124 protein-coding genes, 7 tRNA genes and 1 riboswitch (1 of these 132 cut by a window edge) are annotated in these 111762 nt (G+C 64.3%); of the genes, 75 read left to right on the top strand and 56 right to left on the bottom strand.

The annotated features are described in order from the left end of the window. Positions 1–828: 828 nt before the first annotated feature. Positions 829–1659: a hypothetical protein gene (locus ASG77_RS11925; protein ID WP_056345725.1), complete on the bottom strand. Its 831-nt coding sequence runs from the start codon at positions 1657–1659 to the stop codon at positions 829–831. Positions 1660–1962: 303 nt separating this feature from the next. Between ASG77_RS11925 and ASG77_RS11920 the strand changes: the two genes are divergently transcribed. The 3 genes from ASG77_RS11920 (at position 1963) to ASG77_RS11910 (ending at position 4181) form a co-directional block, all read left to right on the top strand. Further along, positions 1963–2430 carry a hypothetical protein gene (locus ASG77_RS11920; RefSeq protein ID WP_056345722.1) on the top strand — a complete coding sequence of 156 codons (468 nt, stop codon included), beginning with the start codon at positions 1963–1965 and terminating at the stop codon, positions 2428–2430. Positions 2431–2525: 95 nt separating this feature from the next. Beyond that, the gene (locus tag ASG77_RS11915; protein WP_056345718.1) at positions 2526–3680 is read left to right on the top strand and encodes an ImmA/IrrE family metallo-endopeptidase; all 1155 of its coding nucleotides are present in this window, start codon (positions 2526–2528) and stop codon (positions 3678–3680) included. Next, the gene (locus ASG77_RS11910) at positions 3681–4181 is read left to right on the top strand and encodes a DUF4411 family protein (RefSeq protein WP_056345714.1); all 501 of its coding nucleotides are present in this window, start codon (positions 3681–3683) and stop codon (positions 4179–4181) included. It abuts the gene before it with no gap. A 511-nt stretch (positions 4182–4692) separates the two neighbouring features. Here ASG77_RS11910 and ASG77_RS11905 read toward each other — a convergent pair. The 9 genes from ASG77_RS11905 to ASG77_RS11865 form a co-directional block, all read right to left on the bottom strand. Then, positions 4693–5649 carry a recombinase family protein gene (locus ASG77_RS11905; protein WP_056345710.1) on the bottom strand — a complete coding sequence of 319 codons (957 nt, stop codon included), beginning with the start codon at positions 5647–5649 and terminating at the stop codon, positions 4693–4695. A 212-nt stretch (positions 5650–5861) separates the two neighbouring features. Further along, complete coding sequence (locus ASG77_RS11900) at positions 5862–6371, bottom strand: hypothetical protein (RefSeq protein ID WP_056345706.1); 510 nt, start codon at positions 6369–6371, stop codon at positions 5862–5864. Then, positions 6355–8169, bottom strand: coding sequence for a type IV secretory system conjugative DNA transfer family protein (locus tag ASG77_RS11895; protein WP_056345703.1), 1815 nt, complete (start codon positions 8167–8169; stop codon positions 6355–6357). Before ASG77_RS11895 ends, ASG77_RS11900 begins: the two co-directional genes overlap by 17 nt. Positions 8170–8177: 8 nt before the next feature. Then, complete coding sequence (locus tag ASG77_RS11890; RefSeq protein WP_056345700.1) at positions 8178–9638, bottom strand: hypothetical protein; 1461 nt, start codon at positions 9636–9638, stop codon at positions 8178–8180. Further along, positions 9635–11092 carry an SCO6880 family protein gene (locus tag ASG77_RS11885; protein WP_056345698.1) on the bottom strand — a complete coding sequence of 486 codons (1458 nt, stop codon included), beginning with the start codon at positions 11090–11092 and terminating at the stop codon, positions 9635–9637. Before ASG77_RS11885 ends, ASG77_RS11890 begins: the two co-directional genes overlap by 4 nt. Beyond that, positions 11085–12452, bottom strand: coding sequence for a type IV secretion system protein (locus ASG77_RS11880; protein WP_056345695.1), 1368 nt, complete (start codon positions 12450–12452; stop codon positions 11085–11087). Before ASG77_RS11880 ends, ASG77_RS11885 begins: the two co-directional genes overlap by 8 nt. A gap of 6 nt (positions 12453–12458) precedes the next feature. Then, on the bottom strand, positions 12459–12746 hold the full coding sequence (locus tag ASG77_RS11875; RefSeq protein WP_056345693.1) for a hypothetical protein: 288 nt from the start codon (positions 12744–12746) through the stop codon (positions 12459–12461). Between the two features lie 1090 nt (positions 12747–13836). After that, entirely contained in the window at positions 13837–14613 is a 777-nt protein-coding gene (locus ASG77_RS11870; RefSeq protein WP_056345689.1) for a CPBP family intramembrane glutamic endopeptidase, read from the bottom strand. A gap of 142 nt (positions 14614–14755) precedes the next feature. Then, positions 14756–15829 carry an IS110 family transposase gene (locus tag ASG77_RS11865; protein ID WP_082575987.1) on the bottom strand — a complete coding sequence of 358 codons (1074 nt, stop codon included), beginning with the start codon at positions 15827–15829 and terminating at the stop codon, positions 14756–14758. A gap of 323 nt (positions 15830–16152) precedes the next feature. On the opposite strand from ASG77_RS11865, the gene ASG77_RS11855 reads away from it, so the two are divergent. The 3 genes from ASG77_RS11855 to ASG77_RS11845 all read left to right on the top strand — a co-directional run bounded on the left by ASG77_RS11855 (position 16153) and on the right by ASG77_RS11845 (position 18369). Then, positions 16153–16401: a hypothetical protein gene (locus tag ASG77_RS11855; protein WP_156380294.1), complete on the top strand. Its 249-nt coding sequence runs from the start codon at positions 16153–16155 to the stop codon at positions 16399–16401. A 249-nt stretch (positions 16402–16650) separates the two neighbouring features. Beyond that, a complete protein-coding gene (locus ASG77_RS11850; RefSeq protein ID WP_156380293.1) occupies positions 16651–17496 on the top strand; it encodes a hypothetical protein in 846 nt (281 codons plus the stop codon). A gap of 498 nt (positions 17497–17994) precedes the next feature. After that, on the top strand, positions 17995–18369 hold the full coding sequence (locus tag ASG77_RS11845; RefSeq protein WP_156380292.1) for a hypothetical protein: 375 nt from the start codon (positions 17995–17997) through the stop codon (positions 18367–18369). A 120-nt stretch (positions 18370–18489) separates the two neighbouring features. Here ASG77_RS11845 and ASG77_RS22560 read toward each other — a convergent pair whose 3' ends face one another. From ASG77_RS22560 to ASG77_RS11830, 3 genes are read right to left on the bottom strand one after another with little or no spacing between them, the layout of a single operon-like run. Next, positions 18490–19602, bottom strand: a complete 1113-nt coding sequence (locus ASG77_RS22560) for a C40 family peptidase (RefSeq protein ID WP_056345673.1) — start codon at positions 19600–19602, stop codon at positions 18490–18492. Further along, entirely contained in the window at positions 19602–20306 is a 705-nt protein-coding gene (locus tag ASG77_RS11835) for a hypothetical protein (protein ID WP_156380291.1), read from the bottom strand. Before ASG77_RS11835 ends, ASG77_RS22560 begins: the two co-directional genes overlap by 1 nt. A gap of 59 nt (positions 20307–20365) precedes the next feature. Further along, a complete protein-coding gene (locus ASG77_RS11830; RefSeq protein WP_156380290.1) occupies positions 20366–21280 on the bottom strand; it encodes a sigma factor in 915 nt (304 codons plus the stop codon). Positions 21281–21460: 180 nt separating this feature from the next. On the opposite strand from ASG77_RS11830, the gene ASG77_RS21350 reads away from it, so the two are divergent. Next, a complete protein-coding gene (locus ASG77_RS21350) occupies positions 21461–21784 on the top strand; it encodes an ArsR/SmtB family transcription factor (protein WP_082575985.1) in 324 nt (107 codons plus the stop codon). On the opposite strand, the gene ASG77_RS11825 is transcribed toward ASG77_RS21350, so the two are convergent. After that, positions 21738–22241, bottom strand: coding sequence for a hypothetical protein (locus ASG77_RS11825; protein WP_200950751.1), 504 nt, complete (start codon positions 22239–22241; stop codon positions 21738–21740). The genes ASG77_RS21350 and ASG77_RS11825 overlap by 47 nt on opposite strands. A 247-nt stretch (positions 22242–22488) precedes the next feature. Here ASG77_RS11825 and ASG77_RS23030 point away from each other — a divergent pair, with 247 nt between their 5' ends. Beyond that, positions 22489–22758: a helix-turn-helix domain-containing protein gene (locus ASG77_RS23030; RefSeq protein WP_056345665.1), complete on the top strand. Its 270-nt coding sequence runs from the start codon at positions 22489–22491 to the stop codon at positions 22756–22758. Continuing rightward, positions 22755–23000, top strand: coding sequence for a hypothetical protein (locus tag ASG77_RS11815; RefSeq protein ID WP_056345661.1), 246 nt, complete (start codon positions 22755–22757; stop codon positions 22998–23000). Before ASG77_RS23030 ends, ASG77_RS11815 begins: the two co-directional genes overlap by 4 nt. Before the next feature lie 19 nt (positions 23001–23019). Here ASG77_RS11815 and ASG77_RS11810 read toward each other — a convergent pair whose 3' ends face one another. Beyond that, positions 23020–24150 (bottom strand): tyrosine-type recombinase/integrase, encoded by a 1131-nt coding sequence (locus ASG77_RS11810; protein WP_056345659.1) that lies wholly within the window; start codon positions 24148–24150, stop codon positions 23020–23022. A gap of 87 nt (positions 24151–24237) precedes the next feature. Beyond that, positions 24238–24319, bottom strand: a tRNA-Leu gene (locus ASG77_RS11805). Positions 24320–24523: 204 nt separating this feature from the next. On the opposite strand from ASG77_RS11805, the gene ASG77_RS11800 reads away from it, so the two are divergent. Next, the gene (locus ASG77_RS11800; RefSeq protein WP_056345656.1) at positions 24524–25129 is read left to right on the top strand and encodes an ANTAR domain-containing response regulator; all 606 of its coding nucleotides are present in this window, start codon (positions 24524–24526) and stop codon (positions 25127–25129) included. A gap of 97 nt (positions 25130–25226) precedes the next feature. Here the strand turns inward: ASG77_RS11800 and pyk are convergent, their stop codons facing one another. The 11 genes from pyk to hisI all read right to left on the bottom strand — a co-directional run bounded on the left by pyk (position 25227) and on the right by hisI (position 40511). After that, positions 25227–26708: a pyruvate kinase gene (gene pyk, locus ASG77_RS11795; protein ID WP_056345653.1), complete on the bottom strand. Its 1482-nt coding sequence runs from the start codon at positions 26706–26708 to the stop codon at positions 25227–25229. 71 nt (positions 26709–26779) lie between these two features. Beyond that, positions 26780–28237: a glutamate synthase subunit beta gene (locus ASG77_RS11790; protein ID WP_056345649.1), complete on the bottom strand. Its 1458-nt coding sequence runs from the start codon at positions 28235–28237 to the stop codon at positions 26780–26782. Further along, positions 28230–32840 carry a glutamate synthase large subunit gene (gltB, locus tag ASG77_RS11785; protein WP_056345647.1) on the bottom strand — a complete coding sequence of 1537 codons (4611 nt, stop codon included), beginning with the start codon at positions 32838–32840 and terminating at the stop codon, positions 28230–28232. Before gltB ends, ASG77_RS11790 begins: the two co-directional genes overlap by 8 nt. A gap of 263 nt (positions 32841–33103) precedes the next feature. After that, the gene (gene lgt, locus ASG77_RS11780; protein WP_056345644.1) at positions 33104–34258 is read right to left on the bottom strand and encodes a prolipoprotein diacylglyceryl transferase; all 1155 of its coding nucleotides are present in this window, start codon (positions 34256–34258) and stop codon (positions 33104–33106) included. A 5-nt stretch (positions 34259–34263) separates the two neighbouring features. Beyond that, entirely contained in the window at positions 34264–35070 is an 807-nt protein-coding gene (trpA, locus tag ASG77_RS11775) for a tryptophan synthase subunit alpha (protein WP_056345641.1), read from the bottom strand. Continuing rightward, complete coding sequence (trpB, locus tag ASG77_RS11770; protein ID WP_082575984.1) at positions 35070–36476, bottom strand: tryptophan synthase subunit beta; 1407 nt, start codon at positions 36474–36476, stop codon at positions 35070–35072. The genes trpA and trpB overlap by 1 nt, the downstream gene beginning before the upstream one ends. Before the next feature lie 75 nt (positions 36477–36551). Then, complete coding sequence (gene trpC, locus ASG77_RS11765) at positions 36552–37373, bottom strand: indole-3-glycerol phosphate synthase TrpC (RefSeq protein ID WP_056345638.1); 822 nt, start codon at positions 37371–37373, stop codon at positions 36552–36554. Further along, on the bottom strand, positions 37373–37660 hold the full coding sequence (locus ASG77_RS11760; protein WP_056345635.1) for an HGxxPAAW family protein: 288 nt from the start codon (positions 37658–37660) through the stop codon (positions 37373–37375). Before ASG77_RS11760 ends, trpC begins: the two co-directional genes overlap by 1 nt. Positions 37661–37778: 118 nt before the next feature. Continuing rightward, positions 37779–38381, bottom strand: coding sequence for a Trp biosynthesis-associated membrane protein (locus ASG77_RS11755; protein ID WP_056345633.1), 603 nt, complete (start codon positions 38379–38381; stop codon positions 37779–37781). Next, positions 38378–39979: an anthranilate synthase component I gene (locus ASG77_RS11750; protein WP_056345631.1), complete on the bottom strand. Its 1602-nt coding sequence runs from the start codon at positions 39977–39979 to the stop codon at positions 38378–38380. The genes ASG77_RS11755 and ASG77_RS11750 overlap by 4 nt, the downstream gene beginning before the upstream one ends. Positions 39980–40103: 124 nt before the next feature. Next, on the bottom strand, positions 40104–40511 hold the full coding sequence (hisI, locus tag ASG77_RS11745) for a phosphoribosyl-AMP cyclohydrolase (protein WP_056345628.1): 408 nt from the start codon (positions 40509–40511) through the stop codon (positions 40104–40106). A gap of 135 nt (positions 40512–40646) precedes the next feature. Here hisI and ASG77_RS11740 point away from each other — a divergent pair, with 135 nt between their 5' ends. Further along, the gene (locus tag ASG77_RS11740; protein WP_056345972.1) at positions 40647–41291 is read left to right on the top strand and encodes a TIGR03085 family metal-binding protein; all 645 of its coding nucleotides are present in this window, start codon (positions 40647–40649) and stop codon (positions 41289–41291) included. 84 nt (positions 41292–41375) lie between these two features. Here ASG77_RS11740 and hisF read toward each other — a convergent pair whose 3' ends face one another. The 18 genes from hisF to ASG77_RS11650 all read right to left on the bottom strand — a co-directional run bounded on the left by hisF (position 41376) and on the right by ASG77_RS11650 (position 56463). After that, positions 41376–42152: an imidazole glycerol phosphate synthase subunit HisF gene (gene hisF / locus ASG77_RS11735; protein WP_056345623.1), complete on the bottom strand. Its 777-nt coding sequence runs from the start codon at positions 42150–42152 to the stop codon at positions 41376–41378. A gap of 57 nt (positions 42153–42209) precedes the next feature. Beyond that, positions 42210–43070: an ATP phosphoribosyltransferase gene (gene hisG / locus ASG77_RS11730; protein WP_056345621.1), complete on the bottom strand. Its 861-nt coding sequence runs from the start codon at positions 43068–43070 to the stop codon at positions 42210–42212. A gap of 93 nt (positions 43071–43163) precedes the next feature. After that, positions 43164–43427: a phosphoribosyl-ATP diphosphatase gene (locus ASG77_RS11725; protein ID WP_056345618.1), complete on the bottom strand. Its 264-nt coding sequence runs from the start codon at positions 43425–43427 to the stop codon at positions 43164–43166. A gap of 104 nt (positions 43428–43531) precedes the next feature. Next, positions 43532–44017, bottom strand: coding sequence for a 6,7-dimethyl-8-ribityllumazine synthase (gene ribH, locus ASG77_RS11720; RefSeq protein WP_056345614.1), 486 nt, complete (start codon positions 44015–44017; stop codon positions 43532–43534). 17 nt (positions 44018–44034) lie between these two features. Further along, a complete protein-coding gene (gene ribA, locus ASG77_RS11715) occupies positions 44035–44766 on the bottom strand; it encodes a GTP cyclohydrolase II (protein WP_056345970.1) in 732 nt (243 codons plus the stop codon). Between the two features lie 10 nt (positions 44767–44776). Next, complete coding sequence (ribB, locus tag ASG77_RS11710; RefSeq protein WP_082575983.1) at positions 44777–45493, bottom strand: 3,4-dihydroxy-2-butanone-4-phosphate synthase; 717 nt, start codon at positions 45491–45493, stop codon at positions 44777–44779. Then, complete coding sequence (locus ASG77_RS11705; RefSeq protein ID WP_056345612.1) at positions 45490–46125, bottom strand: riboflavin synthase; 636 nt, start codon at positions 46123–46125, stop codon at positions 45490–45492. The genes ribB and ASG77_RS11705 overlap by 4 nt, the downstream gene beginning before the upstream one ends. After that, positions 46125–47243, bottom strand: a complete 1119-nt coding sequence (gene ribD / locus ASG77_RS11700) for a bifunctional diaminohydroxyphosphoribosylaminopyrimidine deaminase/5-amino-6-(5-phosphoribosylamino)uracil reductase RibD (protein WP_056345608.1) — start codon at positions 47241–47243, stop codon at positions 46125–46127. The genes ASG77_RS11705 and ribD overlap by 1 nt, the downstream gene beginning before the upstream one ends. A 174-nt stretch (positions 47244–47417) precedes the next feature. Then, a riboswitch (FMN riboswitch) is annotated at positions 47418–47572 on the bottom strand. 40 nt (positions 47573–47612) lie between these two features. Beyond that, entirely contained in the window at positions 47613–48293 is a 681-nt protein-coding gene (rpe, locus tag ASG77_RS11695) for a ribulose-phosphate 3-epimerase (RefSeq protein ID WP_056345606.1), read from the bottom strand. A gap of 18 nt (positions 48294–48311) precedes the next feature. Beyond that, the gene (locus tag ASG77_RS11690; protein ID WP_056345604.1) at positions 48312–49898 is read right to left on the bottom strand and encodes an RsmB/NOP family class I SAM-dependent RNA methyltransferase; all 1587 of its coding nucleotides are present in this window, start codon (positions 49896–49898) and stop codon (positions 48312–48314) included. Beyond that, on the bottom strand, positions 49895–50815 hold the full coding sequence (fmt, locus tag ASG77_RS11685) for a methionyl-tRNA formyltransferase (RefSeq protein WP_056345601.1): 921 nt from the start codon (positions 50813–50815) through the stop codon (positions 49895–49897). The genes ASG77_RS11690 and fmt overlap by 4 nt, the downstream gene beginning before the upstream one ends. Then, entirely contained in the window at positions 50812–51420 is a 609-nt protein-coding gene (def, locus tag ASG77_RS11680; protein ID WP_056345598.1) for a peptide deformylase, read from the bottom strand. The genes fmt and def overlap by 4 nt, the downstream gene beginning before the upstream one ends. 123 nt (positions 51421–51543) lie before the next feature. Continuing rightward, positions 51544–52404, bottom strand: a complete 861-nt coding sequence (locus tag ASG77_RS11675; protein WP_056345595.1) for a cytochrome — start codon at positions 52402–52404, stop codon at positions 51544–51546. A gap of 216 nt (positions 52405–52620) precedes the next feature. Then, positions 52621–53853, bottom strand: a complete 1233-nt coding sequence (locus ASG77_RS11670; RefSeq protein ID WP_056345591.1) for a tyrosine-type recombinase/integrase — start codon at positions 53851–53853, stop codon at positions 52621–52623. A gap of 25 nt (positions 53854–53878) precedes the next feature. Next, on the bottom strand, positions 53879–54175 hold the full coding sequence (locus ASG77_RS11665; protein WP_235564481.1) for a hypothetical protein: 297 nt from the start codon (positions 54173–54175) through the stop codon (positions 53879–53881). A gap of 155 nt (positions 54176–54330) precedes the next feature. Then, positions 54331–54846 (bottom strand): hypothetical protein, encoded by a 516-nt coding sequence (locus tag ASG77_RS11660; RefSeq protein ID WP_056345584.1) that lies wholly within the window; start codon positions 54844–54846, stop codon positions 54331–54333. Positions 54847–54850: 4 nt separating this feature from the next. Continuing rightward, positions 54851–55765: a hypothetical protein gene (locus ASG77_RS11655; RefSeq protein WP_156380289.1), complete on the bottom strand. Its 915-nt coding sequence runs from the start codon at positions 55763–55765 to the stop codon at positions 54851–54853. 20 nt (positions 55766–55785) lie between these two features. Continuing rightward, complete coding sequence (locus ASG77_RS11650) at positions 55786–56463, bottom strand: hypothetical protein (RefSeq protein WP_156380288.1); 678 nt, start codon at positions 56461–56463, stop codon at positions 55786–55788. A 222-nt stretch (positions 56464–56685) separates the two neighbouring features. On the opposite strand from ASG77_RS11650, the gene ASG77_RS11645 reads away from it, so the two are divergent. The 3 genes from ASG77_RS11645 to ASG77_RS11635 are packed head-to-tail and all read left to right on the top strand — an operon-like array spanning position 56686 to position 57406. After that, on the top strand, positions 56686–57018 hold the full coding sequence (locus ASG77_RS11645; protein ID WP_056345574.1) for a helix-turn-helix transcriptional regulator: 333 nt from the start codon (positions 56686–56688) through the stop codon (positions 57016–57018). Next, the gene (locus ASG77_RS11640; protein WP_056345571.1) at positions 57015–57212 is read left to right on the top strand and encodes a hypothetical protein; all 198 of its coding nucleotides are present in this window, start codon (positions 57015–57017) and stop codon (positions 57210–57212) included. Before ASG77_RS11645 ends, ASG77_RS11640 begins: the two co-directional genes overlap by 4 nt. Next, positions 57209–57406 carry a hypothetical protein gene (locus ASG77_RS11635; RefSeq protein ID WP_056345569.1) on the top strand — a complete coding sequence of 66 codons (198 nt, stop codon included), beginning with the start codon at positions 57209–57211 and terminating at the stop codon, positions 57404–57406. Before ASG77_RS11640 ends, ASG77_RS11635 begins: the two co-directional genes overlap by 4 nt. A 53-nt stretch (positions 57407–57459) precedes the next feature. Here ASG77_RS11635 and ASG77_RS11630 read toward each other — a convergent pair whose 3' ends face one another. Beyond that, the gene (locus tag ASG77_RS11630; RefSeq protein ID WP_156380287.1) at positions 57460–57813 is read right to left on the bottom strand and encodes a DUF7882 family protein; all 354 of its coding nucleotides are present in this window, start codon (positions 57811–57813) and stop codon (positions 57460–57462) included. Positions 57814–57957: 144 nt separating this feature from the next. On the opposite strand from ASG77_RS11630, the gene ASG77_RS11625 reads away from it, so the two are divergent. The 13 genes from ASG77_RS11625 (at position 57958) to ASG77_RS11565 (ending at position 66904) form a co-directional block, all read left to right on the top strand. Continuing rightward, positions 57958–58182 (top strand): helix-turn-helix domain-containing protein, encoded by a 225-nt coding sequence (locus ASG77_RS11625; RefSeq protein ID WP_056345562.1) that lies wholly within the window; start codon positions 57958–57960, stop codon positions 58180–58182. 276 nt (positions 58183–58458) lie between these two features. After that, positions 58459–59007, top strand: coding sequence for a hypothetical protein (locus tag ASG77_RS11620; protein ID WP_156380286.1), 549 nt, complete (start codon positions 58459–58461; stop codon positions 59005–59007). 23 nt (positions 59008–59030) lie between these two features. Continuing rightward, complete coding sequence (locus ASG77_RS11615) at positions 59031–59315, top strand: hypothetical protein (protein WP_156380285.1); 285 nt, start codon at positions 59031–59033, stop codon at positions 59313–59315. Next, positions 59312–59500, top strand: coding sequence for a hypothetical protein (locus tag ASG77_RS11610; RefSeq protein ID WP_056345553.1), 189 nt, complete (start codon positions 59312–59314; stop codon positions 59498–59500). The genes ASG77_RS11615 and ASG77_RS11610 overlap by 4 nt, the downstream gene beginning before the upstream one ends. 106 nt (positions 59501–59606) lie before the next feature. After that, complete coding sequence (locus ASG77_RS11605; RefSeq protein ID WP_056345552.1) at positions 59607–59921, top strand: hypothetical protein; 315 nt, start codon at positions 59607–59609, stop codon at positions 59919–59921. Then, positions 59918–61327: a ParB/RepB/Spo0J family partition protein gene (locus ASG77_RS11600; protein WP_056345549.1), complete on the top strand. Its 1410-nt coding sequence runs from the start codon at positions 59918–59920 to the stop codon at positions 61325–61327. The genes ASG77_RS11605 and ASG77_RS11600 overlap by 4 nt, the downstream gene beginning before the upstream one ends. Continuing rightward, positions 61320–61817: a hypothetical protein gene (locus tag ASG77_RS11595; protein ID WP_056345546.1), complete on the top strand. Its 498-nt coding sequence runs from the start codon at positions 61320–61322 to the stop codon at positions 61815–61817. The genes ASG77_RS11600 and ASG77_RS11595 overlap by 8 nt, the downstream gene beginning before the upstream one ends. Further along, on the top strand, positions 61814–62287 hold the full coding sequence (locus ASG77_RS11590) for a helix-turn-helix domain-containing protein (protein WP_156380284.1): 474 nt from the start codon (positions 61814–61816) through the stop codon (positions 62285–62287). The genes ASG77_RS11595 and ASG77_RS11590 overlap by 4 nt, the downstream gene beginning before the upstream one ends. Next, positions 62199–63476, top strand: a complete 1278-nt coding sequence (locus ASG77_RS11585) for a DNA polymerase III subunit beta (RefSeq protein ID WP_082575981.1) — start codon at positions 62199–62201, stop codon at positions 63474–63476. The genes ASG77_RS11590 and ASG77_RS11585 overlap by 89 nt, the downstream gene beginning before the upstream one ends. A gap of 127 nt (positions 63477–63603) precedes the next feature. Further along, on the top strand, positions 63604–64377 hold the full coding sequence (locus ASG77_RS11580) for a hypothetical protein (protein ID WP_056345537.1): 774 nt from the start codon (positions 63604–63606) through the stop codon (positions 64375–64377). Between the two features lie 371 nt (positions 64378–64748). Next, positions 64749–65942, top strand: coding sequence for a hypothetical protein (locus ASG77_RS11575; RefSeq protein WP_156380283.1), 1194 nt, complete (start codon positions 64749–64751; stop codon positions 65940–65942). Positions 65943–65945: 3 nt separating this feature from the next. After that, positions 65946–66278: a VRR-NUC domain-containing protein gene (locus ASG77_RS11570; RefSeq protein ID WP_056345531.1), complete on the top strand. Its 333-nt coding sequence runs from the start codon at positions 65946–65948 to the stop codon at positions 66276–66278. Then, on the top strand, positions 66275–66904 hold the full coding sequence (locus ASG77_RS11565; RefSeq protein WP_056345529.1) for a DUF7341 domain-containing protein: 630 nt from the start codon (positions 66275–66277) through the stop codon (positions 66902–66904). The genes ASG77_RS11570 and ASG77_RS11565 overlap by 4 nt, the downstream gene beginning before the upstream one ends. Before the next feature lie 116 nt (positions 66905–67020). Here the strand turns inward: ASG77_RS11565 and ASG77_RS23025 are convergent, their stop codons facing one another. After that, on the bottom strand, positions 67021–67242 hold the full coding sequence (locus tag ASG77_RS23025) for a DUF2188 domain-containing protein (protein ID WP_082575980.1): 222 nt from the start codon (positions 67240–67242) through the stop codon (positions 67021–67023). Positions 67243–67338: 96 nt separating this feature from the next. On the opposite strand from ASG77_RS23025, the gene ASG77_RS21890 reads away from it, so the two are divergent. From ASG77_RS21890 to ASG77_RS11420, 29 genes are all read left to right on the top strand, one after another. Further along, positions 67339–67635, top strand: coding sequence for an HNH endonuclease (locus ASG77_RS21890; protein ID WP_156380282.1), 297 nt, complete (start codon positions 67339–67341; stop codon positions 67633–67635). A gap of 166 nt (positions 67636–67801) precedes the next feature. Then, the gene (locus tag ASG77_RS11555) at positions 67802–68029 is read left to right on the top strand and encodes a hypothetical protein (protein WP_056345523.1); all 228 of its coding nucleotides are present in this window, start codon (positions 67802–67804) and stop codon (positions 68027–68029) included. Further along, the gene (locus ASG77_RS11550; protein ID WP_056345520.1) at positions 68029–68427 is read left to right on the top strand and encodes a hypothetical protein; all 399 of its coding nucleotides are present in this window, start codon (positions 68029–68031) and stop codon (positions 68425–68427) included. The genes ASG77_RS11555 and ASG77_RS11550 overlap by 1 nt, the downstream gene beginning before the upstream one ends. After that, complete coding sequence (locus ASG77_RS11545; RefSeq protein ID WP_056345517.1) at positions 68424–69098, top strand: P27 family phage terminase small subunit; 675 nt, start codon at positions 68424–68426, stop codon at positions 69096–69098. Before ASG77_RS11550 ends, ASG77_RS11545 begins: the two co-directional genes overlap by 4 nt. Then, positions 69040–70842: a terminase large subunit domain-containing protein gene (locus tag ASG77_RS11540; protein WP_056345514.1), complete on the top strand. Its 1803-nt coding sequence runs from the start codon at positions 69040–69042 to the stop codon at positions 70840–70842. Before ASG77_RS11545 ends, ASG77_RS11540 begins: the two co-directional genes overlap by 59 nt. 17 nt (positions 70843–70859) lie before the next feature. Further along, the gene (locus tag ASG77_RS11535) at positions 70860–72170 is read left to right on the top strand and encodes a phage portal protein family protein (RefSeq protein ID WP_056345511.1); all 1311 of its coding nucleotides are present in this window, start codon (positions 70860–70862) and stop codon (positions 72168–72170) included. 1 nt (position 72171) lies between these two features. Next, a complete protein-coding gene (locus ASG77_RS11530; RefSeq protein WP_056345508.1) occupies positions 72172–73440 on the top strand; it encodes a head maturation protease, ClpP-related in 1269 nt (422 codons plus the stop codon). Between the two features lie 2 nt (positions 73441–73442). Further along, a complete protein-coding gene (locus ASG77_RS11525; protein WP_056345505.1) occupies positions 73443–73802 on the top strand; it encodes a capsid cement protein in 360 nt (119 codons plus the stop codon). Positions 73803–73817: 15 nt separating this feature from the next. Beyond that, a complete protein-coding gene (locus ASG77_RS11520; RefSeq protein WP_056345501.1) occupies positions 73818–74726 on the top strand; it encodes a phage major capsid protein in 909 nt (302 codons plus the stop codon). Positions 74727–74728: 2 nt separating this feature from the next. Beyond that, complete coding sequence (locus ASG77_RS11515) at positions 74729–75058, top strand: hypothetical protein (RefSeq protein ID WP_056345499.1); 330 nt, start codon at positions 74729–74731, stop codon at positions 75056–75058. A 16-nt stretch (positions 75059–75074) separates the two neighbouring features. After that, positions 75075–75497 carry a Gp19/Gp15/Gp42 family protein gene (locus ASG77_RS11510; RefSeq protein ID WP_056345496.1) on the top strand — a complete coding sequence of 141 codons (423 nt, stop codon included), beginning with the start codon at positions 75075–75077 and terminating at the stop codon, positions 75495–75497. Then, positions 75498–75848, top strand: coding sequence for a hypothetical protein (locus tag ASG77_RS11505; RefSeq protein ID WP_056345493.1), 351 nt, complete (start codon positions 75498–75500; stop codon positions 75846–75848). After that, on the top strand, positions 75848–76132 hold the full coding sequence (locus tag ASG77_RS11500; RefSeq protein WP_056345490.1) for a hypothetical protein: 285 nt from the start codon (positions 75848–75850) through the stop codon (positions 76130–76132). The genes ASG77_RS11505 and ASG77_RS11500 overlap by 1 nt, the downstream gene beginning before the upstream one ends. Then, on the top strand, positions 76125–76574 hold the full coding sequence (locus ASG77_RS11495) for a hypothetical protein (RefSeq protein ID WP_056345486.1): 450 nt from the start codon (positions 76125–76127) through the stop codon (positions 76572–76574). Before ASG77_RS11500 ends, ASG77_RS11495 begins: the two co-directional genes overlap by 8 nt. Before the next feature lie 66 nt (positions 76575–76640). Next, a complete protein-coding gene (locus ASG77_RS11490; RefSeq protein WP_056345484.1) occupies positions 76641–77474 on the top strand; it encodes a phage tail tube protein in 834 nt (277 codons plus the stop codon). A gap of 91 nt (positions 77475–77565) precedes the next feature. Continuing rightward, a complete protein-coding gene (locus ASG77_RS11485) occupies positions 77566–77991 on the top strand; it encodes a hypothetical protein (protein WP_056345481.1) in 426 nt (141 codons plus the stop codon). 71 nt (positions 77992–78062) lie between these two features. Further along, positions 78063–78374: a hypothetical protein gene (locus ASG77_RS11480; RefSeq protein ID WP_156380281.1), complete on the top strand. Its 312-nt coding sequence runs from the start codon at positions 78063–78065 to the stop codon at positions 78372–78374. Continuing rightward, positions 78367–80955 (top strand): phage tail protein, encoded by a 2589-nt coding sequence (locus ASG77_RS11475; protein WP_056345476.1) that lies wholly within the window; start codon positions 78367–78369, stop codon positions 80953–80955. The genes ASG77_RS11480 and ASG77_RS11475 overlap by 8 nt, the downstream gene beginning before the upstream one ends. 3 nt (positions 80956–80958) lie before the next feature. Next, positions 80959–81924, top strand: coding sequence for a hypothetical protein (locus ASG77_RS11470; RefSeq protein WP_156380280.1), 966 nt, complete (start codon positions 80959–80961; stop codon positions 81922–81924). Then, positions 81921–83048, top strand: coding sequence for a Gp37-like protein (locus ASG77_RS11465; protein WP_162254934.1), 1128 nt, complete (start codon positions 81921–81923; stop codon positions 83046–83048). The genes ASG77_RS11470 and ASG77_RS11465 overlap by 4 nt, the downstream gene beginning before the upstream one ends. Before the next feature lie 3 nt (positions 83049–83051). After that, on the top strand, positions 83052–84035 hold the full coding sequence (locus ASG77_RS11460) for a hypothetical protein (protein ID WP_056345468.1): 984 nt from the start codon (positions 83052–83054) through the stop codon (positions 84033–84035). A gap of 33 nt (positions 84036–84068) precedes the next feature. Then, on the top strand, positions 84069–84377 hold the full coding sequence (locus tag ASG77_RS11455) for a hypothetical protein (protein WP_156380279.1): 309 nt from the start codon (positions 84069–84071) through the stop codon (positions 84375–84377). Next, complete coding sequence (locus ASG77_RS11450; RefSeq protein ID WP_056345461.1) at positions 84374–85225, top strand: hypothetical protein; 852 nt, start codon at positions 84374–84376, stop codon at positions 85223–85225. Before ASG77_RS11455 ends, ASG77_RS11450 begins: the two co-directional genes overlap by 4 nt. A 65-nt stretch (positions 85226–85290) precedes the next feature. Next, positions 85291–87144 carry a GH25 family lysozyme gene (locus ASG77_RS11445; protein WP_056345459.1) on the top strand — a complete coding sequence of 618 codons (1854 nt, stop codon included), beginning with the start codon at positions 85291–85293 and terminating at the stop codon, positions 87142–87144. A 14-nt stretch (positions 87145–87158) separates the two neighbouring features. Then, complete coding sequence (locus ASG77_RS11440; protein ID WP_056345456.1) at positions 87159–87452, top strand: hypothetical protein; 294 nt, start codon at positions 87159–87161, stop codon at positions 87450–87452. Then, on the top strand, positions 87449–88039 hold the full coding sequence (locus ASG77_RS21885; RefSeq protein WP_156380278.1) for a hypothetical protein: 591 nt from the start codon (positions 87449–87451) through the stop codon (positions 88037–88039). Before ASG77_RS11440 ends, ASG77_RS21885 begins: the two co-directional genes overlap by 4 nt. Positions 88040–88052: 13 nt before the next feature. Beyond that, positions 88053–88352: a hypothetical protein gene (locus ASG77_RS11430; protein ID WP_056345453.1), complete on the top strand. Its 300-nt coding sequence runs from the start codon at positions 88053–88055 to the stop codon at positions 88350–88352. 3 nt (positions 88353–88355) lie between these two features. Then, complete coding sequence (locus tag ASG77_RS11425) at positions 88356–89048, top strand: hypothetical protein (protein ID WP_056345450.1); 693 nt, start codon at positions 88356–88358, stop codon at positions 89046–89048. Further along, complete coding sequence (locus ASG77_RS11420; RefSeq protein ID WP_056345447.1) at positions 89045–90199, top strand: SGNH/GDSL hydrolase family protein; 1155 nt, start codon at positions 89045–89047, stop codon at positions 90197–90199. The genes ASG77_RS11425 and ASG77_RS11420 overlap by 4 nt, the downstream gene beginning before the upstream one ends. Here the strand turns inward: ASG77_RS11420 and ASG77_RS21880 are convergent, their stop codons facing one another. Continuing rightward, positions 90200–90349, bottom strand: a complete 150-nt coding sequence (locus ASG77_RS21880) for a hypothetical protein (RefSeq protein ID WP_156380277.1) — start codon at positions 90347–90349, stop codon at positions 90200–90202. A 106-nt stretch (positions 90350–90455) separates the two neighbouring features. Next, entirely contained in the window at positions 90456–91667 is a 1212-nt protein-coding gene (locus ASG77_RS11415; RefSeq protein ID WP_056345443.1) for an acyltransferase family protein, read from the bottom strand. A 141-nt stretch (positions 91668–91808) separates the two neighbouring features. Here ASG77_RS11415 and ASG77_RS11410 point away from each other — a divergent pair, with 141 nt between their 5' ends. Beyond that, complete coding sequence (locus tag ASG77_RS11410; protein ID WP_156380276.1) at positions 91809–92324, top strand: hypothetical protein; 516 nt, start codon at positions 91809–91811, stop codon at positions 92322–92324. Between the two features lie 75 nt (positions 92325–92399). On the opposite strand, the gene ASG77_RS11405 is transcribed toward ASG77_RS11410, so the two are convergent. From ASG77_RS11405 to ASG77_RS11400, 3 genes are all read right to left on the bottom strand, one after another. Next, positions 92400–93245 carry an SDH family Clp fold serine proteinase gene (locus tag ASG77_RS11405; protein ID WP_056345437.1) on the bottom strand — a complete coding sequence of 282 codons (846 nt, stop codon included), beginning with the start codon at positions 93243–93245 and terminating at the stop codon, positions 92400–92402. Between the two features lie 104 nt (positions 93246–93349). Further along, positions 93350–93526: a hypothetical protein gene (locus ASG77_RS21875; RefSeq protein WP_156380275.1), complete on the bottom strand. Its 177-nt coding sequence runs from the start codon at positions 93524–93526 to the stop codon at positions 93350–93352. A 187-nt stretch (positions 93527–93713) separates the two neighbouring features. Beyond that, positions 93714–93785: transfer RNA gene (locus ASG77_RS11400), tRNA-Val, on the bottom strand. 228 nt (positions 93786–94013) lie between these two features. Between ASG77_RS11400 and ASG77_RS11395 the strand changes: the two genes are divergently transcribed. The 6 genes from ASG77_RS11395 (at position 94014) to ASG77_RS11370 (ending at position 94976) form a co-directional block, all read left to right on the top strand. Next, positions 94014–94086, top strand: a tRNA-Gly gene (locus ASG77_RS11395). A gap of 47 nt (positions 94087–94133) precedes the next feature. Next, positions 94134–94204 (top strand) — tRNA-Cys (locus tag ASG77_RS11390). A gap of 39 nt (positions 94205–94243) precedes the next feature. Next, positions 94244–94318, top strand: a tRNA-Val gene (locus tag ASG77_RS11385). 58 nt (positions 94319–94376) lie between these two features. Continuing rightward, positions 94377–94449, top strand: a tRNA-Gly gene (locus ASG77_RS11380). Positions 94450–94493: 44 nt separating this feature from the next. Then, a tRNA-Val gene (locus ASG77_RS11375) sits at positions 94494–94565 on the top strand. A 153-nt stretch (positions 94566–94718) separates the two neighbouring features. Next, positions 94719–94976: an antitoxin gene (locus tag ASG77_RS11370; RefSeq protein ID WP_056345969.1), complete on the top strand. Its 258-nt coding sequence runs from the start codon at positions 94719–94721 to the stop codon at positions 94974–94976. 113 nt (positions 94977–95089) lie between these two features. Here ASG77_RS11370 and zapE read toward each other — a convergent pair whose 3' ends face one another. Next, entirely contained in the window at positions 95090–96127 is a 1038-nt protein-coding gene (gene zapE / locus ASG77_RS11365) for a cell division protein ZapE (RefSeq protein WP_056345434.1), read from the bottom strand. A 213-nt stretch (positions 96128–96340) separates the two neighbouring features. Between zapE and ASG77_RS11360 the strand changes: the two genes are divergently transcribed. From ASG77_RS11360 to ybaK, 3 genes are read left to right on the top strand one after another with little or no spacing between them, the layout of a single operon-like run. Next, positions 96341–97252 carry a sulfurtransferase gene (locus ASG77_RS11360; protein ID WP_056345430.1) on the top strand — a complete coding sequence of 304 codons (912 nt, stop codon included), beginning with the start codon at positions 96341–96343 and terminating at the stop codon, positions 97250–97252. A gap of 10 nt (positions 97253–97262) precedes the next feature. Continuing rightward, positions 97263–97724, top strand: coding sequence for a SufE family protein (locus ASG77_RS11355; RefSeq protein ID WP_056345427.1), 462 nt, complete (start codon positions 97263–97265; stop codon positions 97722–97724). Positions 97725–97756: 32 nt separating this feature from the next. Then, positions 97757–98254 (top strand): Cys-tRNA(Pro) deacylase, encoded by a 498-nt coding sequence (gene ybaK / locus ASG77_RS11350; RefSeq protein WP_056345424.1) that lies wholly within the window; start codon positions 97757–97759, stop codon positions 98252–98254. Here ybaK and ASG77_RS11345 read toward each other — a convergent pair. After that, entirely contained in the window at positions 98251–99453 is a 1203-nt protein-coding gene (locus tag ASG77_RS11345; protein ID WP_156380310.1) for an alpha/beta hydrolase family protein, read from the bottom strand. The genes ybaK and ASG77_RS11345 overlap by 4 nt on opposite strands. Before the next feature lie 219 nt (positions 99454–99672). Here ASG77_RS11345 and ASG77_RS11340 point away from each other — a divergent pair, with 219 nt between their 5' ends. The 9 genes from ASG77_RS11340 (at position 99673) to ASG77_RS11300 (ending at position 109862) form a co-directional block, all read left to right on the top strand. Continuing rightward, complete coding sequence (locus tag ASG77_RS11340) at positions 99673–100164, top strand: hypothetical protein (protein WP_056345418.1); 492 nt, start codon at positions 99673–99675, stop codon at positions 100162–100164. A 14-nt stretch (positions 100165–100178) separates the two neighbouring features. Further along, positions 100179–100688, top strand: coding sequence for a peptide-methionine (R)-S-oxide reductase MsrB (gene msrB / locus ASG77_RS11335; RefSeq protein ID WP_082575976.1), 510 nt, complete (start codon positions 100179–100181; stop codon positions 100686–100688). A gap of 154 nt (positions 100689–100842) precedes the next feature. Next, complete coding sequence (locus tag ASG77_RS11330) at positions 100843–102210, top strand: DUF6421 family protein (protein WP_056345415.1); 1368 nt, start codon at positions 100843–100845, stop codon at positions 102208–102210. Beyond that, on the top strand, positions 102207–102968 hold the full coding sequence (locus ASG77_RS11325; RefSeq protein WP_082575975.1) for an SDR family oxidoreductase: 762 nt from the start codon (positions 102207–102209) through the stop codon (positions 102966–102968). Before ASG77_RS11330 ends, ASG77_RS11325 begins: the two co-directional genes overlap by 4 nt. Before the next feature lie 85 nt (positions 102969–103053). After that, complete coding sequence (locus ASG77_RS11320) at positions 103054–104169, top strand: threonine aldolase family protein (RefSeq protein WP_056345413.1); 1116 nt, start codon at positions 103054–103056, stop codon at positions 104167–104169. A gap of 61 nt (positions 104170–104230) precedes the next feature. Then, positions 104231–104881 (top strand): DUF3000 domain-containing protein, encoded by a 651-nt coding sequence (locus ASG77_RS11315; protein WP_056345410.1) that lies wholly within the window; start codon positions 104231–104233, stop codon positions 104879–104881. A 31-nt stretch (positions 104882–104912) separates the two neighbouring features. Then, a complete protein-coding gene (locus tag ASG77_RS11310) occupies positions 104913–106241 on the top strand; it encodes an HRDC domain-containing protein (RefSeq protein ID WP_056345407.1) in 1329 nt (442 codons plus the stop codon). Between the two features lie 118 nt (positions 106242–106359). Further along, positions 106360–107649 carry a thiolase family protein gene (locus ASG77_RS11305; protein WP_056345405.1) on the top strand — a complete coding sequence of 430 codons (1290 nt, stop codon included), beginning with the start codon at positions 106360–106362 and terminating at the stop codon, positions 107647–107649. Continuing rightward, the gene (locus tag ASG77_RS11300; protein ID WP_056345401.1) at positions 107646–109862 is read left to right on the top strand and encodes a 3-hydroxyacyl-CoA dehydrogenase NAD-binding domain-containing protein; all 2217 of its coding nucleotides are present in this window, start codon (positions 107646–107648) and stop codon (positions 109860–109862) included. The genes ASG77_RS11305 and ASG77_RS11300 overlap by 4 nt, the downstream gene beginning before the upstream one ends. On the opposite strand, the gene ASG77_RS11295 is transcribed toward ASG77_RS11300, so the two are convergent. Further along, on the bottom strand, positions 109848–111377 hold the full coding sequence (locus ASG77_RS11295; protein ID WP_056345399.1) for an ABC transporter ATP-binding protein: 1530 nt from the start codon (positions 111375–111377) through the stop codon (positions 109848–109850). The two genes, ASG77_RS11300 and ASG77_RS11295, sit on opposite strands and share 15 nt — an antisense overlap. Then, positions 111377–111762, bottom strand: the 3' portion of a protein-coding gene (locus ASG77_RS11290) for an energy-coupling factor transporter transmembrane component T (protein ID WP_056345396.1). The gene runs 361 nt beyond the window's last position; only the last 386 of its 747 coding nucleotides appear in the window; its start codon lies off the right edge, out of view; it ends in the stop codon at positions 111377–111379. Before ASG77_RS11290 ends, ASG77_RS11295 begins: the two co-directional genes overlap by 1 nt.

Genomic DNA, 111762 nt, shown 5'->3' with positions numbered 1-111762 from the left:
ATCACTGGCCGAAGCGATCAGTTCGTGCAGAGAAGCTTGGAGCCGATCTTTACGCCTTGGCCTGACCCAGGGGCTACCGGCAGGCTCCTTCCCAAAGAGGCAGGTTAATATCGGAGTCATGATCCCTGAGAATCCCATCGCTGTTATAGATGACCATAGGGCGACTCAGCTCAGCACTGAGGGTGAGATCGCGGTGGGACGCATTGCGGTATGGGCGTCGCTTTTGGAGCGAAATCTTGGAGAATTGGCCCAGCGCCTCAGCAACTTCTCTCTTTCTGATCCCCCGTCGCCAGGTTCTCGTGCGATCAGACATGCCCGGACATTCCTCCGATCCTGCGAAGCGCTGAAAGCTTCCGACTCCGCGCAAATCCTAAAGGTGCTCGCTGAGTCCGATGAGTTGCTGAGGACACGCAACATTGTCATACATGCCGTCGTAGGCACTTCCATGAAGCCAGGGGCGGTGACATTCAGAACTCACCCGAAGAATCCAGATCGGATACTCACAGATGAGGACTTGGACAGGATAGCGAGACAGCTGCACAGCGTTGCTTGGGAAGTGTTCGATTGCTCGATGACGGTGGCCCGAACGTTGGGTAAGTCGACCATCAGCTAACACGTCCAGCGTGTTGGTGTGACGCTCCCAGGGCGAAGCAAACCTGCGCTGCCGGAACAAGGGCGCCCGCGCCGGGACCCCGGGTGGGTTAGGTCAGGCCTAGCAAACTGCGGTCCGACCTTTCCGTCAGGCTCATCCTCCTCAGGAGAGACACCCCTAGGTCGGGTGTGGCAACTCATTTCCGGGCCGCGGCACCGGCTAATCCGAGCATTCCGCTACGCTTGCTCAGCCCGTGCCAGTTCAGGGTTTCGGGCCAGCTCTACCAGTCCGTCAGCGTAGTCTTCGACTGCGGCGCACATGACTTTCAGGCGGTTGTCCAACGCCCCCCAGGGTCGGGACGGTTTGCCCGTCACGATATGTGGGGCCATTTCGACGTCACGGACATCAATATCGAACTCGAACTGCAGGTCGAGCATCTTCGGTGTCAGCTCTTCGTCTCCATACCTGGTGAAGGTGACCACGATGCCCTCGTCGTCGAGTGGCCCTTCGTTAATCTTGAGGTCGTGAATGGTCTTCTTGTCGTAGGTTCCTTTGACTTTCTCCGGCCTTATCGCGAGTTCGTGGGCGGAGCGGTGCCGGTCGATGCGCGCAAGGTCGTGCAAGATGCGAAGGCAATTCCACCCGGGGTTCTCGGCCTGGAAGGGCTGGATTCGATGAAGGGCCTCGATGAGATGCGGAGATAGGTGCTGAAGCCGTTTCTTGTTCGCGGTCCATTCCTTGGGTGAAAGCGCGATGGGCCATTGAAGTTGGGCAGCTCCTGGCGGCGGGTTGGTTCCGGAGTCGATGATCGCTACGGCGTAGAGGCAGTTGTCCAAGCCGGCGCGTAGGTTTTGAAGTGCCTCTCCCAGGAGGATGGAGAGTTGGTCGGGGATGGGTTCGCGGCGTTCAACCCGAATGGCCCCGTGGCCTTGGGCATCGATGTCGACTCGTATCCGTGATGGGCGGCCTTCAAGGTACTCACCGAGGAGTTGGGCGAACTCTTTGATGTTGTCCTGGGCACGACTGATTCTGGCCTGTGACAGTGAAAGTTCGCGCAGGGGCTTCACGAGGTAGGTGCTCCCGATTGGAAATCGAACTTGGCCCCTGTCCCAGGGGCCGGCATGAGAAGAAGTATCAAGTTGCTGCGTTGGCGACGCAGGGACAACGTTACAGTCTGGACGAATCGCCGCCGTTCCACTTCCTTGGAGGCGGGATGGCGCCGTGATTCCGGCCGACGCAAAGATCCAACCGCCCCAGCTGTAAAGTCGTGACAGAAGAACGGGGGCCAGCAGTGGCAGCGCATAGTTTTGAGACGTTGAAGAAGGTCATCGAGGACAATTCCGTGGCCGCGCATTTCCATGACGCCGTGCATGAATGGGGCCGTCGTAGCAGTTGAGGAACACCCGGACAACGAGGGTGAATGCCTCTGCGGGCAGCAGAACCTGCTTTACATGTACACCATCTACAACAGTGAGAAGCAGGAAACGCTCTCCTATATCGGAAGCCAGTGCGTGCACCACTTCAAGCGCCAGGACCTGGATGTGCAGGTCTCAGTGTTCAGCCAGCTTCTGGCTCTGAAGAGGGCCATCGAAGACAGTAAGAAAATCACCCTGACGTCGGACTATTTCTCCCGAGCCTTGCTGCACTGGCTATTCGCTGAAGGGGCGTTCAACAATGAGCGCAACGGCTACAACGGAGAAGGGGACTACGCCTTCTTCCTCGAGATGTTCAACAAGCGCAAGAAGGAAGACATCTCGGACGCGCGGAACAAGAAGATTTGGGCGATGCTGAACTTCCAGGTGAAGCCCTTCATCCAGAACCACCCCGCGCTCGGGTAACAGCGCTGGACGGTGTTCACTTCCTTGTAATGGGACTATTTGTTTTGGGTCGGGCAGACTATGGTCAGCGTAAGCAATCAGTGGGGAGGACAGACATGCCAACGTTTCGCGTGCCCGTTTCCCCGGTAGTGCTGGACTGGGCCGTTCAACGATCCGGCGTGCCCTTAGACGACATTCACCACAAATTCCCGGACCTGGACGCCTGGCGTCAAGGTGCTCGGCAGCCTACTTTCAACCAATTGGAGAAGCTCGCTCACACCACCCACACACCTTTTGGGACTTTTTTCCTCAGTACCCCACCAGTTGATGACGTCCCGATTCCCGATTTCAGAACGATGGCCAATGCTGGCGTTTCCACGCCGAGCCCTAATCTGCTTGAGACCATCTTCATTTGCCAACAGCGCCAAGAGTGGTACCGGGAACACGCGTTGATAAGCGGGGCAGAACCGTTGGGCTTCATTGGCTCTGCCAACATTCGCGAGTCTGTGCCCGAAACCGCGCAACGGATCCGCGAGCAACTGCGTTTTTCCTCCGCTGACCGCCGTCAGGACTCTACGTGGGCTGATGCCCTGCGAAGGCTCATTGATTCTGCCGAGGACGCCGGGATACTCGTGATGGTCAGCGGCATCGTGGGAAACAACACCCACCGGGGGCTTGATCCGGATGAGTTCAGGGGTTTCGCGCTGTCCGATTCTCTGGCGCCGGTAATTTTCATCAACGGCGCAGATACGAAGGCCGCCCAAATATTCACGCTTGTCCATGAGGTCGCTCATCTCTGGATCGGTCAAACAGCCCTGTCGGATGTGTCCTTGGACCGCACGGGCGGAAACGAAACGGAACTCTGGTGCAACAAGGTGGCAGCCGAAGTTCTCGTTCCGCTGGATTCTCTTCGGGCCGAGCACCGGAAGCGGATCGACGTGGAAGAACTGGACAGACTGGCGAAGCTGTACAAGGTCAGCACTTTGGTTGTCCTCAAGCGGATCTACGACACGGGATCCCTGCCGTGGGACGCCTACCAGGCCGCTTACCAGGAAGAACTACGCAGAGTGCTGCGGCTGCTCAGCCGCAAAGACAGCTCCGGTGGAAATTACTACTACACGCAGCCACTTCGTGTCAGCCGTCGTTTCGCGCGTGCCGTCATTAGCGATGCCAGTACGGGCCGGACGCTACATCGCGACGCTTTCCGCCTTCTTGGGACAAGAAAGTATGAAACCTTCGTCAATCTGGGAAAAGAAGTAGGGGTGGCCTAGGTGTACTTGTTGGATGCCAACATATTCATTACCGCGAAGAACCTGCACTATGGCTTCGATTTCGTGCCAGCGTTCTGGGAGTGGATCGATCACGGCCACACAGCGGGCATTCTCTGCAGCACAGACAAAGTACGCCAGGAACTCACGACCGGAGCTGACGAACTGAGCACCTGGGCGGGGAAACGCAGCGCGTTCTTCCTCTCACCGGACGCTAAGACGCTTCCAAGTCTCCAAGCCGTGAGCCAGTGGGCAACGTCGAAAAATTTCACCCCCGCAGCCGTTGCCGAGTTCCTCAGCGTTGCCGACTTTGAGCTCGTGGCATACGCCCACGCGCACGGTCACACGGTCGTCACCCATGAACGACCAAACCCGTTGTCCAAGCGCCGAATCCTCATCCCGGACGCGTGCGATGCGTTCGGAGTACCGTGGATCAGCCCCTATGAAATGCTGAGGTCGAGCGGAGCCCAGTTCATCCTTGGAACCCGCTCCCCTGCCGCCTAAGTCCCCGAAATCCGGGGACTACTGCAATCGGGCCGCACGGTCACCACTGAGTGCCAGCATCACTTTGTGAGGGCTTAAGAAGACGCCGTCCCACGGTGCCGCGGCACATGCCGAAGGACCTTAGTGCCGTGATCTGGAAGCACTCTGTAAGCAGCACCTACAACAGAGCCCCCTTGATGAGATAGTACCGGCGACCTGCGCCAACCCATCGCTGGCAGCGGCTGAGTCTGACCACTCCTGTAAAGGTCGCGCGGCGGCGCCCTCGCAGTAAGTTCGACTTCCCCGCTAGCCCGACGTGCCGGCCGTTCCATTTCCTTGGAAGCCGGACACCCTCTGGTAGGACTCCCCCGCGAACACGGATCCGCTCAGTGCTGACAAAGGCCCGTAACCTGGCTGTCCCGGAAGATGTCCCAAAACGCCCGTGATTCGATGCGGCGACAGTGGCTGTACTCCTCGGGAAAACGGGCGGATATCGCTGGTTGGCGATGACCCGTTCGGCCAGCGGAACCGATCAGGTAGTCGCCTCGTGCGCGGCGAACTCGGCGTGGGCCTGGTCTACAGCCTCGGGGTGCGCCTGCCGCTTAGCGTGTTCGGCCAGAGCCCGGTAGACGCTGGCCAGGCTCGGGTTGCGGCCTTTGCGCTTGCCGGTGGGATGATCAGGTCGCCGCGGATGTCCTCCACAGTTCTCGCCGTCGGCGCGGCGACGGAGCACGGTGTGCAGCATATCGTTGGTGATCACCGGTGGGCGTCCACCGTGGTTGCCCTTGCGGGCGGCCGCGTTGAGCCCTTCGAGGGTGGCTTCGCGGATATTCTCGCGTTCGGTCTCGGCCATCGCGGCGAAAAACGCGAACAAGACACGGCCGGTGCCGGACGGGTCATAGATGCCAGGCAGCGGACCGGCGAGCATTTCCAGGGCGATGCCGTGCGCGGTGAGGTGGTCAGCCAGCGCGGTCAGCTCGGCGGAGTCCCGCCCCAGGCGCTTCATCTCGTACACGGTGAGGATGACTCTGCAGTGCGGAGCGTGGGCTTTGATCTGGCGGCACGCCTCCAACGCGGCCTCAAACTTCGGCCGGACCCGCACACGGGAGGAGACTTTCTCGGCGAAGATCTTCTCGCGGCCGATGCCGTGCGCTTCCAAGGCGTCGAGCTGGGACTGGAGTTCCTGGGTCAGGTGCGAGCAGCGGGCGTAACCCACCCTGATGTCGGTGGCCGGCGTGCTGGTGGGGATCGGCGCCGGCGGCGGCGTGCCGGGCCGCCATAGCAGGCCGGGCCTCCGGTCGGCCGGGGTCGGTACCCGCAGCCGCTTCGCCAAGCGGGGCAGCTTGATGAACCGGCCGGTGTGGTAGGTGCCCGCGACCGTGCCGGAGCGTGACCGGCACGGCGAGCCCGCACCGGCCAGGCACCGGGGGCAGGGGTGCCGTTCGATCTCGTCGGCGTCGGTGGGGCTCGGGTCCGGTTCGCTGCTCACCCGGGAATCTTCTCACAAACCACTCCCACAATTCGCCCAGGCCTGGTTCATGTGAGAACAGGTTTTGAGAATGAATCCGGGTCCCGAGGCGGTCCGCCGGGCCCTGCGGCGAGCCAGTCTCAGAATGGACCGTTTGCGACAATTTAGTGACAGTCGAAATTCACCCGGACGCGCGCACGGGCATGTCAAGCCCGTGCTCCCTGATCAAGGTTTCAGAATTCGTCCGCCATTTGGTGGGGCGCCGACTGCCACTCCAAGAAGTCCGGCTCGTCCAGCCGCAGGTCCCTCGTGACGGGTTCCTTGTGTTTCTGCAGCCCGACGCAGCCGGCCGTCCGGGTATGGGTGCGGAGGCGTTCGATGGCGTGTGGCAGCCGTTCGTGGAAGGCCAGCGGCCCGAACCCGGAATCATCACTGGCGTAGGAGGCAAGTTCCGCCCTCTGCAGGGCGTACAGCTCTGCCACGATTTCGGAGTGGCGCCACCAGCAATCCGGTACCACCGACGTCGTGAGCTGGTACGTGGCAACAAGCCATCTGACCCAAGCCGCCAGGGCGCCCCACACGCTCGCGGCCTGCGTCGGCGTCATTTCCCGCCAGCGGTACGTCACGCCGGCAGCCCGGCCGGGTGGCCGGAATGCGGCGCGGAAGAGCTCAGCCGTCAGCTCGTCGTCGTTTGCCCCAGCTGACGGGATCTCAAAGCGTTCGACGTCATCCAGGCTGTCCATGGCTGACTTCCTCCGCTGCGTGCTGCCGCAGCCGGTGGCCGTCCGCCAAGGCCCGTTCGAGCTCGAGCTTGGACCGTCCGAGTTCGGCGGCGTCCTTGCGCTTGTGCCATTCGCGCAGGTCCAGGAGGATGGGCCGCGTGCGGCGCCCCAGCATGAGGGCTGTGCCGGCCGGCAGACGCCTGATCTCGTGCAGGGGCAGGACTGGGCTCTCCCTGATCTGTTCGCCGTCCTGGCGGCCTTGTGAGGACCAGGAACGGGTATTCAGGGTCAGGCTCCGCTCCCCCAGCAGTCCCGCGAGCGAGCGGAGGTCGCGTTCGTCTGAGCCACCGCCGAAGATCACCTTGATGATGGCCGAATCCCAGATCGTCGCAGCCTCATCGATGGACCATCCCGTCCGCGCTTGGGACAGTGACTGCAGGACCACGAGAGTGGAGATGCCGATGCCGCCGCCGTCCGAGAGGGCGATGGGCAGTCCCGGCCAGGGGGCCAGGTTGGCGATCTCGTCCAGAATCAGGGACAACGGTGGGTCCAGCCTGCCTCCGGGCGCAACGAAGGCCATTTCGCGGGCAGCATTGTCGATGTCATCGATCAGGGCCGACAGATACGGCCCTGCTGCGGCGGCGCCGGCGCGGGTGCCGATCAGATACAGCGTCCCCCGGTCTCGGATGAACGCCTTGGGGTCGAATTCCTCGGACTCATCCCGCGGGTCCAAAGCGGCGAGGACCTTCGGCGATGACAACGGCGCGACGGCTGCGGAGACGCCGATCCACGAGTTTGAGGTGTTCCTGGGATCGTCTTCCAGGATGCCCATCAGGTCGGCCTGCCACCCCAGGGCCGCCCCGGGCCGGGCGAGTATCTCCAGTGCCTCGCGGGCCAGGACCGGGCTCGAGGACCAGCGGCGAAATGCCCGGACGCCCTCCCCGGACAACGCCGCAGCATGGAGCAAGCATTGCAGGATGATCAGTGAGCGCTTTTGCCAGGCGGCGTTCTCGCCTTTCATCTCGGTGTCTGCCGTGATGACGAGGGCACGGCGGGTGGCGATATCGGGGTCTTCGCAGCCGCGTACCGGCGACCAGCGAAGTGTTGAGGGCAGGCCCGACATGCCTTGTGGGTCGAACACGGTCACCGGCCTGTTGCCGCTGGCGCGGGCGTTCATGGTGACCACAATATTGTCGGCACGTGTAGAGGTGGTGACGACGGCGCCGGGCGCGTCGAGGATGGCGTTGATGACCACGTAGAGGCCCTTGCCGGAGCGCGGCGCTCCTTGGATGACCATTGATTCCTCGGTGGAGACGTGGATGGTGATGCCGCGGGAGCGGCCGAGCGTCCATGCCACGTCCTGGATCCGTGGCTTTGCCAGGCCGGGCCGGGTGAATTTTCCGCGTTTCCGGACTGCCCTGGCGCCGAAGTCCTGCCGGATCTCGGCTCGTTGGGCGATGCCCTCTCGGTTCAGGATGTCCTGTCGCAGCCAGGCACCGGATTGCTTCCACCGCCGCCAGCCCAGCACTGCACCCACGGCCGCCGCGGCGACCAGGAGCAGCACCGGCCCGACCACCCACCAGATGCTGCCCGTTCCGACGTCGCAGCCCTGTGGCTGCCGGGTGATCCAGTCGATCCGTCCGGCGAGGAGCCCGACGGCGGCCGCCGGGTTGAAGGGCGACGGCGGACTGCCGCCGCAGCGCCAGACGGTCACCACATGCGCCGCTGCCTGGACCAGGAGGCAGAGACAGACGTAGCCGGCCGCGGCCATGAGCCCGGCGGTGAACAAGGGGTTGTTGTCGCCTCGCCGCGATGCCATGGCGGTGCTCAGATCATCCGGTCGTCGGTGCCGAAGACCGCCAGTTCATCGGTGGTGACGCGGTTGGCCACGATGAAGGAACGGTTCCCGACCTTCCAGAGTCCGACGCCTTTGGGGAGGTTCTCCACATGCTCGCATTCGGCCTCGGACAGCCCGAGTGCTTCCTTGGTGAGGCGCATGGCATCATGCTTTTGCCGGTAGATGATCCTGGTATCTGCTTCCGTGAGCAGGCCAAGGGCTTTCTGCCGGTGTCCGCTGGTGCTGTCACCGATTTCGTTCAGGTCCGCCACCTTGTGCATGATCAGCAGGTTCGCGATGCCGTAGGTACGGGCCAGCCGCCACTGCTCGCTCATCTTGGCGAGCATGTACGGGTCGGCAAGCATGCGCCAGCCTTCGTCATACACCACCAGCCGTTTGCCGCCGTCGGGATTGGTGACCGCTGCTTCCAGCCAGGTGGCACCGCACGCCGCGGCAAGGGACAGGGCCTGCTCCGAGGCGCCGATCAGAGCGGAGGTGTCCATCACCATCATGGGCGCGTCGGCGTCGAAGGCGACGGTGGAGGGGGCATCGAACATGCCCTCCAGGTCCCCGGAGACTGTGCGCCGCAGGGAGTGGCTGACCGCCAGTCCCCCGTCCTTGCCCACCAGGCCGATCGTTTCCTTCGACGGGTTCAGCAGGTGGTCCAGGACCATCGGCAGCGTGGGATTCGAATTCTCGGCCACGGTCTCCATCAGCGCCATGTCCAGGGCGGTGTGCTCCACCGGCCGCAGCGGCATGCCCTGCCTCATGAGCGAGACGAGTGCAACGAGCAGGTAGCGCCGGCGCTGGCGCACCACGGCCTGCCATTGTGCCTCGCTCAGGGCGCTGGAGCGCGGCCCGGCGTCGAGCGGATTGACGCGAGCGGCGCGCCCGGGACCGACGGAGATCACCTTGCCGCCGACGGCGTTGGCGACGGCGACCCACTCACCTTTGGGATCGGAGGCGACGGCGGCCTTGCGGCCCAGCGTGATGGACCGGGCCACCAAGGATTTCCCGCACATGGATTTGCCGGTCCCGACGGTGCCGATGACGACGATCGAGGGGCCGCTGATGACGCCTTTGTCATAGAGGATCCACGGATCATAGGAGAACGCCCCGGAACCGAACACGTCCGTGCCAATGTAGGTGCCCTCATGGCCGAGACCGGATTCGGTGATGAACGGGTACGCGGCCGCGAAGGTCAGGGTGGAGGCACGGTGCGGTGCCGGGCGCAGCCGGTGCGGACCGCGCAGCGAGTCAGGCTCCCTGCTCCCCCAGTCCCCGCGGGGCTCGCCGCTGCCCAGCCGGTCGCTCAGCGTCTCTCCCATCCTTTGGAGTTTGGCCGGCCACGGCTGGCTGTCCGCGGCAGCCGCACGCCGACGTCGTTCCTTCCGTTCCTGCCGGTTCCCGCCTGCCGGAACGTACTGCATGGACTGGCTGCTCCGCGTCATCGCAGTCCCCTCCCTAACGGCAGAGCGCCGGCGACAAAGGCCGCCCACTGCTGCCCGGCCAGAAGGCGTAGTTCAACGAAGGCTCCCGCCGCCGCTGATTCCAGTTCCTGCCGGTGCCTGGCCAGGTCCTCGAGGGTGGCCGCCGTGATGGTCACGTAGGCGGCGGGCCGTACGTCACCGTGTCCCGCGACGATCTCCTCCTCGCGCTGGGCCACTTCGTCCTCTTCGGCCTTTTGCTCGCGCGTGAGTGGCCTGTCGAATCGTGTGTTGATCCTCCGCCGCGTCTCGTGGGCTTCCTGCGCGGAACGAATATCCCGCAATGCCTCCGTTGTAGGGACGGCGCGAATCACTTCGGTCACGGTGTGGCGGAAACCCCCGACGTAGATCAGTGGGTGCAGGAACCCGGGGAACACTTTCTGCCGGGGCCATTCGGCGACCCAGAACGTCTGGTGAAAGCCCGAGTCCGTCCGGACGTAGCTCCAGTGTTCTTCGACGGCCATTGGCCCGGCTGGCAGGCTCAGCGCGTCAGCGGGCAGCGCAGGCTGCCGCGCCGGTGCTGGTATTGCGGCCGGGTCGAAGGCGCCGCGGACGACGTCGAGGATCCCCTCCTCCGGGAGCCACTCCTCTACCCTCACGCTGTGCGTTCCCAGTGCCGTGGTCATGGCCTCAACCTCGAGACGGAGGACCCGTTCGACGCCAATCAGTCCCACTCCCGCCTCCCTGATCCGACGCCGCGCCTTGGCGGTGTCCACCACAAGGGCGAGGAGGACGTCGTGGCTCATGGTGGATCCGGCTGCGGCGATCAGGTCCTCGTACGCCCGCTGACCCCACGATTCCGTTCGCTGCAGGATCGCATGTTCGTAGAAATCCCGCAGCGCCGACGACGGGTACGGGACCGTGTAATCCTGCACGGCAATCCTCGCCACGCTGCTGCGCTGGGCCAGACCGGCCTGCACCCGCGACCAGGCCTGCACCGCCCATGCCTTGTCGTCCGTGTCCAGAAGGGCGAATGACCGAGTGCTGCAGCGCAGCACTGCAATCGCCTCCCGGCCACGGGTGTCCACGAGGAACGACTCGCCGCGGCTTGTCCGGCGCAGTTCCAAGTTCCCCAGCCCGCCGGGGAGTGCCAGACGGCCAGCCAAGGCAGCCTGCTCCGGCCTGGCAAGGAAGCGGGTCTGCTTGACGGCCATCCTGACGAAGAACACCACTGCGTGGCTGGCCCACACCGGGTACGGAATCCGCGAATACTGCAGCAACCCGAGGAGTATCAGCGCCAGCCACACCGGTCCGGAGGCGAACAGGCCTGCGGGACCGCGAACTGCCGATGCCGTACTGGCCACCAAGACGCCACTGGCCAGGAGCAGCAGTTGGTACCACTTCAGGCCCATGAACAGGCCGCGGCGCTCGTACCGGGGAAACTTGACTGCCTCGAGGGTACGGGAATTTTCAGACACGGGAATCACCATCGCTGGGTGGCTGGACGACTGGCTGCGGGCGGATGGATGGCGGTGGCGCTACCGGTGCGGCGGCGTCCCTGGTCGGCGACGGCGAACGGGGCGAGGTCGGCTGGGCCGCCGACCGTGGTGAGTCTGAACCTGGACGCGGGCTGCCGCCAGCGGTCGCCTGAGGTGACGGTGGGTCGGGAGCCGGGGTCCCGACGTCGAGCATCAACACCCGTGAGCTCGGGCCCGAAGCCTGTGTCGGCGTCGTATGTGTGACGTTCCCTGGCAACGGCATGCGCGGCGGAAGTGCACGAGTGGGAAATTGGTGGCGGCTCGACTGGATCGGGCGGGTGATCGACGGGCGCCCTGCCAGGCCGGCGAGCGTGAATCTGCCGCCGGTTTGCCGACTGATCTGCCGAGCCGCAAAGCCAGAGCCCCGCGAAAGGACGTGTCCGCCGCCTGCGGTTTGAGCTGCAGCTGCGAGTTCCCCTCCGGCAAAGCTCACGAGGCGCAAGGCCATAAGCGGGGCAGCGCAGGCCAGCGCCATGCCGACGGCTCCTGCGGCCAGCCCCGCGAATGACTTCGACTCGGCAAACAGCTTGATGGCCACGGCCAACACGGTCGCAGCCAGCGGCTTGGCGAGGAGCAGAGCCACGACGATCTCGCACCATCGACGGGCCCAGGTCTTCGTCTTCTCCCACGGCATCAGCATGAGCGCAACCGGGGCGACGGCGGCCAACACGACAAGCGCGAAAGACCGGAAAATCATCGAACACATCAGGATGAACGCCAGAATCCAGACGACAATGACCGCCATCGCGGTCACGATGACTCCCCCGGCCCCGCCACCGCTTGTCCCCGGCGACAAGGAGACGACGTTCCATTCCCTGCCCGAGCCCTCCGGAGCCCGCTCGAAGCCAAAGAGCCGCATGAACAGGACGTAGGGATCGGTCCCCATGGAGCCAAGGAGCGCGGTGGAGGCCGAATCACCCACCTTCGTGAGCTGCCGGACAAGGTAGACCGCGCCGGCCACCATGGGAACGGCCGCGGCACCGCCAACCAGCGCCCGCACCAGCCGGCGGGGCTGTTGACTGATCAAGCCAGACAGCAGTTGGAGGATCATCACGACAACGAGCGGGGTCATCATGACAATGACCCACCAAGTCGTCAGCCCCTCGACGGCGGTCCACTGCGAATCATCGACGTCCGAGACGCTGAACGCGCCCGTGATGAAGGACCAGATCCAGGAGGCGATGCTCTGGAGAATGTTGGCAAAGAGCGACGTAATGGAACCTTGGACGCCGTCGTTCGCTTGGGAGACCAGACCGCACCCGGGTGGCCACCATCCATTCAGATCACACTGAACCGGCATGTCTGCCTAGAACCCCAAGGGAAAAGCCGTCTGAGACCACAGGATGTAGCCGTTGATGCCGCCCAGGATGGCGGCCACAGGCCCGGTCCAGAGCAAGATCATGCCGCCACCGGAAGCCAACCGCGAAGATTGGCTCAGCTTGCCGGCGAGCAGCATCGCAGCCCCAATGATCGCCACGATCGCGATCACCACGAAGGCACCAACCAGGATGCCACCGCCGATCTGCTTCAGCGATTCAAGGAATGGAAAGTCTGCATTCGGGGTGATTCCAGGATCTACCGCTGCCAAAAACATCGGGCGCTCCGTCCGTCGTTGTCCAAGGGAATGAGGGGTTTGGGCTCACTACTTCATGGAGGTGGAGGGGCGGGGCTACATGACTAGTGTTCAGTCCGCCCCCGACGTCAGCGCGTTGGCACTATATACCGGATGCAACGTGGCTGTGAGTTGCGGTAGATGCGCGACGGCTGTCAAGCGAATAGCCGTCGCCGAATTCGGTCTCCAAGCCATGCAATGGAGTTTGCTGCGGGGGTATGCCGACGGCACGAGTCCGTGTCGAATCGGCTCGGTACCGAGAGGCTCCTCCGAGGCGATAGCAGATTTAGGAAGGATCATGCTCCCGGGAGCACGCTGCCTTGGACGCTGCGGCCCGGCCACTCTCGCCGTTGGTTTCATCCAGAGAAACTGCGCATCTGGTCCTCGGGGACCTTATGCGAAGTACGAGGCGAGCCGAGACGTCCACCATCCAGCAGGCCGTAGTATCGTCGGTCAGGTCGTGGGAAATGGCCGCGCTAGGCAGCATTTATGGGGGACGAGGAAAATCGTGTCAGAAGTTGTTTTCAGTGGGGCTGGACTGTCGTCTGATCTCGTGCAATATCTGAAGCACCTCGAATCGATTGACGCCTCTATGGCGGCAATACTTAAGGCGAATCTAGTACTCCTTGAGTCCGCTGCTACGGAGGAGAACCGGAAGAATATAAGGCCATTATTCAATAGAATGGTAAAAGATGCTTTGAACAAGCTGGAGGCTCAGGCTTCCGCTGGCCAGGCGGATCCCACGAAAGATAGTAAGCCATCGGGACACCAGACCACGATTGCATCTACGGCGCCGGTAGCAACATCTACGCGTCGGTTCTTTCTCTCACAGACTCTTCTATGTCTGTCAAGGCGTGTGTTGCTGTTCCTGAGGCATTGAACGTGCGGTAGATATGGCGTGCGAGGTGGCCTGTGCGCGGGCGGAGACTGCCCGGCGCGATGACAGTGGTGTCCAGTTCGAGGCTAGTCAGATTCTTGCCCAGGGGATTGAAGTTTGGGTATGTCCTGCCGTTGTTCCCTTGGGCGTTCACCGCTGCTCCTCTGGGAACCCAGAGTCGGCCGGCGGAGGCCCTTATGAGGTCAGGCTTGCAGCGATTAGTACGAGTGTGAACGATGACCAATCGTTGAGAATATGGGCGCCGGTGGAGACGAGAATGTTTTTGGTTCGGATGAATGCCAGCGTCAGTACCAGGCGTGCGGCACCGATGATGAGCAGGGCTTGCGCAAAGTTCCAGTCGTACGTTGGCAGGTGCGCGGCGCCGAACCAAATAGCGGTGATGAACCAGGCCAGCAGAATCGACGCTGTCCTAGTCAGCCGGGCTTTGGTATAGAGCAGATACATGACGGCCAGGAAGGGCAGGATCGTGAATATTTCCTCCCCGAAGAGCTGGACCCCGGTCCCGACGTAGAAGGCGATGACTTCCGCTGGACCGCCGTCGAGGACGGAGTCAGTGGCGGTGTTCGCGTTTGCGCCGAAAACTGCGAAAACGATAGCACCGACTGCCGCGCTGACTATGAGGTTCAAGAGCCAGAAGATCACCATGTCCAGGAAGTCCCGGCCGGTGAGTTTACGGAAGATCGACTTCCAGAAGCCTCCAGTGAGAGCGATGAAGACCGAGAAAGGGATTGCTGCGAACAAGAACCGTGTCAGGAGCGAGCCGACATTGTTAGCTTCGGGGATCAACGTCAATGCGAGGAAACCTGCCACGCAAGATGCGATGATGACCAGCCACTTCCACGTAGCTACCTCTACGGGTTGACCGTCATAGAAGGGAAAATCGCGTCCGTCCTTGCGCTCGATTAGCCATCCGAAGCGCTGCCGCCTGTGATCAACTGACGTTTCTGACACGTAATGCCCCCTCTGTAGTTCATATGTTCTCCGGATAGTCTCTCAGCTAGCGCACAGCATGTGCCTCACCGGCAGCCCAGTCCTTATGCGTGTCAACGGAAGGGCTAGGTGGGCGAGGATCCTGGTAAAGCTTCTAGGTCTGTCAAGGCGTGTGCGTTGCTGAGGCATTGAGCGTGCGGTAGATATGGCGTGCGAGGTAGCGCTTGATGCAGCGGCGTATTTCCTTGTTGGTTCGCCCTTGGGCGCGTCGTTTTTCGGCATACTCGTGGGTTTTGGCGTCATGGGTCATTTTGGTGACCGCGACCATGTGCAGGGCACTGTTCAGAGATCTGTCTCCGCCCCGGTTCAGTCGGTGTCTGACCGTGTTCCCGGATGATGCGGGTATGGGATTCACCCCGGCCAGGGATGCGAAGGCCGCCTCGTTACGAACTCTTCCTTCGTGTGACCAGGCCGCGAGGCACTTCGCGGCGCTGATCGCTGCGAACCCTGTCTCCTCGAGCAAGGGTGCGGCTTCACTGACCTTGACCAACTCATCGAGCTGGTTCTCGTTGGCCGTGAGCTGCTCATCGAGAAGCAGGACGTGTCTAGCCAGTCGCACAGCCTCGGTGCGGGCGATGGACAGCGAGAGCTCTTCTTCCCGGGACCGCCACTTTGAGACCTCAGTGATCTGGGTGCTGGTGAGCTTCTTGCGGGCGTCGATGCCCAGGTCATTGCCGCGCACCAGGGCGTTGAGAGCGTTGATCGACCGGGTGCGGTCCTTGGTCATGGATCCCCGTGCCGTAACCAGAATCCTCACGCCTTGGCGGATCCCGTCATGCAGGCGGGGGCGGCGCAGCTTGTCCACCGGCAGGGCCAGGGTCGAGATGGCGATCTGGTGGGCGTCCAGGGCATCGGTCTTGCCCACTCCACGGCGCTTCTTGGCATCCATCCGCGGTGCCTCGGCCACAGGGAAGCCGTGGCTGGCTACGGTGCCGGCCAGGATCGCTCCGTAGGACGCGGCACCTTCGATCACCCAGAGGGTGTCGGCAGCGCCGCCGGTGCGGCGGGCGACCCAGTCGATCGCCCGGTTGATCCCGGCTCCGGTTGCGGGGAAATCCCGGGATTCGAGCAAGGCGCCGGTATTTGCGGCGAGGATCGAGTAGACGTGGTTGCGGGCGTGCGTGTCGACGCCCACGACAAATGGATGGGCATGCGCGACGATAGACATGGCGGTCATTGGTACCTTCCTGTTCACGGACATGGTCATGGCCGTCGCTGGCCGGTACCAGTCCGGGTTGAGGTCACCAAGGAACAGCACTGTGATGGGTCACGCCCCGCAAAAAGGGGTGGACAATCTTCTGATCAAGCTACCGAGGTGGGCCGGACAGGTGCCGGTCGGACCACCCCAATGGAGAGACAAATCTACTTAAAGACACCGTGCGGGTCAGTTGTGCGGTGAGTCATATCCACGGGGCGGAACGGCCTGCACCCATCCTGCCAGCCAGTCCCAGACCAGCCACTGTCAAGACTCACAGTTGTCTTGACGCCATTGTGTACGCGGTGAAAATTCACGAGGCCGCTAGCCAGGTCATCCTCACCACGCAGCAGATTGCAGACCTTCGAACCCGTCATGCTCCCTCGATCGTAGCCAACTGGGTGAGCCACTACGGCACCGCAGGAGCTTCGTCTTTCTCTCCAGCGGCCTTGCTTGGTGTCCTAAACGCGATCGACGCCATGCGTAGATGCTTTCAGTACGACAGCAACGGGAACGGCGACTGGCGTTTCTACAAGTCGCTGACCAAACGCTGACGCTTATCTGACTGGAACAGTGCCTGTCCGCACGCCTTGGGTTTGGCAGCTCAAACCCTGCCATGTCCATCGCGAATCCGGAGTGCTAAGCGCAAACCGGACCAGCCGACCAACTCCGCCTGACTCGGTTCGCGGGTCGTGGTTTCGGGAAGGCCGGGCTCTGAGCTGCGGAGATGTTGCCGGTTCGTGGATTTTCACTCACTAACGGGTTTTGTTCTTGCCTCTCCGTGTGGCATTCGTCGGGAGGCTGTGACTTGGGATGAGACTGTTGATTTCGTGCAGTATCCGCCAAATCTCGGGACACGATTCCGTTTGATCAACATAAATCCGAAATGGGGACAATTGAAGAAGATCCTGGTGGCTGTCATCTCGATGTCGGCCCTTCTTGTGGCTGGATGCAGTGGGCCTCGCAGCGAGCCAGATGCAGGCTCGACGAACAGTCCGTCAGCGAGCGCCAATGAGTTCACTGTGTCGGCCAAGACCACGTGTGATCAACTCATGGGTAGCAAAAGCCATAGCACCTTCCTTGACTCCATTGCGTTCGTCAAGGATGTCACGAACGTGGATTCCACCGCGAGGTCGACGGCGAGCAAGCTTTCGGCAGAGCTCAGTGACATCGCCAAGCGCGCCGAGCCCGACGTCAAAACACTTGTAAATGCGCTCGCGGAACCGGTCGACGGCCTCCTCAACGCTGCAGGCAGCTATGACCTGAAGGCTGCGGATTTCAAAGCCGCCGGCACGGAGCTGATCAACCGATGCGCCGATCTTGGGGTCTCAATCCCATACAGGCCTGACTCCACTCCATTTCCATCCCCCATTCAAACAACTGGAAGCTATGGCGCCGACCTAGCCTCGGCCGGGATCGTGCCGGACAATGTGACCAGTTTCGGCCAGTTCATGAAGGAATTTCTTTGCGACAAGCCCCTGAGCGGCGGATACACAAATTTTTCGACCGAAGTTAAGGAGTTCGGATCCCCAGGTTCTGAGTCCAGTGGCCGTGGTCCGGCTGTGGTCCGCCTGACCGTGGCCTATTTTTGCCCTGCACGTGCGGCCGATGCAGAGCGTGAGCTCAGATTGAACGGATACGTGAAATAGCTCCACGCGAACGTTCTGCATCGCGGCATTTCACCATCGGCTGCGCGCCCGAACGAGCCCAAGGCCATCCGCGACGCTACTGCCGCCAGCTGGCTATCCGCGGTAAGGGCCGATCAACTCGCCTGCTGCCATGACCGGCGCCGGAATGTTCGTCCCGGAGCCCTTGAGCCGGCGAGCTGCCTCGCGAGCGTGGCGGGTCGGCATCGTCGGTATCTCACGCTTCGGATGCCTGCCCGACCAAGTGGCCATCGCCACCAAACATCCCTATTGAGTACTTCTATGGTGAATGGTGGCCAATTTTCGGTTGGTGGTATCACGAATTCGTCTGCCCCGGCTGAGGCGAGACTTTTGCCCACCTGCCGCATGATGGAGCCTGCAATTTCAATCCGAAGTGCCATTGGTCAGCTTGTGGAATGGATCGGCGCGCACTCCGGTCGCGACAGATAAATGAGTGTTACGCTCGCTGCCGTCAAAGCACGACCAAAGTAAAAGGTTCCCATGTTTAAGCGCTCTACACTTTGCGGCCTATTAGCCGTTATCGCCATCACCGTGTCTATCTCTGCCTGTGGCGGGAGTGATACCGGCGGCCCCTCGACCAGCAGCCAGGTGACCACGTCAGCAGCAGACGACGGCACCAAGGCCTTCGTGGAGGCGGTCCGGGATCGCGTGCCAACAATCAACAACAACACGGATCAGGAGATAGCCAGGATTGGGGAAGATATCTGCGTTGATCCTAAGAAGCTCGGCATGACGGCTGCGACTGCTGATGAACTGCACAAGAGCACGCTTGTTTTGGCCAATCATGCCCGCAATGATGCCAAGGCAGCGGTGATCGTGGGTCTGGCCAAACGACACATCTGCCGACCTGTCTAAGCCCGCCGAAGCATGGAGGCGTTGGGCAGCCGGCGCCTCCATTCCAAGCGTGGTCAGGATTACTTGGCCGGGCAGGCTGCCATTACCTAGCGTCAATTGCGAAACCGTCAGCAGTGAATCTCAGGCCAGCAGATCGAAATACGCTGTATCCGAGTTCCAGGCTATTGGATGCAGTAGTGTCCCTACAGAAGGGTTGAGGGCGCTCCACATCTTGCCATCGCCGGCATAGATGCCAACGTGGCCCCAGCTGTTCGGCCCTTGCGCGTTCTGCACCACCAGATCTCCGGGCAGCGGATTGTCGGTTCGCACGCCTACACGCCACTGCTCCACGCGCGGCAGATTGATTCCAGCCTGCCGGTAGATCCACTGGACATAGCCGGAACAATCCCACGCCTTGAAAGCCGTACCACCCCATACGTACGCGCCACCAACGCCCTCTTGGGTGAACCGCAGGATGTCTTGACGAATCTGGCTCAGGTTGGCCAATTCCTGGATCATCGGCGCGGTACTCGACGTTTCGCCGCACAGGGCAGGCGGGGTCCCGTCGTCGAGCGTGTCGACGATCGCAGTTGCTTGAGGTTCCCAGTGCGCGTACAGCTCGGGGAACGCCGACACCTGGACGGCCTGGGCCGCCTGGCCCTTGCTCATGGATTGCCAGCCTCGAATGTCCAAGAGCCCCGGCGGACTGCCGCGGTTAGGACCAGCCGGGCCACCGTAGAAGGCTTGGACGTTGTACATGGAATCCATCAGCTGGGCAATGCTCCCCCAACCTGCGGCCGGACGCTGCTGGGCACTGCCCAGCGAATCATGGTCGCTGCCGACGCCATCGTGCGGATAGTTGAGAGATTCGGGTACGTTCGCATTGGCCAGGACTCTAAGACCGGATTCCTGTAGCGACATCATGATCGCAATGATCTGACCATCGCGCGGCACACCCAACTGCTTGCCAACTGAGATGTAATCCGAGGCAACGGCAATTTGCCGCGCCGTCAGATCCAGCGGCGCCTGGCGACCGGCGCGAACGCTCAGAGCTTCGGATCTATTGCCCCCAGACATACCGCTCGGACGCGTCGGCGAACACGCAGACGCAGCTCCCCCATTGGCACCGAGTACTGCGACGGCACCGCAGAACGCAAAGACGCCCGCCAGTATCAGAACAGTGGCGACAGCCACTGCAGCCCGTAGCAGGACATGACGCTTAGCAAGCCCGACCAGCAGCACTGCAGTCTGCATCAGGACACGATCCTGCTGGGCGAAGCGTAGAAACCGACCATCACACATCGATCCGGCGGTGCCGTCGAAGCGGGCGGACAGTTCACCATCACGCTGGCAGTAGCCGCGTACCTGTTACGCCCAGACGTCGACTCATCCACAACCCAAAGCGAGACCGTGCAAACATGCAGACCAAACCACGGCGCCGGGTGCTCCCGCACCTCGGCCAGTTCGTCGTCGCACATCAGGGACTGGACCGTTGCCGAGCGCTGGGCCTGCTGCCCCGCCAAGGTGGCATAGCTTCCGGCGTTGATGCCGGTCGCTTCGAATTCTTGAACAAGCACCGACAGGGGATTGGACCCGTCGGGCAACACGTGCCACCAACCTCGGAGCCTCGAGTAGACGTCGGAGTACGACGCCGATCGGGTGTCCCAGGTGTAGATCGCCGTCGCCGCCGCGACAGCGAGCTTGCGGAAGTCCGTTGTGGACGGCGCACCATCGGGCATCCCGACGGCGGGAGCCGCCGTCGCTGTCTCTGCCGTCGAGCTGGGCGAAGGAAGTTCCGACTCCTGGGGCGCCGTCACCGTCGGCGGAGGAACCGGCTCTGCTGCGGGTCCGCGCGGCGGCATCGTGAGAACGAGCAGCCCGCCGGCCACACACAGGACCGTGATCGCCGTGAACCACCAACGGCGCAGTCTGCTCGGTCGAGTGGTATTTCTCCGCAATGGCAGCATTCCAGCCTCCTCACCCGCTCATGGCAAGATTCCAGGGTCAAAGACATGACTCAGCGGGCTGCACGCGCCCCCGATTGGAGAATCCTCCACGCAGCCTGATACAGCCGGCGTGCGAAACCGATCTGCACGGCCACATAGCGTTCGGTGACACCGAGCTCGGCGGCGACAGCTGCCAAGGCTTTCGTTCGGTCCGGGCCTCGCAATCCTGGACGAACGATGGATTCGGCCGTTCTGCGGAGCACGGGCGTTGGCAGGCACGCTGCTGCGTGCTGGCACACGTCCCCGATGTTCCGGATGGCTGACCGTTCAACGTCCAGTGCGCTTTGGACAGTTCGGGCCGTTTGGCGCACAACGGTCACGGCGTGCCAGCGGCGGCGGTCCTGCGGAGACGGCGGACCGTATCGGCGCGGCCCAGTGAGACTGTCCACGGCCAGTTCCCAGACTCCCCCTGGGACGCTGGCCCTGGTCAGGTCAATGATGGTTCTCGCCCAGTCCTGGTCGATGATTGTCTCAGTGCCCCGATCCCACGCGCGGTCGATCCCCAATGTGCCCAGAACGTCAAACGACACCGGGCCGCCAGCGTCACTTGGATCCCCGAACAGCGGGAGCGTCGGATGGTTGAGTTCCCGTCGGATATGCGCGGCGCACACATTGGCACAAACCCCCTGAACCCAGGCACCGAAGGCAACGCCTGGGAGCTGACGGTAGTGTCCGCGCGTAAGACCATCCCAGACTGCGACCCGGATGTCCTGCATGACGTCGTCCACATCGCACGCCCGACCTATCCTCGACAGATGCGACACCACATAGCGCTGCACGCTGTCGACGGCCACCATGATTTGGTCCACCGGGACTGCAATTTCCGCCGGGGGCGCCACTCCTTGCAGGGAGATATCTATGGTGGTTGAGGCTGACTGATTCTGCGGGGCTTGCTGTGCCCTGGCTTCGACTCGCATGGTCTTCACCGCTTCGACTGACAGATTCCGATACTTCCGGTGCCAGCACGGCCGGCACCTCTGGAGTGGCGGCCACAATCTGACCGACCACGACGGCGCAAAGCTATGCAAACTATTGTCGAAGATATTTAAAGTATCGTCAAGACTGTCAGTCTTACTTTTTGGAGCTCATTCGGCAAGAATGGTTCCATGCCACGCATAACGCAACCTCACGACGCCGCCTGGTCCGCCGACGTCGAAGCCGCAGTCGCGACCTTCGGCAACAGGTCCCGAAACGAGATTCTGCGTTATCTTTCCGCCCACGGTCCGGCAACCCGCGGAGACATCGTGGAAGCGGTGAGCGCCGGCGAGCCGAGCGTGGCTAAACACCTGCTGGCTCTCGAGGAATCCGGCGCCATTGTGGTCGACGTAGAGCCCGGCAGGCGCCACGGCCGATCGCCGCGATATTCAGCCAACGCCGCACGGATCAAGGAGTTGCTGGCTGCTCACCTTCAGTATCTTCTGGAGGATTAGCCGCAGCCCGCTCCCCTCCGGGGTGACGGCTGATGTCCTCGTTGAGGAATTCGGAAATGACCCGCAGCGTTTCCGGCGAAACATCGCCCAGGGTCCGGGCCGCGAATGACTTCACCCGCGCCGCACGGAGCGACTTTACGAATTCCAGTTGAGAATCAATCCGCTCGGGCAAGGCAGCATCGTCGCTGGCGAGGTACTCCGGGTCGACACCGAAAATACTGCACAACCCCGACAGCAACACAGGGTCGCTGACCAGCCGGCCTGTACCCTCTTTCATGTAAAACCACCGAGCGCGCGAGAGCTTGATTCCCTTGGACGCAAGGTCTGCTTGGACCTCTCGGAAAGTCACCGGCTTGCCACGCTCAGCAACGACGACGTCGAGCAGCAGGTTTAGGCGACGGGCGAGTTGAGCCTGGGGCGACAATGCATGGCCACGGCCTGTCTCCTCACTCGACATCGCTCACCTTTCGACCTGCTTCTACGTGGGCGGCCTACTGCCGAGCGCCGTCCCTGTGCCCCAGTATTCCGCGAGTCATCCAGTTGGGCAATCAATTGCTGAGTTCGCGTCAACATCAGCCAACGGCAACCTGGACTGTCTTCATTTCCCCGGCCCACCTCTTCCGGCATGACCGCAGCGGGAGTATCCTGCTGCTGTAGACCCGTCTACAGCAGCAGTCATCATCAACCCTCGGATTGCGGTCTCCATGTCGAACATCTTGATGAACCGAACGCGCAGCCGAATCCTCCGTTTCCTGATCAGGAACGGCCCGTCAACGTGCGGCCAAATCGGCGACGAGCTGGGGCAGTCCTATTCGGGCATCCGCCGGCAGCTGGACCTCCTTTGCGATGCTCGGCTCGTGACTCACTCTGCAGGCCGCTTCCAGGCAAGCCCCGAACGTGTGCAAGCCGCCGCCGCCAGCTTCCGACGCACAGTCATGCAGTCTGATCTCGGCGGGTCCATGACCTACACATGAAACTCGAATTCTTCGAACCAGCCGAGGCCGCTTCAGTGCTCAAATGCTCCGAGGCATGGCTCCGCGAAGGCGCCGCCAAGGGCGAGTTCCCGCATGCCGTCTGGGGCAAGGGGAAGATCATCTTCACCTCAGGCCACTTGAAGGAGATTGCGCAGCTGCGGGAAGTTCGATCCCACGGCCCTTCTGTTCCCGCGGTCCGCATGATCGGGACCCGCGCCCAAGCGCGGCAGAAGTACTCCTAGCCAAGCGCCGAGCGGGACACTAACCTCGCCAAACCACCGCGGACCGCTCAACGGCGTCGGCCGCATCCTGGAGGGCCTGCGGCATCAGGTGACCGTAGACCTGCTCTGTCGTCCGAGTCGACGCGTGCCCCAAACGCCGGGAGACCGTGAACAGCGATACGCCGTCCTGAATCAGCCAGGAGGCATGCGTATGACGCAGGTCGTGGATCCGGGGAGACTTCTTGAGGCCACGCGCCTGGGCCGCCTCCACTGCCGGAACCCAGTAGTGATGCCAGTACAGCTTGTGGACGATCCTCTCGCCCTTGGGCGTGGTGAACAAGAGATCGGAGCCAGGCCGGCTGGCCACCAGCGGAATCAGAACCTCCACGAGCTGCGGATTCAACGACACCGTTCGTTTTCCGGCGCCGGTCTTGGTCGCACCGATGTAGTACTCGGAATCAGTACCGCGTTTCCAGGCCTTGTTGATCCGCATTGTGGCCGGTTTGGACATAAGGTCGACGTCGGCGACGGTCACAGCGGTTGCTTCACCGAATCGCGTTCCCGTCATGACCAGGAACTCTGTGAAGGCCCTATACCGCTCCCCCATGCCTTCGAGGATCAGTCCGAACTCGGCGTGCGTCAGGAACCTGGCTTCATCCTCCGCTTTTTCGCCGGACGGAAGCTGCACTCCGCGGCAAGGATTGTCTTTCCGGTAACCGAGCCGGACGGCAGTCTCCATCGCCGAGAAGATCAGGCCATGGTTGTTCTTGATGGTTTTGGCGGACCGGCCCTTGTTCTGCATCGCCTTGATCCAGTACGTCAGGTGCCGGTAGTCAAGCTTGTCCACAGGAATGTGCCCGATGACGTCGGCGATGTGGAGCTTCAGCATGGTCTGGTACGTGTGCACCGTGCCAACAGAGGGCCGGACCAGAAGGTCGATGTGTTCTTGGATCACTGCCGCTACGGTGGGCGATTTGGTCTGGTTGGAAACCATTGCATGCTGTGCGATCTCAAATGATTGGTTGTTGGCATCAAGGAGGCGCTTCAACGTCTGCGCTTCAGCCGACGTGGCGAGGGTAATCCCCTCTTGCTTACGCGTCTCGGGGTTCCGCCAGCGGACCGTATAGGACGTGGATCCATCCGATTTTTTTCGTTCCCAAATGCTGGCCATGCCTAAAATTCTAGGCTTCGTGTGCACAGAAAACGAGTTTTTGTGCACAGTCAGAGGCCTAAAACCCTCTGAACTGGGGAAACACTGTGCCCGAGGTGGGACTCGAACCCACACACCTTTCGATACCGCATTTTGAGTGCGGCGCGTCTGCCAATTCCGCCACTCGGGCGCGGAATACGCTGTGCAAACCGGTACGCCCACAGCTGATTGTGAGCAACGCGATCGCTTCACGTACGCGGAATTACTCTACATGCAGATAGGCTGAATTCCAGAATCGCGCCGCTGACGCCGCAATAGACCATGCAGATCAAACTACGGCCGCGGGCGCACCTAAGATGGTGATGTTCCCGCCGTACCTTTCCAAGGAGATCCCGTGACTGAACAAACGGAGTCAAAACCCACGTCCCAGCCGGCGCGCCGCGTCATTGTGGCCGAGGATGAAACCCTCATCCGACTCGACATCATCGAGATCCTGCGCGGCGAAGGCTATGACGTGGTGGGCGAAGCAGACAACGGCGAGAAGGCCGTGCAGCTCGCCGAGGAACTCAAGCCGGACCTCGTCCTGATGGACGTCAAGATGCCGATTATGGATGGCATCACCGCAGCCGAGAAGATCGTCAAGGCCCGCATCGCCCCCGTGGTCCTTTTGACGGCTTTCAGCCAGAAGGAACTTGTGGAGCGCGCCCGCGATGCCGGCGCCATGGCTTACGTGGTCAAGCCCTTCACCCCGGCCGACCTCATCCCGGCCCTGGAAATTGCGCTCTCCCGCCACGAGGAAATCAAGGCCCTCGAAAGCGAAGTGTCGGACCTGCAGGAGCAGTTCGCCACCCGAAAGCTCGTCGAGCGCGCCAAGAGCCTGCTGACCACAAAGATGGGCCTGACGGAGCCGGAGGCTTTCCGCTGGATCCAGAAAACCTCCATGGACCGCCGCCTCAGCATGCGCGAGGTCGCCGAGACCATCATCAACCAGGTCAACTAGCACAACAGGCGACACCGGGGATTTCGACAAGCTCAATCACCCCGAGACCAAAGAAAAGGACCCCTGCCAGCCGGCAGGGGTCCTTCTTTTTAGGTTGCTATGCCGTCGGCCAGGGACCGAGCTTCTCCCTGGGTACGCCAGCCTCGCCGCCTAGGCTGCCGGCGTCGCCCAGGTCTCCGACCCGGTGAACCTTCAGCATGTTCGTGGAACCGGCCTTTCCGGGAGGCGAACCGGCGGCTATGACCACCAGGTCGCCGTCGTCCACCACTTTCAATTCCAACAGGCTGCGGTCGACCTGCGCGGTCATCTCGTCGGTGTGGCCCACCATGGGAACCAGCACCGGCTGGATGCCCCAGGTCAGCGCCAGCTGGTTCCACACGTGCTCCAGCGGCGTGAACGCGAATACCGGCCTGATGGGGCGCAGGCGTGACAGGCGGCGCGCGGAGTCGCCGGACTGGGTGAATGTACAGATGTACTTTGCATCCAGCTGGTCGGCGATTTCGACGGCGGCGCGGGTGATAGCGCCACCACGGGTCTTGGGCTTGGTGCCCAGCGGCGGAACGCGTTCCAGGCCATGGACCTCAGTGGATTCAATGATCCTTGCCATGACCTTGACGGTCTCGATCGGGTACTTGCCCACGCTGGTCTCGCCGGAGAGCATTACGGCGTCTGCACCGTCGAGAACGGCGTTGGCGCAGTCGGAGGCCTCTGCACGGGTGGGGCGCGGGTTGTCGATCATGGATTCGAGGACCTGCGTGGCCACGATGACCGGCTTCGCCCAGCGGCGTGCCAGTTCGATGGCGCGCTTCTGCACGATCGGCACTTCCTCGAGCGGAAGTTCCACACCGAGGTCGCCACGGGCCACCATGATGGCGTCGAAGGCGTCGATGATCTCGTGGAGCTGCTCGACTGCCTGCGGCTTTTCGATCTTGGCGATGACCGGCACACGGCGGCCTTCTTCGTCCATGATCTCGTGCACACGGGTGATGTCGGAGGCGTCACGCACGAACGAGAGGGCAACCATGTCTACGCCGCGGCGCATGGCCCAGCGGAGATCGTCCTCGTCTTTTTCGCTCAGCGCCGGCACGTTGACTGCAACGCCGGGAAGGTTGATGCCCTTGTTGTTGGACACCATCCCGCCGACGGTCACCTCTGTCACGACCTTGACGTCGTCGACCTCAATCGCCCGCAGGGCCACCTTGCCGTCGTCGATCAGCAGGGCATCCCCCACGTTGACGTCCTCGGTGAGGCTCTTCAGCGTGGTGGAGCAGATGTCCTTGGTGCCCGGAACGTCCTCCGTGGTGATGGTGAAGATGTCACCCTCGGCCAAGGCGTGCGGGCCGTCCACAAAGCGCCCAAGACGGATCTTGGGGCCCTGCAGGTCAGCCATGATGGCCACAGGCTTGCTCAGCTGGGCTGCTGCCTTGCGGACATTCTCGTACGTGTTGTCGTGCACGGAGTAGTCACCGTGACTCATGTTCATCCGGGCAACATCCACACCGGCTTCCAACACCGCGAGCGTGTTCTCAAAGCTGGCAATTGCCGGGCCAAAAGTGGCCACAATCTTAGCGCGTCTCATATACCTACCCTAGTAGTGTCCTGCATTGGTTAAGTTGTTGTGGAGGTTAATCCGCGGCGAACTGACGGCTGTCAGAGAACCGCAATGGCCCGGTCCGTCGGAGCCACCGGCGCCGGCAGGATGGTGCTGCCCATGAGGAACTTGTCCACGGCGGCGGCACAGGCCCGGCCCTCAGCGATGGCCCATACAATGAGCGACTGCCCGCGTCCGGCGTCGCCGGCCACGAAGATGCCTTCCGTATTGGTCATGTAGTAACCGTCGCGGGTCACGTTGCCGCGACCGTCGAATTCGGCGCTGACCTGCTCGGTGATGCCCGCGGGCTCGGCTCCGGTGAAGCCCAGCGACAGGAAGACCAGGTCCGCCGGGATGATCCGTTCGGTGCCGGCCTTCGGGAGACGCTTGCCGTCAACGAATTCCGTTTCGGCAACCTTGACGCCGGTGAGCTTGCCGTTCTCGCCGACAAACTCCACGGTGGAGGCGAGGTACGTGCGTTCGCCGCCTTCCTCGTGGGCGCTGGCCATTTCGAACAGGGTGGGGAACGTGGGCCAGGGCTGGTGCCCGGCGCGTTCCGCCGGCGGCTGTTTGCCGATGGCCAGGGTGGTCACGGATGCGGCTCCATGGCGGTGCGCAGTACCGAGGCAGTCAGCACCGGTATCGCCGCCGCCCAGGATCACCACGTGCTTGCCCTTGGCGTGGATCTGGTTCTCCACCGTCTCCCCCGCGACAACGCGGTTGGCCGGGACCAGGTAATCCATGGCGAAGTGCACGCCTTCAAAGTCGCGGCCCGGGATGGGCAGGTCCCGCGGGACGGTGGCGCCGGTGGCAACCACGACGGCGTCGTAGCGGCGTCGCAGCTGCTCCCACGTCACGTCGGTGCCCACAGCGACGCCGGTGCGGAAGCGGGTGCCTTCCGCCTTCATCTGCTCAACGCGGCGGTCCACCTGCTCCTTTTCCATCTTGAAGTCGGGGATGCCGTAGCGGAGGAGGCCGCCAATTTTGTCGTCACGCTCGTACACCGCGACGGTGTGGCCCACCCGGGTCAGCTGCTGCGCCACGGCCAGGCCGGCCGGGCCGGAGCCGACGACGGCAACGGTCTTTCCGGTCAGGCGCGTCGGAGGCAGCGGGTTGACCCAGCCGTTTTCGAACGCTTCGTCGATGATGGACACTTCAACCTGCTTGATGGTGACTGCGGGCTGGTTGATTCCCAGCACACAGGACGCCTCGCACGGCGCCGGGCAAAGCCGGCCGGTCCACTCGGGGAAGTTGTTCGTGGCGTGCAGCCGCTCAATGGCTTCCTCGCCCTTGTCCCGCCACGCGAGGTCGTTCCATTCTGGGATGAGGTTGCCCAGCGGGCAGCCCTGGTGGCAGAACGGCACGCCGCAGTCCATGCAGCGGCCGGCCTGGGCCTTCAGGACACCCCTTTCCTGGGCCTCATAGACTTCCTTCCAGTCCATGATGCGGACCGGAACGGGGCGGCGCGGCTGGGTTTCACGCTGGCGTACTTTCAGAAATCCGCGTGGATCAGCCACCGGTCACCTCCAGGATTCGAGCCCATACTTCTTCGCCATCGGGGTCAAGGCCCTCTTCGATGGCGTCCAGTCGGGTTTGCAGGACTGCCGCGTAATCGCGCGGCAGCACTTTGGTAATGCGGGCAGCGGTATCGTCGAAGTTCTCCAGCAACCGCGCCGCATGGAGCGATTCCGTTTCCTCGACATGCTTCACCAGCAGGCCGTGGACAATGTCCCGGTCTTCGGCGTCAAGTTCAACGAGCTGAAGTTCGCCGGACTGCAGGGCGTCCTTGTTGACCTGTGTGGTCTGCAGGTCCAGCACGTAGGCGGTTCCGCCGGACATGCCGGCGCCGAAGTTGCGGCCGGTGCGGCCGATGATCAGCGTCTGCCCGCCGGTCATGTACTCGCAGCCGTGGTCGCCGATGCCCTCAACAACTGCAGTGGCTCCGGAGTTGCGGACCAGGAAGCGTTCGCCCACCTGGCCGCGCAGGAACATTTCGCCGCTGGTAGCGCCGTAGCCGATCACGTTGCCGGCAATGACGTTGCTTTCGGCCTTGAACACGTTGGTGCGGTCCGGCCGGACGATGATCCGCCCGCCGGAAAGGCCCTTGCCCACGTAGTCGTTCGAGTCACCAAAGAGGCGCAGGGTGATACCGGCGGGCAGGAAGGCGCCCAGCGACTGTCCCGCGGTACCGGTCAGGGTGATGTCGATGGTGTCCGGCGCCAGCACGTCCGTGCTGAACGTCTTGGTCACCGTGTGGCCAAGCATGGTGCCCACCGAGCGGTCCGTGTTGATCACGTCCACCGCGATCTTCACCGGGCTGCGGTCAGTCAGCGCCTCCGTGGCCATGGTGATCAGCCGCTGGTCAAAGTGCTTGTCCAGTTCGTGGTTCTGCGAGGTCATGTTGCGCAGCGGAGCGTCGTCGTCGAACTCGAGTCCGTGCAGGATCGGGTCCAGGTCCAGGCCGTCGGCCTTCCAGTGGTTGATCGCTTCGCGGGCATCCAGGACTTCGGCGTGACCGATCGCCTCTTCGATGCTCCGGAAGCCGAGTTCCGCGAGGATCTCACGGACTTCCTCGGCCAGGAATTCGAAGAAGTTGACCACAAATTCGGGCTTGCCGGTGAAGCGGGCCCGCAGCTCGGGGTTCTGGGTGGCAACGCCCACCGGACAGGTATCCAGGTGGCAGACGCGCATCATGATGCAGCCTTCCACCACCAGCGGGGCGGTGGCGAAACCGAATTCCTCGCCGCCGAGCAGCGCGGCGATAACAACGTCGCGGCCGGTCTTGAGCTGGCCGTCCACCTGGACCACCACACGGTCGCGCAGGCCGTTGAGCATCAGCGTCTGTTGCGTCTCGGCGAGCCCGAGCTCCCACGGCACACCCGCGTGCTTGAGCGAGTTCAGCGGGGACGCGCCTGTTCCGCCGTCGTGGCCGGAGACCAGTACGACGTCGGCCTTCGCTTTGGTGACACCCGACGCCACAGTGCCGATCCCCACTTCGGAGACGAGCTTGACGTGTACCCGGGCCGAGGGGTTGGCGCGCTTCGCATCGTAGATGAGCTGCGCGAGGTCCTCAATGGAGTAGATATCGTGGTGCGGGGGCGGCGAAATCAGGCCGACACCGGGCGTCGAGTGGCGAGTCCGGGCAACCCAGGGGTACACCTTCTGCGCCATCAGCTGGCCGCCTTCGCCGGGCTTGGCACCCTGGGCCATCTTGATCTGGATGTCGTCAGCGTTGGTCAGGTACAGGCTGGTGACGCCGAACCGGCCCGACGCGATTTGCTTGACGGCAGAACGGCGCTTCGGGTCCAGCAGGCGGTCCACGTCCTCGCCGCCTTCACCGGTGTTGGACTTGCCGCCCAACTGGTTCATGGCGATCGCGAGGGTCTCGTGGGCTTCCTTGGAGATGGACCCGTAGCTCATGGCGCCGGTGGAGAAGCGCTTCACAACGCTGGAGACGGGCTCCACTTCCTCCAACGGAACAGCGGGACGGTCGTTCTTGAACTTCAGCAACCCGCGCAGGGTCATCAGGTTCTCGGACTGGTCATCCACGCCCTTGGTGTACGCCTTGAAAATGTCATAGCGGCGCTCACGCGTGGCGTGCTGCAGCCGGAAGACGGTCTCCGGGTTGAACAGGTGCGGCTCGCCGTCGCGGCGCCACTGGTATTCGCCGCCGCCCAGGAGCGGACGGTGCGGCAGTTCGATGCCGCCTTCCGGGTAGGCCATCTGGTGCCGCGCCGAAACTTCGGCCGCGATGACGTCCAGGCCCACGCCGCCCAGCTGGGAGTGCGTGCCGGCGAAAAACTCATCCACCAGTTCCTGTCCGAGGCCCAGGGCCTCGAACGTCTGCGCACCGGTGTAGGACGCAACAGTGGAGATGCCCATCTTGGACATGATCTTCAGGACGCCCTTGCCGAGGCCCTTGATCAGGTTGTAGACGCCGTCCTGCGGCGTGACCCCAACAACGTCACCGGCGGTAATGAGCTGCTCCACGGATTCCATTGCCAGGTACGGGTTCACAGCAGAGGCACCGTAGCCGATCAGGACAGCAACGTGGTGCGTCTCGCGGACGTCGCCGGCCTCGACCACCAGGGCGGTCTTGGTGCGGTTCGCGCTGCGCAGCAGGTGGTGGTGCACGGCGCTGACCAGGAGCAGGGAAGGAATCGGCGCCCACTGCGCGTTTGAGTCACGGTCGGACAGCACAACGTACTGCACGCCGCGGTTGATCGCGCCGGACACCTGCTCACAGATCTCGGTGAGCCGGGCACGCAGGGCGTTCTCGCCGCCTTCAGGGCGGTAGAGGCCGCGGACCTTCATGGCCACACGGTCGCCGTCGGGCGTTTCGATGTTGGCGATCTTGGCGAGCTGGTCGTTGTTGATCACGGGGAACGGCAGCATGACCTGCGGCTGGCGGACCCGCTTGGTGTCCAGCAGGTTGCCGTTCGGACCGATGGCGCACGTCAGCGACGTGACCAGCTCTTCACGGATGGCGTCCAGCGGCGGGTTGGTGACCTGCGCGAAGGACTGCACAAAGTAGTCGAACAGCAGCCGGGGACGCTTGGACAGCACCGCGATCGGGGTGTCCGAACCCATGGCACCCAGCGGCTCGGCGCCGGTCCGGGCCATCGGGCCGAGCAGGATCTTGAGCTCCTCGGTGGTGTACCCGAAGGTCCGCTGGCGGATGTTGACCGACGCGGCGGTGTGGACCACGTGCTCGCGCTCGGGGAGGTCCTTGAGGTCAATCAGGTTGTCCTTGACCCACTCGGACCACGGGTTCGCCGCAGCGACCTCGGCCTTAACCTCTTCGTCGTCGATGATGCGGCCGGCGTCGGTGTCCACCAGGAACATCTTGCCCGGGGAAACGCGGCCCTTCTTGACCACCTTGGAGGGTTCGACGTCGATCACTCCCACCTCGGAGGCGAAGATGATCAGCCCGTCTTCGGTGATCCAGTAGCGTCCGGGGCGCAGGCCGTTGCGGTCAAGGGTAGCGCCGACGAGGTTACCGTCCGTGAACGAGACGGCGGCGGGGCCGTCCCACGGTTCCATGAGCAGGGAGTGGTATTCGTAGAACGCACGTCGTGCCGGATCCATGGTGGCGTGGTTTTCCCAGGCCTCGGGGATCATCATCATGATCGAGTGCGTGATGGGGCGGCCGGAGAGCCAGAGCAGCTCGGCGACTTCGTCGAAAGACGCCGAGTCTGACGCACCGGGGGTGCAGATGGGGTACAGCTCTTCCGGGGAGTCACCCAGCAGCGGGTTGGCGAGCTGGGACTGGCGGGCGCGCATCCAGTTCCGGTTGCCCTTGACGGTGTTGATTTCACCGTTGTGGGCGATAGTGCGGAACGGCTGGGCCAGCGGCCAGGACGGGAACGTGTTGGTGGAGAAGCGCGAGTGGACGATCGCCAGCTTCGTCTTGAAACGCTTGTCCGAGAGATCGGGGTAGAACGGCTCCAGCTGGGCCGTGGTGAGCATGCCCTTGTAGACGATGGTGCGCGAGGACAGCGACGGGAAGTACACGCCGAACTTGTTCTGGGCACGCTTGCGGATCCGCCAGGCGCGTGAGTCGAGCTCGTTGCGGTCCAATTCCTCGCCGGTTGCCGAGGCAAGGAAGGGCTGTGAGAAGTAGGGCATGCAGGCGCGGGCCATGGCGCCCACGAGGTCTGCGACGATGGGCACTTCGCGCCAGCCGAGCACGGTCAGGCCTTCATCGGCGGCAAGGCCTTCAATGCCGGCCTTGGCGGCGTCGGCTTCGCGCTGCTCGGCCGGGAGGAAGGCGGTACCGGCAACAAACTGGCCCGGTGCGGGGAGTTCGAATTCTGTGACGGCGCGGAAGAACTCGTCCGGGATCTGCATCAGCAGGCCGGCACCGTCACCGGTTCCCTCGTCCGCACCTACAGCACCGCGGTGCTCGAGGTTGCGGAGCGCGGTCAGTGCGGCGTCGACAATGTCGTAGCCGGGCTCGCCGCGGAGCGTGGCGATGATCGCCAGGCCACAGGCGTCTTTTTCGTTCTCTGGGTTGTACAGACCCCGGGCCTCGGGAAGCGCGGCAAAGCGCTTGAACGGGGAGACGGGGCCCTGCGATCCTATTTTTTCGGACCAACGTGGGCTATGAAGATGGGTCATTGAAGACGTCCTTCCTCGAGATCGTGCGTATGGAAGGGACACCGTTGGCCCGCCTTGTAAGCGCCGATGTGATGGGCACAACAAAGTGTTATTTACTGGAAATTGTAGGCCAGACCGGCCTGCTCAACGAAGAGTTACGCAGGCCCGTGACCCGGACTTGACCGGCCAGCTGCTGTCTGCTGGCCGGATGGGCCCTATTGCCACGACGCTGTGGTGTGTGGGCGCTCCGAGTGTTGACTCTGCTACCCTGCCGTGCTGGCGTCCTACTTGTTCGTGCCAGCCTCCGGCGCGGATTCCGTTGCCTTGTGGCGGGAACTTCCGGTTACCGGCGACTCCGGAACTGGCTTGTCGCCGTCCCGGAATGCCGGTTCCTCTTCCGTTGGGGTGGAAGGGATCCGGGCACCATTTTGGTTATGTGGGAGATTATCACGCGATTCACTATCCGAGACAGAAGAGTCCGCATCGCGGACCGGTGCCTTTTCTTCCCGCGCAGCGCCCACGTACTCGACGGCTGCCGGCTCGCGCCCCGCCAGGAAGGGAGTGTCCGGTTCCGGGCGGCCCTTCAATCCCAGGAGGACGAACACGATGAGTGCTGCCACAAAGACAAAGATACTGGTCCAGACGTTGAGCCTGGTGGTGATCCCGAACAGGTTGATCTGTTCGGCGTCGTCGATCCGCATCGCTTCTATCCAGACCCGGCCCAGCGTGTAATACATGGCGTAGAGCCAGAAGAGCCGGGCGCGGCGGAAGTGGAATCGGCGGTCCAGGGCCACCAGGATGAGCACACCGGCGATGTTCCAGAGCGACTCATACAGGAACGTGGGGTGGAAGAGCGTATCCACCGGCATGCCGGCCGGGAAGTTGGGGTTGTCCGCATCAATCTGCAGGCCCCACGGCAGGGTGGTGGGCCCGCCGAAGAGCTCCTGGTTGAAGTAGTTACCCCAGCGGCCAACGGCCTGCGCCAGCAGCAGTCCGGGCGCCGCGGCGTCCAGGAAGGCGGTGAGTTTCACACCGGACCGGCGGCAGCCGATCCATGCGCCCAGGACGCCCAGAACCACGGCACCCCAGATGCCCAGTCCGCCACGCTGGATCTGCGGGATGAGCCACAGGTCCCCGGTGCCGTCGAAGCCGGGCCCGAAGTAGGCGTCCGGGGACGACACCACGTGGTAGAGCCGGCCGCCGATGATGCCGAAGGGAATCGCCCAGATGACGATGTCCCAGACGCTGCCTTCGGGCGCGCCGCGGCGGGCCCACCTGACGGACGTGAGCCACAGGCCCGCCATGATCCCGGCGAGGATGCACAGGGCATAGGCGTGGATCCGCAGAGTCCCCCACGGCAGCGGGATGTCGAAGCCGGACCAGTCCGGGCTGGGGATGCTGGCCGGCACCAGGGCGGCGGCCTGAAGGAGGATCTGCATGGTGGTTAGGCTTCTTCCCTGACGAGTCCGGCGCTCAGGTCCCGGGTGAGGTCGGCGACGGCGGGGACTCCCCCGTCACGGATGGCGGCAACAAGCGCGGTGCCAACGATCACACCGTCTGCGTATGCTGCGATCTCGCGGACGTGGCTGGCGTTGGAGACGCCGAGTCCCACACACACGCGTTCGGCGCCGGCGGCGTGCGTATCGGCAACGAGTTTCTCCGCGCTGCTGCTGACGGCCTGGCGGGTACCCGTCACGCCCATGATGGAGACGGCGTACACAAAGCCGCGGCTTGCCTTGACGGTCATGGCCAGGCGCTCCGGGGTGGAGGACGGCGCCACGAGGAACACGCGGTCCAGTCCGTACTTGTCCGAGGCGGCGAACCATTCAGATGCTTCGTCCGGGATGAGGTCAGGCGTGATGAGCCCTGCTCCCCCGGCTTCGGCCAGCCGTCGGGAGAACTCGTCCACACCCATCCGGACCACGGGGTTCCAGTAGGTCATCACCAGTACGGCGACGTCGGTGGCTGCCGTGATGCCGGCGACAACGTCAAAGACGCTCTCGACCCGGAATCCGTTGGCGATCGCCTCAGTGGTGGCGGCCTGGATGACCGGGCCGTCCATGACAGGATCCGAGTAGGGAATGCCGATTTCGATCAGATCGGCACCGTTCTTCGCCATGGCAATGCCGGCATCAATGGTGGCCTGGACGTCCGGGTACCCTGCAGGCAGGTAGCACACGAGCGCTGAGCGTCCGGCGTCCCGTGCACGGTCGATGGCGGCGGCGGACTTGCTGGCCGTCTGTTCAGTCATCAGTTCTGGTCCTCGTTGTTGTCCGCTGCGCTGGCGGCAGGGGCAGCTGTGGCGGGAACGGCTTCAGTTTCCGCCCTGTCGGCAGGGCCCTTGGGCTTGCGGGTGGACAGGTTGGTGCCCTTGACCTTGCCCTCCTCGTCGAGCATGTCGAACCATTCCGCGGCAGTTTCCACGTCCTTGTCGCCACGGCCGGAAAGGTTCACAACGATCACAGTTTCGGACGGGTCAGCACTGCCTTCGGTGAGGCGCTTGCCAACCTTGATGGCACCCGCGAGGGCGTGTGAGGATTCGATGGCGGGGATGATGCCTTCTGTCCGGCACAGCAGCTTGAACGCATCCATTGCTTCGCTGTCGGTGATGGGCTCGTAGGTGACGCGTCCGATGTCGGCCAGGTAGGCGTGCTCCGGGCCAACGCCCGGGTAGTCCAGACCCGCGGAAATCGAGTGCGACTCGATGGTCTGACCGTCGTCGTCCTGCATAAGGTAGGACCGTGCGCCGTGCAGGACGCCGGGCTTGCCAAGGGTGATGGTGGCTGCGTGCCGGCCGGTGTCCACGCCGTCGCCGCCGGCTTCAAAGCCATAGATCTTCACGGACGGATCATCCAGGAATCCGTGGAAGATGCCGATGGCGTTGGAACCGCCGCCGATGCAGGCGCAGACGGCGTCGGGCAGTTTGCCGGTCTGCTCCAGAATCTGGGCGCGGGCTTCCTCGCCGATGACCTCGTGGAAGAAACGGACCATGGCCGGGAACGGGTGCGCCCCGGCGGCGGTGCCCAGCAGGTAGTGGGTGTTGTCCACGTTGCTGACCCAGTCCCGGAGGGCGTCGTTGATGGCGTCCTTTAGGGTCTGCGAACCGTTCACCACGGGCACCACGGTGGCGCCGAGCAGCTGCATCCGGGCGACATTCAGTGCCTGCCGACGGCAGTCTTCGGCGCCCATGTACACAACGCATTCCAGGCCGAGGAGCGCCGCGGCCGTGGCGCTGGCAACGCCGTGCTGCCCGGCGCCGGTCTCGGCGATCACGCGGGTCTTGCCCATGCGCTTGGCCAGCAGGGCCTGGCCCAGGACGTTGTTGATCTTGTGGGATCCGGTGTGGTTGAGGTCCTCGCGCTTGAGGAAAATCCGGGCGCCGCCGGCGTGCTCGGAGAACCGCTTGGCCTCGGTCAGCAGCGAGGGACGGCCGGAGTAGTTCTTGTTCAGGTCGGAGAGCTGGGCCAGGAATTCGGGATCCGCCTTGGCCTTTTCAAAGGTGTCTTCGAGCTCGTCCAGGGCGGCGATCAGCGATTCAGGCATCCAGCGCCCGCCGTAGCCGCCGAAGTATGGCCCCGGGGCGTGCTTCAGCGAGCCGCCCTGCAGGAAAGCGTCCGCAGCGTTGTTGTCAGCGTTTTCTGAGAGTGCGTCAACCATCAGTCTCACCGTCCTGTTCAAGTTGGTCGTTCGGAAGTGTTGGGCCGCCGGCGCCAGGCCCGGCGGGTGCCCGGACTAGGCCCGGGCGGCGATGGCGGCAGCGCCGGCCGCAGTGAATTCGGCGATCCGGTCACGCGGCGTTGCGTCGCTGACGAGGGCCTCCCCCACCAGGATGGCGTTGGCGCCGTTGGCGGCGTAATGCGTCACGTCGTCCACGCCGCGCACACCGGATTCGGCGATGACCAGCGATTCGGCCGGAATCAGTCCGGCGAGGGAGGCGAAGACTGAACGGTCGACGTCGAGCGTCTTCAGGTTGCGCACGTTGACGCCGATGATGCGCGCCTCAGCCGCCACTGCACGTTCGATCTCCTCTTCCGTGTGCGTCTCCACGAGCACGTTCATGCCGAGTTCGCGGCTGAGGGCGCTGAACTCCCGGAGTTGGCTGTCGGAGAGCGACGCCACGATGAGCAGGATCAGGTCCGCGCCGTGGGCGCGGGCCTCCCAGATCTGGTACTCATCGAGCGTGAAATCCTTGCGGAGCAGCGGAACGTCCACGCGGGCACGGACGGCGTCCAGGTCCGCGAGGGAGCCGTTGAAGCGCCGCTGTTCGGTGAGGACGCTGATCACGGCTGCGCCGCCGTCGGCATACTGCTCTGCCAGCGCTGCCGGATCCACGATGCTCGCGAGGTCGCCCTTGGACGGGCTGCGCCGCTTGATTTCCGCGATGACCTTGAGCTGGTCCCGCTGCACCGCGGTTCCGCCGAGGGCCGACCACGCGTCCCGGGCGGGTGCCGCGGCCGCCGCCAGGTCCTTTAGTTCCGCCAGCGAAACGAGACGCTTCCTGGCCTCCATATCCTCCCAGACACCGGCATTGATGTCGTCGAGAACAGTCGCCATCAGTGGCCGGAGCTCTTCAGCTTGCTGCCTTCGACGCCGTAGCCCGCCTTGCGCATGATGTAGCCAAGGATCAGGCCGAGGACCATCACGGCCGCGCCGGCGATGAAGATGGGGGTGTTGGCGATGACAAAGGCGATTGACGCGATGAGGGCGCCGACCAGCATAACGATCACGCAGGTCCAGGCCGCGGGGCTGTTGCCGTGGCCAAGTTCCTGGCTGTGGTCAACGACGCCGGGGGCAACGGTCCGGGTGCCTGATTTCGAAACGGAAGCGGGTGCTTTGCTCATGTGAATCTCCTCGGGATGAATACTGCTTACATTCTGCCATTTTTTGGCCGCGACCTGCCCATCGGCAGGCCGGGCTCAGGTTTTAGCGGGCTGCCCGGCTTTGGCTGCGAGCGGGGGTTCAGGTGGGATCGTCGCCGCGCGAGAGCCTGTCCCAGCTGTCGATCTCGTCCACAGGACCGGTGGCGGCCACCGTGCTGCCGGCGGGCCCCCCGTATGTGGCTGCGTCATATTTGGTCCGCGACTTCCAGTGCCGGCCAGCGGGGATGATCAGCAACGCGGCCAGCGCCAGCAGGGCACCGGCGACGACGGCGAGGACCGGGAAGGCGGTAACAGCCACTTCCGCGTTCCCGCCGGTGACCCCGGTGGCAGCGGCGATGGAGCCCTGCGCGGCGCCCAACGGGTCAGCCAGCACCGTGGCGGCAGCGGCAATGATGCCAACGGAGGCCAACATGATGAGGGCGGTGATGACCCACCGCGCGAACTTTCCTGCGATGGATGCTGCCAGTCCGCCCGCCAGGGCCACGACGGCCAGGGCCGTCACCGCGGTGGCGGCCTTGCTGCCCTGGACCGGCAGGGTGTTCCGGTCCCCCGCGGCCTGGCCCATCTGGTTGGCGTCCAGGCTGACGGTGATCCAGGTCTGGGTGGTGGCGCCGAAGACAGCCAGCGCAAGGACGGCGATCAGCAGTACCAGCGTGGACTTCCTGGCCCAGGCCGGCGTCATTCGGCGCCCTGGCTTTCCCCGGCGGTGCCGGCGTCGCTGTGGGGAGAGGTGCCGGGGAGCGATTCTGCCGCAATGTTGTGCAGCGATCCGGCGGTGTGCACGGCCCGGAGGGGGGCGGCCGCCTTGTTCACGGTCTCCAGTGCTTCTGTGGGGTTCACGGAATCCGCCACGATGCCGCCACCGGCCTGGACGTAGGCGCGTCCTTCGCGGAGGAGGGCCGAGCGGATGGCGATGGCCATGTCCATGTCGCCGGCAAAGTCGAGGTACCCCACCACGCCGCCGTAGATGCCGCGGCGGTGGGGTTCAAGCTCGTCCAGCAGGCGCAGAGCCCGGGGCTTCGGGGCACCGGACAGGGTGCCCGCGGGGAAGGTCGCCTTCAGGACGTCGTAGGCGTTGGCGTCCGGGGACAACTTGCCCACCACGGTGGAGACCAGGTGCATGATGTGGCTGAAACGCTCCACCTCCATGAACTGCGTGACATCCACGGTTCCCGCCACGCAGACCTTGGACAGATCGTTGCGGGAGAGGTCCACGAGCATCAGGTGTTCGGCGCGTTCCTTCTGGTCGGCCAGCAGCTCCTCGGCGAGGGCTTTGTCTCCCTCCACGGTTTTGCCGCGGGGCCGTGAACCGGCGATGGGGTGGGTGATGACTTCTTCACCGGTCACGGTCACCAGGGCCTCGGGCGAGGACCCAACGATCGAGTACTCCCGGCCGTCGGCGTCCTCGAGGCTGAAGATGTACATGTACGGGCTGGGGTTGGTGTTGCGCAGGACGCGGTACACGTCAAGGGGCGAGGCGCCGCACTCCATTTCGAAGCGGCGTGAAATCACCACCTGGAACACTTCACCGTCCACGATGGCTTCCTTGCCGCGGTCAAGGGCGGCCAGGTAGGAGGGTTCGTCCCACCGTTCCTCGACGCTGGAGGCGAAATCCAGGGCGGCGGGTTCCAGCACGGAAACCGGCTGGGCCACTGGTGTGCTGATCGTGGTCAGGAGGGCCTTGACCCGGGCCACGGCATCTTCCCAAGCCTCGTCCACGCGGTCGGAGCTGCCATCGAAGTTGATGGCGTTGGCGATCAGCAGCACCGTGCCGTCATGGTTGTCGTGCACGGCCATGTCCGTCACCAGGTTCAGCGCCATCTCGGGCAGGTGGAGGTCATCCTCCGGCGGGCTGGTCAGCCGTTCCCAGTGGCGGACCGTCTCCCAGCCCAGGAAGCCGACCAGGCCGGAGGTGAACGGCGGCAGTCCGTCAAACCTGCTGGTCCGCAGCGCTTCGATGGTGTCGCGGATGGCATCCACGGGATTGCCGTCCAGGGGCACTCCGGCAGGGGGCTGGCCCAGCCAGTGCGCCTGGCCGTCCTTCGTGGTCAGGGTTGCCCGGGACTTCGCGCCGATGAAGGAATACCGCGACCACGTGCCGCCCACCGCCGCAGACTCCATCAGGAACGTGCCGGGCTGGCCCTGGGCCAGCTTCCGGTAGAGGCCGATAGGGGTCTCCGCGTCCGCCAGCACTTTGAGCGTGACGGGGATGACCCGGCTGTGGCCGGCGAGTTCGCGGAACTCCTCGAGGCCCGGGCTGATGATTCCAAGGTCCTGCATGGCTATGCTTCGCCGCCTGTTCTTGTGTGTCGCCTCGTGAAATGTCGCCGGGTGTGGAACGGCGCCAGTCCTATGCTGCCAAAAGTGTTCGCCTGGGGGCAGGTCATCCGCCCCGGGCCGTGGGTCAGACTGCCTCGCCGGTCTGGACTTCCAAGCCCCTGCCCTCGAAGCAGGTCCGGGTGCCGGTGTGGCACGCCGCGCCGACCTGGTCCACGCGGATCAGCAGGGCATCGCCGTCGCAGTCCAGGGCAACCGATTTTACCCACTGGACGTGGCCGGAGGTGTCCCCCTTGCGCCAGTATTCCTGGCGGGAGCGGGAGTAGAACGTGACCCGGCCGCTGGTCATGGTTCGGTGCAGGGCTTCATCGTCCATCCAGCCCAGCATCAGCACTTCGTGGGTGTCGAACTGCTGGACCACCGCGGCAACCAGCCCGGCGCCGTCGCGCTTCAACGCGGCCGCAACAGCGGGCGGAAGCGGGCTTGTGGCGGGGGCCGGGACTATTACGGGGGCGGAGGCGGGCTGCTCAGACATCAGACCAAGTCTAGTGCCTCATCAGCGGCCCCGAATATGCACCAACGGGCATACAAACAGGGTGTGAACAAGGGCACCTATCGGCTGGCGGTTCTGCTGCCCAACTTCGCTGCTCTCGTGCTAGTTTCACAAGTGATGCATTTCGTCGAACCGTCCCGAGAAGTCCTGGCCGAAACCCTGCTGGCGGCCGGCCCTGATGCCCCCACCCTCTGTAGAGGCTGGCGCACCAGGGACCTTGCCGCGCACCTTTACCTTCGCGAACGCAAGGCTGCCGTAGGGCTTGGCCTCATCATCAAGCGCCTGTCCAAGGCTTCGGACAAAGCCACCGCCAAGCTCGCGGCGAAGCTGAAAACCGCTGACGACTACACCGGCCTCGTGAACACCTTCCGTAGTGGCCCGCCGGCTCTGTCCCCCATGAACATCAAGGCATTGGACGAAAGCTCCAACCTGATCGAATATTTCGTGCACACCGAGGACATCCGCCGGGCTGTGGACCGCTGGGCGCCGCGCGCCCTCGACGAGGCCTACTCGGACGCCCTATGGGACGAACTGATCAAGCGGGCAGCCATCCTTTACCGGGGCGTCGACCTTGGCATTGTGCTGGTGCGCCCGTCCGGGCCGCGGCATGTCGCCAAGCGGGCACCGGTTTCGGTGGCGATCGTTGGTGAGCCGGGCGAGCTGCTGATGCACGCCCACGGCCGCACCCGCCACGCCCTGGTCACCTTCGAAGGCCAGCCGGACGCCGTCGCCCTGCTCCAGTCGGCAGAAGTCGGCCTCTAACAAAGAAACGCGAGGTCACTTCCGGCCGAATAACCATCGGTTATCGGGCAAGAAGTGACCCCGCGTTGCTGAGTCGGGTGGGGATCAGCGGACTTCGAAACCTGCTTCGCGGATGGCCTGCTTGACCTGGGACATCATGTTGTCCGGGCCCCAGTGGAAGATCGAGGCTGCCAGCACGGCGTCCGCACCGGCGGCCACGGCCGGCGGGAAGTGGGCCGGTTCCCCGGCCCCGCCTGAGGCGATGATCGGCACTTTCACGGCTGCCCGGACGAGCCGGATCAGTTCCAGGTCAAAGCCGTCCTTGGTGCCGTCGGCGTCGATGGAGTTGAGCAGGATTTCGCCGATGCCCCGGTCGGCAGCTTCCCTTGCCCACTCGATGGCGTCGATCCCGGTACCGGTGCGGCCGCCATGGGTGGTCACTTCAAAGCCCGACGGCGTGGGCTGGGACCCGGGGCGGGTCCGGCGGGCGTCCACTGACAGGACCAGCACCTGCGAACCGAAATGCCGGCTGATTTCGTTGATGACGTCCGGCCGCGCAACGGCGGCCGTGTTGATGGAAGCCTTGTCCGCGCCGAAACGCAGGAGCTTGTCCACCTCGGCAACACCGCGGACACCGCCGCCCACGGTCAGCGGGATGAAGACTTCCTCGGCCGTGCGGCGGACCACGTCGAAGGTGGTTTCGCGGTTGCCCGAGGACGCCGTGACATCGAGGAACGTCAGCTCGTCGGCACCCGCATTGTCGTAGCGGTGCGCCAGCTCCACCGGGTCACCCGCGTCGCGGAGCCCCTCGAAGTTGATGCCCTTCACAACGCGCCCAGCGTCGACGTCGAGGCAGGGGATGACTCGTACAGCTACAGCCATGGGGACTCCTGGGATTCTCGGGTGGATTCTGCGGCGCGGCGTGAACCGGACGGGAGCTCAGATACGGCAGGCGTGGATGCTGCTGACCAGGATGGCGCGGGCGCCGAGGTCGTAGAGCTCATCCATGATCCGGTTGGTTTCCTTCTTCGGAACCATGGACCGGACGGCCACCCAGTCGGAGTCGCGCAGCGGTGAGACGGTGGGTGATTCCAGGCCGGGAGTCAGTGCAGCGGCCTGTTCCACGAGTTCCTTGCGGATGTCGTAATCCATCAGCACGTATTGGCGTGCCACGAGGACGCCCTGCAAGCGGCGGATCAGGACTTCAATCTCCTTGGCGGTGCCGTTCGCGGCTCCGCCTTCGCCGGTGCGGCGGATCAGGACCGCTTCCGATTTGAGGATCGGCTCGCCGAAGATTTCCATCCCGGCGGCCTTGAGGGTGTTGCCCGTTTCCACGACGTCGGCGATGGCGTCCGCTACGCCGAGGCGCACGGAAGACTCCACCGCGCCGTCAAGCCGGACCACCTTGGCGTTGATGCCCCGCTCGGCGAGGTAGCCGCGGAGCAGCCCGTCGTAGCTGGTGGCGAGGCGCTTGCCTTCCAGCTCTTCTGCTGCGGCGAAGTCACCCACGGGTCCGGCGAAGCGGAACGTGGACGCGGCGAAGCCCAGGGGCAGCAGTTCCTCGGCCTCCACCTCGGCGTCCAGCAGCAGGTCTCGGCCGGTGATGCCGACGTCGAGGGTTCCGCGTCCGACATACACGGCGATGTCGCGCGGGCGGAGGAAGAAGAACTCGATGTCGTTGTCCGGGTCCATCATGACGAGCTCACGGGTGTCGCGGCGCTGGCGGTAGCCCGCTTCGGACAGCATGGCGGAGGCGGCTTCGGACAGGGAGCCCTTGTTGGGTACGGCTACTCGCAGCATGGGGGTCTTTCTTGATTGGGAGGTCTATGGATCAGGCAAACGGGCCACGCAGGGCACGGGCAGGCAATTGTTGACCGCCGGGTGCCGCAGTGGCTACAGATGCTTGTAGACGTCTTCCAGGGTCAGGCCTTTGGCGAGCATCAGAACCTGCAGGTGGTAGAGCAGCTGGGAGATTTCCTCGGCCGTGGCCTCATCGGATTCGTACTCAGCGGCCATCCAGACTTCGGCTGCTTCCTCCACGACTTTCTTGCCAATGCCGTGGACTCCGGACTCCAATTCAGCGACGGTGCGGGAGCCTGCCGGGCGGGTGGCTGCCTTCTCACTCAGTTCAGCGAACAGCGTCTCGAAATTCTTCACGCCCTACAGCCTACTTGCTGCCGGCCCGGGGGCGCCTTTCGGGCCGCCGCATGACGGGCGCGATGTGAGCGAACACACACCGCGCCCCGGCAGCCCGCCCGCTGCTATGTGTACTGCTTGAGGAGGACTGCGGTGGCCAGGGCTGCCGTCACGGCTTCGTGGCCCTTGTCTTCGCTGGAGCCCGGCAGGCCCGCACGGTCGAGTCCCTGCTGCTCCGTATCGCAGGTCAGCACGCCGAAGCCCACCGGCACGCCGGTGGAGACACTGACATCGGTCAGACCCGACGTCGCAGCCTGGCAGACGTACTCAAAGTGCGGCGTGCCGCCGCGGATCACGACGCCGAGTGCCACCACTGCGTCAAAGTGCGGTGCCAGCCGCGCGGCGGCGACGGGAAGCTCGAAGGCGCCCGGAACGCGCAGTACGGTCGGTTCGCGGATGCCCGCGTCTTTGGCGGCGCGCAGGGCACCGTCCAGGAGTCCGTCCATGATCTGGGTGTGCCAGCTGGCTGCCACAATGGCCAGCCGCAGTTGCGACGTTTCCGCCGGGTTGAGGGTGGTGAGGTCAATGTTTGGTGCGCCGTGTCCGCTCATGCGTGAATCTGATCCGTTCAGTTTTGGTCGTGGTCGAAATCGTCGGCAGCGCCGCTTGGCACCGTGACAACGTGTGTGTCCAGCATCAGCCGGTGCTCCATGCGGTCCTTTTTGGTCTGCAGGTAGCGGATGTTCTGGTCGCGGGAGGGCACCTCGGTGGGCACCATTTCCACCACCCTCACACCGGCTTTGGCGAGCCTGTTCTTTTTGTCCGGGTTGTTGCTCAGGAGCCGGATCTCGTGGAGGCCCATCTCGGCCAGGATCTGGGCGGCCGCCTTGTAGCAGCGGGCGTCCACCGGCAGTCCCAGCTGCTCGTTGGCCTCCACGGTGTCAAAGCCCGCTTCCTGGAGGGCATAGGCCTTGATCTTGTTGGCCAGGCCTATCCCCCGGCCTTCCTGCCCGCGCAGGTACAGCAGCGTGCCGCCGAACTCGTTGATCAGCTCCAGGGCGTAGGCCAGCTGTTCGCCGCAGTCACAACGGTAGGAGCCGAAGACGTCGCCGGTCAGGCACTCGGAATGCAGCCTGACCAGCGGAGCAACGCCCTCCTTGGGCGGATTGGGTGAGCTCACAGCCAGGTGTTCGGCACCAGTGACCAGGTCTGTCCACGCCTGGGTAATGAAATCGCCAAATGCCGTGGGCAGCTGCACAATGGGACCGCCGCTCACTGGGTGGTGGGCCCCGCCATTGCCGGCCGCCCCCCGGTGGTGTCCGTTCTGGTGGCCGTTGTCCGATACTCCGGAAGCCGTCATCATTACTCCTCTACTCCGCCCGGGCGTCCGGCCCGGTGTCACTGTCGGCGGGTGTCCCGGCTCCTGCATCAAGGTAGGCCACCAGATCCTCAATCGAGATCAGGGGGCACCCGTGTTCAGCGGCGAATCCCCGCAGCCCGTCGAGCCGCATCATTTCACCGTCGTCGTACACAACCTCGGCGATCACGCCCACTGGCTCCAGTCCGGCGAGCCGGCAGAGGTCCACGGCCGCTTCGGTATGGCCGGGGCGTTCACGCACTCCTCCGTTAACTGCCCGGAGCGGGAAAATATGCCCGGGCCGGGTCACGGCCGCCGGTCCGGCGCCGGGGTCGGCAAGGACGCGGGCCGTGAGGGCCCGGTCTGTGGCGGAGATTCCGGTGCTGACACCCACCGCAGCATCGCAGGAAACGGTGTACGCCGTACCCTTCGCGTCCTGGTTCACGGCCACCATGGGCGGCAGGGCCAGCGTGTCGGCGCGCTCCCCGCTCAAGGGGACGCAGATGACGCCGGAGCTGTAGCGGATAGTCCATCCCATGAGGGCAGGGGTGGCATGCTGTGCGGCGAAGATGATGTCGCCTTCGTTCTCGCGGTCCTCGTTGTCCACCACCAGCACAGGCCGGCCGGCGGCCATGGCGCGGATGGCATCTTCCACGGGGTCAAGTCCGAAGGTTGCGCTAGGCGCCGGGCCGGCGTCCGCGGCCGGGTCCAGCCGAACGGCAGCGTTCATCGTTCGCCCCCGGTGGTTGCGCCGGTGCTGAAGGCCAGCAGCCGTTCGGTGTATTTGGCGAGCACGTCGACTTCAAGGTTGACCCTGCTGCCGGTTGCCTTGGCCCCCAGTCCGGTCTCTGCCAGTGTGGTGGGGATCAGCCCCACTTCGAACCAGGGCTGCGGCTCCGCGGCGGGGCTGACCGCCGTGACGGTGAGCGAGACGCCGTCGATCGCGATGGAGCCCTTCTCCGCGATATAGCGGGCAAGGTTGGCCGGTATGCCGAACCTGAGGCGTTCCCAGTTGCCGAGCGCCTCGCGCTCCAGCAGCTGCCCGACGCCGTCGACGTGGCCCTGGACGACGTGGCCGTCCAGCCGGCCGCCGGCGGGGACGCAGCGCTCAAGGTTCACCGAGTCACCGGCGGCTAGTTCGCCGATGGTGCTGCGGACGAGGGTTTCGCCCATCACATCAACGCTGAACTCTTTGCCCTCGATGGCGGTGGCCGTCAGGCAGACCCCGTTGACGGCAATGGACCCGCCAAGTCCCAGCCCTTCGGTGGTGCCGGGCGCCCGCAGGCGGAGCGTTGCGCTGGCATCGCCATCCCGCTCCACGGACAGGACCTGTCCCTGTTCGGCAATAATTCCGGTAAACATCAGTAGCCTCCCATGGCTGGTTCCGCGGCAGCGCGGGATAGGTGTGGTTCAAGAGCTTCGGTTGGTACCGGACGGAGGTGCAGCCTCAGGTCCCGGCCCAGGGTCAGGACGGCGCCACCGTCGGAGGGGTCCCAGTCCCAGCGCCGGGCATCCGCGAGGGTGGTGATTCCCAGTCCGTTGAGGGCGGGAGTTCCGGAGCCCAGCAGGGTCGGGGCAAGGTAGACAATGAGTTCGTCCACAAGCCCGGCGGACAGGAACGAACTGAGGATGCGTGAGCCGCCTTCCACCATGACGTGGCGGACTCCCTCCGCGTAAAGGAGCGAGAGCGCCTCCCGCGGATCCCGCGTGGCGAGGTGGAGCACGTTACCGTCGTCACCGAAGACGGCGGCGTCGGCCGGAATGTCGCGCAGGCCCATCACGGCACGCAGCGGCTGCTTGCCGGCTGTGGCTCCGGACGCGTCGCGGGCTGTCAGCCGGGGGTTGTCCACGAGCACGGTCTGCGTGCCGACGAGGATGGCGTCGATCCGCCGCCTCAGTCCGTGGTTGTCAGCGAGCGACTCCGGGGAGGAGATCCACTGGCTCGTTCCGTCCTCAGCGGCGATCCGGCTGTCCAGGGTCTGAGCGATGTGCAGCGTCACGAACGGGCGCTGTACGGCCACTCCCAGGAACCACTGACGGTTCAACTTGAACGATTCGCTGGCCGCGAGCCCGCTGCGGACCTGGACGCCCGCGTTCCGGAGGGTGGCTGCGCCGCCCGCCGCAGGGTCATGAGGATCGTCGACTGCGTAGACCACGTCCGTGATTCCCGCACGAATGATCGCCTGCGTGCAGGGCCCCGTGCGGCCGCTGTGGTCACAGGGTTCCAGCGTGATCACCATTGTGCAGCCGCTCAGGTCCAGCCCTGCGGCCTCAGCCTGGGCGATGGCGTCCGCTTCCGCGTGGGGTGTGCCGGCACCGCGGTGGTAGCCGGTCACCAGCTGGTGGCCGGCAGCATCGATGACGACGGCGCCCACCAGCGGATTCGCTCCGCGCGGGCCCTGCAGGGCTGCTTCGAGAGCTGCGTCCATGGCGGCGGTTTCGGCGGCGCTGAACGCCGTGACGTTTTCGATCCGGGTCATGGGGCAGCCACCGGTTCGGTGGCTTCGGTTCCCGGAGCATGGGAAATCCTGGCTTCAAAGAGCCATCGCAAGGGGTTCATGTGTGTTGTCGTTCCTTCCCTCTAGAACCGCGATGGCTCCGGGGGTATACGACAGCAGAAGGCCGCAGCACCATAGGGCGCCACAGATACAGCTGTACGTGCTTCTCTCATCCAGACTTTAACTGTCGGTACCGGAATTTCACCAGTTCAACCGTCCGCCGGTTCCTTCCCTGAAGGGGGAAAGCGCCAGCTCGCGGGTCGCGGACTATCACCGCCGGTTCGGACTTACACCGACCCCGGAGCACGTATTGTGTGTTGCTATTGTGCCATAACCACAAGATGGCCCAGACTATTCCGCGGACGCAGCACGTAACTTGATGCTGCCGGCTTCGCGGAGCCGTCCGATGGCTGCTGCCGGGTCCTCCGCGCCGTAGACAGCCGAACCCGCCACAAAGACGTTGGCTCCTGCTTCGGCCGCCCGCAGAATGGTTTCCTCGGTGATGCCGCCGTCCACCTGGAGGGCGACGTTGATTCCGGAGCCGTCAATGGCCGCCCGGGCCTTGCGGATCTTGGGCAGGGTGAAGTCCAGGAACGCCTGGCCGCCGAAGCCCGGCTCCACGGTCATGATCAGGAGCATGTCCAGTTCCTCAAGCATGTCCAGGTAGGGTTCCACAGCCGTGGCAGGGCGCAGCGCCATGCCGGCCTTGGAGCCCCGGGCCCGGAGTTCGCGGGCCAGTTTGACCGGCGCAATGGAGGCTTCTGCGTGGAAGGTCACGGAGGCCAGCCCCGCGTCGGCGAACCCCGGCGCCCAGCGGTCGGCGTCGGAGATCATCAGGTGGGCGTCCAGCGGGACGGGGCTGACCGCCTGGATCCGCTGGACCACGGGCAAGCCCAAGGTGAGGTTGGGGACAAAGTGATTGTCCATAACGTCCACGTGCACGGCGTCAGCGTTGCTGATGCGCTGCAGTTCGGCTTCGAGGTTGACGAAGTCGGCGGACAGGATGCTGGGGTTGATGCAGCACTGCAGCATGGGGGAACCTTTCACGGGTCAGGCTTTCTTCCGGATGAGGGCCAGGAACATGGCATCGGTGCTGTGGATGTGCGGCCAGAGTTGCGCCGTGGAATCGTGGCCTGCGCCCAGATTCCCGGTCAGGCTCACGCTGTCCAGCACGGCACCGGCGTCCAGCAGCTCCAGGTCATCCCGCTTCCGGAGGGCATCGCTGACCACTGCCGTGGTTTCGGCCGGGTGGGGTGAACAGGTGACATAGGCAACCACTCCGCCGGGGCGGACGGCCTCCAGCGCCGATTTCAACAGGGCGCGCTGCAGCGGTCCCAGGTCTGCGAGGTCCTTGGGGGTGCGGCGCCAGCGGGACTCCGGCCTGCGGCGCAGGGCACCCAGCCCGCTGCAGGGGACGTCCACCAAGACACGGTCAAAGGACTCCGGCTGCTCAGTGCCCACGTCGCGGCCATCGCCGGTCCGGACGCGCCAGACGTCCCGGGGCACGGCGGACAGGGCCTGGCTGACGAGTTTGGCACGGTGCGGGGCCGGTTCATTCGCGAGCAGCGTGGCACCCTGGGCGTTGGCCAGGGCGCCCAGCAGGGCCGCCTTACCGCCGGGGCCGGCGCACAGGTCCAGCCAGGTTTCGTTCCGGCGTTCTGCCCCAGGGCTTCCGGTGGGATCGAGGTCCACCGCCGCCATGGCGCGGGCCACCAGTTGGGAGCCCACATCCTGGACGCGCGTGCTGCCTTCCCGGATGGAGGCGAGGCGGCCCAGGTCTCCGCCGCTGGAGAGCGCCGAGCCTTCAACGAGTTCACCGGGGGTTGCCCCGCCCTCCAGAGCTTCATCCAGGCTGCCCAGGCCGGGCAGGGCCACGAGGTTAACCACCGGAGCTTCGTTATCGGCTTCCAGCAGGTCGTTGATTTCGGCGGCTGACCGCCCGTGAGCCACCAGGGACTGGCGCATGGCCCGGACAATCCATTCGGGGTGGGCGTACCGGAGGGAGGCGATGGTGGTTTCGTCGCTTTCACCGGCAACGAGGATCTCAAGCCACTCCTCCAGGGTGTGCGCCGTGACTTTCCGCAATACTGCGTTTATCAGGGCGGAGGGTCCGGCGCCGATGACGGCGCGGGCCAGGCCCACGGTCTGATCCAGGGCGGCGTGGGCCGGGACACGCATGGCCAGCAGCTGATGGGTGCCGATCCGCAGGGCGTCGAGAATGGCAGGGTCAAGCTGGTCCAGCGGCCGGTCAACGCAGCGCGCCAGGATGGCATCGTACGTGCCCTGGCCACGCAGGGCCCCGTAGCTGAGCTCGGTGGCGAAGCCGGCGTCGCGCTTGTCCAGGCCGTGATGGCGGATGCGGGACGGGAGCACCAGGTTGGCGTAGGCGTCCTCGGCGGCTACCGCGCGCAGGACTTCAAAAGCCACAAGCCGCGCGGGGTCCGCCCGGCGGGTCCGCTGCGCAGGAGCGTTTTCGGTGAAGCTCCGCTGGGAGGGGCGGTTGCGTTCGCGGCCCTGGGCGTTGCGCTGGCTGGAATCCCGCGGCCCGCCCTTGCCACGTCCGTTGTTGCCGCGTCCGCCCGGGGCGCCGCTGCCGCTGCCGCCCGTGCCGCCTGCATTACCGCCGGATTCGCTCATTTGAAGACCACGCTTTCCAGTGTTGCCATGCCACGCGCCCAGTCAGCGGCGGCCATCATCTTTTTGCCCGAAGGCTGGATCCTCGTCAGCTCCACGGCGTGCGATCCGGTGCCCACCAGGACGCTCTTCCCGTCGAGGAATACCGCGCCGGGTTGCAGGTCAGTGTCACCTGGCCGGAGCCGGACAGGTTCGAGCTTGACGCGCTGTCCGTCCAAGGTGGTCCAGGCGCCGGGCTCGGGAGTTACGCCGCGGGCGCGCCTGCCGATCGCCAAGGCGGGCTGCTTCCAGTCGAGCCTGCCGTCATCGATGGTCAGCTTGGGGGCCAGTGAAACGTCGCCGACCTGCTGCTGTGCAGCTGCCCTCCCTGCCTCGACGGCGGACAGCGTCTGGGCAAGGAGCACGGCCCCGCTGTGGGACAGCCGCTCCAGCAGCGCTCCGGCGGTGTCCTCCGGGCCAACGCCCTCGGTCAGCGTTCCGAAGACCGGGCCGGTGTCCAGCCCTTCTTCCAACAGGAAGGTGACTGCCCCGGTGACGTCGTCGCCGGCCATCACGGCCCGCTGCACGGGGGCAGCGCCACGCCATGCGGGAAGCAGGGAAAAGTGCAGGTTGATCCACCCGTGCGGGGGAACATCAAGGGCGGGGCGCGGAATCAGGCCGCCGTAGGCCACAATGGCGGCCACGTCCGGCTTGGCCGCGGCGATTTTCGCCGTCACGGCCTCGTCCACGCGGGTGGCGTGGATGATGTCGATTCCCAGCTCGGCGGCGCGGGCTGCAACGGGCGACGGCGTCAGCACGCGTTTGCGCCCTATCGGCGCGTCAGGACGGGACAGGACCGCAACGATCTCAAAGCCAGCTGCTATCAGGGCATCTAGGGACGGGACGGCCACGGCGGGGGTGCCGGCAAAAAGTACCCTCATGTGGTGGCGCCGCCGCCGAAGCTGGCGCCCCCGGCGCTTGTGCCCCCAAAGCTCGCGCCGCCGAAACTGGACCCGACCGTCTTGGCTCGCTTCGTCGTCGTGCGTTCCGTGATGGCGTCATAGTTGGCATTGCGGATGGAGCGCAGGGCGGTCTTCCGGTCCTCGCCTTCCAGCCTGTCGGTGTAGAGGATGCCGTCCAGGTGGTCTGTCTCGTGCTGGAAACAACGGGCCAGCAGGCCTTCCCCCTCCACCGCGACAGGATTTCCATTGAGGTCAACACCGGTAGCGCGTGTGGCGCGGAAGCGGCGGACCGGGAACGCCAGGCCCGGAATGGACAGGCAACCCTCAACCTGGTCCGCTTGGAAGTCCTCGCTGTTTTCCAGGACCGGATTGATGATGTGGCCCTCCACGCCGTCGATCCGGTAGGTGAAGACCCGCTGGCTGACGCCAATCTGGGGGGCCGCGAGGCCGGCGCCATCCACGTCCTCCATGGTTTCCGTCATGTCCGCAACCAGCTTGGCGAGCTCAGGACCGAATTCCGTCACGGGATCGGCCACTGTGCGGAGCACAGGATCACCGATGATGCGGATGTTCAGAATGGCCATGTGCTGTCTTTCCTCACGGTGGGCGTTATTGGCGAACCTATCCAGTTTAGGCGCAGGGGAACCAGCCCCGGGACTCCGCGCAGCAGGACTCCAGGCATGCGAAGTTCCGGCAGGCGCGCTCCGCTAGGCGCTGCGGACCTGCGCAGACGCGGGCGGAGCCACGGGAAGAAGCGCAGACCCGGCGGCGAGCGTATCGGCGGACAGTTCCCAGACCCGGCGCAGGGCGCAGAACTTCCACCAGTGGTGCTTGAGGACGTCGGGGTTCGCGCGGACCGGCCGGACTTCGGTCTCGCCGATGGCCACAGCCAGCAGTAAGGGGTTCTCGCCGTACTTCCAGGGCTCCCATTCCCCAGCCACGGCATCCACCAGGCTTTCTTCCGCCTTCATGCCGGCCACCAGTTGCATAACCACCTTGTCGTCCAGCGGCTTGACGGTGCCATCCCGCGTGGTGCCCTTGGTTTTGTAATCAATAACGCAGATCCGGCCGTTGATTTTGGCCACGAGGTCCAGCGTCCCGGCGTAGCCCACTGACCTGTTCCAGACGGTAATTTCCGGTGCGATGGGCTCCACCCCGTAGAGGTCCCACCACTCATCGAACCGCAGGGCAAAGCCTTCCTCGCCGTTGGCCGCCAGGGCCTCGCGGGTCTCCTTCATGGCGTGGGGCCGGCCCAGGGCGCGGAGCGCAACCTGCTCGCAGTAATTATGGACGCGGTCCCCGCGTTTGGCGGCGTCGTCCCGGTACAGTTCTGCTGCCTTTGAGGCCCGGTTGACGGCCTGCCGGATCTTTGCCGGGCTGCCCAGGGAATCGGCCAGCAGCGGATCCTTGGCCAGGCTGCTGGCGCCCATGTAACCGAACCAGCCGTCCAGTCCGTGCGGCTGCTGGCCGATGACGGTGGTGATGGACGGAACGGAGAACTGTTCGGACGTGGACCGCGCATACATGCGGCCGTATTCCGTGGCGTGGGCAAGGAGTGGATCAGTCATGCAAAGACTCTTTCACAAGGGGCTGACATAATGGCGGGCACAAAAAAGGTCCGTTTCCGCTCGGCTGAGCGGAAACGGACCAGATTCCTCGGTGGGCGATACTGGGTTCGAACCAGTGACCTCTTCGGTGTGAATAATTATCCGGCCTCGGAGTAGATTGTAGGCCGCCGAAGCCTTTGGCCGTACTCCCCTACTCCCGTAAGGGATGCAGGGACCCTATGCCGGAACCGCTCGGACGCTCTGGGAGTCCCCTGGAGTATCACTTTGCCCCACGATTGCCCCACGGAACGGGTCTCCCAGGGCAGTGAGTACTGAGTCTTTCGGGGTGTCAGCGAGGTGCGCGTACCGTTGGGTAACCACCGAGGAAGCGTGACCAAGAAGACGCGCAACTTCTTCGATCGACACCCCGTTCTGCACCAACCAGGACGCATAAGTGTGGCGAAGATCGTGCGGGCGGGCGTGCCCGATCTTGGCCCGGCCGAGCGCCGGCGCCCAGACTCGTTTCCGCCAGTTGTTCACGTCCGTCATGTCCCCGGCCCCGTGCAGCACCAGGTTGGACCGGCACCGACCCGCGGCGTGCACGTGTCCGCAGTCCGCGGCTGGCAGTATCGGCAGCCGGTCCAGGATGTCCCCCACCCATCCCGGCACCGGGACGTCCCTCGCTTTCTTGCCCTTCGGATAGGCCTTGATCTGGTTCGCCTTCGGGTCCCACGTCTCCACCACGCGCAGCCAGCCGCGCTCGCGGTCCATTCGGTGCCGGTGCAGACCCATGGCCTCACCCCACCGCAACCCACAGCCGGCCATCAACGCAATCGCAGCAACGTCGAAGGCATCCCAGAATTCCTCAGTCAGCGACGCGAACTCAGCGTGCGTCAGGAAGCGCTCGCCGGCCGGTGGGCGTGACGGGAGCTTTAACCGGAACACTGGGTTGGCTGGGAGCACCTCGGCGTCCACAGCGGCGTTCAGTGAGGCGGAGAACAGCCCGGCGATCCTCTGCACCGAAGACGCGGCCAGGTAATGCCTCTGGATCTTCGCAGTGGGGTCCTCTGCCAGTGCCTTCTTCCGCTTGGCTTCCTCGGCCGCGGAGATCCGGCGCTCGGTCTTGGATAGCTCGGTGACCCAGGCGCGACCCCGGTGGCGGGTGATCTCCGCCAGCGGCACCGTCCCCCACTTGGGCATCAGGTAAGACTCCAACAGGTACGTTTCGCTGGCCATTGTGGTGGGCTCGACCTTCCTGGTCTCCCACCACTCGGTGGCCCATTCACCCCATGGCCGGTCCGCGGCGTCGGGATCCTGCCACCCGCGGGACCTGGACTCTTGCTCGGCGGCGGACGCCGCGTTCAGCGCCCGCCGTTTGTGGTCGAACGTGCCTGCCGATCGGCGTTTGCCGTTCGGGTCCCGGTAGAGTGCCCGGTATTTTCCGGAGGGTAGAACTTCGGTCCAGGCCATGGCCGGTCCTTTCAGGTGGTGGAGTTTAGTGGACTTGGGCTTCGGTGGCCACGAGCAGTGCCAGCTCGTCGGGGGTGAGCCCGCGGACCCTGTCTTTGAGTACATCGAGGGTGACCCAGAGTTCGTCCGCCAGCTCGTCAGGGCAGTTGCTCCACCGGAGCTCGCTCGCCAGCGTCTCGATGGGGATGAGCCGCCGCGCTGTTTCCAGGCACACCTCAAGCTCCACGGATGCCGTCTGGCAGCCGACGTGTTTTCGTTCGATGTGGATCAGCTCATGCGTGAGCGTGCAGCGACGCTCCACCTGATCCAGACGCTTGTCCATCCAGATAATGTCGACGCCGTTGGTGCGACCGGGAACAAGGTCAGGCATCACCACCCAGGACAGCCGGATGTGAGCAAGTTTTCTAAGAATCCCCCAAGGATGAAACACACGCGTGACTGTATATGGACCCACCGACAGGCAACGGTGATGCGGGTCTAGGAGCGTATGTCCTCGCGGGCCTGTACAACGACTTTCTCAGGAACTTGGGCTGCCAGGCTTTGCATGAACAGGGTGTACTGCAGCCAGTACAGGGCTCGAAGAAACCTTGCAACCAGGAGCAACACCGCGTAGAGCGCTCCGCCAGCGGCCCAGTGGGCGGAAAGTCCATCAATTGCCATCGCAACGACGGGGATGAGTGCCGTCATCAGGTTCGATCTGATGATGGTGACCCAGTTTCGCTTGAGTGAAACAGCGAACAGATCCTTCACTCTGGTCATCAGGATGTTAGCCGATTGGTACGTCATGGAACACGCAAACGTGGTCGCCGCCATGGCCAAACCGGAAACAGTAGCTATCAGGGTGTAAATGCTTCTGCGGGTCGCATCGTCCGCGGGGAAGTAGGACTGTGCGATGAAAAACCACAAGGCCACGCCAGCAAGTGGAAGGACATGGTCAACCATCGGAGCGTTGGCCCAGATGTTCCCCAACCTGGTCTTCGCGGATTTTGCCACGTGATCACCCCTCCAAAATCGTCGTAACCCGATCTTCCATCTGGGCACCGACATTCAGAAGTGCCTGCATTAGCTCAGAGAACTGACGGCTCTCAGGTCCGAGCTTACCAATCTCGAAATCTTCCGCAAGACGGTGTGCAACTAGCGAAATTTCCTCTTCTACACCCTCTGCCAAGACCGCTTTAGCCTTGGCGCCGGTTCCTTTGCCAGCGAGGCGCGGGAGGTCGCCAAGCACGAGGTTTCGGAGCTTTTCCTTGACGGACTTGTTCCGGGACTCAGCCGGCAGTCTGAGTTGGATCGAAATTTCCAGGTCGCCGCCGACTCGTACTGCTAGTTTCTCCGCGAAGCCAACAAGCCCAGTGTCGTCGTCATCCGCGGTGAAGAGGCTCTGAGCGGTACTGAAGCGCGACGTGAATTCAACCAGCCCCTTCGACGCACGGAGCTGCTCGATCTGGTCCTTTGTCATGACGGGCTCGGTTTTCCAAAAGGAACCCTCGGCGGGCGGTGCGAACTCCTGCAGGAAATCGGCCACCGCGTTGGATCGCGGCGATGAATTACCGCCGCCACCGGTCAATGCGAACACGTTGCCCAGGCCGGTGAAATAGACAGCAGTGGAGTGCGACAGGCCTCCGTCTCCCGCTTCGGGGTCGTCCAAAAGGTCCGCGATTCTGCCGGTCTTGGCGTTAACGCGGGTCATGAAGTCGGTATTGATGGGCTTATGAATACCCAACACCCAGCCGTCGCTGAACTTGGAAGGTTCGAAAACAATGTCATCGATTACGCGCTCCGTGAATGGAAGCTTCGCTACGCCGGAAAGGAAAGCTGTCCAATCGCGCTCCTGCGGATCCTGGCGGGCAGCGTCCTTCAAGATGTAGGCCCGATAGAAGGCCGCCTTTTTCACGACAACGTCAGTCGCCAATGTTTCCCCCAATGGTTTGGTTAGTTATCAGTGTCTTGCGATTCTTCGCCGCGCTCGCGGCCGGCGTCGTGCTCGCGCCGGCCGGATGAGTTTGTGGCGTGGTGTGCTGCCAGGTCTAGGTAGTTCTCGGGCAGTGGGATGTTGTCGTCTTCAGCATGGACGGCGCGAAGGCTGGCTTTGTGCTTTTGGATGGATTCGCCGGCCTTACGCTTGGCCGCCAGAGTAGATTCGTCACCGAGCTCTTCGGTCTTCTGTCCAGGGCTAACGTAACCGGAGTCTTTGAGGAGCTTCCGGCGTTCTTCGCGTAGGGCTTGTAGCTCGGCTTGACGTTCTTCATCTGCGTCCTTCTCCAGATCAACGAGGACCCGCAGCATGTCGAGTGCAGCCTTACGCGATTTCAGCGAAAGGTTATCGACGCCTGGTGGGAGTTCCTCGGCAAACGGTGGACCGGGGACGGGTTGTCCCGCGGCCGTGAACGCCACCTCGTCGCTGACGCCGGCCAGCCAAGCAATAGCCCTGATGGTCTCGGCTGTCGGAGCCGACTTGTACACACCCTGGCGTATTGCATTGACCGTCGTCGTAGCCAACGTAAAGCCTTGCCGCTGAGCCAAGAAGGCCAGCTGGCGCCCGGATGTTGCATGCCGGTCAGCGGCAAGCTCCACGAGGGATCGAAGGCTTTGAGGTTGATTCACGAGCAAGACACTCCCCTACTACTTTTCCCTTGTGTAAGACGCAGAGAAAAAGATAAATACAAGTAACTAGCTCATCCTGCCAGACGGCACTAGGAGTTCCTCGCTTTTCAGTTTGACAAGTAGGTGACCCGTGAACCATAGTTAACTTGTCAACGCGAAAAATGGGAGGTAGAAATGGTTCTACAAACAAAACGGCGGCAGCCGCCGCTCGTTCGAAAGGAAACCTGGATGAAGGTCAAGGATCCAGCGATGATTCGCAGGTGGCGCCAACAGGAGCGCTTCACCCAGCGCGATCTCGCCGCCCTGGTGCGTCGATCTCAGACCACGATCTACCTGCTCGAGACGGGCGGAATGAAGACCCTGACTGAGGATCTAGCAATCTCCATCGCCAGCAGACTGCATGTGCCTTGGGAGGTCCTCTTCGAACTCGAAGAGCACGAAGTTATGCCCATCGTTACCCATGAATCACAGGTCACCGGCAATTCCGGTCGGGGTCTTGTGCCCAATCAGCACGCGGCCCGGCTGGCCCGTCCGGCCCATCCGAGGAGGAAGTCAGCATGAGCAAGGAACCGGAGCTCACCCACCGGAACTGGGAGCTGGCTAAGACCCGCGCCGACGTCGCCGCGTACCAGTGCACGCTGGAGGTCCTGAGCGGGAAATTTGAGAGTGCCCGCGACTACGCGGTGCAGTCGCAGGCGTTCAACGAGGAGATGAAGCGCGTCAGCGCAGTACTCGACGCCCAGGAATCGGCATGAGGGGCGCCGACGTGTGCCCGCCGCTGTACGTGCCGACGCGCTCGGAGTGCAACGCGGCGAAGGAGCAGGCGCGGGAGACTATGCTCGCCGCCGGCCTGAGCCCGCTGAAGTGGCAGCTCGACGCCATGGGCTGCAGCTGTGGCAGCCACATCGAAGACTTACCCGACACCGACACCCCAGGAGAAGCAGCATGAGCCCCGACGCGACGACAACTCAAACGGCTGCCGCCGCGCCGGATCAGAAGACGTTAGGGCGTGCGCGTGGCAACGAGATCGGAGTCGTCGTGGTCGCCTTCGTGCCTGACGTCGGGGAGCTCGATACCTCCGGACTCGCGGATGGCCTCATTGAAGAGGCCGGCAAGTCGATCGTCGAGCTTTGGGTGGACGTCGGTTTCGTAGATGAACGCCAGCTGTGCTGTCGGCGGGATCCAGAGAACGGAGTGAGTGGCTTCACCACTATCACTAGTACCGCCACTCCGGAGGAACACGCTACGGCCCTCCGCAAGCGCCTTGAGAATGCTGTGCTGCAGCGCCCGGATGACGCCGTCGTGGCGGTTCAGAATCACGTTGCCGCTTCCGAGCCCATACATAAGTCGTCCCATAATTCTTCCCCATCTGTTGGTGCGCCGTCCGGCGCGGTGTGTGACAACCCGAATCCTACAGATGGGGAGCTAAACCCCGGCGCGGTCTCTTCCCCCAACGGCGCCGCGCCGGACCCCACTCAAACCACAGTCCAGGAGTAACCCATGGTCCCCGCACTGGTCCAACGACTCACGGTCGAGCAGACGGCCGAAGCCGCGATCCGTCACCCGAAGACCATTCTGAAGGCGCTCGCCGCTGGTGAGCTTCACGGTGTGCAGAGCAAGAAGGGTGGCCGGTGGTTTGTGCGGGTTGATTGCTTGGATTCCTGGCTGGATGGCGTGCCGTGCGCGCATCAGTCGAACGTGCGGCAGCTGAGCCGAACAGGCTGAGCCAGTACCCGTAGTTTGTCCCTCCTGGGGGAGGGCAAGCAAGAAAGAAGGCGGCCCAGTGCGATTCCGCCAAGAAGTTCACTGGACCGCCCATAGAAAATCCAAGAGCCAGGCCCAACCTCTGGGAGGGGTAGCCCGGCTCTCAAATCAGAATCGAGTCTAACCAAAATGGAACGACCAGGTCTCAGGTCGCGTGTTGAACCGCGTGAGGGTATTGCCGCCGGCAGAGTGTCTACGCAGACGCCGGATCCGTTAAGTGATTTGTATAGCCACCGCTTGGATCAGTTCCCACGGAACTTGTTCTTCCAGGCAGTTGATTACCAGATAGGTCCGGACGCTTTGCCCGAGACCAAGGTGAAGATCATCCAGAATAAGCGGTTCGCGGACAGCCGCCGGCTGCACTCGCAGTTGGAGGAACTCACGACGGCTCTCAAGGCCGTCAAGTCGTTCGATCCCATGGGCAACGCTGGCTTCGCTGCGCTGAACCTTGAGGACCTGGCATTGGACGTCTTCAAGCAGATCCGTAATTTCGCCGCCGAAGTGGCGGACGCGGAGACCAGGTACCGCGAGATTAATGACCAGGGCGACGAGCCGCCCACTCCCCCACAGTCCCCGGCAGTCGCCGTCGAGCCGTCCCCCACGGCTCCGGCGACTGCCGGCCCCAAGCCGGGCCCCAACCCCATGCGGCTCCCTGGGATCCCCGGCGCGGGCATCTTCGCGGGCGTGACCATCTTCAATCCGACAGCGTCCCCGACGGCGGAACTGTCAGCCTTTGACCGTGTCGTCGCTGCCCGCGCCGAATCTTCGCTGCGCGGCCGTCGGTGAAGGCCCGCATTAAGAGATTCGCCGTGGTGCAGCCAATCGGTCACCGTCCGCTCAAAGACTTTCCGGAGCTGGAGTTCCGCGACGCCAGGGAACTGGCCGCGGGGATGACGACCTGGCTCAAGTGGTTCTGGCAGAACCGGTCCAAAGCCGACGTAGACGTCGACGCGTACCGCATTGACGTCTCTGTCATGAACAAGACCGAAGGGCAGATCCTACTCAACGGCACCATCTGGGCGAACTACTCGCTGCACATCCACCGGGGAACCCCGGAGTGGAACGCTGCGGCTGCAGCCGGGGCAGTGCAGTGAGGCGCCCGTCGGCGCGGGTCGGCCTGAATCGCCGCCGCACGTTCGCGTACCTCCCGCTGCTCATCATCGGCGCCCTGCTGTTCACGCTGGCTTTGCCGGTGCTGAACGGTGTTGCCGTCTTCGGGGCTTTGACCCTGATGGCTGGCGCCGGCGGCTTCGTGCTGGAGGCGGACAGCCGGTACTGACCGGCAGTCCGCCCCAGCACAGTAAGCCCCAAACTCCTCATTCCAACGCCTGGTGTTCCAGGCGTCTGTACCCAACCCATCACCCGCCCAGTAGTTAGGCAGCGCCATGACCGTACAACCCATTGAATCGCCCACCGAGCAGGACTGGCTCGGTAACCCCGTGAAGCCAACAGTCGAGAGCTACCTCCACAACGGACACCGTATGACGCTGCAGCAGGCCGTCAACAGCCTTTCCGAGCTGGACCACGTCGAAGCTGCCGTGGAAGCCGCAGTCCTTTCGCCCGAACTCCGCGCACTGGAATCCACCCGGGCAGAGGAAGCAATGCAGCTGGCCCTCGCCGTCGAAGATAAGGCCCGCGGCGAGGTCCTGAAGGCTGCGGCCGCCATCGATGAGTTCGCACGGAAGGCGGTCGGTGCATGAGCCCCGCAGATTACCGGATGGTCGCGGTCGCTGACATGGTCCCGCACCCGCATAACCCCCGCACTGATCTTGGGGATCCTCAGAAGTTGGCCGAGCTGGCGAACGACATTGCCGAAAACGGCAACACGATTCGATGCCGCCTGTTCCCCATAACCGAGGGCCTGGACGCGGGAAAGTTCCTCGTCATCGAGGGGCATAGAAGAAGGGCAGCCGCGGAGCTCGGGAACGTCGAGACGCTCTACTCCTGGGTGGATCCGTCGCTGGACACTCTGCCCCTGCAGATTGAGGCGATGCTGCGGGAGAACACCCACCGCGAGGGCATCACGGCTTCCAACGAGGCGAAGGCTATCCAGACGATCCTGGAATGCGAAGGCATGTCAGTGAAGAAGGTCGCGAAGGCCATCCACCGCTCTGAGTCGTTCATCCGAAAGCGCTCGCGGCTCGCGGGGCTGCCGGCCGTCGCTCACCATCTAGTGGACGCCGGCGGCCTGACGTTGGAGCAGTCGGACGCGTTCGACGAGTTCAAGGACGACCACGAGTCATACCAGGAGCTGATCCTGATGGCCACGAACCCTCACCGCGGCGTCGGTGAATGGGATCGCCTGGTGAAACAGCTCAGGACCAAGCGAGACGCCCCAGTTACGAAGGCCGCGTCGGAGACCCTGATCAAGGAACTGAGCATCCCGACGCTGGACCGGAACCAGACCTACAGCGGGCACTACAACCGGGACTATCAGGCCGACCGCCGCCCGGACGAGGAGCACGCCGCCGCGGGCGAGTTCGCCTTCATTAACGAGAACAGCGGCCAGATTGAGTGGTACAAGAAGGCCAACAGTAGCCAGGCGCCCAAGACTCCCCCAACAGAGGAAGAGAAAGAAGCGCGGCGGAAGCTGAAGGATATTGAGGCTGGCCTGGAGCAGGACCTCGCGATATGGGATGAGCACCTGCGGCGCTGTCTGACCGATGCCGGCGGTGGCCTGCCGCTCACTCCTACGGAGAAGATCCTGCAGGCGGGCATCGCCCCGAACGTGCTGGGCTCCTACTACGGCTATGAGCGGGCTTGCGAGCTGATCCTGGGCAAGAAGTACGACGGCCTCTCCGGATCCGGCGGCGCCATCGAGGTCCGCGAAGCCGTCGCAAAGCTCCGGCCCCTGCAGCTCGTGATGCTCATGGCCGAGCTGCAGCTCAAGCCATCCCAGCTGCACAAACCATCCACCTGGGATCCGACGTCGTACAGCTGGCGAGAGTCCGAGGGCACAGCCCGCTGGATCCTCGTCCGCAACGACGTCTTCAACTACCCGCCGGCCGTTTTCGAACGCGAAGCCATGGCCCACTTCACCGCGCTCAAGAGCAAATCAACCGACACCGCCGCAGACGAAGACCAGGGAGAAGATGACGATGCCTAACCACGATCTGAGAAGAAACCCGGAGAACGAACCCGTCTGCGTCTGCGGATACCGCCCCGCCGTCCTCGACGGTGGCTTTCGTCCGTGGGTCGGCCGGGTCAAAGCCCAGACCGCCGTCCTGGACCACGCCAAAGCCCTCAACGAATACGAGGCAACCGTCGACGAACTCGCGAAGCCGGCGCCCATGGATGCGGCCGTCAGCTTCGCGGAGGACGTGCTGCAGTTCAAGCTGACGCCCTGGCAAAAGGAAGTCCTCCGGCGCTCGCCGGATGCGCCGTTCACCCTGCGGCATGCCAGATATCCGAGGGCGGGTGTCCGGCAAACGCAGGACGGACGTTGGAAGCTCATGGGCTGGGACCGCGACGACGTCGCCCACGTAATCGTCGATGAGCCCTACTTCGATGACCGGGAGGAAGCGCTCGAGGTCGGCAGGATCATTATCGGCGCGCACCGCCAATCAGGGACGGACTTGAATGGCTTGGGGCAATGAGGCGCCAATACGGCCGCCTGGCTGACAGGGAGCGATTACGCACCCTAGTCAGCGAGGGCAGGAGTCTCGACGAGATAGCCGACGAAATGGGCGTCACCGAACGGACCATCAGCCGGCACAAACGCGCACTCGGCCTATCCGCCCCGAAAGCACCGTTCCGACCGCTCGAGGAGTGGCTGCCCGAAGCGGACCGGCTCCTTGAAGAGGGATACAGCCAGGTAGCCGTCGCCGAACTGCTCGGCGTCGGATCATCCACGGTCAGCAAGTACTTCCCCGGCCGCGGCTGGACCGACCAGCAAAAAGGCGCCTACGCCATCGAAGTCCGCCGCCTCAATCAGCTCACCAACCTCCTCCACCCGCAGCACCGCGAAAGGACCATCAATGACCATCACGGCACTGGCCACAACGGACACCACCATCACCAGACCAGCTCCGGCGCTCGCCGATCTGGAGGTGACTGCAACGAGTGAGGAGTGGCTGAGGAAGCTCCGCGCTGTCGGCGTCGCGGCGTCGAACCGACCGCCTATCCCAATCCTGGCGTGCGTCCTCGTTGAGTGTAGCCAGGGGAAAGCGACGGTGTCGGCGTATGACTATGAGACGTCCGCCGTTGCCAAGCTCCAGCACGAGCCGTCGGGCCGGTTGAAGGATGCGCAGGCGCTCCTGCCGCTCTCGTGGCTGGTCCGAACGATCCGGACCATCACCCGCCGCAATCCCAAGGCCCCGGTCACGCTGGCGGCTCGGGAGATGCTGGGCCAGCGGCTGCTGACGGTCAGTGCAGAGGGGTACACGATCCCGATCCTGAACCACTACAACGTGGCCGAGTACCCGCCGCTGCCGGAGCATGCAGCGTTCGAGAGATTCCGCATGGACCGCCAGGTACTCGTGGGGGCACTCAACCGCTCACTCGTGGCCGCATCCACTGACGACACGCTCCCGATTCTGACCTCCATCGAGATCCAGGGCGCCGGTAAGCACCTCACGATGCAGGCCACAGACCGCTACCGGCTTTCTTCCGAGCGGATCGCCACCAAGCAGCCTGTCCCCGAGTTCCGGTTCCTCATGAAAGCCGCCGTGTGGAAGTCCGTCAGTAGGCACCTCGACGGCGACCAGGTCACAGTGGGCGTCCTCGCCTCTGCCGACTCCCCCGGGCGCTCCGGCGGCGGGACCGCGCTCAGTCTCATCTCCGGAGATCTGACCTACACGCTCATGGGGACCGGCGGCGAATACCCCAAGCTCGCAGCACTCTTCCTGGATACCGCTGCAACCCACATAGAAGCCGACAGAAGAGACCTCATCGACCAGGTGAGCGTCACCGTCGACCTCAACGAACGAAACACCCCGGCCACCATCGTCATGACCTCCAGCACCATCACCATCCGCCCGGCCCTCAACGAAGCGCCCGCCGCCGCCGTCGAAACCCCAGCACTCGTGGCCGCCGGAACAGTCCCGGAAGACGCGACGCAGGCTGTGGCGTTCAACCCCGCGTACTTGCTCGCGGCGCTCCGCTCGATCGACGCCGAGAAGGTTCGCATGTCGTTCCAGGAGAGCCTGGCTAAGCCTGTGTGCCTGACGGCCGGCGGCGTTGCCTGCGGAACTAAGGACACGTACCGGCACCTGATCATGCCCGTCCGCATGCCGCAGCCGTTGGAGGGAGTCTGATGCCGAAGCCTACAGAGATGTTTGAGAAAAAGAACGATTCACTGCTGTCTAAGCCGGAGAAGATGGACCCGTGCCCGTCCTGCGGCGGCATCTACCACCCGCTCAGCGGTGAGTGCAGGTGCTCACCATGACGGCCGAACGGATCAAACGCGACTGCCAATGCGCCCGGGCCAATCACCAGCACGGCACACCCACGGCTTACGTGGTGGACAAATGCCGCTGCACACCCTGCACCAAGGCCAACACGCTAAGGGAACGGGAACGCGAAGCGGCGAAGGCCGCAGGCACGTACGACGTCGGCAGGATCGACGCCGGCCCGGTCAGGGAACACATCCTTGCGCTGGGTAAGCGCGGATACGGGCTCAAGATCATTGCCCGTATCGCAGGGGTCTCGAATGCCACCCTGGGCAAGATCATCTACGGCGACCCGTCCCGGAACATGCCGCCCCGGGCACGCGTGGAGACGCGCGTCGCAGAGCGGGTCCTAGCGGTCAAGCCGTCCCTGACCACAGTGGGAAAAACGATCCGCGTCAAAGCCGAACCCACCCAGGCGCGGGTCAAGACGCTCGCATGTCTTGGCTACTCAGTCGGGTGGCAGGGGCGCAGGCTCGGCCGCGAGCATTCGAACTTCAGCCTTCTGTTGGACCGCGAGTACTGCAACGCCGAGACGGCCCGGGCCGTCAGGGACCTGTACCTCATGCTCTGGGACAAGCCGCGCCTCCCCGCGAACCGTCACGAGGCGGCCGCGATCAGCCGGACCATCAACCGGGCTGCCGCAGAGGGCTGGGAGCAACTGTCCCCGCCCCACCTTTCGTCCTCCGAAGCGCCTGTCAACCCGGACAAGAGCATTGACCACTTCCTCCAGGAACGGATGAAGAGGCAGATGAGGCGGCGGGCGTGAGTAGGTGGCACTGCCAATGCTGTGGTCATTACCACGGACGAGAATCCTGCACCGCCATAGTTCACGACGATGGCGCCAGCAAATGCGGATGCACGGAACACGAGAAACGAGACACACATGCCGAGTGATCCACAAAGGAGGGGAGCCCCGATGACTAAGACCATGGCGGAGATCGAATCAGAAGGCCGCAAATTGGCCGCCGCGATCCTTACACGCAGGCTCCGCAAGTGCATCGCCGAGGGCGCACACCAGCCAGACGCAACGCACAAGTGCCCGCGCTGCGGGATGCCTCAGGCCGCCACCGAATTGCAGCCGCACGGCCAGCCGCCCACTGAAGCCACATCAACCACAACAGAAGGACGGACAGATAGATGCCATGGGCCAGAGTGGGAGACACCGCAGCGAACCACCCCACCGCGCTCGCCGTCCTCGAACACCAGCTTGCCGACGAAAGGATTGTGAATGAGCTGTTCGGATTCGTCATGCGCTGCTCGACCCAGTCAGCCGCGCACCTCACGGACTACGTCATCAACAGGGGCACGGCCATCCAGATGGCCGGCGGCATGTCCCGCGCCAACGAGCTACTGCAGCTCGCAGTCTTCTCCGGCTACATGGTGGAGGAATCCCTCGAGGAAGACGGCCACTCACGCAAGGTGTACCGGATCCTCGATGACCCGGACTTCATCCACCTCCGCACGAAAGCCGAGATCGACTGGGAACGGCAGAGGCGCAACGACACAGCACGTCCAGAGCTGGTCATCCCGGCCAGGCTGCGCGACGGCGACGGCTGCCGCTACTGCGGCAAGGTGGTCCGCTGGGGAGCCCAGAACGGGCGCCTGGGCGGCACGTACGATCACCGGATCCCTGGCAAGCAGGCAGCCTCAGAGAAGGATCTGTTCGTCTCCTGCCGGGGCTGCAACTCGGGCCGACGGGATAACCCGAACGCTGACCAAGACTACCCGCGCCTGCCTGCACCAGAGCACGCCTTCTTCAGCACTTCCACGGTCCAGTGGCTGCGCGAGCACGAATATGTGAAGCGCATGGGGATGACCGTCCCCGAACCGTCCGGGAAGCAGCTGCAGCCCGGCGACGAGACTGGCAACGGTTCCACCGGCCAGCAAGAGGGCAACGGCACATCCGGCCTCACTCCCGAAGGCAACGGTTCCACCGGCCCTATCACTGCTGGCGACGGTCCGACCGGCCAGCGAGAGGGCAACGGCACATCCGGCCCCACTACCCAGGGCAACGGCACATCCGGCCCGATAGCTGCTGGCGATGGTCCTGCCGGCCAGCAAGAGGGCAACGGTTCCGCCGGCCCATCCATCGCTGGCGACGGCCCCACCGGCCAGCAAGAGACTCACCAGCACGGCCCTGGTTGCCAACATATTGCCAATCCTGCGAAACGCCTGACTGATGGAACCGGTATTGCCGGGACGGGTCGGGACGGGACGGGACGGGCAGGTACGGGAAGGGAGCCAACCTCTCCCCCGCTACCTTCCAAACCCTCACCCAATAGCAATAAGAGACCTAGACGTGGACGCCCCCGAACCAGAGGACGGAACTAACCCTTGCCTTCTCCCAAAACTGCTTTCATTCCGAAAATCTCAGAAGTCCAGTTCCAGCAGCAGGTCATCGACCTTGCCCGGATATACGGCTACCACCTGACCTATCACCCATTCGATTCCCGGCGCTCACGGGCGGGCTGGCCGGATCTTGTCCTGGCCAACTCGGCCCGTAGCCGTGTGCTGATTCGTGAGCTGAAGACCGACGTCGGCAAAGTGTCCCCTGACCAGCTGGAGTGGCTGGGCGTGCTGCAGCTGTCTGGGATCAATGCCGGCGTCTGGCGCCCCATGGATCTGAGGAACGGCCACATCATCAAAGACTTGAGAGGTGACGAGTGAAGAGCAACGAATCCATGGACCTCGGCGGCGTGGTGAGTAAGTTGACCAGGAACACTCCTCAGCCGGTGGAGACCGAAGACGAAGCCGGCAACGCCGTGACCAGGTACAGGATGTGGCCATCCCTGTTGGGCCAGCTGCAGGCTGCACTGACCCCGGGTATGGAGTCGGGCTCGGGCGGCAGCGGATCGGGCAGGCCTGCTCCCATGGCGCTGAATGCGTTCGATCTGCTGAGACGGATTGATGAGACGAGCACCTATCAGTACTGGACGTTCGGTGGGACTGACCGCCTGGACGCCACGTCGATCGCCAAGCGGATCCAGTTCTGGGCTGTGAAGGCCCTTGCCGCTCCGGAGTCGGAGAAGGAAGCTATCCGGATGATCGGCGGTTGGTGCAACGACATTGAAGCCCTGTTCAATCCACAGCAGCGGATCGAGCTGAAGGGCAAGTGCCCGGAGTGCCAGCTCAGCCACTACAAGGTGGAGGACGAGGGGGAGATGATCCGGAAGCCGACGCTCACTGCGGTACCTCACGAGCGGGGGACGTTCGCCTCATGCGGCAACTGCGGGGCAACCTGGTCCGGTTACCAACTCCACGCCTTAGCTGACCATGTGACACGCGTGGGCTGAGTGACAGTTGTTAATCCTCTGAGACTCTGGATAGAATGAGCGTGCTCGGGATAGTTGTCCCCAAAACAGTTTCGCGAAAGGCCCCGTCGGATCACCAACGGGGCCTTTCGTCATTCCTAGCCGCGAATGTTCCGTGGATCATTACCCGGATAGATGGTGTCCTTGGCTCGGACAGCCCCGTCCGTGCCATGGATGGAGAGCTCGCCCCCGCCGTTGGACGCCAAGTAGTCGCGCGCCGCATCCCAGGCGACGCTTTGTGTGAAGTGACGCGAACGCTCTTGGCTGTTCACTTTCACTAGCCACATTGAACCGCTCGGAACCACGTGTGCTGACGCCATTGCCTACCCCCTGTTATTGGTTATGGAAGCCTCAGCGTACGTCTGGCGGAAAGCAAAGCATAGGGTCCGGGACCACGTGACCAAAAGGTGGACGCCATGAACGGTTTGTATATCCCCGCATGGTCAGGCCGCCGTCGCAGTGACGCGCTGCTCAGGGTCAAGTCCGAGGGGCGACGGAACAAGGCGCCGTGTTGCATCTGCGACATGGTCATTGACTACTCGCTGGCATACCCGGATGAGCAGTCGTGCAGCGTCCAGCACGTGAAGCCGCGCAGCTCCTACCCGCATCTCACCTGGGAGCCGAGCAACTGGAAGCCCGCGCATCTCAGTTGCAACAAAGCGGAGGGTGTCGGTGACACTCTCGGTCTCGGTGTGACGTCGGAGCAATGGTGACTCCGGCCAGCCGGACCCGAATAAAATCCAGCTCCAGTCAGCCCGGGACACTCCCCGCCTGAAGGATCCTCTCCCCCCGGGTTTTTCCCTCCGAAAAATCCCCCAAGATCGTTGAATTGGCGGGGAAAACGGACCCTCCACCGAGAATCCGAAGGAGTACGAAAAGATGGCACGCAGCAACGTCGCGATCATTTGCAAAGACCACAACGACGGCGAAGCCTGGCTCGCAGAAAACGGCCTCCTTGCGGGTAAGCCGCTGTTCGTCACGCCTCGTTCGCCCAGCGCCGCTCGCGGACGAGTTCTCACCGCCGTATTCATCACTGACTCAATGAAAGAACACCGCCGGCGGGACGAGCTCTTGGAAGCCACCGCCCCAGCCCTCCTGACAGGCTGATGCACGACCGACCAGCCTTCCGGTTACTCCACGGCGAAGGCGAATCGATCCGGGGCATCGCCAGGGAACAGAAGGCCTCTCGCAACGCCGTCCGCCGCGCGCTGGTCCCCGGAGCTCGCGATCACTACTACCGGCCGTCTGTGTCCGAGGATGCCGAGCCTGCCGTTCGTGAGGTCCTGGCGGACTACCCGCAGATGGTTGTCGCTGACATTGCCGTCCTGATTGATTGGCGGCATTCGCGCCGGACACTCTCTGACCTGGTCGCGAAGCTGCGGCCACAGAGTGTGGCCAGCTGGTCCGCCGTCGAGACCATGCCGATAGGCGCCATCCGCGCCGGCGTCCTTTCCACGTCAACAATCCGCTGCGGCACCATGACACTCGGGGAGCTGAAACTATGAAGCCACGCACCCAGGCAGAACCAGACCCCATCGAGCCCCCGGACCACCTTCCCGAAGCTGTAGCGAACATGTGGCGAGAGATCGTCGCCAGCAACGACCTCGCCGGCAATGTTGACCGCTCCGCCCTGGAGACCTTCTGCACCCTCATGGCCCGCCTCCGCGAAGCCCGCCAGCGGGTCGAGGAAGAGGGCATGGTGGTCAGGGATCCCCGCGGCCGCGTCATCCCTCACCCTGCGCTCGCCGTCGAGCGTTCCACTGCGGAGCAGATCCGCGCGTGGGGCGATCGGTTCGCACCCCTGGTGAAGCCCGTCCGTAAGCGCGGCTACATGGCCGACGCCACCGCCCAGACCCTTTCGGAGGCCAAGCACCTGCACGGGCTCCGGTTCGCCGGCCCCGTTGCTGCGCTCAAGACCCTCGCCTGGATGATCGACGAGGCGCAGCGGGACAGCATGGCGGCCCTGCAGAAAGCCATGACGACGACGGTCCCCACCTACCTGAAGGCCTGCGCGGACCTCCAGATCACCCCGGCGTCGCTGCCGATGGGCGCCGGCGCTGCTGCCCCAGCTGCCCCTGCTGAGCCGTCCGACGGCGAGAAGAAGCCGGAGGGTTCGAATGTCTCCGACCTCCAAGCTCGCGCCGCCGCACGCCGCGCCGGTGAGCGGACCGGCTGATGTAGACCCCGGTGATTACTACCGCTCCATCTGCCACGTTCCCGAGCCACCTCACACGGGGACGAAAAAGAAGAAGATCTACGGCTCGGCTGAGCCGCGGATCTGTACTCCCCCGCTGCGGCCGCTGACGCCAGAGACGACCCTCGGCTATGACGTCATCGAGTTTGCCGAGAACGTCCTGCACCTGAAGCTGTACCCCTGGCAGAAGGTCCTCCTGTGCCGGATGCTGGAGCTGCTCCCGGACGGGACGCTGCGCTTCCGCACGGTAGTGGTGCTGATCGCCCGCCAGAACGGCAAGAGCACGCTCTCGCAGGTCCTCGCGCTCTGGTTCATGATCGTCTGGGGCTGGCCGCTGGTCATGGGCACCGCCCAGGACCTCGAAACAGCTGAGGAAGTCTGGCAGGGCGCCGTCGATCTCGTCGAAGAAGACGACGAGCTCTCCAAGATCCTCAAGCGCGTGGTCAAGGTCAACGGCAAGAAGGCGCTGGAGATCACTGACGGTGCCACTGAGAAGACCAAGGCCCGCTACAAGGTCAAGGCCGCTAACCGCCGCGCCGGCCGTGGCTTCACCGGGAATCTGATCATGCTCGATGAGCTGCGCGAGCATCAGAACTGGGAAGCCTGGGGTGCGATCACCAAGACCACCATGGCGCAGGCTGAAGCGCTGATTCTGGCGCTTTCGAACGCCGGCGACCTGACGTCCATCGTCCTGCGGTACCTCCGCAAGATGGCGCACGAGGCAATCGGGGATCCTGACGGGATCTGCGAGGAGATCGGGGCCTCCGGACCTACCGCGCTGGACCTGAACGAGCTCACGGACGACGACGAGGAGCTCGACGAGGACGAGCTGGCCGAATTTGAACAGGACGAGGACACTCTCGGCCTGTTTGAGTGGTCAACCGCCCCAGGAATGGACGAGCGGGACCGGCAAGGGTGGGCCCAGGCCAATCCGTCGCTGAACTGGAACCCCGGTTTCACTGAGCGGACCATCGCCGCGGCCTGCAGGACCGATCCTGAGTGGGTTTTCCGCACTGAGGTCCTTTGCCAGTGGTCAGAGGGCACTCTGACGGGCCCGTTCCCGCCTGGCTCGTGGGATAAGGGCAAGAACGAAGCGGAGAAGTTGCCAGATGGCAGCCTGCGGATGGGCGAAGAGCACCGGATCGTCACTGACGTCGTGGTGGGCCTGGATCAATCCCATGACCGGTCAATGACCTACGTAGCGTTCGCCGGACACCGGGCCGACGGCGTCGCTCAGGTCGAGATCGTGGCAGCACGTCACGGTTCGGACTGGGTCAAGGACTACCTGATGGACGACAAGCGCCGGGACCGTATTCGGTCTGTAGCCGGCCAGTCCAAGGGCGCCCCGATCTCCCCGCTCATGGTCACCCTGGCCGAAGACGTCAAGTTCACCATCCCGGTTGTGGAATGGTCCGGCAGTGACCTCACTGCGGGCTGGGCGGACACTTACGACTCCGTCAGGGATTGCACCGTCCGGCACAACCCACAGCCGGTCCTGGACGTCGCGGCGGCCACGGCCGTCCTGAAGGTCTTCAGCGCCGGCGCTTCCATCCCTGACCACAGGGCATCCCCTGCGGAGGTGGCGCCCCTGATGGCGTTTACGGCGGCCAAGTGGCTGCTGGGCCGCAAAGAGGTTGTTCCCCCGCCGCCACCGCCGGCACCGGAAGCAGTCCGGACGGCCGACGTCGATTCATCCACTGATAACTGGGCCCAACAGGGCTTCTGACGAGAGGAGCGCGCAGCATGACGGTTCCCGTGTCAGAAAAGGGCTATGCCAGTACGGCCACCGAGTGGTGGACGCAGCTGGACGAGGAAGAGACCCCGGAGCTTCAGTGGCCGCACAACATTGAGGTGTACGACCGCATGCGTCGGCAGGATGGCCAGGTCATTTCGGTGCTGCGGGCCATGACGCTGCCGATCCGCCGGACAAAGTGGCGGATCGATCCCAACGGCGCCCGCCCGGAGGTTGCCCGCCAGGTTGCGGACGACATGGGCCTGCCGCTTGTCGGTGAAGAGAACGCGCCGGTCCTGCGGACCCGTGACAGGTTCTCCTGGGCCGAGCATCTGCGTTTGTCGCTGCTGATGCTCCCGTTTGGGCACTCAGTGTTCGAACAGGTGTACCGGATCGACGAGAGCGGTCTTGCGCGGCTCCGGAAGCTCGCCTGGCGCCCGCCCAAGACGATCTCCCGGGTGGATGTAGCGCCCGACGGCGGCCTGGTCGCCATTTACCAGCACGGTCACCCCTCCGGGGGTAACAAAGAAGCCAAGATGGGTGTGGAGCGGCTCGCCGTGTACGTCAACGAGCGTGAGGGCGGCAACTGGCTGGGCCAGTCGCTCCTGCGGCCCGCGTACAAGTACTGGCTGCTGAAGGACCGCCTGTTGCGCGTCCAGGCGCAGACGGTGGATCGCAACGGCATGGGCGTCCCGGTGTACGAGGGCTCAAAGCTTCCTGACACGGTGACCGGCGAAGATCGGACTACGAGGGAAAAGAACGAGCTGGACAGCGGACTGACCCTGGCTAAGGGGTTTCGGTCCGGCGACAATTCCGGCGCCTCGATACCGAACAGTGCGAAACTCGCGCTGAAGGGCGTAGAGGGGACTCTCCCCGACGCGGATAAGCCCATCAGGTACTACGACGAACAGATCGCCCGCGGCGTCCTGGCTCACTTCCTGAACCTCGGCACCGAAACCGGGTCCTGGGCGCTGGGTTCCACGTTCGCCGACTTCTTCACGCTCTCCCTGCAGACGGTGGCCATGCAGATCGCGGACATCACCACCCAGCACGTCATCGAAGACCTGGTCGACGTCAACTGGGGGCCCAACGAACCAGCCCCGCGGCTGGTATTCGAAGAAATCGGCTCCCGCCACCCGGCAACGGCCGAGGCCATCAAGGCCCTGATCGATAGCGGTGCCATTACCGCCGACCAGAAGCTCGATGACTTCCTGCGGACCACCTACGGGCTCCCCGCAGCGGATCCCGCCACGGCTCGCGAGCCACGTACACCCGTTGCCCAGCCAGCACCACAGCCGCAACCAACCAACCCACGGAGATGAAATGAAGATCAACATGCTCAAGCCCTCCGCGAGCCAGGGGAAGTGGTTCCGGATGGAGACCGACGAAGCCGGCACCTCGGCCGAGGTCTACATCTACGACGTGATCGACAGTTTCTGGGGAGTCAACGCCGGAGACTTCGTCAAGGAACTGCAGGCACTGGATGTTGAGACGATCAACCTCCGGGTGAACTCCCCAGGTGGCTCCGTCTTTGACGGGGTGGCCATCATGAACGCCCTCCGCCGGCACCAGGCCAAGGTGGTAGCCACTGTGGACGGCCTGGCAGCCTCTGCAGCGTCCTTCATCATTCAGGCAGCTGACGAAGTGGTCATGGGCAAGAACACCGAACTCATGATTCACGACGCCAGCGCACTGTGCTGGGGCAACGCCAAGGACATGGCCGACACCGCCGAGATCCTAAACCGCATCTCAGGCACCATCGCTGGCATCTACGCCGAACGCGCCGGAGGCACAGCCGACGAATGGCGCGAGGCGATGCTCGCCGAGACCTGGTACACCGCTGAGGAGGCCGTGGAGGCGGGCCTCGCTGATCGGATCGACGAAGGCGAGGCAGAGTCCACCGACGATACCGAAGCAACCAACCGCTTCGATCTCTCCATATTCGCCCACGCCGGGCGCCGCAACGCCCCGGCACCCACGGTCAAAGCCAGCCACGAACGCCGCCCGGGCCTCAGCCTGGTCAATGGTTCACCGCTGGCTATGGCCGCCCACATGGTCGCCAAGACCATCCCAACACCTCCGGCCGAGCCGAAGGACATCATCACCCCCCAACAGAAAGGAACCGACACCATGTCGGAAGCACTGACACAGGGGCTCCGCAAGCGGCTCGGCATCCCCGCCGCAGCAAACCTTGACGAGACCGGACTTCTGTCCGCACTCGACGAGGCGCTCGCAGAGCAGGAAGTAACCCCCGCAGCTCCTGTAGCTGCAGCACCAGGCACAGTCGTACTGGACGAAGCCCAGTACGCGGACCTCCAGAACGCTGCCGCCGAAGGCCGCGCAGCGCGCCAGGAGCAGCTGGCCTCCAACCGCCTCGCGTTGGTCAACGCCGCCGTCGAGGATGGCCGGATCGCTCCTGCCCGCCGAGACCACTGGGTAAACGCGCTCGCCGCGGACCCCGGCATGTCCGAGACCCTCGCCGGCCTCGAAAAGGGCCTCGTGCCTGTCGCGGCCGCTGGTTACACCGGCGGCATCACCGAGTCCACGGACGAGGATCGCTCGTACAACCACGTATTCCCGAAGGAGTCCTGATCATGGGCCAGTACCTGCCTCTGTTCCGCCCCGGCCAGACGGTCACGTTCGATGTGTCCGCGGCCGTCACTGGTGGCCACCCTGTTGAGGTGGGCGCCACTGATCGTTCGGTGACCCCGGCTGCAGCCGCCTCCGCCAAGGTAGTCGGCATTGCCGGTCATGATGCCGCCATTGGCGACAAGGTGACCGTCGAGGTTGGCAAGCCGGTTCATCTGCTGACCGCATCCGGTGCGATCGTGCGAGGCGCCCGGCTCGAAGCAGCTGGCGCCGGCAAGGTCCGCACGCTCGCTGCCGGCGCTGACATCGGGCTCGCTCTCACGAGCGCGGCCGACAGCGCGTCCGTCGAAGTCCTCCAGAACTAGAAAGGCCGCCACAACATGAAGACGTATCCGTACACCCCCAGCCAGCTGGGCACGGCCTCCGCGGCTGAGCTGCAGGCGTTCGTCAAGAACCCGACGCTGCTTGCCCGTCGTCTGGGCGAGATCCTGACCGCACAGCAGTTCGTCGGGAACTTCCTCCTACAGGGCCGCTACAAGGTCCAGGGCGGTGCGATCGCGGTTCCTTCGAACGAGAAGATCCGCACGGACCGCAAGGCCGAATCCGTTGCCCCGGGAGCCGAGTACAAGCTGACGCCGCTGAGCGCTGAGCAGTACGAGATCTACACGGCCTCCAAGGAAGGCATCGCGACCGAGATCACAGACGAGGAGATCGGCCGCAGCCTCCGCCAGCCCATCGACGATGCGATGCTGCTCCTGCAGACAGAGCTCGTGTTCAACGCCAACGAGCTTGCTCTTGGTGTGATCCAGTCCTCTGTGACGCAGCCCCTCGCGGCGGGCGCTGCCTGGACGACCGGAAAGCAGATTCTGAAGGACGCTCTCCGTGTCCAGTCTGCGGCCAGGAAGCTCAAGCTCGGCTACTCCATCGACACCGTGGTGCTGAACGGCGACGACTACGCCGCGATCATCCCGGAACTGATAGAGATGCTGCCGAACGATGACGACACCGCAAAGACGGGTGCCTTCCCGACCCTCGCAGGTCTGACCTGGATCTCCAGTGATGACGATCAGTTCACGAACCCGATGTTCGTGGACCGCCGCCGCCTGGGCGGTGTCGCACGCGAGGACATCCCCTCGCCCGAGTACCGCAAGGTGGGCGGCGACACCGGAGTGGAGATTGCTTCCTACCGCGAAAAGGCCGACAAGACCCGGCTGCAGGCGCGTAACCCCCATGTGCCCGTGGTTGTCAACCCACTCGCCGGGTTCGTCGTCACCGGAACGGGGCTCTGATCATGCCGCAGCTGTATAAGGCAATGGCCTCTGTGGTGAAGGTTGCTGTCGGCCCCGCCACCGGCAACCGCATCGCCCGCATCATCCGCCAGGGCGGAATCATCCCCGAGGGCGTCGAGCAGGCCAAGCTCGACCAGCTGGAGGCGCTCGGCCTGATCGAGCAGGTCACCATCGAGGCAACCCCCACCGAAGAGGAAGCCGCGGCAGCGGAAGCAACTGCAAAGGCTGCAGCCGAAGCTGAAGCCAAGGCCGCAGCGGATGCCAAGGCGGCTGCCGAAGCAGAGGCTAAGGCGAAAGCTACAGCCACCGCGAAGTCCACACCCGCCAAGTAGCAAGTAGGAGGACGCCATGGCCGATCTGGCACAAATTGACACAGTGGCGGCGGCCTGGCGTCCTCTCACTTCCGCGGAGGCGACCCGGGCAACCTATTACCTGGGGTCCGCTTCGCGGAAGATCCGGCGGCACTGGCCCGACGTCGATTCCCGGATCGCGGCAGGCACGTTGGCCGCGGAGGACGTGAGCGACGTCGTGGTCCAGATGGTTCTTGGCGCCGTCGACGTCGTTCCTGTCCGCGGGGCCAAGTCCTTCTCTGAAGGAGTGGGTCCGATGTCTAGGTCAGCAACGCTGGCAGGGGCAAGTACGGATCCGCTCGTACTCGAGGACTGGATGGTGGCCGTGTTTGAGGGCAGATCGACCGCCCTGCCGCAGTCTTCTATGCCGCCGTCGGGTAACTACGAGGGCATCTTCGTCTGGCCTGAAGGGCGGTCCTGAATGTTTCCCCTGGCACACGGTGAGACGGTCACCCGGGAGCGGGCCCAGCTGGTCCCGGATCCATATTCCGGCGAATCAACCAAGAGGGACTGGACAGCGCCGGCCATGATCGAGCTGGAAGGCGTGGCCATCGCCCCGTCCTCGAGCACGGAGACCCGCACAGAGGACCGTACTAGCGTCACCACGGGCATGAGCCTCTACGCCGGTCCCGGCGTCGACGTCCTGCCCCACGACCGCATCAGGGCCCGCTCAGGACTCTGGGACGTCGAGGGAGAAGTCGCCGACTGGAAGAACGCGCTGACGGGCTGGAATCCGGGCGTTGAGTTCCGGATCAGGAAGGTGGCGGGCTGATGGCAGGCAAGATGAAGTGGAACAACGCCTTCTTCACCAAGCTCGGGCACTCCCCCAAAGTCACCGCCGTCGTCCAACGACACCTCGACAGTGTCGCCGCCCGGGCGCGGGCATCCGCACCGGTGGACACTGGCGACTACCGGGACCGGATCACTACCAGGATCAAGAGCACCGCGACTCGAAACGTCGGCCTGGTCGTGGCCGAAGACCCGGCAAGCATGTTCGTCGAATCCGAAACCGGGAACCTCGCCCGCGCACTGAACGCGGAGAAGTCCGGTGGGTAAGGACGTCATACACTCCGACGTCGAACTCTTCCTCACCGGACACATCCGGGCACGTCTCGCAGCCATCGCGGCCGACGGCGCAAGTCCACACTCTGCGCTCGCGGACGGCGTCTTTGTCAGTGACCGGTTTCCGGATCCACGCAGGAGCAAGGCAGTCGTTGTCCGCGACGACGGCGGCCCCACCACCGGCCTGAACACTAGGGAAACGACAGTCGGCATAACCGTCCTGGCGGGTGATGATCCCACCAACGGCACAGAGGTATCCAGCCTCGCGCTGCTGGTCCAGGCCATAGTCGCCGGCTCCGCAGCGGTGGAGGCCGGCAACCCGGTTGCCGTTGTCCGGAGCACCGCCGGCCCTTTCAAGGTCCGGGAAGACTCCGGCCAGCCGCGCCGCTACTTCACGGCCGACCTAGGGCTCACTGGCCAGGCATTTACCGCATAGCACCACCCCACCCAACCATCCAGCCATTCACGTCTGTGGGTGGTCTTTTCTATTTGGAGGCAAGTAATGGCTGCAGACAGCTTAGGAAATGATGTAACCGCCGTAGGTGTACCGGTCACCGGACACATTGGCATCGCACCGTTCGGCACGGCGATTCCGACGCCGGTGGCCGGCGCCTCGCGGTCCCTGGCACTCGCGGTGACCTATAAGCTTCCCGGTCTCCTGACGGAGGACGGCGGCTTTGAGTGGTCCATGGAGGCGGACGGCGATCCGATCGAGTTCTGGCAGGAAGGCTTCTCTCTCCCGTCGGGCCTGGCCAACGTGGAGCTGAAGGTCAAGTTCGCGCAGACCGATGAGATTGTGCGCTCCATCATCCGCGGCAAGACCGCCGACGTGAACGGATACATCACGATCGACGGCGGCGGCACCAGCGCCAAGTACGTCATCTTCACGGAAGAAATCTTCAAGAACGGGATGATCCGGCGCCGCGTAGCAGCGAACGCCACGGTCGCATCGGTCGCTGAGGACAAGTCCGAGCGCGGCAACGTCCTGGGCTACGAGGTCACCTTCAAGATCGACCGCTCCCCCGGACTGGAGAACAACCACATCGGTGAATGGCTGATCCCGGCGGAGACGACGGTGACGACCATCCCGACGATCACCGCCGTTGAAGGTTCCCCGGATCCGGCTGGCGCCGGCGAACTAGTGTCCATCACTGGTACAGCGTTCGCTACCGCAACAGCGGTCACGTTCGGCGGAACCGCAGCTACTGACTTCGACATCGTTTCTGCCACGCAGATCGACGCGGTCCTGCCTGCGGGTGCGGCCGGCGTCGCAAGCGTCGTCGTCACCAACCCTGTGGGCCCGTCCGCACCGTTCTCCTACACGCGCGACGTCTAGTCGCCCTAACACCTGCTGCCCCGCGCCTCTTGATGGGTGAGCGCGGGGCAGCAGCTCCACCCATCACCACCCGTCAGAAGAGAGACAAGCCATGACCACGGAAGCTCCTGAAGCAGCCGAACCCAGCACGAAAAAGCCGGCCGCCCCTCGCGCGCGCAAGCCAGTTGCAGCCAAGAGCGCAGCGCCGAAGTCGGCGCCTGAGCCCGGACCGAAGCCCCGCAGCCTCATCGTGGAGAACACGCTGAAGTGCCAGACGAACGTCGACGGCGAAATCTCGCTGAGCCTACTGGTCCCATACAGCAAGATGAAGGTCCTCCTCAAAGTTGAGGACGCCGGCATTCCTGAAGAAGAGATCGTGGATTACATCCTGGAGCAGATCATGACTCCGGAGGATGCCGAGACGCTCACCGGCCTCCAGGACGGGGCAGACACTCTCCTCTTCGCTATGGAGTGGATGCAGGCCGTCGGCGAGAAGCTGGGCGCCTCCGTGGGAAAATCCGGTCCTTCCTCGAGCTAGTAGAGGACCACTGGCCGGCAGTCCGCTACGACTTCCGGAAGAGGTTCCAGCTCAGCGCCGACGAAATGGGCTTGAGCTACAGCTACGAGGAAGCGGCGGACCTAATTGAGGGTCTGACCCAGGAACTTGATTCGCACCTCACGGCGTCAATCCTTGGCTGGAAGTACGCGGCGAGCAGGCAGGAAATTTATGCGGCCGGCACGTTTGCCCGCGTGGTGAACGCGACCCGCGGCAAGGGTGACAAGCCGATTCAGATTGATCTGCCGTGGGACACCGCGCCCAAGGCCGCGGACGTCACGCCTGAAGAGCGAGAAACTCTGGCCAAGCAGCTGAGGGCAATGAGCGCCTTCGGGCAACTACGAACGGAGACGCCCGATGGCTGATGAAGTCGGTTCCGGCCAGGTAGCGATCGAGCCAGTATTCACAGGCTTCCGCAGCAAGGTCTCCAACGAGGTTGAGACGTCCGGCCGTGAAGGCGGCCGGACGTTTGGCCAGGCGTTCCGGGGCGCCCTCGTAGGCCTCGGCACCCTGATCGGACTCGATAAGCTCAAGGACAGCTTCCTGGAGGGCGTCCAAGGGGCAGGAAATCTTGAGCAGTCCATCGGCGGCGTCCAAGCCGTATTCAAGGACGCCTCAGCCACGGTGTTCGGCTACGCAGCGAACGCAAAAACGGCTCTCGGCCTGACGAAAAACGAGTACCAGGAACTCGGCACCGTAATCGGCTCCCAGCTGAAAAACGGCGGCATCGCCATGGACCAGCTGGCACCCAAAACGAACGAGCTGATCACCCTGGGTGGAGATCTTTCCGCCCAGTTCGGCGGCTCCACAAAGGATGCCGTCGATTCCCTATCAAGCGCCCTCAAGGGCGAACGAGATCCCATCGAGAAGTACGGCGTCAGTCTGAACCAGGCGAAGATCGATGCTGAAGCGGCTGCGCTGGGCTTTTCCAAGGTCGGCGGAAGCTTCGACACCCAGGCGCAGCAGGCCGCAACTCTCTCGCTGATCATGAAGCAGACCGCCGACGCCCAGGGCGCAGCTGCACGCGAAACGACCAGCTTCAACTCCCGTCAAGCCACCTTCAACGCCATCGTCAAGGAAGGCAAAGCGGCAGTAGCTGGAGCCTTCCTCCCAGCACTTTCCTCGCTGTATGGCTTCATGAACGACCGGCTGCCAGCCGCCTTCGCTAAGTCGGAGGAACGAGCCAAAGTATTCGCCATCACCCTGACGACCTTCCTCGCACGGCTCTCCGCATTCCAGGCCGGAATAGCGTCCGGAGCCCTGACTCCGGATCTCGTCAAAGCGCTCGGGCTCGACCCATCCAACGGCATCGGAAAGCTACTCGGCGAAGCCATCGGCGGCATCCGCGCCTTCCAAGCAGCCTTCTCGGCGGCCGACGGCGATATCACCTCGTCCGGGTTCGCTGGCTTCATGGAGCGCTTCGGATACGGCACGCGCGTTGCGCTGGATGAAGCCCGAGGAGGCTTCCTAGCCTTCAAAGCCGCCTTCGTAGCGGCCGACGGCGACATCACGTCCTCCGGGTTCCCTGGCTTCATGGAGGAAGTCGGATACCGTGTCCGGCTCGCCTATGATGCCATCAAACAGGCCATCAGTACCGGCGATTTCTCACAGATGGGCTCAGTGTGGGAGGCCTTCCTGGCCGTGGCCCGTCCTGCCGGGCCTATCCTCGTCGAGGTCGGCAAGGCCGTCGGCGACATGTCCACCGAAATCGGCAAGCTGATCGCCGGGGCACTCCCGCTCCTGAAGCCGCTCCTCGAGGGTGCTGCTGGCACTATGCAGTTTCTCGCTGACAACACCGGAATCCTGACCGCAGCGATAATCGCGCTCGCGGCGGGAATGGTGATCTGGCGGCTCGCCCAGATCGCAGGGAACATCGCGGCTCTGGCGTCCGTGCCAGTGGCTGCAGCTCAGGCCGCGTCGAACTTCGCCCTGGCAGCAGCAATCCGTGGACAGACCGCAGCGACGGTCACGGACACGGTTGCCACCACGGCGGGCACAGGCTCGCGTCTCGCAGCCATCGGATCCATGGTGGCTACCGGCGCCGCCATGGTGGCCGCTAAAGCCGCCCAGCTCGCAGGGGCGGCCGCCACGGGTATTGCTACAGCGGCACAGTGGGCCTGGAACGCGGCGATGAGCGCCAACCCCATCGGGATTGTGATCCTGGCGATTGTTGCCCTGGTCGCGGGACTGGTCTGGTTCTTCACTCAGACGGAGCTCGGGCGCCAGATCTTCCAGTCGGTGTTCTCGTTCATCCAGGACACCGTGAACAACGTGATCCGCTGGTTTACCGGAACCTTGGTTCCAACCTTCCAGCGCGTCTGGTCCAGCGTCCAGGACGGGCTTGGCCGGGTCGGAAGCTTCTTTTCCGACACCTGGTCAAACGTGGTCAGCGGAGTCGGCGGATTTATCGGAAATATCGTCCGGTTCTTCGTCGATTTACCCGGAAATATCATGTCGGCCCTTGGCAATCTGGGCTCATTCCTGCTGAATGCGGGACAGGCCCTGATCCAAGGCTTCATTGACGGTATTTCCGGCATGGTCGGGGCGATAGGTGACGCGGTGGGTGGAGTGCTGGACTTCGCGAAGTCGTTCTTCCCGCACTCGCCGGCTAAGCGGGGACCGTTCAGTGGCAAGGGCTATACGTCGTTCTCGGGGCAGGCCTTGGCTAAGGACTTCGCTGGCGGTATCGATTCTGAGCAGCGCGCGGTGGCAGCAGCAGCGCAACGGCTGATGTCCAGTGCGTCGCTCAGCGTCAATGGCGGTCAAGGGTCGAATGCGGCCACGGCCGGCAGGGATGCCGGGGCGGCCGCGGCTGCAGCTGGCTCGATCGTGAACTTCAACGGCCCGGTGTACGGCAACCCGGATCACATTGTTGACGCGATGGATGCGAAGAAGCGGCGGGCCTCTACCCGCAGCAATCTCAAATTGATTACAGCGGGAGGGTAGGCCGTGGCCATTGGTTATGCAGTACCAGCACCATCCGCGCCGGTCCCGGCCGCTTTGTGGGTCAAGACGGGGATGACGTGGACGGGGCATGACGGCTCCGCTTGGGACCTCACGGACCCGAACGGGGGCGTCTGCCTGCTGCGCGACGGGGTCGAGGGTTTGCATTTCCCGAAGTTCACGCAGTGGGTCCGGAAGAGCCCGGCTGTCCCTGGGCAGGTTTTCACGGGTGCTGTCGCGGAGGAACGGAACGTTGTTCTGCCACTGGCTGTGTTCGAGGACGCCAGTTCGAAGGCGTGGATTGAGCATGACCGGAGGTTCTGGAAGTCGATGCATCCGCGCCGGCACGGGACGCTCACGGTCAGCCCGGGCGGGACGGGTGCCAAGCGGTCCATAAAGCTCCGGTTCGTCCCGGAGGACCACGCGTACGACACGGACCCGGCGATGCGCCGCTGGGCCGCGTACGTGGCGCTCATGGTCGCTGACCAGCCGTTTTGGACTGGGACTACGGTCCGGGCCGCATGGGGCACCGGGGCGTCGCAGGAGTTCTACGAGACGGTGGGCCCGCAGCTGGTGAACATCATGACCGGGCACACCATGGCGGACGCTGAGGTGACGAACGACGGCGACGAGGACGCATGGCCGGTGTGGACAGTCATTGGTCCTTCCACCGCAGCGCACGCTGGCGTGGGTGCCGACGTCGTCGAAGTCCCGTTCGTGGTGGCGACTGGCAAAGCGGTCGTGATCGACACGGATCCCAGGGTGCGGACCGCGCTGGAGTGCGATTACACGCCGGCGACGGGCAACACCCCGGCGCTGTTCACGAACCCTGTTGACCGGACAGCGGATCTGACGGGCGCCGTGGACTGGGCGCGGATCCCGGCGGGCCAGACGTCCCCAGTCAACATCAGCATCACGGGAGGCGGGGCAATGATGGTCGAGCTCACTCCCCTGTATTGGAGGGCATGGTGACTGACGAAGAATCACCGTTCGTCATCACCCTCTACAACAAGGGTTTTGTCCGGCAGGGCTGGCTCGGGGACCCCGAAGAGGTGGTGGCCGTCCCGGTGCATAACGGCATCGGCGACGTCACCATCACAGTGGGGTCAGGCAACGCGAAGCTGCCGCTGCTCATGGAGCGCGGCGCCCGCGTCACCGTCGAGTACCAGGGCGAGTACCTGATCGGCGGCAAGGTCCGGATGAAGAAGGGATCAGGTCCTTCGCTGAACGGGTCCATGACATTCACGGTGGTGGACGATTGGCGTCTGTTCCACCGCATCAGCGGCTGGCCAGTTCCAACAGCTGCGCTCACCGCCCAGACCAGCGAATATCACACCATCAGCGGCCCGGCCGAGACAGTAGTCAAGGCAGCCGTCACCGCCAACGCCATCAACCGCCTGGGCGAACCCGTCACCGTCGGCCCGGACCTCGGCCGAGGCGCCAACATCACCGCAGCCTTCCGCTTCCACCCCCTCGCCGACAGGCTCTTCCCCGCCGTCGATGCCGCTGGCATCGGAGTCACCGTCCGCCAAGTCGGCGCCGGCCTCGTCGTGGACTGCTACGAACCTCAACCGCACCCACGCACCCTCACAGAAGCAGGCGGCGTCGTCACCGAATGGGAATGGGACCAGGCCGAAGCAGAAGCTACCGACGTCATAATCGGCGGCCATGGCGAAGGCACTCTCCGAACCTTCGTCGGCTACACAGACCCGGCGCTCGCCGCGGCCTTGGGTGAGCGGATCGAGGTGTTCCGCGACGCTAGGGATTCCGGCGTCGGCGACGTCTACGGAGAGCGCGCGGCCGAGACGTTCGCGGAGACGGCTCAGAAGTCGGGCCTGTCGGTGAAGCTCGCCGAGACGTCCGTGTTCCGGTATGGCGGCACGGGCGGTGTGCGGGTGGGTGATCTGGTCACCTTTGAAGTTGGGGCAGGCATCACCATCACGGACACGCTGCGTTCGGTGGCGATCTCGTGGACTCGGGCTAACGGCCTCAAGGTGGACCCTGCTATCGGCCAGATCAGCGACAACACAGACCATGAACTAGCCAACGCGATTGCCACCCTCGGGTCGGCCGTCCGAGATCTCAGAAGGAAGTAACCAGTGGCTATTCTCAGCACGTTCTACGACTCCAGTGCGGGCACGCCTGCGTCCCTGGTCACGGAGGTCAAGTGGGCGAAGGCCCACCCGCATATTGGTTCATCCGAGTACGGCGTCGACGGCCCGGGCGATTTCAAGGTCACCGCGCACCCGTCCACGCCTTACGCGGTGAACGTCGCCGCCGGCAAGGCGTGGGGGCACGGCGTGTTGGACGAGTCCGACGACGTTGTAACGGTCGTGTGCGACGCTCCCGCTGCCGGGGTGACCAGGTGGGACCTGATCACCGTCCGCCGCGACTGGACTCCCCTGGCGGGCGGCCCGACGTCGGTCACGAAGGTTGCCGGCGGCGTGGAGAAGGCGCTCCCGGCGGCGCGCGAGAACACTCCCGGAACGTTGGATGACCAGCCGCTCTACCTGGCCAAGTGGGTGGGCGGGCAGACCCAGCCGCAGGAGCTCGTGGACCTGCGCTGCTGGGCTGGTAACGGTGGCATGTACGCAAAAGATGAGCTGGTCCTCACCTACCTGACGCGGATCGGTTCCGAGATCAATATCAACGCTGTGTTGTGGCGGCTGGTGATCGGGCCGCTCGACACCTTGAGTTGGATCAAGACAGGTGAGCTTGGCAAGATCCCGCTCTTCGGCGCCGGGGGCAAACTGAACGGTGGGGTGCCGCCCAACGGTGGCGACTTCCTCATACAGGCAGGCTCGGTTGTCTCCGTGACGGACAACTCCGGTTATGCCAGATTCTCCTGGCCTAAGCCGTTCCCGAATGGGCTGCTTTCCGTAACCCTCACAAACGGTGACGATTGGGCTCCCGGTCGCATCGTGTTCATGAGCGTCGCCGGCCGCGAGAACTTCTGGGGGCCCGCTGGTATCGGTGACAAGACGGAAGTCGTCTACGTCCTGGAGGGCATCAACAGTCAGAACGTTTGGGGCAAGATCGGCAACACCTTGCACAGGGTCAACTTCGTCGCTATCGGGTGGTGACCACCAGTGACGCCATGAGGGAGGACTAGACGTGTGGATGCTGGAGTTATCACCGCCTCAACAGGATTTGTTGGGGCGGTCGTGGCGCTTCTGGGTGCACTCGGTGGGGGCATGGCGTTCCTCATTCGGAGGGCAGACAAGAAGCGCGAGACGGGTGAAGCCATGATGGCGGAGCACTTCAAGGAGCAGCTGCGTAAGGCCGAGCAGAAGAACCGGTGGCTGAATCTGGCGCTGGAGATCAAGACGGCTGACGGCAACGCGTGGCGGGAGCAGCTGCTCCGCCATGACATCGAACCGGAGCCGGATAAGTGGACGGCCATCCCTAAGTTGGAGGACGCATGAGCGAGGAGCTGGAGAAAGAAACAGCAGACCTTGAGCAAAAGGTGAATGAGGCCAGGATCCGGGACCAGCGGCAGAAGTGGTGGTTATTCGGGCTGGCCATGCTGTTGGCTATCTCGGTGGCCATCATTGTGCCGCTGCTGAACATCGCACTGCATCAAGTGGATGTGTCCGGCGCCCAGGTGGTCACCGAGCAGGCCGAAAAGAAGGACCTGGCGAAAGAAGCGCAGCAGGCGTTGTGCGGGACCAAGGACACTGAGATATTCGACAAGGATCTCTGCGAGAAACTGGCCACCGCAGCCCAGGAGCCAGTACAGCAGCCGGCAGAACCACCGGTCGTGCTCGGCCCGTCGCGCGCCGATCTCGTGCAGGCCTTCCGGGTCTACTGCGCAGAAGGCGACAACTGCCGGGGCGCCGACGGCGCGGACCCCACCGCCGATGACATTGCCGCGGCATTCGTCCGGTTCTGCTCGGATGGCCGATGCACCGGGCCGGCCGGGGAGGACGGCAAACCTCTCGCACCCCAGTACGAGATGGTACTGGCCGCTGTCACGGACTACTGCTCCGCGGGCGCCTGCATAGGCGCCACCGGTCCCGGGCCCAGCTCTGAGATGGTCCTCGCCGCAGTCCAGACCGCCTGTGCCAACGATGCGTGCCGTGGTCCTGCAGGGCCGGAAGGTCCCGGCGGGCCCAAGGGCGAACCGGGGCGCGGCATTGCCGATACGTTCTGCCAGGACAACGGCCTCTGGCGGATCACGTACACCGACGGTCAGGTAGACGACGACGGCGGCCGCTGCCGATCCGACGCGGGCCTCGTCACGCCGTCGCCCATTCCAAGCCTGAACCTCTAGCGAGCCCAACCCATCAAGGCCCCGCACCCCGGGGCCATTTTTATGCCCAGAAACAGGAGCGCAGCATGGCCACCTACACCCATCCGCTTGACCCCGGCTTCACCATCACCCAGTTCTTTGCGACGTTCCCGGGAGGCTTCAACCCGGCCGGCGGCCACACAGGAGAGGACGACGGCGTTGGGGTGGGCACTCCCGTCCGCGCACCTGGTGACGGGTGGATCGAGTTTGAGGGCTGGGCTAAGCCCGGCAACCCATGGCTGCTGGTCCCGGACATGGCGGGCGTCGTCTGCGTCGTGAACTGCGGCGAGGAAGAGCCAACGTTCATCAAGGGGCATCTCGTCCGCACCGTGGTGAACCAGGGGCAGTGGGTCAAGCGCGGCGAGATCATCGCCTACTCCGGTGACACGCGGTCCCAGTCCGGGGCCAAGTTCGCCCCGCACCTCCACTGGGAATGCATGCCCCCGCGCTGGAACATCAACAACGGCACCTACGGCCGTGTCGACCCCTACCGCTACGTCAAGGGCCACTTCAGCGCCACCCCCGACGCCACCCAGCTCGAACCCACCAAGCCCAATCACCGCAAGAACGGCCCGCAGGTCAGCTTCCAGCGCTCGCGGCCTGAGCTCGGCGGCCCTGAGACGATCGTGCGGGAGATCCCGCCGAACAACCTTGAGGTGTTCACCGGCTGGACCGAAGGCCAGGAGATCACCCAAGCCGGGATCACCGACAACCGCTGGTACGTCGATGACATCGGCTACTCCTGGTTCGGTAACTTCCTGGTCCGGTCCACTGATGGGCTGACGGATCTGACCCCACGCGTGGAGCTGCCTACGAACGCCCGGCTTGCTGGCCCACTCGGCGCCAACATCCGCCGGGAAGCAGCCGCCGCCGCGGACATTGTGGATGCCGTGGGAGGTGGCCTGGCGCAGGTTGTCCTGGCATACGTCCATGGCGAGCCTGTCACCGGCACCGACGGCGTGGCCAACGATGTGTGGTTCGTCCTGGATAAGGGTTTCGCCTGGTCTGGCGGATTCGAGTCCCAAAGCGTCGTCGGTCTCGCGGATCTGACCATCGTGCCGCCAATGCCCGCCCCACCGGTGGAGTCCCCCGTGGTTCCAGCGTTCGCGTTCCTGAACGGCATCGACGTCGCCTCCTACCAGGAAGCCGCGGCCCTCAACACGCTGGCCGTTGATTTCTACATCATCAAGGCCACCGAGGGCGGTGGCGGCTGGGCAGACAAGGCCCTCGCGTCCAACCTGGCCGAGGCGCGACTGACGGGCCGGCCTGTGGGCTTCTACCACTACGCTCGGCCGCTGGCCGACACCGGCAACACGGCGCGGGCTGAGGCTGAGTCCTTTCTCGCTGCGGTCAAGCCGCACCTGGTGGCCGGAGACCGGGTGTTCCTGGACTGGGAGGCCGAGAACCAGCACCGCACGGACTGGGCGCTGGAATGGCTGGACATCGTGGCGGAAGCGACGAAGTCCACGCCGGCCATCTACCTCAACGCCGCTGCCATCAACGGCCCCAGGGATAACCCGCACGACTGGTCAAGCGTGGAAGCCAAGTACCCGCTCTGGTACGCCGGCGGCAAGCACTACGACGAGCAGACAGGATTCACTCCGCTCGCCGTCGAACTCACCCAGGTTGGATGGGCTGCCGGCGTCATCATGTGGCAGTACACGGCCAAGGGCCGCCTGAACGGCTACGACGGCGATCTTGATCTGAACGTCTGGTACGGCACCGCCCAGGACTGGCTCGACGGCGGCGCGAAAGCCCCGCTGCACGAGCCGGCCCCGAACCCGCCAGTAGTCACTCCGCCGCCGCCGGCCACGGACGACGAGGCGGACCTCCTGGGCCGCTTCACAGAGTTCCTCGGCAAGAAGTGGATCGCCGAGTTCCTCAACCGCGAAAACAACTAGAGGGGACCATCACCGTGGGGGACCATGAAGCCCAGCCCGAAACCGCCAGGAATCCGTGGTGGGCGCTGCACGTCGACGCGCTCACCCGCGCATGGCGCACCCTGTACACCGGATTCATCCTCGACGCCCTTGTACTGATCGGCGGCGGGATCTCCAACCTGCTGAGCGCTCACGAGGTAACCACCGAGGCGTTTTGGATCGCACTGCTGATCCTGGTCACTAAGTCGTTCCTGACCGCACTCGGCTCCTACCTGCTGCGGCTCAAAGTCACACCGAAGAACATTCAGAAAGAGGGGCAGCCCGCATGACTGACTACCCATTCAAAGTAGAGATCGTCGTGGACCCGGACAACCCCATGAACGTAGTCCAGAACGGCGCCGTGTTCCTTTACGATCCCTCGGACGAGGCGGGGGTTTCCCCGATCGTGCTGAAGGATCTGTCCGGGTTGCCGATGACGAACCCGCTGACGTCCAACGCCGTTGGAGCCCTCAGCCCGTTCGTGGCGACCATCCCCCAGGTGAAGTGGAAGTCCGGGCCCTGGACGGGGTCCTTCGAGTCCTTCGACGGCCTACGAAACGAAGCTGTCGCTGCCCGGGCCGCTGCGGAGATCGCCCAGGCTGCTGCCACGGCGGCCGGGGCAGACGCTGCGGCTGCTGTCGCGGCCGCGCTCGCCGGAGCAGTCGCTGATGCAGCGGAGTCCGCCGTCGACGCCGCTGCAGCACAAGCATCAGCCGCGGCCGCCCAGGTCAGCGCGGCCGCAGCTGCCGCAACTGCTGCCGGCGGCGGAATGGCCATCCATCCAACAGACCCGGACATCCTCATCATCAGTACCAAGCTGGACGGCACCGTGGCTGTGAAGCCCACGGATTCCGACGTCCTGACCATCACTACCTAAGGAGCAGCCCAGCATGGCAACTCGCGATGTACCCACGCTCGACGGCTCCGGCCGCATGTTCGAAAAGCACGTCCCCGCCTACCTCACCCAAGCGGCACAGTCTGCCGCTTACCTACCCAAGTGGAAAGCCACCACGGCGTACCTCGCGGGCGACAAAGTTCTCAACCCGACCGGGGATGTCGTGTCCGCGAAGGTGGACTTCACGTCGGGGGCGAGCTACAGCTCAGCCAACTGGGACCTCTCCACCACCTACACCACACCCACCCAAGCAGCCGGGCTCTCCGCTGCTCTTTCCATCGTCTTCGGAGGCTAAATCATGGCTGGTCAGAACGTCATCGTCGCATTGTCCATTTCCCCGCAGGTGCTTGTCTCGCAGCAGCTCGGAACTGCCGACGCCGCCATTTACACGGTTCCGGCATCAACGTCCGTGAAGGTCGCACAGGGTTCCATCTGCAACGTCAGTGGTCTGATCCTGCCGCCCGTCCTTACACTTGGGGCGACCTCCACGACGGGTGGCTCACTCGTGGCAGGATCGTGGTACTGGAAGGTAACCGCGAAGTCCGCGAGCGGTGAAACTCTCGGCTCCAACGAAGTGACCGCCACGACCACGGGCTCATCTTCCAGCCAGCCGCTATCTTGGACGGCAACCCCCGGCGCCGCGTCCTACAACGTCTACCGCGGCACTACGGCGGGTGGACAAAACGCGCTCGTAACCAACGTGACGACAACCAGCTTCACAGACGTTGGCGCGGCAGGAACAGCGCTCACCGTGCCAACGGTCAGCACCTACGCCACGCCCGTCACCGTGTACCTGTCCATCGTGCAGACAGGGGGGGCTGTGGACGGCACCCACCGCGTCATCCACGCCTACACCCTAGCCGCGAATGACACGCTGCCACTGAAAGACCTCATCGGCGGCGCGATGCTCGGACCCGGCGACAGGATCGCCGGATACTCCGGCACCGCAACGGCCGTGGACATCGTAGTGACAGGAACGGTGCACGCATGAGCCGGTCACTGAAGCAGTCAGGCACACTGAATGTAGCGCCGGAAACTAACGCGTTTCTCGCAGGCCCGGCCCGCGCCGCCGCCCCAACTATCGCCGGGGCAACCAAGTCCTACAACCCGTCCCTGTTCGCCTACAACCTGAAGGCGTCGAACACCAGGAAGCTCAGGGCCGGGCTGGCGGCTGGCATCCTCGGCACGGATCAAACAAGGATTGCCATGTGCGGCGATTCCACGACGGCGGGCTACACTGCCACGGCCCGCCCCGCAAAAACCAGGCCGGTGCAGTTCAGTAATGCGCTCGTGGCGGCGGGATACAGTGTGGGCGGCGTGCTTCAGCCGCTCAATGAAAGCTCGGACTCGCGCTGGACTTATCCTTCGGGGACATGGTCGCAGTTCAACCCGCTGTCCCTGCTCCGATCCTCCGGCTCTATCGGCGGGCAAGCAGTGTTTACTTCAAATGTTGCCGGAACCGTTGCGGAAGTCGTCTACGGCGACAACTTCGGAGCGTTTACTGTCTCCATTGATGGTGGCACAGCAGTGCAAGTCACCAGCACTGGCGCAAGTGCCCTGGCAACATATCGGGTAACTGGTCTGGCGAACACCACGCATACCATTACGATCACCGTCACCACGGCGACTGTATATCTTCAATATGCAGGCGTCAGGCAAGCCAATGGTGGGATAGTCGTGGCGAACTTCGGGATCACCAGCTCCAAAGGAGCCGACTGGGATGACGGGCCTTTCTACGCCCCGAAGTCGGTAATCGCAGCATGGAACCCCCACGTCTCGATCCTTTGCCTGGAAATCAACGACAGCGCCCAAGCCACGGTTATGTCGTCATACAGGACGCAGATTGAGGCTGTGATCACAACTCTGAAGGCTGTAGGTGACGTTATCCTCTGCACCTCGAACCCGTTCAGCGCGGGCGGCGGGCCGATGTCTATGTATACGAAAACGCTCTACGAACTGGCGGACACCAACGATCTGGGCCTCATCGACATCACCAGCATGTACGGCGGGACCTACGCTGCCGCAACAGCGGCGGGGCTGATGTATGACACGCTGCACCCAAATGATGCGGGCTACGCGCTGGACGGTGCCGGGATCGCTAAAGCCGTCCTCGCGGTGGTAGACAACCCGGCAAGCGTTTAACTACTTGATGGCGTTCTGCCATTCGCGCTCTTTTCGGGATTCCTCCGGGCTCAGCCCGGAGGGCTTCCGATTCGCCCGCGTGGCGTACGCGCTAAAGGCAATGACAGCCCCAATAACAAGGGCGCAGATCGGTAGGGCAATGGTTTCCATGCCCAGAGTCTAACCGCTACACAAGACCGGTTCAGTTCCCAAACGGAAACGCCCCGTTCCCTGCCTCATGGGGCGTGTGTCGGGCGTGGCCAGAACACCGCGACCGCTAGGAAGAAGACGGCAGCCGGGACTGCACCGCTTGAGTCTGACGGACCACGTAACGGCGGACGGTGGCCGTGTGACGTTCAGTCACCTGGGCAAACAGCCAAGCTGCAGCAACGATGCCCCCGATAATTGCAAGCATGTAGATCCAATGAACCGCATCAGAAGGCCATCGGCTGTCCACCTGTACCCCGAGTGCGGACACTACAAGAAAGGCAATAGGAAGGTGGATTGCGTAAAGCGAGTAGGAGCTATGAGCGAGGGAAGATAATCGCGTCAGCACCCGCGAGAAGCCGCCCGAGCCGAGAAGCCCAGTGAGCAAGGTTGCGATGAATGCCGCTGCAGCGACCGCAACAATAAGGTCGCCGACTACTTCTGGGAGGGAATTCAGCCCGCGGACGACCATGCACATCATGAGGGTGAGGCCACCCGTGAGCACTCGAGCCGCAGCAACTTTCCGGACTGACCACGAATTCAGGACCTTGATCAGGCGCGGAGCGAAGGCCGCCACGACAGCCCCGAGCGCCCACAGGGGCACATACGACAGGGCCCGAGGGCCGATCAGCACAGCCACGGCAACAGCGCCGGTCGCGTAAATCAAGGCGTACTTGGATCGCGTCCAGAAATACACCCCGAAGAGAACCAAAGGGGCCAGCACATACATCCAGAATTCGAACGACAACGACCACAACGCCGTGTTCGTCCCATAGGTAGGCACCTTGATCGCCATCAAGAACACAGCGTTACCCAAGAACGTGCCAGCATCGATGGGCCGCTGATCCAAGGCAACTCCCCCGTACCTCAGATCTCCCCGGTACGTGCTCATATCGCCGAAGTAATGCCGCCCAACGAGGTCGAAGGCCATGGTCAGGACCAATGCCGGCACGAGCACGATGCCCAGTCGAGTGACTCTGTTCGTCAAGTACCCGCTCCAGTGAAAAGAGTCGCGCTTCACACTGCGGATCAAGCTGCCACCCACCCAAAAACCGCTGAGAACGAAGAAGATGACGACGGCCTGGTGGCCGAGGGCTGATACTCCGTAAAGCACCGTCTGCAATGGGTTGTGAGCGACGTCGTCGAAGTCCACCATCACGAGAGTTCGGACGTGCTGTAAGACCACAGCCAGGGCCGCAACGGCCCTCAGCACGTCAAGCGGCACGTTCACGCCGTCGAGACCGGCTTGCTCAGCCTTCGATACGGTTGCGGTTTCAACCACGGTTCCCCCATGTTCAAAGAAGATTGCATTTGCTCAAGAGACCGACGACTAAGGCCGGGGTCAGCCCATCATATGCGGCCCACGAGACCCGGTGAGTGCCCTTTTCCATTCGGTCTAACGCGGCGACCATAGACTTCTCGCATGACTCAGCTATTTGTGGATTGCCCGACACATGGGACCGTAATGACGAGCAGCCTCGTGGAAGTAGGCCCAGGGGCCGATGTAACCATCAGTGGCACGCTCACACCATGCCCTTTGTGTGGGTCTGCCGGCGCGATCATCAACGGGAACTACCAGACCAAACTCGACGGTACCGCGGCTGTCTCACTATCACCGACCCCCGCGCAACTCATCCGGCTGCACACAGCGCTGGCTTGGGCTCAGCGAGCGTTGAACGAGAATGAGGCCGACCCGGCAGCCGTTGAGCGCAAGATTCGAAAGACCGTAGAGCGGGAGGCCCCGGGGCTTGCTTCTATGGTCGATTCCGCTCTGGGCACGAAGAGTGCAACGTTGGCTGCGTGGATCGCAATTCTGTTGACGCTCCTGACCACCATTATCGGGAGTCAGGCGAAGGAGATTTACCCTGAGGACGTGGCCAGGATCGTGGAGCAGATCCAGAGTGACCAGCCAGACGACGGTGTTTCTGGGAGCCAATAAGACCGGTTTTGTTCACTAACCGAAGAAACCCCGCCATCTTCAGATGGCGGGGTTTCTTCGTCGTCCGGTTAGGTATCAAACCTGCGGGGCCGGAACTATCTGCTGAACCTGCTTCAAGAATCGCCGGCCTAGGTGATTCTCGATCAATTTCACGGCGCCGCTCATGGAGAGCGTGTGTGATACCGCGTGAAAAACGGACAACACGGCATCCTGCAGAGCAGCATCGTCTTCCAGGTTCTCAATTTTGAGATGAGGGAGTTCCGCACGCAGCTGATCCCGAGCAATGCCTCGGCTGTGCGAGATATGCCTGGCTGTATCCGCAAAAAAGTCCGCCGCTTCGTCGGCCTTGGCTTCGGCATCAGGCATGCCCTTGAACATGTAGACCTTTAGCCAGTCGCGGACCAGCGTTTTCGAAAGTTTGTCTGCGTCCGCGCATATCTCCAGCAGCCCAGGGAAATACTGCTGCAACGTCGGGACCCACGCGCTGAGCTTCGAAGGGTCGACTGCGCACTCCTCCTGGGCAGTTTTGAACTGACGGAGGATTGATGCAGCCGGGACCATGTAGCCCTGCGGGTTTGCGAGCTGCGGGTCAATGGGTCCGAGTTGGGAGTGCTTGCCCATCAGTATCGAGTCAGCGGAAAGCGCCCACATCGTTGCCGCAGACATGGCAGCCAAAGGAACAATAACCCGAACGTCTCCGAATTTGCTCCGCATATATTGGACGATGCTCGCCGCGGCATTCGGATCCCCGCCAGGGCTGTGCAAAATGAGATCCAGGCCTGCCGACTGGTCCAATCCACGGAACACTTCCATTAGGCCCTGCATGTCTTGCAACTGGATCGACCCTAGCTGGGCGGGTCCCTTCGGTTCCATCCAGTCCGTGGCGTAAACAACAACGTTTCGCCCCGTGATCGCCTGCAAGGCACTTAGATGGTCCTGACGTATTCCATCCAAGTCAGGGTGTCCGCCTCGGGCAACTGCGCTTAGTTCGATCTCTTTTAGAATTTCCCCCCAACTAGGCATATCTATCCGCGAGTAGTCGCCGCAAAGGAGACAGCCGGCCGCTGTGCCATCAGCATGGGTACCAGCGGAGCGGATGCGTGAAAGACGCGCATGGCTTCGGTAACCGCAGTGTTAACTCCGGCCTCACGTAAGAGCTGCTGAAGCTGGGCGTCTGGTGATGATTCGAGTTTGGTAGTCATGGCGAGATTGTAGCGTCAAATGCTGGACATCCACATCTGGGATTACGACGACACGAAGGTGTGCAGGCATCGCTACTTGCGGGCGGTGAACCGGTTTGCCCCACGGCTGCCCCACGCGGAGCCGTTCAAGAAAAAACAAAAGCCCGTCAGGACCGGATATCCGCGTCCTGACGGGCTTTCTTCTCGGTGGGCGATACTGGGTTCGAACCAGTGACCTCTTCGGTGTGAACGAAGCGCGCTACCACTGCGCCAATCGCCCCGATGCCTTTGAATGCTAGCCGACCGGGCGGGGTTTATGGAAATCGAGACGGAACGCCGCTCGAATTACACCCCTGTCATTAGAAAAATCCCCTAGATTGCAGGGATCCAGGGGCATTGCCACGGTCGAGGGGCTCGCGATTTGGAGATTCCCTGAACCTCCTATAGAGTTCTTACTCGTTGGAACGCGAGGAAATGCCCGAAACGGCACGGATTCGGCGGCCCAAATGCGGACGTAGCTCAGCTGGTAGAGCACCACCTTGCCAAGGTGGATGTCGCGAGTTCGAATCTCGTCGTCCGCTCGCAGGACACTGTCACGGCAATGGTTTTTCGGAATCGGAGCTTACACGGTGGGTTGGCCGAGAGGCGAGGCAGCGGCCTGCAAAGCCGTTCACACGGGTTCGAATCCCGTACCCACCTCGGTGAAAACCATGGATTCCGGTTCGCGCCGGACGAAATGGGCGATTGGCGCAGCGGTAGCGCGCTTCCCTGACACGGAAGAGGTCACTGGTTCGATCCCAGTATCGCCCACCAAGCAAGGAAACTTGCTTCATGAAGTACGTCTGGCCACCGGCCAGGGTGTACTTCATACGCGGACGTAGCTCAGCTGGTAGAGCACCACCTTGCCAAGGTGGATGTCGCGAGTTCGAATCTCGTCGTCCGCTCTCTACCCCAGTAATAAATCCGAAATGGCCGGCCTTCCGGTTCCGGGCGATTGGCGCAGCGGTAGCGCGCTTCCCTGACACGGAAGAGGTCACTGGTTCGATCCCAGTATCGCCCACACACAGCAGCTCCCCGTGAGCTGCTTTTTTATTGCCCGGATACGCCGCACGGACTTTACAACATTTGTCACAGCGCCTTGGCACGCTCCGCAGAGAGGGCTAGGCTCGGTTGCGGAGGAGCGACCTGGCTCCGCGATTGAAGGGAGGTGCTCGTGGGACTGATTGACGATCTCAAGGGCAAGGCTCAGGGTCTCATCCACGGCAACGAGCGGGCCATCAAGGACGGCATCACCAAGGCCGGCGATTTTGTCGACTCAAAGACTGGCGGCAAGTACGCGGGTCACGTCGATAAGATCCAGGATGGCGCTTCCAAGCTCGTTGACAAGAACGACGGAACCCCCGGCGAGACCCCTGCCACCGAGCAGGCTCCGCCAGTCAACCCGGTTCCCCCGGTTGACAAGGCTCCGTAAGAAGGATTTGGCCAGGGCATTGCCCTAGCACGTCAAGGGGGTGCGGGTCCCGCCGGGAGGCGGCACCCGCGCCTTTGGCGTTTAACTGACGGTCCGGCCTCCCCGGCTGATGCCTAGGACGGCTCGTGGTTCTGGCCCTCGCGGGCGAGTGCAGTCAGGCGGGACACAGCACGGAAGTACTTCTTGGTGTACCCGCCGTGCATCATCTCGTCCGTGAAGAGCTTGTCGAAGGGGACGCCGCTGGCCAGGATGGGCACATCCTTGTCGTACAGGCGGTCCGCCAACACAACGAAACGAAGCGCCACGGCCTGTTCGGTGATGGTCTCCACATTGCGCCACACAACGCCGTCGATGCCGTCGATGAGCTGCCGGTAGCGGCTCGGGTGGACACCGGCCAGGTGGCCGATCAGTGAACTGAATTCGTCCTCTGCCACGGTCTTGCCGTTGAACTCGGCCTTCATCTGTGCGGCGAGCTGGCTGTTCTTCAGCGGTGCCGGGGCGGCGGGCAGCCCACGGTGGCGGAAGTCCTCGCCGTCGATCCTTATGACGTCGAACTGGTCCGCCAGGACCTGGATTTCACGGGCAAAGTCGACGGCGGCAAAGCGGCCGTCGCCCAGCGAACCCGGCAGCGTGTTGGACGTGGCAGCCAGCTTGACGCCGGCGTCGGCCAGTTCACGCATCAAGCGGGACATCAGCACGGTGTCACCCGGATCATCCAGCTCAAATTCGTCGATGCATACGAGCTTGTAGTGGCTCAGTGCCTCAACAGTCTTGCGGAACGAAAGGGCGCCCACGAGGTTGGTGTATTCCACAAACGTGCCGAAGGCCTTGGGGCCCGGGGCGGCATGCCACAGCGAGGCCAGCAGGTGGGTTTTGCCGACGCCGAATCCTCCGTCGAGGTAGATCCCCGCCCTGGTAGCGACCTTCTTGGTGAAGAACTTCTTGAACAGGCCGTCGCCGTCGCCGGCTCCAACTCCCCCTGCGAACCCTTCCAGCCCCTTGATCGCCGCCGCCTGGGACGGCTGGTTCGGGTCCGGCCGGTAGCTGGCAAAGGAGACCTGGCCGAACCGTGCGGACGGATAGAAACCCTTGAGGAGCTCATCCACCGAAACCGCCGGAGTGCGGGCGGCAAGCTGTTCGATCTGTACCAAGGTGGTCCGTTCTCTGGTGGGTTGTCCCCAGAAAGAATACCGGCAATGGCACTGGCCTCCCCCGCGGTGGCGCTGGCAAGGGCCCCGGCGTGACGAAGGCCATATTTCCCACTGTTAACAAAGAGGCGGACAGGGCGGCCGGCCGTGGCTAGTGTGGGAGGCAGGTTTTCCTTCTACAGCATCCGCCGTGTGTCTCAGTGAAAGGCCATCACCATGTCCTACGCAGTTGAACAGAACGAGAAGTTCGCCGCCTACGCCAGCCCGGAGCGCCTGGTGTCCACCGAATGGCTCGCAGCCGCCCTCCAAAGCGGCGCCTTGTCGGACGGAAACCTTGTCGTGGTCGAATCCGACGAGGACGTCCTCCTCTACGAGACCGGCCATATCCCCGGATCAGTCAAGATCGACTGGCACACGGACCTCAACGATGACGTGACCCGCGATTACGTGGACGGCGAGGCGTTTGCCGCCCTGGCCGCCGCCAAGGGCATCTCCCGCGACACCACGGTGGTCATCTACGGGGACAAGTCCAACTGGTGGGCCGCCTATGCGCTCTGGGTCTTTACGCTGTTCGGCCACGAGGATGTCCGGCTGCTCGACGGCGGCCGGGACAAGTGGATCGCCGAAGGCCGCGACCTGACCACGGAGCGGACCTCCCCGGCGCCCGGCGACTACCCGGTGATGGAGCGCAACGACGCCCCCATCCGCGCGTTCAAGGACGACGTCCTGGCCCACTTCGGCAAGCCGCTCATTGACGTCCGCTCCCCCGAGGAATACACCGGCCAGCGGACCCACATGCCGGCCTACCCGGAGGAAGGCGCGCTCCGCGGCGGCCACATTCCCACGGCAGCATCCATTCCCTGGGCACGCGCCGCTGCGCCGGACGGGACGTACCGCAGCCGGGAAGAGCTCGAGGCCCTCTACCTGGGCGAGGCCGGGCTGACCGCGGGCGATGACGTGGTGGCCTACTGCCGCATCGGCGAGCGTTCCAGCCACACCTGGTTCGCTCTCAAGTACCTGCTGGGCTTTGACACTGTCCGGAACTACGACGGCTCCTGGACCGAGTGGGGCAACGCCGTCCGTGTTCCCATCGCCAAGGGCACTGAACGCGGCACGGTCCCGGCGTAAACTGGAACAGATGAGTACACATGACCTGCCCGCCGCCTTGGCGGAAATCGTGGATGACTTCCAGGCACTGACCGAACCCGATCGGCTTCAGCTACTGCTTGAGTTCTCGCGCGAACTGCCGGAACTGCCGGACCGGCTGAAGGACCACCCCGAGCTCCTGGAGCAGGTGGTGGAATGCCAGTCGCCGCTGTTCCTGACGATTGAAACGGAAAAGAACGACGCCGGCCCGGCCGACGCCGTTCGGCTCTACTTCAAGGCGCCACCGGAAGCCCCCACGACGCGGGGTTTCGCCGGTGTGCTCCACGAGGGGCTCGACGGACTCAGCGCCGCTGAAATCCTGGCGGTGCCGGACGATATGCCGGAGCTGCTGGGCCTGACGCGGGCCATCACGCCACTGCGGATGCGTGGCATGACCGCCATGCTGGGACGGATCAAACGCAAGGTCGCCGCTACGTCCCGGCTTGCGTCCTGATCAGCTGACCTCCTAACAGGAAACTGAACGCTTTGGGACGCAAGAGTTCTTCAAACGGAACGCCGGCCACAGCCGCACTGGCTGCAGCCGGCGTTCCCTTTGTGCTGCATCCGTATGCCCACGATCCCTCCGCAGCCAGCTACGGCACGGAAGCCGCCGAAGCCCTGGGCATCGCTCCCGAAAAGGTCTTCAAAACCCTCATGGTCGAAGTGGAAGGCCGGCTGGCTGTGGGTGTTGTCCCGGTCAGCGGAAACCTTGACCTCAAGGCATTCGCCGCCGCCCTTGGCGCCAAGAAGGCTTCGATGGCAGATCCTGCGGCTGCTGAACGCCGCACCGGCTACGTCCTGGGCGGGATCTCGCCTTTGGGCCAGCGCCAGTCATCGCCCACGGTGGTGGACAGCAGCACCCTTGCCCTCGAAACGATGCTGGTTTCCGGTGGCAAGCGCGGACTGGACGTTGAGCTTGCGCCGGCGGACCTTATCCGGCTGACGTCCGCCGTGACGGCCGGCATCGGCACCCGCACACTTTAGCGGTTCTGCCCGGGATTAAGCCGCGGAGCCAACTGAGGCCGCAGCCACGCCTTGATCAGCTTCTCCCAGCGCTCGGGATCGACATTCCATTCCTTCGTGTGCCTGGCGTGATTGAACGTTTCGAACGTGACCATGTCCGGATTCCGCTCGGCCAAAAGCGCGGATGGTTCATAGGGAACGTACTCGTCATCAACGCTGTGGATGATCAGGGTGGGCGTCCGGACCTCCACAGCGCGCGCCACCCAGTCCATGGCCTTGAGGTCCACGGGTGCGGCCAGTCCGGTGAGCCTGCGGCCCACGGGGTGGCCCAGCATCAGTTGCCCGTAGCGGCCAACGAGGGACGGAATGCGGTTGATCTGCGCATGGTGGGCCAGCACATTGACCCAGTTGATGACGGGCGCGTCCAGGACCATGGCCCGGATCAGGTGACGGTGCGGCGAGAGATCGGCCGTCTGCAGGCAGATGGCACCGCCCATTGACCAGCCGAAGAGAACAATTTCCTCGGCGCCATTGGCCAGGGCAAACTCGATGGCGGCCTCTATGTCACGCCATTCCGTGGATCCCAGGCCGTACCGGCCGTCCTCGGCCGATGGCGCCAACCCGTCGTTCCGGTACGAGACAAGCAGGCTGGTGAGCCCCAGTTCGAGGGCGGGGCCTACCGCCCGGAGGGCCTCCTGGCGGGTTGCCCCACGGCCGTGAACCATGACTGCCCAGGTCCGGGACGTCCCGCCGGCCCGGACCAGCCATGCCGGTGCCGTGCCGCCGTCGACCTCAATCAGTACGTCCTCGGCCGCAAAGCCGGCCGTGGCGGGATCCGGGTAAAGCGCACCGCTCCACCATCCGCGGCGGGCCGTATCGAGATCGCCGGCATAGACGGCTTCCACTTCGCGCAGGACCGTGCCGTCCGCCGGCGAATAGGACACGATCCGCCCGATCCGGGCGTGCCCCTTCCCGCCGTCGAAAAACAACCCATAGACGCCCTCCACAGTGGTCTCCGGAGTGGCTGTCAGGATGACCTGGCGGCCGCCCCCTTCCCGGATCACGGCGAGGACTTCCTGGTCCGCCGTCCGCTGCCGGACGGGAGTAATCACACGCCGGGCAAAATAAAGCGCCAGCGCGGAGGAGCCTGTGGCCAGCAGGCCGGCAAGGGCCCCGCCGCCAATGACGCCGCCGAGCGCCCATTTGGCGCGCAGCGACATGCGGCCGTCGGCCTGGGTCGGAACTGCCGCCGTCAACGTGGAGGTGCGCGTGGAAGGTGCCATGGAACCATTCTTACTGCCGCAGACGGGTTGACCATATTCCGTCCGGCACGTGGCGCCGGAATTCTGCCGGCCCCGGGGACGCCGCCCGCATGACACCGCAACGGCCGTGCGGCCCAAATGGATGCAGCCACCGGTGCGCACGACTAGGCTGATGCCATGAGCGATCCAATCGTCATTCTGACCGAAGAACCCCTGGGCGCGGACGACCGCGTCAACATAGAACGCCTGGTGGACGGGCAGGACACGCCCCTTGTCCTGCTGGTTCCAGCGAACACTGAACGGCATCTGCTGGTGGATTTCCTTGAGAATCTCTCCCTGCTGGACGTTGCTAAGGCGTTCCGTGAACTGACCGCCCACGCCCCGGATCCCACGGCTGAACGGGCCGAGGCTGCAGAGACGCTGGCCGTCTCACTGGCTGCCCTGGAGGGGCTGGGCGGAGGAGTCACCGGCGAGGTAGTAGACGGTGGCGCCGTCAAAGGACTGGTGGCCAAGGTCAAGGAACTCGGCGCAGCCCAGGCAGTGGTGATCACCCGTCCTCACGCAGTTGCGGATACGTTCCACACGGACTGGGCCAACAAAGCCCAGGACCAGTTGGGGCTCCCCGTGCTCCACCTGTATGCCGGCTCGGGATTTATCGGCGACTCCTGAGCGTTGAGCTGACTATGAGCATCTTTGGTAAGGGCATCTTCGAGAACAAGGCCACGGATTCCGTGCCCGGTCCGGCCGCCGACTCCGTCGCTGCGGAACCCACCTACCGGAAATCCGACGCCGAGTGGCGACAGGAACTCACGCCGGAGGAATACCACGTGCTGCGGCAGGCGGGTACGGAGCGCCCCTTCACCGGCGAGTACGTGGACACCCATACGGAGGGTGTCTACCAATGCCGTGCCTGTGGCACCGAGCTCTTCCGGAGCAACGAAAAATTCGACTCGCATTGTGGCTGGCCGTCCTTCTGGGCACCGCTCGCCGAAGGCACCGTCCGTTACATCCACGACCGGACGCTCGGCATGAAGCGGGTGGAGGTACGGTGCGCGCACTGTGATTCACACCTGGGCCACGTATTTGAGGGTGAGGGCTACGGCACGCCCACGGACCAGCGCTTCTGCATCAATTCGGTGTCCCTGAAACTGGTGCCGCGCGGCGCTGCGGGGGACGATTCCACGAAGTCCTGAGTACGCCAGCCGTGGCTCCGCCTACATCTGGCGGAGCCACGAGGTGCCTCGAGCCCGAGAGTATCTTATGCTCAGGCTTGATTTGAGTTAGAGACTCTGGTTGCTTGCTACGCTCGCCGTAGATGCCCCAAGCAATGAGAAAGGCAGTCGCACCATGACCGTCACCGTGACCGTGGCCCCTAAGAGGATCACCGCCGAAAATCCCGCCTGGCTCCGCCTCAGGAGCGCCGCCGAATCCCTGCAGGCACTGCAGGTCCAGGACGGCTCCGTGCCTGATGCCGGCCATCACGCCGAGGCAGCCCTGCGGGTTGCCGCCATCACGGAGTCGGTTGCCGAACTGGCACCGCTGTTCCCGCACGACGCGGCCTACCTTGATGCCGTCGTCGCTGATTTCCAGGCGTGGGCCACGGCTGGATTCGCCGTCCCGGACTTCCTCGCATCGCTGCTGGCGTTCCAGCCCCAGCTGCAGCGCCAGGATGGCCTGCAGCATGTTGTCATCTTCCCCATGTACACCCAGAACGGAAGCAGCAGCCGGCTGGTGGAGGCCGTACTGATCGAGGTCATCTGGCCCGATTTTGTGGCCGGCCTCGAGGCCAGTGACTATTCCAACAAGCTCTTTGTGCCCATCCGGTTCCTGGACTTCACCCACGGCTACAACACCAACTCGGCGGTGCTGTTCCCCGAAACCGTGGCCGTGCGGGCGACACCCACCTTCACCTGGGGCGCTATTTTTGCGGACCGTGAAGCTGCCCGGTTCCGCCGGGTCCTGGGCGCGGCCGCAGACATTACCTCCCTGGACCTGCCCGCGGGCGCCGCGGAACTCCTGGCCGACCAGGAACTGGCCGAGGCCACGTTTGTGATGTGGGACCTGATTCATGACCGGACCCACATGCGCGGCGACCTTCCCTTTGACCCGTTCATGATCAAGCAGAGGATGCCCTACTTCCTGTATTCGCTGGAAGAACTGCGCTGCGACCTCACAGCCTTCCGGGAGTCCGTCCGGATCGAACAGGACGAAAACGCCGGGCCGGAAGCACGCCGGCACGCGAAACTGGTGCAGTACGCCATTATCTTCGATCGGATCTTCCGCTTCGCGATCACCGGCAACCGGGTGCGTAACTACGACGGCCTCGGCGGGCAACTGCTCTTTGCCTGGCTGCACCAGCACCACGTCCTGCACTGGACCGACAGCCGGCTCAGCATCGACTGGGACCAGGTGCCGGACGCGGTGATCGCCCTCGGCGCCTCGATCGACGAGCTCTACTGGCGCTCCATTGACCGGCCGAAGATGGCCCATTGGCTTGCCGCGTACCAGCTGATCTCCGCAACACTCACGCCCAACCCCGCATCAGTCTGGGCCAAGGGCCCCGACGCGCTTCCCGTTGCAGGTCCGCCCCGCGGCCTCACCGATCAGGTGCTGGACGACGAATTTCCGCTGTCCATGTTCTACGAAGCCATGGAGAAGAAAATGCGTCCAGTCATCGAATCCACCGCCGGCATCACCGGAGCGTCCGCGCTGTGAGCGAACCCGGCGCCCCGCGCGTTGTACCTGTTCCGGATAATTCCCTCGGGCTGAACGTCCTGGTCACCGGCGGCAGCGGACCGTCCGGGATCGCGGTGGCCCGGGCGTTGTACCGGGCAGGGTTCCGGGTCTCCACGGTCGGGTCGGACAGGACGCGCATCCACGCTGCTGCGAGGCAGGCGGGCGACGGCGTCACTCCCCTGGTGTGCGACCTTGCGGATCTCGCTGACGTCCAGGCCCTCCGGAAGACCCTGACGGACACCGCGGGGACCATGGACGGCGTCATCCACCTCGTGGGCGGCTGGCGCGGCGCCAAGGGCATCCCGGACCAGAGCGACGCCGATTGGGACTTCCTGGAGCGCGGCGCCATCACCACGCTCAGGAATGTGTCCCGGGTCTTTTACGGCGACCTGGCCGCCGCCGGAACCGGACGGTTTGCCATGGTGTCCTCCACCGCGGTGGACAAGCCCACGGCGGCGACGGCCAGCTACGTGGCGGCAAAGGCTGCCGCCGAGACCTGGACACTGGCGATGGCCGAGGGCCTGGCCCGCACGGCCACGGATGAGGGCACCGCCTTGCGCGGCGCCGCCGTCGTCCTGGTGGTGAAAGCGCTGGTGGACGCGGAACTCCGGAAGGCGCACCCGGAACGGACCTTCCCCGGCGCCACCGACGTCGAGGACCTGGCCGCCGCCGTCGTCGGACTGTTCAGCCGCCCCGCCGCCGAACTGAACGGCCGGCGCCTGCTCCTGACCCCCTGATCCACTGACCCCCTGACCGCAAATCCCAGGCTGGGCCCTGACCGCCCGGACCCCACCTCCCTAGACTAAGAACGTGAGCAAAGCAATGACAACAACGGCAGATGCCGCCCCCCGGCTTGAAAATCCCGCCGCCCGGCTGCATGACGCGTCCGTCCGCGGTTTCGCCTCGGACAACTACTCCGGTGTGCACCCCGAGGTCCTGGCCGCCCTAGCGGCAGCCAACGAGGGCCACCAGGTGTCCTACGGCGAGGACGACTACACGGCACGGCTGCAGGGGCTGATGGAGGATCACTTCGGCGCGGGCATCGAATGTTTCCCGGTGTTCAACGGCACGGGGGCCAACGTGCTGTCCCTGCAGTCGCTGCTCCCGCGCTGGGGTGCTGTGGTGTGCGCTTCGACGGCGCACATCAACATGGACGAAAACGGCGCTCCGGAACGGATCGGCGGGATAAAACTCCTGCATATCCCCACCCTGGACGGCAAGCTGACGCCGGAGCTGATTGACCGCGAGGCGTGGGGCTGGGGCGATGAACACCGGGCACAGCCGCTGGCAGTGTCCATCACGCAGACCACCGAGCTTGGCACCTGCTACACCCCGGATGAAGTCCGGGCTATTGCCGATCATGCCCACGCCAAGGGCATGAAACTCCACATGGACGGCGCGCGGCTGGCCAACGCCGCCGCACACCTGGACGTGCCGCTGCGGGCTTTCACGCGCGACGCCGGCGTGGACATCCTCTCCTTCGGCGGCACCAAAAACGGGCTGCTGTACGGCGAAGTGGTGGTGGCCCTGAACCCCGAAGCGGCCCACGGCCTGAAGTTCCTGCGCAAGATGAACATGCAGCTGGCCTCGAAAATGCGCTTCCTGTCCGCCCAGTTCATCGCCCTGCTGGAAGGCGACCTGTGGCTCCGTTCGGCGTCGCACGCCAACGCCATGGCCGCCCGCCTCCGCGCCGCGGTGGACACGATCGAGGGCGTCGAGCCCACACAGAAGACGGAGTCAAACGGCGTGTTTGCCGTCCTGCCGGCCGGCATAGCTGACCGCCTGCGGGAGTCCTTCCGGTTCTACGACTGGGATGAAGCCGCCCGCGAGGTCCGCTGGATGTGCTCCTTCGACACCAGCGAGGACGACGTCGACGCCTTTGTGGCCGCGATCCGACGGGAACTTGCGGCCCACCACGCGGGCAAGGAAGCCGGATAGCATGGACCGGCCGACGGCGAGCCTGCACTGCCCGCCCCCTGCCGTTGCGTAATCTGCGAAGGTGAACGCACTAGCCCAGGTTCCCCCGGATTTTCTCCACGCCTTGGGAGCCCTCAGGAAGGCCCAATGCCGCAGTGAACTGCGCCTGGCGGAAATTCCCGCCCCGGCGCGCCTGGCACCGTTCGCCGTGGCACTCGGGGCCGAGGTCATGGCGCCGGGACCGGGCAGCGGCACCACGCCCGTCCACGGGCCCGCCGCCATGGCTCTGGCGGCGGCGTCCGGCAGCGAGGACGACGACGACACCGAGCTGGCCACGGGCCGCTTCATCCTGCTGCACGACCCCGAAGGCTCAGCAGTCTGGGACGGCGAATTCCGGATTGTCACCTACATCCGGGCCCAGCTTGAGCCCGAGATGGGCAACGACGAAATGCTGGGCACCGTCGCCTGGACCTGGCTGGTCGAGGCGCTGGAGAACCACAAGGCCCCTTACCGGGCGGTCGGCGGGACCGCCACGCGCGTCCTGTCGGAGAGCTTTGGAACACTTTCCGACCGGCCCGGATCGATCGATATCGAGCTGCGCGCCTCCTGGACTCCGGCGTCCTCGGACGTTACTGCCCATCTGGAGGCGTGGTCCGACATGGTCTGCACGTTCGCCGGACTCCCCCCTCTGCCCGAGGGCGTCACGGCCCTTCCGCGCCGGCGCCGGAACTAGGACTGCCCCTTGTCGGTAAACTGAAGGCATCATGACCCCTCATATTCCGGAAAACACCACGGCCGGCGCTCCGGCTGCTGATACCACTCCCCACATCACGGTGGAAGGCTTCGACAGCCAGGTCCCCGTAGTCATTGACCTCGATGCACCGCGCGACGGCGTGCCGCTGGTTATCGAAACGCAGTCCGGGCTGGAGCGGTGTGCGGCAGCCATCGCCGCCGGAACAGGGCCCGCAGGGGTTGATGCAGAACGGGCCTCAGGATTCCGGTACGGCCAGCGCGCGTTCCTGGTGCAGATCCGGCGCGAAGGCTCCGGTACCTGGCTGATCGATCCTGAACCGTTCGAGAACCTGTCCATCATCAACGAGGCGCTCCAGGGGGTGGAATGGATCCTGCATGCAGCCAGCCAGGACCTGCCCTGCCTGTTGGAGCTGGGCATGTGGCCGGACAAGCTCTTTGACACGGAGCTCGCCGCGCGGCTGGCCGGCCTGCCACGCGTTGGCCTGGCTGCCGTCATCGAACAGCTGCTCGGGTTTGGCCTGGCGAAGGAACATTCGGCCGCCGACTGGTCCACCCGGCCGCTGCCCGAGCCGTGGCTGCGCTACGCGGCCCTTGACGTGGAAGTCCTGACCGAGCTGCGCGAAGAACTCATCGAACTGCTGCAGGCCGACGGCAAGCTGGAATACGCGGAGCAGGAATTTGCCGCGATCCTGGCCTCCGGCGTCGCCCCTCCCCGGGTTGACCCCTGGCGCAAGACGTCGGGCCTGCACCAGATCCGTGACCGGCGGCAGCTGGCCGCTGTCCGCGAAATGTGGCTGGAGCGCGATTCCCTGGCGCAGAAGCGCGATGTTGCGCCGGGACGGCTGATCCCTGATTCCGCGCTGGTGTCCGCCGCCAAGGCGATGCCGTCCACCGTTCCCCAGCTGCTCGGCACCAAGGGCTTCCATGGCCGTGCGGCTCAGCGTGAGGCACCCCGCTGGCTCCGGTGCATCGCCGCTGCCCGCGATCTTGAGGACCTTCCGCCGCTGCACCTGCCCACCAACGCACCGCCCCCGCCGCGGGTGTGGTCCGATCGCGACCCCGAGGCCGCCGCACGCCTGTCCACCGCCCGCCCGCTCCTGCAGGAAAAGGCGGAGGAACTGAACCTTCCCGTGGAGAACCTGCTGACGCCGGACTACCTGCGCCGCGTGGCGTGGCGTCCGCCGTCGGACATTACCGAAGAATCAGTGGCAGCTGAGCTGCGCGCCCTCGGTGCCCGCGAATGGCAGATCGGCGTGGTCGCACCGCTTCTCACGGACGCGTTCCTCAACCCGCAACCGCTGCCGGCCAAGGAAACCAAGGCAACCGCAGCCACCGAGTAAACGCCCCTCACCGAGCCTTGCACACTATGTTACTGACGAGTAACATAGTGTGCACTGCCGTCCCAGAGCGCTGCCCTTTGGCCTCCGGACGGCGCCAACGTCTCGATGAGGAGTAAACGTGAGCCACCACGGAAGCAGCGGATCCCCGCGAACTGTCCGCGACGTCGTTTTTGTTGACGGCGTCCGCACACCCTTCGGCCGAGCCGGCGAGAAAGGCATCTACGCCGGAACCCGCGCCGATGACCTGATGGTGAAGTGCATCCGCGAACTTCTGCGCCGCAACCCCACGCTGCCCGCGGCCCGGATTGACGAAGTCGCTGTCGCAGCCACCACCCAGACCGGCGACCAGGGCCTGACCCTCGGCCGCACAGCCGCCCTCCTGGCAGGGCTCCCCCGCACCGTCCCCGGCTTCGCCATCGACCGCATGTGCGCCGGCGCAATGACCGCAGTCACCACAACGGCGAGCGGTATCGGTTTCGGTGCCTACGACGTCGTCATCGCCGGCGGCGTGGAGCACATGGGCAACCACCCGATGGGCTCCGGCGCCGATCCAAACCCGCGCTTTATGTCCGAGCGGCTGGTTGACCCCGCGTCCCTGAACATGGGCAACACAGCGGAAAACCTGCATGACCGATTCCCCGCCATCACCAAGGCACGCACAGACGCCTACGCGGTTGCCTCGCAGGACAAACTCGCAGCCGCCTACGCCCAGGGCCAGATCCAGCCTGACCTCGTGCCGGTCGCTACCCTGAAGCCGGGACAGGGCTGGACTGTGAACAGTGTTGATGAACCGCCCCGCCCGGGTACCACGCTCGAGGACCTGGCGGCCCTGCGTACTCCCTTCCGCGCCCACGGCCGCGTCACGGCAGGCAACGCCGCCGGCCTGAACGACGGCGCCACGGCCGCCGTCCTGGCGTCCTCGGAAGCTGCCGCGGAACTGGGCCTGCCGGTCAAAATGCGGCTGGTCAGCTACGCCTACGTCGGCGTCGAACCCGAGGTTATGGGCATCGGCCCCGTGCCCGCCACCGAAAAAGCACTGAAGAACGCCGGCCTCGGCATTGAGGACATCGGGCTCTTCGAGATCAATGAAGCCTTCGCCGTGCAGGTCCTGAGTTTCCTGGACCACTTTGGAATTTCCGACGACGACCCCCGCGTCAACCGCTACGGCGGCGCCATCGCCGTGGGCCACCCTCTCGCGTCCTCAGGCGTCAGGCTGATGAACCAGCTTGCCCGGCAGTTCGAAGAAGACCCCTCCGTCCGGTACGGGATCACCACCATGTGCATAGGCTTGGGCATGGGCGCCACCGTCATCTGGGAAAACCCGCGTCATCCCGATTACAGCGGTGCCGTCGCAGCAGACGGCCACGAAGCAGTCACAGTAGCCACCACCGAAGGAGCCGCCGCATGAGCGCCGCCGATTTCACCAAGCTTGCCGAGCTCTTCCCCGACGAAACCGTGACCCACTCGTACGTCCAGGACATCAAGCTGCCAGCCGCCGCGGGCCTGCAGAGCCCTGGGGTGTTCGCGCTGATCACCCTGGACAACGGACTGGACCATTCCAAACCCACCACACTGGGCCCCAATACCCTGGTGGAACTGGGCACGGTCCTCGAGGGCCTGAAGGAGCGTGCAGCCCGCGGCGAGATCGTGGGTGTGGGCGTGACGGGCAAGCCGTACTTCCTCGTGGCCGGCGCCGACCTGTCCGCGGTGAAGTCGCTGGAGAACCGCGATCATGGCCTGTGGATGGCGCAGCTCGGGCATGACGTTTATGCCACGCTGGCCAACCTCGGCGTCCCCAGCTTCGCGTTCATCAACGGCGTTGCCCTGGGCGGCGGCCTGGAGATCGCCCTGCAGTCCACGTACCGCACGGCGTCCACCGGCGCCGGTGCATTGGCGCTTCCCGAGGCTTTCATCGGCCTGGTCCCAGGCTGGGGCGGCGTCTACATCCTGCCGCGCCTGATCGGACCTGAGAACGCGGTCAAGGTGATGATCGAGAACCCGCTCAGCAACAACCGGACGCTCAACGGGCAGCAGGCCTTCCAGCTTGGTATCGCCGACGCCCTGTTCGAACCGGCAGACTTCCTGGAACAGTCCCTTGCGTGGGCGGCCACGGTCATCACCGGCGAGGTGGTCCCGGCACGGGCCACCTCCGTGGACCCCGCTGATCCGGCTGTTGCCGGGCGCTGGTCCGCAGCCGTTGCCGCCGGCCGGACTTTCGTGGAGGCCAAGACCTCCAACGCCTCGCCTGCGCCGGCCAAGGTCCTGGACATCCTCGAAGCCAACCGGACAATGTCCCAGGCCGATTCCGCCGCGCTCGAGTGCGAGACCCTTGCCGGCCTGATGCAGACCGACGAGTTCCGCGCCACCGTCTACGCGTTCCTTGACCTGGTCCAGAAGCGTTCCAAGCGGCCTGCCGGCGCACCGGACCGTAAGCTCGCCCGTCCGGTCACCAAGATCGGCGTCGTGGGTGCGGGCCTGATGGCCAGCCAGCTGGCCCTTTTGTTCGCCCGCCAGCTCAAGGTCCCCGTAGTGATGACGGACATCGACCAGGCCCGAGTGGACAAGGGCGTGGGCTACGTCCATGCCGAGGTGGACAAGCTCCTCGGCAAGAAACGGATCAGCCAGGACGCAGCCAACCGCACCAGGGCGCTGGTCACGGGATCGGTCTCCAAGGAAGCCTTCGCGGACGCCGACTTTGTTATCGAGGCCGTCTTCGAAGAGCTGAACGTCAAGAAGCAGGTCTTCGCCGAGGTGGAGGCAATCGTCTCGCCGGACTGCATCCTCGCCACCAACACGTCCTCGCTGTCCGTCACGGCCATGGCCGAAGCCCTCGCGCACCCCGAACGGCTGGTGGGCTTCCACTTCTTCAACCCGGTGGCCGTGATGCCGCTGCTCGAAATCGTGCGCGCCCCCAAGACCGACGACGCCGTGCTGGCCACCGCTTTTGAGCTCGCCAAGGGCCTGAAGAAGACCGCGGTGCTGGTCAAGGATGCGCCGGCCTTTGTAGTCAACAGGATCCTGCTGCGGCTGATGGGCGAAGTGACGGCCGCGTTCGACGAAGGCACCCCTGCCGAGGTGGCCGACACGTCGCTGCGTCCCATGGGCCTGCCGATGACCCCGTTCACGCTGGGTGCCATGGTGGGCCTGCCGGTGGCCCAGCATGTCCAGGAGTCCCTGCACGCCGCCTTCGGAGACCGCTTTGCCGTGTCCACGAACCTGCAGAAACTGATCGAGAACGGCGTGAAATCGCTCTGGGCAGCGTCGGCCGATGGCTCCCAGGAGATCCCGGAGTCCACCCTGTCGCTGATGTCCTTCGGCCGGTCAGCGTCCACCGGGGACGATGTGCTGCGCCGCGTCCAGGACGCCCTGGCCGAGGAGATCGGGCTGATGCTGGATGAGGGCGTGGTGGCCGGTCCTGAAGACATCGACCTCTGCATGATTCTGGGCGCTGGCTGGCCGATGTTCCTGGGCGGCATCACGCCGTACCTGGACCGTGTTGGCGCCTCCGAACGGGTCAACGGCAGGCGGTTCCTGGCGCCCGGCGTCGCGTCCGGTGTGGCGGATCAGTCCTCCGAATCAGTCAGCCCGGATGCAGCCACCCCGGAATCAGTCCGCGGGTAGCAGGCGGCCGGCCTCGATGCGCACCAGCCGGTGCGCGATGGACCGGGCGTAGTCCAGGTCATGGGTGACCAGCACGACGGCGGTGCCCTCCGCCGTCGTGCTGCGCACCACCCGGTCCAGCGCGGCCAGCCCATGGCCGTCCAGGGAAACGGTCGGTTCGTCCAGTGCAAGGACTGAGGGACGCCGGGCAAGCACTGTGGCCAGTGCCAGAAGCCGCTGCTGGGACGCGGGCAGTTCGGCCGGGTGCCGCCCGGCAAGGTGCTCCAGGCCAACGGCGGCGAGGGCCTGCTGCACCGCCTGGTCAGCCGCCGGCTGCCCAGGCTCGAGCCCGAAGCGGACTTCGCGTTCCACGGTCCGCTCAAACAGCTGGTCCCTGGGCTGCTGGAAGAGGAGCCCGACGTCGGCGGCCACGCGTCCCGCAGGCTGTCCACCGATGTTCCGTCCCCTGACCAGCACGCTGCCTGCCGTGGGCTGGAGCAAGCCGTTGAGGTGCCTCAGGAGCGTGGACTTTCCGGCGCCGTTGGGACCTGCCACAGCCAGGATCTCGCCCGCGCTGACGGCCAGGCTCAGTCCGTGCAGGACCGGGTCAGCAGGCGGGCCCGGTTGTGCCCTGAACCAGCCTCTGCGCTGCGTCCCCCGGTATGTGAACGAGACGTCACGCAGCTCCAAAGCCGGCGGACCGTCGACGACTGCTGGAAAACCGGGTTCTGCCAGCGGCAGGGGACCTGCCTGCGGGCGGGGGCAAACCACGCCAGCCAGTTCCAGCGCCCCGGCAGCCACGATTTCTGCCGGCGAGCCAGCCGCGGCCACGGTACCGCCGGCAAGGACCAGCCAGGTATCGGCGTTGTGCAGGAAGGCATCGGCCCGCTGGCTCAGGACTACGACGGCGGTGCCGTCCTGGACGAGGTTCCGCACCAGGGCGGCGAGGTCTTCGGCTCCGTCCGTGTCGAGGGAGGCGAAGGGTTCGTCCATGATGAGAACCTCGGGGCGGGAAATGACCGCGCAGCCGATGGCCAGGCGGCGCAGCTGGCCACCGGAAAGCGTGGGAGGATCCCGGTCCAATAACATGGTCAGGCCCGTCAGTGCTGCCGTGTGCCGGACGGCGCCGGCCATCGTCGCACGGTCAATCCCCGCGTTTTCCAGCCCGAAGGCCAGCTCCTCGGCCACCGTGGCACGGATAGTGGACAAGGCGGCCGCTGGATCCTGCGGCACAAAGCCCACCTGGCGGCCCCAGCTCCCGGGATCGATCCGCGGATCGGCAGCTGTTCCGATGAACCGGAGGCACGTGCCGGCAAGCTCGAGAAAACCCGTGAGTGTCCCGCCGTCGCCGGGCAGCAACCAGCCGGCGAGCAGGCGTCCCAGGGTTGACTTGCCGCTGCCGGACCCGCCGAGCACGGCTGTCAGCGATCCCGCGGCGAAGGCCACGTCGAGCCCCGCCAGAACCGGTTCCTGCTCGCCGGAGAAGACAAATTCTTCGATACCCGCGGCCAGAGCCGGAGGTGAGCTTTGCCCCACTAAGAAGCACCCGCCGTCGGCTGCCAGAGACGGGCGGCGATGGCCGCCACCGCCGCCAACACCAGCACGAGGCGAACCCACCGCTGGACCGGAGAATCCTGGACCGCCCGGTAACTGGTGCGATGCCCGGTGCTGCCGAACCCGCGGGCCTGTAAGGCTGCCGAGCGGGTGCCGGCATCCTCCACGAGGGACAGCACCAGGGGAACTGCCTGCCATCGGAACGCGCCTGCGCGCCCGACAATTCCAGGCATGATCACCAGGCCACGCGCTTCCTGGGCCTGCCGGATCCGCCCCAGCCGTGAACTGATGGCCGGCAGCAGTGTCAGGGTGGAGGCGAGCACAAACGCGAACCGCGCGTGGACGCCGCGGGCGGACAGGGCCGCCA

The sequence above is a fragment of the Arthrobacter sp. Soil762 genome, from assembly GCF_001428335.1.
GTDB lineage: Bacteria > Actinomycetota > Actinomycetes > Actinomycetales > Micrococcaceae > Arthrobacter.
The sequence above is the reverse complement of the archived record's forward strand: the minus strand, read 5'-3'. Positions and strand labels throughout refer to the sequence as shown.

Coding starts and splice junctions, on each gene's coding strand:
- ASG77_RS11420 (WP_056345447.1), top strand. CDS start 89,045: ATGAGCCGGTCACTGAAGCAGTCAGGCACACTGAATGTAGCGCCGGAA.
- ribA (WP_056345970.1), bottom strand. CDS start 44,766: ATGACGGCTTCCGGAGTATCGGACAACGGCCACCAGAACGGACACCAC.
- ASG77_RS11445 (WP_056345459.1), top strand. CDS start 85,291: ATGGCCACCTACACCCATCCGCTTGACCCCGGCTTCACCATCACCCAG.
- ASG77_RS11545 (WP_056345517.1), top strand. CDS start 68,424: ATGAAGCCACGCACCCAGGCAGAACCAGACCCCATCGAGCCCCCGGAC.
- ASG77_RS21350 (WP_082575985.1), top strand. CDS start 21,461: ATGCCACGCATAACGCAACCTCACGACGCCGCCTGGTCCGCCGACGTC.
- ASG77_RS11555 (WP_056345523.1), top strand. CDS start 67,802: ATGGCACGCAGCAACGTCGCGATCATTTGCAAAGACCACAACGACGGC.
- ASG77_RS21885 (WP_156380278.1), top strand. CDS start 87,449: ATGACTGACTACCCATTCAAAGTAGAGATCGTCGTGGACCCGGACAAC.
- rpe (WP_056345606.1), bottom strand. CDS start 48,293: ATGCTGCAGTGCTGCATCAACCCCAGCATCCTGTCCGCCGACTTCGTC.
- ASG77_RS11330 (WP_056345415.1), top strand. CDS start 100,843: ATGACCGTCACCGTGACCGTGGCCCCTAAGAGGATCACCGCCGAAAAT.
- ASG77_RS11750 (WP_056345631.1), bottom strand. CDS start 39,979: ATGCAGGACCTTGGAATCATCAGCCCGGGCCTCGAGGAGTTCCGCGAA.
- ASG77_RS11825 (WP_200950751.1), bottom strand. CDS start 22,241: ATGTCGAGTGAGGAGACAGGCCGTGGCCATGCATTGTCGCCCCAGGCT.
- ASG77_RS11585 (WP_082575981.1), top strand. CDS start 62,199: ATGACCATCACGGCACTGGCCACAACGGACACCACCATCACCAGACCA.
- ASG77_RS11300 (WP_056345401.1), top strand. CDS start 107,646: ATGAGCGCCGCCGATTTCACCAAGCTTGCCGAGCTCTTCCCCGACGAA.
- ASG77_RS11345 (WP_156380310.1), bottom strand. CDS start 99,453: ATGTCGCTGCGCGCCAAATGGGCGCTCGGCGGCGTCATTGGCGGCGGG.
- ASG77_RS11755 (WP_056345633.1), bottom strand. CDS start 38,381: ATGACGCCGGCCTGGGCCAGGAAGTCCACGCTGGTACTGCTGATCGCC.
- ASG77_RS11550 (WP_056345520.1), top strand. CDS start 68,029: ATGCACGACCGACCAGCCTTCCGGTTACTCCACGGCGAAGGCGAATCG.
- ASG77_RS11490 (WP_056345484.1), top strand. CDS start 76,641: ATGGCTGCAGACAGCTTAGGAAATGATGTAACCGCCGTAGGTGTACCG.
- ASG77_RS11605 (WP_056345552.1), top strand. CDS start 59,607: ATGACCGTACAACCCATTGAATCGCCCACCGAGCAGGACTGGCTCGGT.
- ASG77_RS21880 (WP_156380277.1), bottom strand. CDS start 90,349: ATGGAAACCATTGCCCTACCGATCTGCGCCCTTGTTATTGGGGCTGTC.
- ASG77_RS11630 (WP_156380287.1), bottom strand. CDS start 57,813: ATGGGACGACTTATGTATGGGCTCGGAAGCGGCAACGTGATTCTGAAC.
- gltB (WP_056345647.1), bottom strand. CDS start 32,840: ATGACCCATCTTCATAGCCCACGTTGGTCCGAAAAAATAGGATCGCAG.
- hisF (WP_056345623.1), bottom strand. CDS start 42,152: ATGGCTGTAGCTGTACGAGTCATCCCCTGCCTCGACGTCGACGCTGGG.
- ASG77_RS11625 (WP_056345562.1), top strand. CDS start 57,958: ATGGTCCCCGCACTGGTCCAACGACTCACGGTCGAGCAGACGGCCGAA.
- ASG77_RS11530 (WP_056345508.1), top strand. CDS start 72,172: ATGAAGATCAACATGCTCAAGCCCTCCGCGAGCCAGGGGAAGTGGTTC.
- ASG77_RS11880 (WP_056345695.1), bottom strand. CDS start 12,452: ATGCCGGTTCAGTGTGATCTGAATGGATGGTGGCCACCCGGGTGCGGT.
- trpC (WP_056345638.1), bottom strand. CDS start 37,373: ATGGCGACTGTTCTCGACGACATCAATGCCGGTGTCTGGGAGGATATG.
- ASG77_RS11355 (WP_056345427.1), top strand. CDS start 97,263: ATGAGTACACATGACCTGCCCGCCGCCTTGGCGGAAATCGTGGATGAC.
- ASG77_RS11475 (WP_056345476.1), top strand. CDS start 78,367: ATGGCTGATGAAGTCGGTTCCGGCCAGGTAGCGATCGAGCCAGTATTC.
- ASG77_RS11360 (WP_056345430.1), top strand. CDS start 96,341: ATGTCCTACGCAGTTGAACAGAACGAGAAGTTCGCCGCCTACGCCAGC.
- fmt (WP_056345601.1), bottom strand. CDS start 50,815: ATGAGGGTACTTTTTGCCGGCACCCCCGCCGTGGCCGTCCCGTCCCTA.
- pyk (WP_056345653.1), bottom strand. CDS start 26,708: ATGAGACGCGCTAAGATTGTGGCCACTTTTGGCCCGGCAATTGCCAGC.
- ASG77_RS11485 (WP_056345481.1), top strand. CDS start 77,566: ATGACCACGGAAGCTCCTGAAGCAGCCGAACCCAGCACGAAAAAGCCG.
- def (WP_056345598.1), bottom strand. CDS start 51,420: ATGGCCATTCTGAACATCCGCATCATCGGTGATCCTGTGCTCCGCACA.
- ribH (WP_056345614.1), bottom strand. CDS start 44,017: ATGAGCGGACACGGCGCACCAAACATTGACCTCACCACCCTCAACCCG.
- ASG77_RS11890 (WP_056345700.1), bottom strand. CDS start 9,638: ATGACGCGGAGCAGCCAGTCCATGCAGTACGTTCCGGCAGGCGGGAAC.
- trpA (WP_056345641.1), bottom strand. CDS start 35,070: ATGACTGAACAGACGGCCAGCAAGTCCGCCGCCGCCATCGACCGTGCA.
- ASG77_RS11635 (WP_056345569.1), top strand. CDS start 57,209: ATGAGGGGCGCCGACGTGTGCCCGCCGCTGTACGTGCCGACGCGCTCG.
- ASG77_RS23030 (WP_056345665.1), top strand. CDS start 22,489: ATGTCGAACATCTTGATGAACCGAACGCGCAGCCGAATCCTCCGTTTC.
- ASG77_RS11590 (WP_156380284.1), top strand. CDS start 61,814: ATGAGGCGCCAATACGGCCGCCTGGCTGACAGGGAGCGATTACGCACC.
- hisI (WP_056345628.1), bottom strand. CDS start 40,511: ATGTCTGAGCAGCCCGCCTCCGCCCCCGTAATAGTCCCGGCCCCCGCC.
- ASG77_RS11645 (WP_056345574.1), top strand. CDS start 56,686: ATGAAGGTCAAGGATCCAGCGATGATTCGCAGGTGGCGCCAACAGGAG.
- ASG77_RS11450 (WP_056345461.1), top strand. CDS start 84,374: ATGAGCGAGGAGCTGGAGAAAGAAACAGCAGACCTTGAGCAAAAGGTG.
- ASG77_RS11410 (WP_156380276.1), top strand. CDS start 91,809: ATGACTCAGCTATTTGTGGATTGCCCGACACATGGGACCGTAATGACG.
- ASG77_RS11540 (WP_056345514.1), top strand. CDS start 69,040: ATGTCTCCGACCTCCAAGCTCGCGCCGCCGCACGCCGCGCCGGTGAGC.
- ribB (WP_082575983.1), bottom strand. CDS start 45,493: ATGAACGCTGCCGTTCGGCTGGACCCGGCCGCGGACGCCGGCCCGGCG.
- ASG77_RS11915 (WP_056345718.1), top strand. CDS start 2,526: ATGCCAACGTTTCGCGTGCCCGTTTCCCCGGTAGTGCTGGACTGGGCC.
- ASG77_RS23025 (WP_082575980.1), bottom strand. CDS start 67,242: ATGGCGTCAGCACACGTGGTTCCGAGCGGTTCAATGTGGCTAGTGAAA.
- msrB (WP_082575976.1), top strand. CDS start 100,179: ATGAGCATCTTTGGTAAGGGCATCTTCGAGAACAAGGCCACGGATTCC.
- trpB (WP_082575984.1), bottom strand. CDS start 36,476: ATGGTTGACGCACTCTCAGAAAACGCTGACAACAACGCTGCGGACGCT.
- ASG77_RS11760 (WP_056345635.1), bottom strand. CDS start 37,660: ATGAGCAAAGCACCCGCTTCCGTTTCGAAATCAGGCACCCGGACCGTT.
- ASG77_RS11665 (WP_235564481.1), bottom strand. CDS start 54,175: ATGGACAAGCGTCTGGATCAGGTGGAGCGTCGCTGCACGCTCACGCAT.
- ASG77_RS11515 (WP_056345499.1), top strand. CDS start 74,729: ATGCCGCAGCTGTATAAGGCAATGGCCTCTGTGGTGAAGGTTGCTGTC.
- ASG77_RS11705 (WP_056345612.1), bottom strand. CDS start 46,125: ATGTTTACCGGAATTATTGCCGAACAGGGACAGGTCCTGTCCGTGGAG.
- ASG77_RS11535 (WP_056345511.1), top strand. CDS start 70,860: ATGACGGTTCCCGTGTCAGAAAAGGGCTATGCCAGTACGGCCACCGAG.
- ASG77_RS11430 (WP_056345453.1), top strand. CDS start 88,053: ATGGCAACTCGCGATGTACCCACGCTCGACGGCTCCGGCCGCATGTTC.
- ASG77_RS11920 (WP_056345722.1), top strand. CDS start 1,963: ATGAATGGGGCCGTCGTAGCAGTTGAGGAACACCCGGACAACGAGGGT.
- ASG77_RS11895 (WP_056345703.1), bottom strand. CDS start 8,169: ATGGCATCGCGGCGAGGCGACAACAACCCCTTGTTCACCGCCGGGCTC.
- ASG77_RS11815 (WP_056345661.1), top strand. CDS start 22,755: ATGAAACTCGAATTCTTCGAACCAGCCGAGGCCGCTTCAGTGCTCAAA.
- ASG77_RS11340 (WP_056345418.1), top strand. CDS start 99,673: ATGAGCGATCCAATCGTCATTCTGACCGAAGAACCCCTGGGCGCGGAC.
- ASG77_RS11520 (WP_056345501.1), top strand. CDS start 73,818: ATGAAGACGTATCCGTACACCCCCAGCCAGCTGGGCACGGCCTCCGCG.
- ASG77_RS11600 (WP_056345549.1), top strand. CDS start 59,918: ATGAGCCCCGCAGATTACCGGATGGTCGCGGTCGCTGACATGGTCCCG.
- ASG77_RS11510 (WP_056345496.1), top strand. CDS start 75,075: ATGGCCGATCTGGCACAAATTGACACAGTGGCGGCGGCCTGGCGTCCT.
- ASG77_RS22560 (WP_056345673.1), bottom strand. CDS start 19,602: ATGCAGACTGCAGTGCTGCTGGTCGGGCTTGCTAAGCGTCATGTCCTG.
- ASG77_RS11670 (WP_056345591.1), bottom strand. CDS start 53,853: ATGGCCTGGACCGAAGTTCTACCCTCCGGAAAATACCGGGCACTCTAC.
- ASG77_RS11505 (WP_056345493.1), top strand. CDS start 75,498: ATGTTTCCCCTGGCACACGGTGAGACGGTCACCCGGGAGCGGGCCCAG.
- ASG77_RS11690 (WP_056345604.1), bottom strand. CDS start 49,898: ATGAGCGAATCCGGCGGTAATGCAGGCGGCACGGGCGGCAGCGGCAGC.
- ASG77_RS11580 (WP_056345537.1), top strand. CDS start 63,604: ATGACGGCCGAACGGATCAAACGCGACTGCCAATGCGCCCGGGCCAAT.
- hisG (WP_056345621.1), bottom strand. CDS start 43,070: ATGCTGCGAGTAGCCGTACCCAACAAGGGCTCCCTGTCCGAAGCCGCC.
- ASG77_RS11900 (WP_056345706.1), bottom strand. CDS start 6,371: ATGGACAGCCTGGATGACGTCGAACGCTTTGAGATCCCGTCAGCTGGG.
- ASG77_RS11575 (WP_156380283.1), top strand. CDS start 64,749: ATGCCATGGGCCAGAGTGGGAGACACCGCAGCGAACCACCCCACCGCG.
- ASG77_RS11425 (WP_056345450.1), top strand. CDS start 88,356: ATGGCTGGTCAGAACGTCATCGTCGCATTGTCCATTTCCCCGCAGGTG.
- ASG77_RS21875 (WP_156380275.1), bottom strand. CDS start 93,526: ATGACTACCAAACTCGAATCATCACCAGACGCCCAGCTTCAGCAGCTC.
- ASG77_RS11320 (WP_056345413.1), top strand. CDS start 103,054: ATGACAACAACGGCAGATGCCGCCCCCCGGCTTGAAAATCCCGCCGCC.
- lgt (WP_056345644.1), bottom strand. CDS start 34,258: ATGCAGATCCTCCTTCAGGCCGCCGCCCTGGTGCCGGCCAGCATCCCC.
- ASG77_RS11875 (WP_056345693.1), bottom strand. CDS start 12,746: ATGTTTTTGGCAGCGGTAGATCCTGGAATCACCCCGAATGCAGACTTT.
- ASG77_RS11310 (WP_056345407.1), top strand. CDS start 104,913: ATGACCCCTCATATTCCGGAAAACACCACGGCCGGCGCTCCGGCTGCT.
- ASG77_RS21890 (WP_156380282.1), top strand. CDS start 67,339: ATGAACGGTTTGTATATCCCCGCATGGTCAGGCCGCCGTCGCAGTGAC.
- ASG77_RS11595 (WP_056345546.1), top strand. CDS start 61,320: ATGCCTAACCACGATCTGAGAAGAAACCCGGAGAACGAACCCGTCTGC.
- ASG77_RS11865 (WP_082575987.1), bottom strand. CDS start 15,829: ATGACCGCCATGTCTATCGTCGCGCATGCCCATCCATTTGTCGTGGGC.
- ASG77_RS11675 (WP_056345595.1), bottom strand. CDS start 52,404: ATGACTGATCCACTCCTTGCCCACGCCACGGAATACGGCCGCATGTAT.
- ribD (WP_056345608.1), bottom strand. CDS start 47,243: ATGACCCGGATCGAAAACGTCACGGCGTTCAGCGCCGCCGAAACCGCC.
- ASG77_RS11810 (WP_056345659.1), bottom strand. CDS start 24,150: ATGGCCAGCATTTGGGAACGAAAAAAATCGGATGGATCCACGTCCTAT.
- ASG77_RS11740 (WP_056345972.1), top strand. CDS start 40,647: ATGCATTTCGTCGAACCGTCCCGAGAAGTCCTGGCCGAAACCCTGCTG.
- ASG77_RS11845 (WP_156380292.1), top strand. CDS start 17,995: ATGTTTAAGCGCTCTACACTTTGCGGCCTATTAGCCGTTATCGCCATC.
- ASG77_RS11640 (WP_056345571.1), top strand. CDS start 57,015: ATGAGCAAGGAACCGGAGCTCACCCACCGGAACTGGGAGCTGGCTAAG.
- ASG77_RS11500 (WP_056345490.1), top strand. CDS start 75,848: ATGGCAGGCAAGATGAAGTGGAACAACGCCTTCTTCACCAAGCTCGGG.
- ASG77_RS11525 (WP_056345505.1), top strand. CDS start 73,443: ATGGGCCAGTACCTGCCTCTGTTCCGCCCCGGCCAGACGGTCACGTTC.